The following is a 113797-nucleotide window of genomic DNA, read 5'->3' on the forward strand; positions in this document are numbered from 1 at the left end:
GGCGACGAACCCGACCGTGCGGCCCTCGATCCGGCCGAAGCCGGTCATGATGTTGCGGGCATAGGCCGCCTGGATCTCGAAGAAGTCGCCCTCGTCGACCACCCGGCGGATCAGCTCGCCCATGTCGTAGGGCTTGTTCGGGTTGTCGGGGATCAGGGTGTCCAGCGACATGTCGAGCCGGTCGACATCGTCGAAGCTCTCGATCTCCGGCACACCCTCGATGTTGTTGGCCGGCAGGAAATCGAGCAGGCGGCGGATCTGCAGGATCGCCTCCACGTCGTTCTCGAACGCGCCGTCCGCGATGGAGGATTTGGTGGTGTGGACCTTGGCGCCGCCGAGCTCCTCCGCGGTCACGACCTCGTTGGTGACGGTCTTCACCACGTCCGGGCCGGTCACGAACATGTAGCTCGTGTCGCGGACCATGAAGATGAAGTCGGTCATGGCCGGCGAGTAGACGTCGCCGCCCGCGCACGGGCCCATGATCACCGAGATCTGCGGGATCACGCCCGAGGCCATGACGTTGCGGCGGAAGACCTCGCCGTAGCCGCCGAGCGCCGCAACGCCCTCCTGGATGCGCGCGCCGCCGGCATCGAAGATGCCGATGATCGGGGCGCGCATCTTCAGCGCCATGTCCTGAACCTTCACGATCTTCTGAGCGTGCGCCTCCGACAGGGAGCCGCCGAATACCGTGAAGTCCTTCGAGAACAGGAAGACCGTGCGGCCGTTGATCGTGCCCCAGCCGGTGACGACGCCGTCGCCGGGGATCTTCTGCTTCTCCATGCCGAAATCGGTGGAGCGGTGCTGCACGAACATGTCGAATTCCTCGAACGACCCGTGGTCGAGGAGGAGTTCGATCCGCTCGCGCGCCGTGAGCTTGCCGCGCTTGTGCTGGGCCTCGACGCGCTTCTCGCCGCCGCCCAGGCGCGCCTGGGCCCGCCGCTCCGCGAGCTTGTCGAGGATGTCCTTCATGGCTGTTCCCGCCCTTACCCTGCTCGTGCCGCCTTGCCCGGTTGATGCCGGGTCGAAGCTTGTGCGTTCACCGATCCAGCGGCCTTAGCACGGGCTTTTCGGGTGGCAAACCGACGCGAATGTCTCGCGCGTCGGACCTTCGGGGGAGGAGAGAGAATGGTGGACGGTGCAGGGATCGAACCTGCGACCTTTCCCGTGTGAAGGGAACGCACTACCGCTGTGCTAACCGTCCGTGCCACCGAGGGTCGAACCCCACAGGCGGAACCAACGCGGTCGACGGCGCCAGGAACAGGCGGCGACCGGATGTCGGGCCTTCTAGGGCGTGGCGACCCGAAACGTCAAGCACCACGCGCGAGGTTGACAAGACCAGCGCTGCGATGCGCTGTGGCCCCATGCACGAGGAGCAAGCGGGCGACAGGCCCGACAGTGACGTGACGGGGGAGAACGGTGCGCGGGCTGCGAGGCCCCGCGTCGCGATCACGTACTGCACCCAGTGCAACTGGCTGCTGCGCTCCGCCTGGATGGCCCAGGAACTGCTCTCGACCTTCCGCGACGATCTGGGTGAAGTCGCCCTCGTGCCCGCCACCGGCGGTGCGTTCCGGATCGAGATCGCCGGCGTGCTCTTGTGGGAGCGGGTCCGCGACGGCGGGTTTCCGGATGTGAAAGCCCTCAAGCAGCGGGTGCGCGACCACCTCGACCCGGAGCGCGATCTCGGCCATATCGACCGGTCATGAAGCGAGGGAACGGCGAGGAGCCCGCGGGGCACCGCGTGCCGGGGACGGGCGCCGCTTGAGCCCGGAGCAGGAGGCCGAGGGCGTGAACCTCCCGGCGGTCCTTCCCGCGCGCCGGTCGTGGCTGTCGCGTCGGCTTCACCGGTTCGGGCAGAACGGCTTCTCGACTCAGGTCTACCTGATCGCCCTGGTGATCGCCCTGATCGGCCCGGGGCTGCTGTTCACCGGCATCCTGCTGATGCGCTACGCCTCGGCCGAGCGCGCCCGATTCGAGCAGGATGCGCGCGAAAATGTGCGCGGCATCGGCCTGTCGCTGGACCGGGACACCGCCGGTCTGGTCTCGGTACTGCAGACGCTGGCGACCTCGCCGCGGATCCGGCAGAGCGATTTCGAGGCGTTCGATGCCCAGGCGCGCCTCGTGCGGGAATCGATCGACCTCGACGTGCTGCTGCGGCGGCCCAACGGGCAGGAGGTCGTGAATACCGGCGTGCCGCGCAGCGCGCCGCTGCCGATGATGCCACTGCCGTTCGATCCGGAACTGACGCAGGGCGCCCAGCGCGCGATGGTGAGCGGCTACATCCCGGGCCCGACGCCGAACGAGGCGACCTACGCGGTCGGCGTGCCGGTGATCATCGACGGCGAGGTCGCGTACATCCTTAGCTTCACCGTGCCGCTGGCGCGCCTCCAGGGCATCCTGTCCCGCGAGGTGGTGCCCGGCTGGACCACCGGCATCTCGGACCGGAACGGCTTCGTCCTCGCCCGCCTGCCGGACCCGGAAGCCGTCGTCGGCAAGCCGCGGCTCGCGAGCCTGCGCCAGGTGCAGACGGCGACGCCGGGCGTCTGGGAGGGCCAGGACCGCCAGCACAAGCCGGTGGTGGTCATCGAGGCGCGCTCGCGTCTCACCGGCTGGATGGTCGCCACCAGTATCCCGCAGGCCCTGGTCGATGCGCGGGTGCGCCGGTGGATCTGGGCGTTCGCGGGCTTCGGCCTGCTGGTGCTCGCCACCTCGTCGGTGCTGGCGGTGAACCTCTGGTCCCGGGTCTCGCGCCCGCTCCGGCTGCTGGCGGCCTCCGGGCCGGCGCTTTCGCGGGGCGAGGCGATCCCCCGGGTGCCGTCTCCGGTCCACGAGATCCGGCGGCTCGGAGCGGTGCTGTCCGATGCGTCCGTGCGGCTGCGCACCCGCGAGGCGGAGCGCGACCGGGCGCTCGCCGACACCCGGCGCGGCCTGACCGCGCTCAGCGAGAGCGAGGCCCGGTTCCGCCACATGGCCGATTCGGCGCCGGCGCTGATCTGGATGACCGACGAGAGCGGGGGCGTCAGCTTCGCGAACCTCCACTTCGAGCACATGTTCGGGATCCCGGCAGCCCAGCTCACCAATGAGGGGTGGGAGCGGATCGTCCACGCGGACGATCTGGAGGGTTTCCGGGCGGCCTTCACCGAGGCCTTCGAGGCCCGCGCGCCGTTCCGCGCCGAGGTCCGGGTGATCGACCGGAGCCAGGCGGTGCGCTGGCTGCGCTGCGAGGGCGTGCCGCGCCTCGACGACGATCAGAACTTCCTCGGCTATACCGGCTGCAACATCGACATCACCGACGCGAAATTCGCCGAGGAGCACCTGCTCCTCCTGATCCATGAGCTGAACCACCGGGTGAAGAACACCCTCGCGACGGTGCAGTCGATCGCCGGCCAGTCCCTGCGCAATCTCGAGGGCCCCGAGGCGGACGCGGCCCGAGCGGCGTTCGAGGCACGCCTCCTGGCACTCGCCCGTGTCCACGACGTCCTCACCCGCGAAAGCTGGGAGGGTGCCGAACTGTCGGCCGTGGTGGCGGACGCGATCCGTCCACTCGAATCGGGCGACGGCCATGCCTCCCGCTTCGAGGTTATCGGCCCGGCCCTGCGCCTGCCGCCGCGGCTCGCCCTGTCGATCGCCATGGCGTTGCACGAGCTCGGCACCAACGCGGTGAAGTACGGGGCCCTCTCGGTCGAAGGCGGCACGGTGGAGATCGCCTGGACCGTGCGGCGCGAGGCGGAGATCCGGCTGCACCTGCGCTGGGCCGAACGGGGTGGCCCGCCGGTGACGAAGCCGACCCGCACCGGCTTCGGCTCCCGCCTGATCGAGCGCAGCCTCGCCCGCGAGCTGGCCGGCGAGGTGACGCTGACCTACGAGGAGACCGGCGTGATCTGCACGATCGACGCTCCGGTCCCGCCGCCGGGCCTCCTCGAGCGCAAGAGCGCCGCCGCGCCAACCCGGATCGCGCCGCTGCCGCTGGTAGGGTAGGGGCGCCCAGCCGTGATCCGAGAGCCATGCACGGCGGGACGTAGGCTCGATCAGTGCCGATCGAAGCGGCGGGCACTCTGCGCGTCCCGCTGAGCGTTGACGTAGGCGTTTTGCTCTCGCCGAGCTCGCTCGCTATCGCGCTGCGCCTGCTGGCGGGCAAACTCGAGTTGCTGGCGCTGGTTGGACTCGATGTCCTTCAGGATGTTGAGTTCGCGTTGCGTTTGGAAATCATCAGCCGCGGCAGGATTGATCACTGATACGACCAGCACGACAATACAGGCGATCATGCGCATAGGTAATACTTCCTAAAGCGATCGATCCACCTCTCGCCATTGGTATCGCATCGGCCATAGATCGAACATGACTGGCGTGATGCGCGGTATCCACTGACATATTTGGCGGATCGGCTCAATTTTAGGGGCCTACCGAATGAATATGCTCTGAGTGATCGCCAATGACGTTGTTAAGCTTCGCTTTGAATTCTGTCGTGATGCCAACGCAAGCCGGCTGTTCAGATGCCTCTGCGGTCTCACGATGAGCGGGGCGGATTCGATCCGCCGCCTCAGTGATACGGATCGGCCGCGTCCCGCAGTCCGTCGCCCATGAAGTTGAAGGCCAGCACCGTCACCAGCACCGGCAGCACCGGCAGCAGCAACCAGGGATAGAGCTGCACCGCCGCCAGATTCTGCGCTTCGTTGAGCAGGACGCCCCAGCTCGTCACCGGCGGCCGGAGGCCGAGCCCGAGGAACGACAGGGCGGTCTCGCCCAGGATCATGGTCGGGATCGACAGGGTCGCCGAGGCGATCAGGTGGCTCATGAAGTTGGGGATCAGGTGCCGGCCGATAACCCGGGCGGGCGAGGCGCCCATCAGCTCGGCGGCCTGGACGAAATCCTCTTCTCGCAAGGCCAGGAGTTTGCCGCGTACCGCCCGGGCGAGACCCGGCCAATCGAGCAGGCCGAGGATCACGGTGATGCCGAGGAAGACCAGCAGCGGGCTCCAGTTTGCCGGCAAAGCCGCCGACAGGGCGAGCCAGAGCGGCAGCTCGGGCAGGGAGCGCACCACCTCGATCAGGCGCTGCACCCCGGCATCGACGATCCCCCCGAAATAGCCCGCAATGCCGCCGAACAGCATGCCGAGCGTGAACGAGATCGCCACGCCCACGAGCCCGATGGTGAGGGAGATCCGCGCCCCGTAGATCATGCGGGAGAAGAGGTCGCGCCCGAGCCGGTCTGTTCCGAGCAGGAACAGGGTGCCGTCCTCCGGCGGGCAGACGACGTGCAGATCCGTGGGGATCAGCCCGAGCCAGACATAGCCGTCGCCGCGGCAGAGGAAGCGCAGGGGCTGAGGCCGCGCGGCATCGACCACGTAGTCCCGTCGGAACGTGTCGAGGTCGAGATGGGCCCGGTAGGGATACACGAACGGCCCGATGAGGCGCCCGTCATGGAACAGGTGCACGCCCTGGGGCGGAGCATGCAGGAAGTCGCCGTTGCGCCGGGCCTGGCCGTAGGGGGCCAGCATCTCCACGAACGGCACCGTCGCGTAGAGCGCCAGCAGGATCAGCGCCGAGGCCACGGCGATCCGGTGGCGCAGGAACTTGCGGATGATCAGCCGCCAGGCCGAGGCGCTGCCCGTGGGATCCTCGCCGAGCGCCTGCGGCTCGAACGGCGCCGGATCGACGAAATGGCCTCGGGCCGTCTCTGGCATCATGGGGATTGTCACCGCGCGCCCATGCGGATGCGCGGATCGAGCCAGACCAGGATGAGGTCGGAGATCAGCATGCCGACCAGCGTGAGGCCCGCGACGAACATCAGGATGAACCCGGCCATGAACTGGTCCTGGCTGCGCAGGGCGTCGAGCAGCAGCGGCCCCACGGTCGGCAGGCTCAGCACCAGGGAGACCAGCACCGAACCCGAGACGAGGTGGGGCAGCAGGTTGCCGATATCGGCCACGAACGGGTTCAGCGACATCCGGAATGGGTATTTGAGCAGCGCCCGCATCGGCGGCAGGCCCTTGGCGCGGGCCGTGACCGTGTAGGGCTTGGCGAGCTCGTCGAGGAGATTCGCCCGCATCCGCCGGATCATGGCGGCGGTGCCGCCTAGCCCGATCACCAGGGTCGGCACCACAAGATGCGCCAGGAGCGAGCGGATCTTGGGCCACTCCCAGGGCTGGTTGGTCAGCGCCGAATCGTAGAGGCCGCCGATCGACAGGTCGAACCAGCGGTTGGCGTAGAACAGCAGGATCAGCGCCAGCAGGAAGCCCGGGACGGCGAGGCCGACATAGCCGAGCAGGGTCACCACCGCGTCGCCGAACGTGTGCCGGTGGGTCGCCGAATAGATCGCCGCAGGGATCGCCACCACGTGGACGAACACCACCGCGGTCAGGTTGATCAGCAGCGTCAGCCACAGGGCATCGCCGACGACATCGGCCACCGGCTTGTCGTACTCGAACGACCAGCCCCAATCACCCTGAAGCAGCCCCGAGAAGCCGACCGGGCCGGGCATCAGGCCGATCCACATCAGGTATTGCTGCCAGACCGGCCGGTCGAGGCCGTATTGGCGGATGAGCAATTCGGCCTTGGCCACCGAGCCCGCCTCGCCGGTGGCGCGCAGTTCCATGATCCGGTTGGTAAGGTAATCACCCGGCGGCAGCTTGATGATGAAGAACACCAGCGCCGAGATGACGAGGAGCGTCAGCGCCATGGTGACGACGCGGCGGAGGATCGCGACGATCACCGGGCCTCCGCGCGCGCATCGGCGGCCTTGTCCCAGAACACCTCGTCGAGGCGCTGCACGCCGATCAGCGCGGTGGGATCCCAGGAATACAGGGCGCGCGCGGGCAGGTTGACCAGCCGGTCGGCCCCGACCACCGGCTGGAGCGCACCCGCCACCGTGCCGATCACCCAGGTATTCTGCGCGTGGTTCATCAGCATCTCGCGCCAGATCGCAGCTTGTTTCTCGGCATCGTCGGTATGGCGCCATTGCCGGTCGAGTTCGAGGAGATGCTGCACCTCCGGGACGTCGCAGGCCTCTCCGGACTTGCCGCGGCTCTCGACATGGGCGCTCCAGAGCGGCCACGCATAATGCTCGGGCTGGGCCGGGCTCAGCTCGGTCGGCGGCATGATCGCGGTCGGCACCGCGAGGTCGAGGCCCTGGGCGGCGACCATCACGGTCATGCCGGCCACCGAGCGGCGATGGAGGTTCGTCCGTTCCTGCGGCTTGGTGACGAGGCGGATGCCGATCTCACGCCAGAACTCGGTGATGAGCAGCAGCGCGTCGAGCACCATCTCGGCCTCGCCGTCGCTGTCGACCACCAGCTCCATCGGACGTCCGTCCGGCATCAGGCGGATGCCGGAGCCGTCGCGCCCGGTCAGCCCCACCGCGTCGAGGAGGCGCGTCGCCTGGGCCGGGTCGTAGCCCGCATGCAGCGTGCGCAGTTCCGGCGAGAAGAGCGGGCTGTCGGAGACGATCGTGTCGTTGCCTTCAACGCCGAGGCCGAACAACAGCGTGTTGTTGAGCGTGCGTCGATCGATGGCCAGCGACAGGGCCTGGCGGTAGCGCACGTCCCGGTTCAGCGCCCGCCAGCCGGGATCCCGGGTGGTGAGGTTCGGATAGAGGGCGATCTCGGAGCCCCGTGCCACCGGCCACAGGTTGGTGCGGTAGCGATGCGCCTTCTCGCCCTCCTTGAGGCTCGGAATGTCGGGCATCGACAGGCCGCGGAACATCAGGTCGGCCTCGCCGGCATTGGTCTTGGCAACCAGCAGCCCCTGGGAAGCGACATCCATCACGATCGTGTCGACGTAGGGCAGCTGGGTCCCGGCGGTGTCGACCCGATGATAGCTGCGGTTGCGCTCGAACCGGAAGCGTGTCGCCGGCGAGCGGGTCTTCGGCACCCAGCCCTGAAGGGTCGGGCAATCGGGATTGTTCAGCTCGTAATTGTCGTCGAGGCGGTTGTGCAGGGCCGCCCAGCCGCGCAGCTTGAGCGCCTTGGCCTTCGCGTCGGCCGCTTCCTTGCCGAGATAGCGGGCATGGACCGTCTTGAGGTAGTGCGCCGGCCGGTAGATCAGCGGATCCCGGGGCGCGGCGAGCGCCGGCAGGAACATCGGGTTCGGCCGGTCCCAGCTGTAGCGGATCGTTATCGGGTCGAGGAACTCGACCTTGGGCGGCTTGCCGTCCACCAGGAAGAAGGCCGGCGGCCCCTCGGGGCTCAGCGCCTTCTCGTTGGCGACGTCCTCCCAATAGTAGCGGAAATCCTCGCTGGTGAACGGGTGACCGTCCGACCAGCGATGGCCCTGGCGCAGCGTGAAGGTGAAGACTCCACCGGCGACATCGACCCGTTCGAGCAGGTCCGGCCGCAGCTGCAGCGTGGCATCGTAGCCGACCAGCCGCGTGTAGCCGTAGACCGACAGGTAGCGGACATCCCGGGCCTTGGCGATCAGGGTGCGGATCGTCCCGCCGGCGGTCCCGGTGCGGCGGCCCCGGGCGGCGAGGTCGATCACGAAAGGTTTTTCCGGCGGTGCGGGGGCGTCGGCCGGTGGCGTGTCGGCAAGCGCGTTGCGCGGACGATAGAGCAGGGCGGCGGCGCCGAGGCCGGCGATCAGGGCGCGCCGGGAGACGCCGGTTTCCCTCCCCCCTCTGCGGGGGAGGGTACCCTGCGGAGCCGGGGGAGAGAGGGGAGCGACGGTGCAGGATAGGGCTTCGCCCGTGACGGCGGTCGCGCCTTCTCCTGAGCGCCGGTGCCCCTCTCCCGACCGCTGCTCACGCAGGGGCCACCCTCCCCCACAGAGGAGGGGAGAGGGGAAAGCGTCGTGCCTGTCAGCCCCGCTCACGACCCGTCCCCCGCAGGATGCAGCGCCACATAGGTCAGCCGCGCCGGCGAATAGCCCGTGGCCCGGTGGAGATCGTCGAAGGCGTGCGCCCGGGCGATCAGGCCGGCCGCCTGCCGCACCAGCGCGTCGTCGGCCGGCTGCTCGAAGTGCCGGCCGTTGCGGGTCCAGCGGATCGGCTCGTGGCTGTGCGCGGGGCCGGTGATCATCGCGATGGTCGGATGCGCCGGGCCGCCATGAGCGTGGATCCGGTGGCCGGCGGCGTCGTCGTCGAACACCAGGCGCGTCAGGCCGCGGGCGTGGGCCTCCACGACCCGGCGCCCCTGGGCGACGTGATCGTCGAAGAACGCCACTGTGCGAGTTGGATCGATGCCGGACCAGTCGGCTGTGGACCAATCGGCGGTGCTGTAGCGGGCCTGGGGGTCGCGGTATTGCAGGCCGGACAGGTCGGGATCGTGGCAGAAAATCTTTGCGGAAGGCCGGGCCATGCGGATCACCCAGGTGGTGAGCCCGCGAAACACGCCTGATTCAATCACGAAATCCGGCTTCAGGGCCCGCATCGCGACGTAGAGCTGCAGCGCGCCGTTGAAGCCGCTGCCGCCCCGGCGCTGGCGGACCGGGGCGGTGGGGATCAAGTCCCAGAAGTCCCGCGCGCTCTCCACGAGATCGCCGTCCGGCGTCAGGCCGGAGGCCGAAAAATCCCGCTCCAGGATCGCGGCTGCGGATTCGAGCAGGGTGGTCACCTCCCGCGGCGAGGTCGGCCGGTGGCTCCAGTCGGGGGCGGCGGGCACGAGGTCGTAGCCGAGGCGGTCGAACAGGGGCGACAGAACCTTTCGGCGCAGGCGTTCCAGCATCACGGGCGGGCGCGGCTGCATCAGGCGGCCTCCGCGTCCTGCACGGTCGAGAACCGGACCCGGTGGCCCGGCTCGATCGCCCGCATGACCCCGGCCTCGTCCGGAGCGAGCCGGTAGGGCGCCGCCCAGCGGCTCGGGTCGTTCTGGTCGCCGGTGATCGCGGCGAAATCCAGCGGGTGGTCGAGGCTCGGGTCCGGCACGGCGGCGAGCAGCGCCTGGGTGTAGGGATGGACCGGGCGGCGGAACAGGGCGGCGTGCGGCGCTTCCTCGACGATCCGGCCCCGGCACATCACGCTGATCGTATCCGCCATGTAGTCGATCACTGCCAGGTTGTGGGAGACGATCAGGTAGGACAGGCCGAGGGCCGCTTGCAAATCCTTGAGCAGGTTCAGGATCTGCGCCTGCACCGAAACGTCGAGCGCCGAGACCGGCTCGTCCAGCACCAGCAGACGGGGGCGCGGGGCTAGGGCCCGGGCGATGCCGATCCGCTGGCGCTGTCCGCCCGAGAAGGCGTGCGGGTAACGGCCGAGACCGCTCGCCTCCAGCCCGACCATCGCCATCAGCTCCCGACAGCGGGCGCGCCGCTCGGGGGCGGGGATACCGTGGATCTCCATCGGCTCGGACAGGATCTGGCGCACGGTCATGCGCGGATCCAGCGACGCGTAGGGGTCCTGGAACACGAACTGCACCGTGCGTTGGTAGGCGAACAGGGCGTCACCCGTCAGCCCGTGAACGTCCCGCGCGCCGCTGCCGTCGTCGAACAGAATTCTCCCGGAATCCGGCTCGAGCGCCCGCATGATTATCTTCGAGACGGTGGTCTTGCCGGAGCCGGATTCACCCACCAGCCCCAGGGTCTCCCCGGCCGCCAGGCTCAGCGACACCTCGGAGACGGCCTGGACGATCTTCGGCTTCTGCCACAGGCGGCCCGACCGGAGCGTGTAGCGCTTGCTGACGTTCTCGACCCGCAGCAGCGGCCCCGCGGGCTTCTCCCGCGGCTGAACCGGGGGGATCTCCGCGCGGGCCGGGCGGATCGGGGTGAGACGCTCGCCCGGGGCCATGTCGAACCGCGGCACCGCGTGAAGCAGCGCCTTCAGATAGGCGTGGCCGGGCGCACGCATGACGGTGTCGCGGGGACCGGCCTCGACCAGCCGACCGCGGTAGAGCACGGCGACGTCGTGAGCGATGTTGGCGACCACCCCGAGATCGTGGGTGATCAGCAGGATCGCCATGCCGGTCTCGTCCTGGAGCCGTGCCAGCAGGGCAAGGATCTGCGCCTGGGTGGTGACATCGAGCGCGGTGGTCGGCTCGTCGGCGACCAGAAGGGCCGGCTTCAGGATCAGCGCCATGGCGATCATGGCGCGCTGGCGCAGGCCGCCGGAGAGTTCGAACGGATAGGTCTTCAAGGCGCGCTTCGGATCCGGGAAGCCGACCCGGGCCAGGGCCTCCTGCGTGCGGGCATCGGCCTCCCGCCGGTCGGCACCGGTATGGATGCGCAGGGCCTCGCCGATCTGGTCGCCGATCGTATGGAGCGGCGACAGGCAGGTCATCGGCTCCTGGAAGATCATCGCGATCCGCTGCCCGCGGATCGCCCGCATCGCCGAGCCCTCGGTGTCCAGCCGGGCGATATCGGTGCCTTCCGACGTGTCGCGGAACAGGATCTTTCCACGGGTGATCGACGCGGCGACAGGCAGGATGCCCATGATCGCCTGCGCGGTCACCGACTTGCCCGAGCCGGATTCGCCGACCAGCGCCAGGGTGCGCCCGCGCATCACGTCGAGGGACAGTCCGTGCAACGCCTCGAACGGTCCGGTCTCCGTGCGGAACGCGACAGCCAGGTCGCGGATGGACAGAAGCGAGCTCAACCGTTCCTCGCAGCGGGGGAGACCGAAAGATTAGATCCCGCTGCGCCGGTTTCCACTGTGGGGCCGAGGAATAGGCGTCGCGGATCCAAACATGTCACGGCCGGATGTCCGCAGCACGTCTCGAGCAGGCCGGCGACGAAAGCCCAGAGCGCGGCGTCGTGGGCCAGGTGATGCGTCAGCAGGCCGATGGGCCGCGTCGGGTCGCGGGCGATGCCGGTGGCAATGTCCCGCAGCAAGGCTTCGGGATCGCGCAGCGACCGGGTACCGCGCCAGTCGATCGGATCCAGCGTCGCGTCCAGCCGGACCAAACCGGTGATCGCCGGCCCGGGCACGGAGGACAGCCCGCGATAGCCGAGCCCCGACAGGGCGGCGGCCAGATCCGGCGCGAGCCGGTTCCACGGCGGCACGAAGACCGGAAGCAGCGCCGCCTCCGGCAGCCGCTCCCGGGCGATCCGCAGGCCCGCCGCGGCATCCGCCATCAGCGCGTCGATCGGGCGATGCGCGCCGAACTCAGCGGGTTTCTCGCCGGGTGGGGCGTGGTTGTGATGGGCCAAACCGTGGACGGCGACGCGGACGGTCTTCTCTGCCGCGGCCAGCCGTTCTCCAAGGGATGGCTCGATCCGGGCTGGGATGGCGGCCAGCAGGAGCGGGACGGCATGCGTCTCGGCGAGATCGATCAGCCGGTCGAGGGCCGGGGAAGCCGCCACGGCATCGTCGTCCCGCCACCAGAACGGCACGCGCTGGCCGCAGGCGGCAAGGTCGTCGAGGGTTTTTCGTAGTGTGGTGAAGCCGAGATGCGCGCTTTCCCTCCCCCCTCTGCGGGGGAGGGTACCCTGCGCAGCAGGGGGGGAGAGGTGAGCGCCGTCTCCGGACAGGGCGTGCCGGGAGCCGAAACCCGCAGCGTCGCGCTGCCCCTCTCCCGACCCCCTTCGGGGGCCACCCTCCCCCGCAGAGGGGGGAGGGAAGTGCGCGTGTTGGACACCGATGTCTTGATCCGGCATGGCGGCAAGGCTCAGGGCCCACTGCGTGCCGCCCGCGACGCGCCCCCTCTCCCGCACGGGACAGGGGCCCTGCGCCACGTCCGGCACCGCCCGGCCCACCCCAAAAAAATCCTCCACGATTCCAACCGTCCGCGCCGCCCCGCCGAGATCGATCCCATGCCCCTCGGGCGGCTTGGCGCCGAGCTGGAAACCCACCGCTTGCAGGAGTGATGCCGCGGTGAGGTCCGCCTCCGGCAGAACCCGCGCGAGGCCACGTCCGGCCAGGCATTCCGCGCGCAGCCGCTGCTCGGTCTCGCCGCCGGCCTCGAACGGCACCAGCACCGCTTGGGTCGCGGTCGCCAGGAGGTCGATGGCGGTGTTGTAGCCGCACTGGCTCACCGACAGGGCCGCACCGGCGAGCAGGGTTCGGTAATCGGGGCGCGCCCGCGCGATCGTGCCCTCGGGCAGGCCGTGGCCGAGGGCCGCCAGATCGGCCTCCGGCACGCCGTGCCCGGCGAGGATCCGCCAGCCGAGCGACGGCTGCAGCCGGGCCGCCGCGGCGGCTGCTCGCAGCAGGCCGAGCCCCGCCGGCCCGGATCCGGCCGCGACCAGCACGCCGCTGCGCGCGGCCGCCGGAACGGCAGCCGTGCCCTCATCGACATAGCCGGTGTACCGGATTTTTTGGGCGGTCCCGGCATCGAGGGGCCAGGAGGCGTCGAGGGGCACCAGGGCCGGGTCGCCGTGGACCAGCACGGCGTCGTAGAGCCGTGCCACCCGCTCATGCGCCTGCGCGATCCGCTCGGGCTTCGCGGAGGCGACGAGGATATCGCGCACGGAGGCCAGGACCAGCGGGCGCGGCCGGTGCACCCGCGCGGCGTCCACCAGGGCCAGGAACTCGGCGGCCAGCGCGCGGCGGCCGAACGGGAACAGCTCGGTGATCACCGCATCGGGGGCGAAATCCGCCAGGGCGTCCAGCAGAAGCGCGCGGCGCCGGGCGAACAAAGTCGCGTCGGCCGGGTGTCCGTCCGGCCCGAGCGGCCGCGAGAAATCGGTGCCGACGACGTGGAGCGGCGGCAGCTGCACCAGGCGCAGGCCCTCCGGCCGGACCATCGGCGCCGGCCGGCCGCCCGAGACCAGCAGCGCCTCGTGTCCCGCCGCCGCGAAGGCCCGCGCCAGGGCGGCGGCGCGGGTGAGATGGCCGGCCCCGAGGAGATGCGTGACCGCGATCAGGACGCGCACGCGGTGAGCTCCGGTTCCGCGGCCTCGGTGGGCGGGGGAAGGCCCGCCGAAGCCCGCAAGGCCGCCGCGATCAGGGTGACGGCGGCGGCGCGCGTGAGATGGCCGGCCCCGAGGAAATGCGTGACCGCGATTAGGACGCGCACGCGGTGCGCTCCGGGTCCGCGGCCTCGGTGGGCGGGGGAAGGCCCGCCGAAGCCCGCAAGGCCGCCGCGATCAGGGTGACGGCGGCGGCTTCGGAGAAGTCCTGCACGAGCCGCACCCGCGCCGCCGCACCGAGGCGCAGGCGCAGGGCCGGGTCCGCGGCGAGGCGGGCCAGGGCGTCGGCGAGGGCGGCGGGGTCGCCGGGGGCGACCAGGATGCCGTGCTCGCCGTCGGCGATGAATTCCGGTGTGCCCGCGAAGGCGGTGGCCAGCATCGGCCGCGCCTGGCTCGCAGCCTCCATCAGCACGTTGGGCAGCCCGTCCCGGTCCCCCCCCGGGGCGGGCTTGGTCGGCAGCACGAACAGGTCGGCCGCGCGCATCGCCGCGACCACCTCCGGCTGCGCCAGGGCACCCCGGAAGGCGATTCGCTCGGACAAGCCCCGCTCGCGAACGCGCGCCTCCAGAACGCCGCGCAGCGCGCCGCCGCCGATCAGGTCGAGACGCCAATGCAGGCTGGGGGGCAGGGCAGCCAGCGCGTCGATCAGGTCGTCATGGCCCTTCTTGGCGACCAGGCGGCCGACGCAGAGCAGCCGCAGCGGCGCGCCCGGATCGGTCCCGTCCCGGGGCTCGCGCGGCGGCGGCGGGGCGGGGAACCGGGCGAGGTCGAGGCCGTGATAGGCGAGCCGCGTCCGGCCCGGCGCCAGGGCTTCGAGGCGGGCGAGCCCATCGCGGGTGCAGGTCACCCCCCAGGCCGCATCGCGCAGCTTTTCGGAGAGCTCCCAGGCCGGCGTCGTCCAGATGTCCTTGGCGTGCGCCGAAAAGCTCCAGCGGCGCCCGGTGAGCAGCGCGGCGTAGCGGGCGACGCTGGCCGGCGTGTGCAGGAAATGCACGTGGATATGGCTGACCTCGGGCGCCAGCTCGCGGGCGAGCACCAGCGCCTGCCCGAGGCGGCGCAGGCGCGATGCGGTGGGATCGCGCCACAGATCGCGCGCGAACAGGGCGAGCAAGGCCGGCAGGCGCGGCCGCCGCAGGGCGGCGCCGAGGCCGCGCAGCACCCGCAGGGGCGCGTCGCGGAGATATTCGGGCAGGTAGGCGGCGGGCGCCTGGATCGCCGCGTGCATCGGGTGGCGGGCCCGGTCGGTCGGCCGGCGCAGGGACCAGATCTCCAGGGGCAGGCCGCGCCGCTCCAGGGCCAGCAGCTCCTGGGCGATGAAGGTCTCGGACAGGCGCGGATAGCCCTTCAGCACCACCGCGATACGCTGATGCGTCACGAGATGGCCCGCGCGCGGATGCCCATCCTGCCTTGGCCGGCCAGCACCCGTACCCGGCGGGCGACCGCGTCGAGCCCGTCGAGCAGGCCGGGCACCAAGACCCGCGACGGTGCACTCTGGTCGGGCAGGGCGCGGAGCGCCGCGGCCATGCGGGCGGGGGCGCGGCCATCGGCCTCCAGCAGAACCCGGGCGAGGCCGAGCTGCTCGGCCGCCAGCGCCCGGATCGCCTGCTCCCGACGCGGCTCGGTCCGCGGCACCAGGATCGCCCGCAGATCGAAGGACAGGATCTCGCAGAAGGTGTTGTAGCCGCCCATCGCCACGACCCCGGCCGCCTTGCGCATCAGGAACTCGATCTGGCTGTCGAAGGTGATCGCCGCGATCCTGCCCCCGAGCCGGTCGATCCGGGCGGTGAAGCCGTCGCGGGTGGCATCATCGAGGAACGGGCCGAAGGCGATCAGCGCGGGCAGGGGGATGCCGGGATCGGTCTCGTAGGCGGCGATCACCCAGTCGATCAGCGCGGCGCCGTCGCCGCCGCCGCCGGGCGTGACCAGCACGAACGGCCCCCGGGCGATGGCGGGTTCCTCACGGCCCGCGCGCATTTCCGGGACCTCCCGGCGAAGATAGCCTGTATAGATTAGCCGCAAGGCGATCCGCGCCGCCATGTCGGGCTCCATCGGCAAGGCAGCGAGCGGCTCGTGGATGCGGCTGAGGCCGTAGACCCAGATCTCGTCGTAGAACCGCGCCATGGTCTCGGCGGCGCCCTTGCGCTCCCATTCGGGCACGAGGCGGTCGGCATCGTCGAGCACGTCGCGCAGGCCCAGCACCAGGCGGGTGCCCCGGGCGGAAGCGGCTTCCAGCACCGGCATCAGCTCGCCCTGGAACCCGGCCGGTTCCTTGTCGACCAGGATCAGGTCGGGGGCGAAGCTGGCATCGGTCCGGGTGATGATCGCGGCGCGCTGCTCGACCGTGCGCGCGAGCGGCGTGGCGTTGTCGAGGCTGGCATAATTGCCGTCCGCGAACTTGGTCACCGGCGGCAACCGCACGGTGTAGACCCCCGATGCGAAGGCGTAGCGGTCAATCACCGGCGAGCCGGAGATGATCATCGCCCGCGCACCGCGGTTCGATGCCACGATCGCGTTCGCGATCGCCCGCGAACGCCTCAGGTGGCCGAGCCCGAACGTATCGTGGCTGTAGATCAGGACGCGCGGGGCGGGGGAGGCGTCGTCCGCTCGCATCGTCATCGCCGCCCCCGTTGACGGCGCGAATGTCGCAGCCGCGCCCCTCTCGCACAACCCGCGCCGTTGGGCAAACCGCACGTTAACGGCGCCGGAACCGGCTGCGCCTAGGCTCAACGCGATAGATCGCCGCCGAAAGCCGCCATGTCCGCGCTCATCACGATCGACGCGTCGGGATTCCGTCCGGCCGCGCTCTGGGCCGATCTCAAGGACCTCGCCGGCAGCGATGCGCGGCTGTTCGCCTTCGCCAAGCGGGCTGCCTGGGTGCTGGTGCCGCTCACGCTCGCCATCGTTGTCGGGGTGTTCGGCACCGGGCCGGAGCCGCGCCGGAACTGGTACGGCGACATGCTGGGCAACGATTTCAGCCAGGTCTGGGTAGCCGGCCGGTCCGCCCTCGAAGGGCGCGGCGGCGAGCCCTACGACCTGCCCGTCCATCTCGAGAACCTGAAGGCCGCCTTCGGGCCGGAATGCCGCTTCGCCTGGCACTACCCGCCGGTCTTCCTGATGCCCGCCGCCGCCTTCGCCATCCTGGAGCCGCAGCCCGCCTTCCTGCTCTGGACGGCGCTCTCGCTGGCGGTCTTCACCTGGGCGATGCGGTTCGCCGCCGGCCGGCGGGATGCGGCCTGGATGGCGGTCGCCCATCCGCTGGTGTACTGCACGCTCTCCTACGGCCAGAACGGGTTGTTCACCGCTGCGCTCCTGACCTTCGGGACGCTGCTGGTGGACCGCCGCCCCTGGCTCGCCGGCCTGTGCTTCGGCCTGCTGGCCTACAAGCCCCATTTCGCCGCCCTGGCGCCGCTGCTCCTGCTGATCACCGGCCGCAGGGCCTGCCTGACCTCCTGCCTCGCCACCGTGCTCGCCCTGTGCCTCGCCTCGCTCGCCCTGTTCGGTACCGCGCCCTGGATCGGCTTCGTCGGTACGTTGGGCGAGACCAACCGGATCATCCTGCAGAAGGCTGCAGCCGGGCTCGAGCTCAACGCCAGCGCCTTCGGGGCCGTGCGCCTTTGGGGCGGCCCGATCGCCGCCGCCTGGGCGCTCCAGGCGGTGGTGGCCGCCCTCGCGCTGGGGCTGGCCATCCGGGCCTGGACGAAACCTGCGGAGCCGAACCTGCGTGCCGCCGCCCTGCTCGCCGCCGCGCCGCTGCTCTCGCCCTATCTGCCGGTCTACGACCTCGTGCCACTGGTCCCGGCGACGCTGCTCCTGGTGCTCACCGCGCACCGCGCCGGCGGCCTGCGCCGCCACGAGCGGGCGTTCCTGCTCGCGACGCCCCTGTTCGCGCTCCTGCGCGAAGGTGCTGGGCTGACGGGTGTTCCATTCGGGCTGGTGCTCGGACTCGCCGCCCTGGCCTGCATCGCCGACCGGATCCGCCCATCAGGATCTTTGGACGGGCAGCACTCCGCTCTGGTTTGAGCGCCTGCGCCGTTCCCAGAACCCACACGCCGTCGTTGCGAGCGCAGCGAAGCAACCCAGGGGAGCGGGCGACCTCCGAGTGTGGCGTTTCCCGAGGTTGCTTCGCTGCGCTCGCCATGACGGCGGGGCGTTTTCTTGACACCGACACGACGTCGTGTCTCGATCATAGCAAGTCCTAGCGCAGAGGCGTCGACATAACAATTCGATATCTATTTAAGAGACGAAACATACGCCAAACGATGACAAGGATTTGCCCGGTTTTATCTCGGTCTCTGTTTATTGATAGTCAGACATCATACGCGGGAGAATCATTGTGTTTTCAGCGTTCCTGAAATCCCTTGGCAGCGCCTATCATCCGCACGCGGAGGCACCGAAGACTGCCACGCACTCAACCTTCGATCGACGTACCCGGACGACATCGACAGCGTCGACCACCGCCGCGGACACCGACACAAAAAGCTTCTCCCAGGTCGCCGTCGACACCCGAAAAGCATTGGATGCGGGCTATCAAAAACTCGGCAAGGCGGCGGATGCCGGCACGACGGACCAGGATTGGCACGGCACCATCCGCATTCAGAAGCTGGACCGCCGCGCGCTCTATGCCATCACAACCAATCACGGCGGCCTGTTCTCCGCGGCCGAGGTGAGGGCGGCTCAGTCCGAGGTGGCGGCCATCGAGTCGCGCGCGTCCCACGCCGCCAATCCCCGCGGGACCGACGCGGCGGCGGCCGCCAAGGCGACCATCACGGTGCTGGACGGCGCCGGCCCGGAGGAGAAGGCGTCCCTGGAGTGGGCGCAGAAGCGCGCCGCGGCGCAGGTCCGGTATCAGGCCCTCGCGAAGGAGCGGCACCAGGGACGGGCCGCCCTGAGCGTCGAGACCGGCGACCCGGTCGTCAACCGGTTCGTCAAAGCCTGGGGCGAACTGGAGAAGGCGCAAGCCTACGCTGAGGATCCCAAATCCATCCGCATCGCGGACATGGCGTCCTGGTCGAAGGCGATCGCGCTCTGGACGAGCTTGCAGGAGCCGCACACGAAGGTCTTGGGGCGCCTTTGATCGGCGTTAGTACGGATACCTTGCGGTTCGACAAGTAAGCTTGATGGGTCCCTGCGATGTCTTGGAACATACATTGGCTTGAGGCCTCGGGCGATCTGCACCCCTGGCGTGACACTATCGCGGCGGAGATCGCGGTCGCCCGCGATGCCATCGCGACCGTGCTGCCGTTGCCCTCCCTCGACATCCTCGTGGACCGCCGCCCGGGCGAGACAATTCCCGAGACCGGCACGACAGGGCGTGCCGATCGGCCGAACCTGTTCTCGCTGACGATCGATCCAGACAATGCCAACTTCCACGCCTCCCTGAGCAACGGCGACATTCGCCGGACGGTGGTGCACGAGGTGCATCATTGCCTGCGCATGGCCGGTCCTGGCTACGGCATGACGCTCGGCGAGACCCTGGTCAGCGAGGGCCTGGCCGGCCAGTTCGTGCGCCACCTGCTCGGCACGCCGCCCGAGCCGTGGGAAGCCGCCGTCTCCGACGCCGTGCTCGCCGCCCACCGGCCCGATTCCGCCACGCTCGCGGGTACGGATCACGATCACGGCGCCTGGTTTTTCGGGCGCGGCGGGCGCCACCCCCGCTGGCTCGGCTACACGCTGGGCTACCGGATCGTCGGGGATTGGCTCGCGGCGGGGCCGGCGCCCGATGGCGACACGTGGGTCAATGTTCCCGCCGATACGGTGCTGGCAGCGGCCCGGGGGCTTACGCTCGCCGAGGTTTGAGATGGGAAGCCACGATCCCATTCGCTTTTTGATGGTCAGGCTTGTGGATCCACGCGCCTCAAGATGAGGCGCAGGTCCCCCCGTACGCATGGACGACGATGTTCACACAACGCCCTCGGCGCGGCACGACGCGCGCTCCTCCCCCTTGTGGGGAGGAGTTGGAGGTGGGGGTGGTTCAGGAGGTACCTTTGCCCCCTATCCTGCACCACCCCCACCCCTGACCCCTCCCCACAAGGGGGGAGGGGAAAGGCGTTGCGTTTCAGCAGCTTGTCAGAAGACGAGGCCGATACGTCATTCTGCTGGACCACAAAGGGGGGGAGGGAGAGCCGGAGCGTCTCTCGGTATCCTGCCGACCCAGATGCGGGTATTTGCACGCCCTTGCGGGAGCGGGGGCGAAGCGCTCGGCGCAAAAGAGGATCGAAAAACCCGATAGCGTTCCTCGAACGCCCTATTGCACTGCAGCGCGTCAGGATCAGTGCGACGATGGGACGGTCGAGGCCGATAGCCTTCACGTGATCCGAGAGCCGGCCCGGCCGCCGCCCGAACCACCACACGCCAGTCCATCCCCAAAAGTCACCGCTCATACGGCCGCGGCATGCGGAACGGCAGCATCAGCTGCACCAGCGGGTTGCGGAAGCGGTCGAGCGACAGGCTCTCGTGCACCGCCCGCACCGGCTCGCCGGCCAGCGTCGAGGCGAGCAGGGAGCGCGAATAGAACGGCGTGTCCTCGAAGGTGGTGAGCACCCGGGAGCGGCCGTCGTCGCTGCGGGTCTCGCGGGGCATGCGCCAGAACGACGTGGCCGGCAGCGGCGCGGCCAGCGGCGGGCGGATGTCGCGGCGGCTGCCGTCGTGGCCGAAGCGCAGCGACAGGTTCTGCCCGCCGCCGTCGCGGTGGCGCACGTCGTACAGGATCGCGGCGCCGTCCGGCAGGTCGGCCCGGCACCAGGTCCAGCGCGTGAAGGCCGATGCCAGGGGCTCGTCGCCGTCGTTGGTGTCGAAATAGCCGCTGCCGCGCCAGCCCAGGCCGGGCTGGTCCAGATCGACCTCGACCCGCGAGGACGGAGACATCGGCCACCAGCGGTGGCGGCCGTTCGGGTCGAGCTGGAACGGGCCGGGGGTGAAGCCCCGCGGGGTGAGCCGCACCGTGCCGCGGATCCGCCGGGGCAAGGGGGCGCCGCGCTCGTCGATCCGGACCGTCAGCGCCGTGCCGTCCCAGTCCATCGCACTGGGGCCGATGGCGATGGAATGCCGGCTCCGGGACAGGCTGGCGGCACCGCGCTCGGTCATGGCGAACCGGCTGCGGTCGCCGTACAGCACCACGTTCATGGCGCAGTGGGCGAACGGGTTCCTGTCGGCGCTCCAGCCATAATACGGCGAGAACACGCTGCCGATGAAGGCGATGATCGTCAGCCCCTGGCGTCCGTCGTCGCTCACCGCATCGACGTACCACCACGCGTAGCCGTTTTGCGCGACCGGGCCGTCGAATCGAGGTCCTGCAGGATCGCCGCCGCCGCCAGACGGCCCGATTGCGCCGCCATCGGCACGCCCGGGCCGGGATGGATCGAGCCGCCCGCCAGGTACAGGCCCGGCAGGGCCGTCCGGGCGCCCGCCCGCTTGAAGGTCGAGGCCCAGCCTTGCGGCGCCCGGCCGTAGAGCGCCCCCGCGCTCCCGGGAAACCGGCTCTCGAACCCCGCCGGATCGGTCACCACCGGGGGCGAGGTCATCGCCAGAGTCAGCCCGCAGGCTTCCAGGCGGCGGCTCAAATGCGTCGCGCATGTCTCGATCTCCGAGGGCGTCGGCGGGCGGTCCCGGCCGTCGGCCGGGGCGTTGACGAGCAGAAGCAGGCGCTCTGGCCCGGTGGGCGCGGCGTGCGCCTCGGTCCGGTCCTGAGCGCAGACGTAGACCGTAGGGTCCTCGGGCAGGCGCCGCCGCCGCAGGATCGCGTCGAACTCGGCCCGGTAATCGCCCGAGAAGAACACGTTGTGGTGGGCCAGCGGAAATCCACTGGGTGCCGCGACGGCGCTCAGGGTCATGGCGGAGAGCGAGCGCTCGGCCGGCGCCAGGCGCTCGCCCATCGGCGCCGCCTCCCTGCCGAACAGCCCGGCGCCCAAAGCCGAGGCATCCGCGTTGCAGACGACCCGATCGGCCGGAATCGTCGCGCCGTCCGCCAGGACCACGCCGGAAACCCGGCCGCCCGCGGTGTCGATCCGCTCCACATGGGCGCCGTAGCGGAACGTGGCGCCGCGCGCCGCCGCCAGGTCCGCCACCGCCTTGGCGAGCGCGCTCATGCCGCCCGACACGGTCCAGACGCCCGCCTGCTCGACATGGGCCACCAGCATCAGCGTCGCCGGCGCGGTGAACGGCGAGGCACCGCAATAGGTGGCGTAGCGCCCGAACAACTGCAGCAACCGGGGATCGCGGAAGAACGTGCCGAGCGCCGACCACAGGGTGGCGAAAGGCTGGATACGCCACAAATCGCCCAGCCCCGAGATCCCGACCCGCTGCGCCAGGCCGGTGGGGCTCGTCCGGCCCTCACGGATGAACGGCCCCTCCAGGGTGCGGTAGACTTCCGCTGACCGGGCGCAGAACCGGCGGTAGCCCTCCGCTTCCCGGGGGCCGGCGAAGGCCTCGATCGCCGCCGCCGAGGTGTCAAGATCGGCGGACAGGTCCAACCGTGCATCCTTCGTCCAGGCGTGACGGGCGAGGAGGCTGGCGGGGGTAAGCTGCGCATGGTCTGCGAAGGAAGCGCCGGATTCGGCGAACAATTCTTCGAAGATCCAGCGCATCGTGAACACGGTCGGACCGGTTTCGACGCAGGCATCGCCGACCCGGACGCTCGCCATCTTGCCGCCCGGCCGCGCGGCACGCTCAACCACCGTTACAGCGAGCCCGGCATGGGCCAACCGTAAGGCGGCAGCCAGGCCGCCGATCCCGGCACCGATCACGACGACGCGTTCCTGCGCCACGCTGAACCCCGCCTCCAACCGCTCCGATCGGGATTGATCTGCGTCCCGACAAGTGTCAATAAGAAATGACACTTGTCGCTGACAACCGATGCTAACACGGGAGGCGCGCCATGGAGTCGGGCCGGCGGATCGAACAGGCGCTGGACCGCGCCGTGGCCTATGCCGAGGCGCCGGGGGCGCCCCCTTTGCTGGCCGAGGCGCTGCGTTACGCTGTCTTCCCCGGTGGACACCGCATCCGTCCCCGCCTGTGCCTCTCGGTGGCCCGGGCCTGCGGCGACGACGATCCCGCCTCGTCGGAGGCCGCCGCGGCGGCCATCGAGCTTCTGCACTGCGCCTCCCTGGTCCATGACGACCTGCCCTGCTTCGACGACGCGCCCCTGCGCCGCCAGAAGCCGACGATCCACATCGCCTACGGGGAGCCGATCGCGGTGCTCGCCGGCGATGCCCTCATCGTGCTCGCCTTCGAGACGCTAGCCCGGGCCGCCGGCCCCTATCCGGTCCGGCTCGGCCGCCTGGTCGGTCTGCTCGGCCGCGCCGCCGGCTCGCCCAGCGGCATCGCCGCCGGCCAGGCCTGGGAATCCGAAGCCCATATCAGCCTGAGCGACTACCAGCAGGCCAAGACCGGCGCCCTGTTCGCCGCCGCGACCGTGCTGGGCGCAGCAGCAGCCGGGTCCGACCCGGAGCCCTGGCGGCGCCTGGGCGAATGCCTCGGCGAGGCCTATCAGGTCGCCGACGACCTGCGCGACGTCGCCTGCCGCCAGGAGGAGATCGGCAAGCCCGCCGGCCGGGACGCCACCCTCGGACGCCCCAACGCTGCGGCATTGCTCGGCACCGACGGCGCCCTGGAGCGCCTGGCCCGCCTCACCCGCGAGGCGGTGGCGGCGATCCCGGCCTGCCCGGGCGTGGCCCAACTCACCGCCGAGATCGAGGCGCAGGCGCGGCTGTTCCTGCCCGCGAGCCTGCGCGCGGTGGCGGCCTGACCGCCGGCTCGGTTCCCGGCCCCGGTGCAGCCTTGGCCGCACCGGCTTCGCTGCGCGATCGCTGGCTCGGCTGGCGCAACCGCCTGGTGGCCAGCCCACGCTTCCAGCGCTGGGCGGCGGGCTTCCCGCTGACCCGGGGCATCGCCCGGAAGAACACCCGCGCGTTGTTCGATCTCTGCGCCGGCTTCGTCTACGCGCAGGTGCTGACGGCCTGCGTCCGCCTCGACCTGTTCCGGATCCTCAGCGAGGGGCCGCTGACCCTCGACGCGCTGGCGCGCCGGCTCGATCTGCCGGTCGAGAACGCCCGCTGCCTGCTGCGCGCTGCCGCCTCCCTGGATCTCGTCCAGGCGCTCCCCGAGGATCGGTTCGGTCTGGCGGATCTCGGGGCCGCGCTCACCGGCAACCCCGGCATCGCCGCGATGGTCGAGCACCACGCCCTGCTCTACGCCGACCTCGCCGATCCGGTCACGCTGCTGCGCGGGCAGGCGGGGCCGACGCGGCTCGCAGGCTATTGGCCTTATGCGGGCGGCGTGAGCGCCGATGCGGCGGCGGTCGCGCCTTACGGTGGCCTGATGGGCGCCTCGCAGGCGATGATCGCCGACGACGTGCTCGATGCCGTTGACCTGTCCCGGAGCCGGCACCTGATGGATGTCGGCGGCGGCGAGGGCGCCTTCCTGCAAGCCGTAGCGGCTCGACACAAGACCTTACCCCTGACGCTGTTCGACCTGCCGGCCGTCGCCGGCCGCGCCGCCGACCGGCTCGCGCAGGCAGGGCTGTCCGAACGGATCGCCTGCCGGGGCGGCAGCTTCCATGACGGCCTGCCGGCCGGCGCCGATACGATCACGCTGATCCGGATCGTCCACGATCACGACGATGGCCCGGCCCAGGCGCTTCTCGCAGCCGCGCACGCGGCGCTTCCCCCCGGTGGGACGCTGATCCTGGCAGAGCCGATGGCCGGCACGCCGGGCGCGGAGCCGGTGGGGGACGCATATTTCGGCTTCTACCTCCTCGCCATGGGCTCGGGCCGGCCGCGCCGGTCCGAAGAACTTCGGGCCATGCTGCGGACGGCTGGTTTCGCGACCGCTTACGAGCAAAAGACCCGCCGCCCCCTCCTGACACGCCTGATCGTGGCGCAGAAAGACGTTCGCTAGTGTAAGAATGACTTGACGCAGCATTGTGTCTATCTAGGATGACACATCGCGATCCCGCACCGGCGAGAGTCGCAAAAACATCGGGCGGAAAATTCCAGTCATGGACGCGCTCGCCGTCATCCTCGAACGTCCGGAGCATTTGGCGCTCAGTCGCCTGGCCCTGACACCTGCCGGAGCGGCCGACGCGGTCGTTGCCGTGTCCTGGAGTGGCATCAGCACCGGCACCGAGCGCCTCCTCTGGTCCGGCCGCATGCCCCCGTTCCCCGGAATGGGCTACCCGTTGGTCCCCGGCTACGAGTCGGTCGGGACGGTGGTCGAAGCCGCCAAGGATGCGCCGATCCGGGTCGGCCAGACCGTCTTCGTTCCGGGTGCACGCTGCTTCGGTGCTGTGCGCGGCCTGTTCGGCGGCGCAGCCTCCCACCTCATCGCCCCCGCCGCCCGCCTCGTGCCTGTCGACCCGGACCTGGGTGAACACGCCTGCCTGATCGCGCTCGCGGCCACGGCCTACAGGGCGCTGGGCAGCCTCCGTCCTGGGACGACGCCGCTCATCGTCGGGCACGGCGTGCTCGGGCGCTTGCTGGCCCGCCTCACGCTCGCTGCCGGCGCCGAGCCGACCGTCTGGGAAATGGACCCGACCCGGCGCGACGGCACACCCGGCTACCGGGTCCTGGCGCCGGAGGACGACACCCGACGCGATTATGCGGTGATCACCGACGTCAGCGGCGACGCCTCCGGCCTCGACGGCTTGATCGCCCGGCTCGCCCCCGGCGGCGAAATCGTGCTGGCCGGCTTCTATGAAGCGCCCCTGTCCTTCGCCTTTCCGCCGGCCTTCATGCGGGAAGCCCGCATCCGGATCTCGGCCGAGTTTCGCCCCGACGATCTCGCCGCCGTTACGGCGCTGATCGAGAGCGGCCGGCTCTCCCTCGACGGGCTGATCACCCACCGCGTCCCGGCGGCGCAGGCCCAGGACGCCTATCGGACTGCCTTCGCCGATCCCGCCTGCCTGAAGATGATTCTCGACTGGAGGGACGCCGCGTGAACGTTCAGCTGAACAAGGTCGCCCTCGACCAGGCCACCAAGCTCCGCGCCGAAGCGGCGATCGAGCCGGACGCGGTCGCGACCGCTCCGGTGAAGAAAGAGACGCAGATCATCGCGATCTACGGCAAGGGCGGCATCGGCAAGTCGTTCACGCTGGCCAATCTCAGCTACATGATGGCCCAGCAGGGCAAGAAGGTCCTGCTGATCGGCTGCGACCCGAAGAGCGATACCACGTCGCTGCTGTTCGGCGGCAAGGCCTGCCCGACCATCATCGAGACCTCGACCAAGAAGAAGCTCGCCGGCGAGGCGGTGGCGATCGGCGATGTCTGCTTCAAGCGCGACGGCGTCTATGCCATGGAGCTCGGCGGCCCCGAGGTCGGGCGCGGCTGCGGTGGCCGGGGCATCATTCACGGCTTCGAGCTGCTGGAGAAGCTCGGCTTCCATGAGTGGGGCTTCGACTTCGTCCTGCTCGACTTCCTGGGCGACGTGGTCTGCGGCGGCTTCGGCCTGCCGATCGCCCGGGACATGTGCCAGAAGGTCATCGTCGTCGGCTCGAACGACCTGCAATCGCTCTACGTCGCCAACAACGTCTGCTCGGCCGTCGAGTATTTCCGCAAGCTCGGCGGCAATGTCGGCGTCGGCGGCCTGGTGATCAACAAGGACGACGGCACCGGCGAGGCCCAGGCCTTCGCCGACGCCGCCGGTATCCCGGTCCTCGCGTCGATCCCGGCTGACGACGACATCCGCCGCAAGAGCGCGAACTACGAGATCATCGGCCGGCCGGAGAGCCGTTGGGGCAGTCTGTTCTCGGACCTGGCCGCCAACGTCGCGACGGCGGCGCCGCACCGCCCGACGCCGCTCACGCAGGACGGGCTGCTCGGCCTGTTCTCCAGCGATGTCACGGGCCGCGACGTGGTCCTGGTTCCTGCGACCCACGAGGACATGTGCGGCGTCGCCCACGTGACCAAGCCGTCCCTCGAAGTCGTCTACGACGAGGTTTGAGGCATGGCCGTCTCCCTCGACATCTCCGACCTGCGGGCTCGTCCCCGCCCCGCCGCCCCGCCGGCCGAGGCGATCAACCTCGACGCCACGAAAGGCGACGGGCTGGGCTGCCATTCCGGCAAGGATGCGATGCGGGAAGCCGCGGAAGCGGCCGGGATGTCCGAGACGCTGGCGCAGCTCCGCAGCGATTACCCGCAGGGGCCGCACGACCAGCCGCAGAGCATGTGCCCGGCCTTCGGCTCGCTCCGGGTCGGCCTGCGCATGCGCCGGACCGCCACGATCCTTTCGGGCTCGGCCTGCTGCGTCTACGGCCTGACCTTCACGTCGCATTTCTACGGCGCCCGGCGCAGCGTCGGGTACGTGCCGTTCAATTCGGAGACCCTGGTCACCGGCAAGCTGTTCGAGGACATCCGCGACGCGGTCCACGCGACGGCCAAGCCCGAGGACTACGACGCGGTCGTCGTCATCAACCTCTGCGTGCCGACCGCCTCGGGCGTCCCGCTCCGCCTGCTGCCGAAAGAGATCGACGGCGTCCGGGTGATCGGCATCGACGTGCCGGGCTTCGGAGTCCCGACCCACGCCGAGGCCAAGGACGTACTGGCCGGGGCCATGCTCAAGGTCGCCCGCACCGAGGCCGAACAGGGACCAGTCGCGACCCCGCGCGGCGGCCGCTCGGAGCGCCCGAGCGTGGCGCTGCTCGGCGAGGTCTTCCCGGCCGACCCGGTGGTGATCGGCGCGCTGCTGGAGCCGTTGGGCCTCTCGGCCGGACCAGTCGTGCCGACCCGCGAATGGCGCGAGCTCTACGCTGCCCTGGATTGCGCCGCAGTGGCCGCGATCCACCCCTTCTACACCGCCTCGATCCGCGAGTTCGAGACCGCGGGCCGTCCCGTGATCGGATCCGCCCCCGTGGGCGTCGATGGAACCGCGGATTGGCTCGACCGGATCGGCGAGGCCTGCGGCGTCGCCCGGGCCACCGTAGAGGCCGCCAAGAACACGATCCTCCCGGGCATCCGCGGCGCCCTCGCCGCCATGCCGATCAAGGGTCGGATCACGCTGTCCGGCTACGAGGGCTCGGAACTGCTGGTGGCGCGGCTGCTCATCGAGAGCGGCGCCGAGGTCCCGTATGTCGGTACCGCCTGCCCGCGCACGCCCTGGTCCGAGGCCGACCGCGACTGGCTCGAGGCGCGCGGTACCGAAGTCCGCTATCGCGCCTCGCTGGAGGACGACCTCTTCGCCCTCGACGCGCTGAAGCCGGATCTGGCGATCGGCACGACTCCGGTGGTGCAGCGGGCCAAGGAGCGCGGCACGCCCGCCCTGTACTTCACCAATCTGATCTCGGCCCGCCCGCTCATGGGTGCGGCCGGCGCCGGCTCTTTGGCGCGGGTGATCAACGCGGCGCTCGCTAACAAGCCCCGCTTCGACGCCATGCGCGATTTCTTCGAGGGCGTCGGCACCGGTCACGCGGCCGGCGTCTGGCAGGAAACCCCGCAGAAGCGCCAAGGCCCGAAGATCGAAGGCCCGAAGAAGCCGATCGGGGAGATGGCGTGATGCTGATCCTCGATCACGACAGGGCCGGGGGCTACTGGGGCGCCGTCTACGTCTTCACGGCGATCAAGGGCCTGCAGGTTGTCATCGACGGCCCGGTCGGCTGCGAGAACCTGCCGGTCACCTCGGTGCTGCACTACACCGACGCGCTGCCGCCGCACGAATTGCCGATCGTCGTCACGGGCCTCGCCGAAGAGGAACTCGGCCGCCATGGCACCGAGGGCGCGATGAAGCGCGCCCATGCCACCCTCGATCCGGGCCAACCGAGCGTGGTGGTAACCGGCTCGATCGCCGAGATGATCGGCGGCGGCGTGACCCCCGAGGGCACCGGCCTCCAGCGTTTCCTGCCGCGCACCATCGACGAGGACCAGTGGCAGGCTGCCGATCGCGCCATGCGCTGGCTCTGGCAGGAATACGGGGCCAAGAAGTTCGCCAAGAAGGGCATCCCGGCCCGGCCCGAGAAGAAGCCCGGCGAGAAGCCCCGGGTGAACATCATCGGGCCGGCCTACGGCACCTTCAACATGCCCTCCGACCTCGCCGAGATCCGGCGGCTGGTGGAGGGAATCGGCGCCGAGGTGAACCTGACCTTCCCGCTGGGTTCGCACCTCGCGGACGTGCCCAAGCTCGTCAACGCCGACGCCAACGTCTGCCTCTACCGCGAGTTCGGCCGCCTGCTCTGCGAGGATCTGGAGCGGCCCTACCTGCAGGCGCCGATCGGCATCCTCTCGACCACCAAGTTCCTGCGCTCGCTGGGTGCGATCCTCGGCCTCGACCCGGAGCCGTTCATCGAGCGCGAGCGCCACACCACGATCAAGCCGGTCTGGGACCTCTGGCGCTCGGTCACGCAGGATTTCTTCGGGACCGCCAGCTTCGGGATCGTCGCCACCGAGACCTACGCCCGCGGCGTCCGGCACTTCCTCGAGGACGAGATGGGCCTCCCCTGCAACTTCGCGTTCAGCCGGTCGGCCGGATCGAAGCCGGACAACGAGGCCGTGCGCAAGGCCGTAACCGAGATGCCGCCGCTGGTCCTGTTCGGCTCGTTCAACGAGCGGATGTACCTGGCCGAGGGCGGAGCCCGGGCGACCTACATCCCCGCCTCCTTCCCCGGGGCGATCATCCGGCGGCATACCGGCACGCCGTTCATGGGTTTCGCCGGCGCGACCTACCTGGTTCAGGAAGTCTGCAACGCGCTGTTCGACACGCTCTTCCACATCCTGCCGCTCGCCCGCGACATGGATAAGGTCGAGGCCACCCCGGCGCGTCGCCATCGCGAGCTGCCCTGGGACGAGGCTGCGCGCGCGGCGCTGGACGATCTGGTCGAGGCGCAACCGGTGCTGGCGCGCATCTCCGCCGCCAAGCGCCTGCGCGACGCCGCCGAGCGCGCCGCCCGAACTTCCGAATCCGCAGCCGTGGCCCCCGCCCATGTGGCGCGTGCCCGTGCCGATCTTGCCGGGGGGATCCCCGCATGAACCGCCTTTCCGTTCCCCCGAGAGGAGACCTGACGATGCGTACGATGGTCCCGACCGCGCGCCTGCACCAGGAAGCGCTGCAGTTCCGGCTGATCCTGGCCGCGACCTACCCGTGCTTCCTGGCCGCCGCCGCGTTCGCCCGCTTCAAGCCCGCTCGGGATGCGTCCCGCTCCGGCCTCGCCCCGGCGCCCCGCTCGGTCTTCGGCGAGGCCCGGGCCATGGCGGTCCAGACGATCCCCTTTGCCTTCATGGGCTGAACGCCCTGTTCGAGACGCTTCCGTCCGGTGACGCGGGGGAAGTCAAGCCGTGACCGCCAAGGGCGCCACGGCGGAACCCGTCGCGCTTCGTCTGGAGCGCGGCCAACATACGGAGGTCTGAACGATGGCCGGTGGACCCGTTGCAACAGAAAGACCGAGCAGCCTGTCCGGGCTGACGGAACCGGAAGCCAAGGAGTTCCACGCGATCTTCCTCACGAGCTTCCTCATCTTCACGGCGATTGCCGTGGTCGCCCACATCCTCGTCTGGCTGTGGCGCCCGTGGCTCCCCGGACCGCAGGGCTACGCCTCCCTCGAGGGCGTCACCGATGCGGCCCGCGCCCTCGTCACGATGATCGGCTGAGGAGGATCGGATGCACAAGGTCTGGTTACTGTTCGATCCGCGGCGCACGCTGGTGGCTCTGTTCACCTTCCTCTTCATCCTGGCGCTGCTGATCCATTTCATCCTGCTCTCGACCGACCGGTTCAACTGGCTGGAAGGTCCGAAGGCGAACAAGGCGGCGAGCAACATCACGCTCGTCCTGCCCAGCATGCCCGCCTGATCCAGGCCGGCCGGGACCGCGGCGCGCGAGGGCCGCGGTCCCCAAGATCCCAAGACTGATTTCGGCCGGGCTGAGGAGTGTCCGCCATGGCGATGCTGAGCTTTGAGCGAAAGTACAGGATCCGCGGCGGCACGCTGCTGGGCGGCGACCTGTTCGACTTCTGGGTCGGGCCGTTCTACGTCGGATTCTTCGGCGTGACCGGGCTGTTCTTCACCGTGCTCGGCACCGCCCTGGTGATCTACGGCGCGGCGATCGGACCGACCTGGAACGTCTGGCAGATCAATATCGCGCCGCCCGACATCAGCTACGGGCTGAAGCTCGCACCGCTCAAGGAGGGCGGACTCTGGCAGATCATCACGATGTGCGCGCTGGGCTCGTTCCTGTCCTGGATGATGCGCGAGGTCGAGATCTGCCGGAAGCTCGGCATCGGCTATCACGTGCCGGCCGCCTTCGGCATGGCGATCTTCGCCTACTTCACCCTGGAGGTGATCCGGCCGTTCCTGATGGGCGCCTGGGGCTACGGCTTCCCGTACGGCATCCTCAGCCACCTCGATTGGGTGTCGAACACCGGCTACCAGTATCTCCACTTCCACTACAATCCGGCGCACATGCTGGCCGTGACGTTCTTCTTCACGACAACTCTGGCGCTGGCCATGCACGGCGGCCTGATCCTCTCGGCGACCAACCCGAAGAAGGGGGAGACCGTGAAGACCCCCGAGCATGAGGACACCTTCTTCCGCGACACGATCGGCTACTCGATCGGCACGCTCGGCGTCCACCGGCTCGGCCTGTTCCTGGCCCTGTCGGCGGGCTTCTGGAGCGCCGTCTGCATCGTGATCAGCGGGCCGTTCTGGACGCAGGGCTGGCCGCAATGGTGGGGCTGGTGGCTCAACCTGCCGGTGTGGCGCTGAAAAAACGCATCGCCCGCCGAGAATCGGGCGAACCGATACCAAGGATCCAAGCCGGAGCCGCACGACGCGTGCGGCCGACCGGGGGGAGGGCGGGCGATGGCCTATTACCAGAACATCTTCACCCAGGTTCAGGTGCGTCCGCTGGAGCCGGAGAACGGCGTTCCGGTGAGCTCGAACGAGCGCGTCGGCAAGCCGTTCAACAGCTACCTGTTCGGCCTGCTGGGCAACAGCCAGGTCGGCCCGATCTACATCGGCTACGTCGCCGCTCTGTCGATGGTCTGCGGGCTGATCGCCTTCGAGATCATCGGCCTCAACATGTGGGCCTCGGTGAACTGGGATCCGGTTCAGTTCGCCCGGCAATTGCCCTGGCTCGCCCTGGAACCGCCCTTGCCGAAATACGGGCTGAAGATCCTGCCGCCGCTGAACGAAGGCGGCTGGTGGCTGATCGCCGGCTTCTTCCTCACGGCGGCGATCCTGCTGTGGTGGGTCCATCTCTATCGCCGGGCGCGGGCGCTCGGCATGGGTACCCATGTGCCGTGGGCCTTCGCCTCGGCGATCTGGCTCTACCTGGTCCTCGGCTTCATCCGGCCGGTGATGATGGGCTCGTGGTCGGAGGCGGTGCCGTTCGGCATCTTCCCCCACCTGGATTGGACCGCGGCGTTCTCGCTCCGCTACGGCAACCTGTTCTACAACCCGTTCCACATGCTCTCGATCACGTTCCTCTACGGATCGACCCTGCTCTTCGCGATGCACGGGGGCACCATCCTGGCCTGCTCCCGCTACGGCGCCGACCGCGAGATCGACCAGATCGTCGATCGCGGCACCGCCACCGAGCGCGCCGCGCTGTTCTGGCGCTGGACCATGGGCTTCAACGCCACGATGGAATCGATCCACCGCTGGGCCTGGTGGTTCGCGGTGCTGACCACGCTGACCGGCGGCATCGGCATCCTGCTCACCGGCACCGTGGTCGACAACTGGTACCTCTGGGCCGTCAAGCACGGCGTCGCCCCGTCCTATCCGCAGGTCTACGGCCCGATCGTCGACCCCGCCCATCTCGTACCCGGCATGAAGCCGTGAGGAGGCCGTCATGAAGACGATTCTGGCGGTGGTCGGCGGGGCGCTGGCCCTGTTCCTCACCATCGCGATGTTCGGGGGCGCGGGCTGGACCCATCCCCCCATGGCGGCCAAGCAGACCGGCTTCCGCGGCACCGGCATGGACCTGATCCGGACCCGGGCCGGGAACGAGGCGCTCTCGGCCGCCAATGTCGCCCCGCCCCCCGCCGACCCGGCCGATGCGGGCGGCGAGAAGGCGTCGGCCGTCTACGAGAACGTCCAGGTGTTGGGCGACCTCTCGGCCGAGCAGTTCAACCGGCTGATGGTCTCGATCACCGAATGGGTGGCGCCTCAGCAGGGCTGCACCTACTGCCACAGCACCGAGAACATGGCCTCCGACGAGCTGTACCAGAAGCGGGTCGCCCGGCGGATGCTGCAGATGACCCAGACGATCAATTCGTCCTGGAAGGAGAAGCACGTCCACGAGGCGGGCGTGACCTGCTACACCTGCCACCGGGGCAATCCGGTGCCGGCCAACATCTGGTTCGACCGTCCCGTCCAGGGCGAGGGTAAGTTCAGGCCGCGCAACAACAGCCAGAACCTTGCCTCCGCGGAGGTCGGCAACACCTCGCTGCCCTACGACGTCTATCAGGCCTTCTACCAGCACAAGGAGACGTCCGAGGACGCGGTGCGGGTCAACGGGACGACGGCTCTGCCCGAGACGAAGGGCAAGCCGATCCAGGACGCCGAGAAGACGTTTGCGATCATGATCAGCATGTCGCAATCGCTCGGGGTGAACTGCACCTTCTGCCACAACACCCGGTCCGTGGCGCAGTGGGACACCAGCACGCCCAACCGGGTCCATGCCTGGTACGGCATCCGCATGGTGCGCGACCTGAACCAGGACTACATGGAGCCGCTCACCTCCACCTTCCCGCGCAACCGGCTCGGGCCGATGGGCGACGTGCCGAAGATCAACTGCGCCACCTGCCACAACGGCGCCAATAAGCCGCTCAACGGCGCCAACGTGATCGGCCCCTACCCGGAACTGTCGCACCCGACCATCGAAGCCAGTCTGCCGACCGGCGAGGCGAAGGATCCGATCCCGGGGACGAACACGCCGGCCCTCAAACCGTCCAAGCCCTGATGCGACCGCACGAAGCGCCGGACACAATCCGGCGCTTCGTCGTGGGTCGGCGCCGGGGAACCGTCACGTGCTACGGGCGTCGACCGTGAACGGCCGAGCTCGGCCATTTGGAGGCTCCCGTGACTGTTACGATCTCGAACCTTCAGCCGCTGATCGCGATCCTGGCCGGGATCCTGATCCTGATCGTCCCGCGGCTGCTCAACTACATCGTGGCGATCTACCTGATTGTGGTCGGCGTGATTGGTCTCGGGCTGCTGCGCGGCCTCTCCTGAGACCCTCAGCAAGGTTAAGTCCTGACAGACCGCGCCGGGCGTCAGCCTGATGCGCACAAGCCCGCAATGCGTTCATCTTGCGTTGCGGTGCGGGATGGTCCAACCCGCGCCCATCAGCTCGGCCTGCGCCGGGTATCAGACACGGACGGGATCGACATGGCGACCGGCAGCGCGAAGTGGGTCTATGCCTTCGGCGACGGCAAAGCGGAGGGCAAGTCGCAGATGCGCGACCTGCTCGGGGGCAAGGGCGCCAACCTCGCCGAGATGTGCAATCTCGGCCTTCCGGTCCCGCCCGGCTTCACCATCACCACCGAGGTCTGCACCTCCTATTACGATAACGGGAACGCCTATCCGCCCGAGCTGAAGGATCAGGTCGCGGCCGCGCTGAACCAGATCGGCACGCTGACGGGCCGCAAGTTCGGCGATGCAGCGAACCCGCTGCTGGTCTCGGTCCGCTCGGGTGCCCGCGCCTCGATGCCGGGCATGATGGACACCGTGCTGAACCTCGGCCTCAACGACCAGACCGTCCTGGCGCTGGCCAAGGAGGCCGACGACGAGCGCTTCGCCTACGATTCCTACCGCCGCTTCATCACCATGTATTCGAACGTGGTGCTGAATGTTGAGCACCACGCCTTCGAGGAGGCGCTGGAGCACTATAAGGAGGGCAAGGGCTACGAGCTCGACACGGAGCTCGGCGCCGAGGACTGGAAGACCCTGATCCAGACCTACAAGAAGATCGTCCGCGACGAGCACGGCTCCGACTTCCCGCAGGTGGCCGAGGACCAGCTCTGGGGCGCGATCAGCGCCGTGTTCAATTCCTGGATGATCCCGCGGGCGAAGAAGTACCGCGAGCTGAACAGCATCCCGGAAAGCTGGGGCACGGCCGTCAACGTTCAGGCCATGGTGTTCGGCAACATGGGCGATACCTCGGCCACCGGCGTCGCGTTCACCCGCAACCCCTCCACTGGCGAGAAGGCGCTCTACGGCGAGTTCCTGATCAACGCCCAGGGCGAGGACGTGGTGGCGGGTATCCGCACGCCGCAGAACATCACGGAAAAGGCCCGGATCGAGGCCGAGAGCGACAAGCCTTCGATGGAGAAGGCCATGCCCGAGAGCTACGCGGAGCTGACCCGGATCTACGGGATCCTGGAAGCGCATTACCGCGACATGCAGGACATGGAGTTCACCATCGAGAAGGGTAAGCTCTGGATGCTCCAGACCCGCAACGGCAAGCGCACCGCCAAGGCGGCCCTGCGCATCGCCGTGGATCTGGCCGGCGAGGGGCTGATCTCCCGCGAGGAGGCGATCGGCCGGGTCGAGCCCTCCGCCCTCGATCAGCTGCTGCACCCGACCATCGACCCGAAGGCGGACCGGAAGGTCATCGCCTCCGGTCTCCCGGCTTCCCCCGGCGCCGCCACCGGCGAGATCGTCTTCAACTCCGAGGACGCGGAGGCGCTGCGCAAGGCCGAGCGCAAGTGCATCCTGGTCCGCATCGAGACCTCGCCCGAAGACATCCACGGCATGCACGCCGCCGAGGGCATCCTGACCACCCGCGGCGGCATGACCAGCCACGCGGCCGTGGTCGCCCGCGGTATGGGCAAGCCCTGCGTCTCCGGCGTCGGCTCGATCCGGATCGACTACAAGGCCCAGACCATGAAGGTCGGGGACGCCACTCTGAAGGCCGGCGACCGGATCACCATCGATGGCTCGACGGGCCAGGTGATCCAGGGTGAGGTCAAGATGCTGGAGCCCGAGCTGTCGGGCGACTTCGCGACTCTGATGGAATGGGCCGACCAGTTCCGCGGCATGAAGGTGCGGGCCAATGCCGACACGCCGACCGACGCCCGCACGGCGCGGAATTTCGGTGCCGAGGGCATCGGCCTGTGCCGCACCGAGCACATGTTCTTCGAGGGCGACCGCATCATCGCGGTCCGCGAGATGATCCTGGCCGACGATGCCGAGGGCCGCCGGGCCGCGCTCGCGAAGATCCTGCCCTACCAGCGCCAGGACTTCGTCGAGCTTTTCACGATCATGTCCGGCCTGCCGGTCACGATCCGCCTGCTCGATCCGCCGCTGCACGAGTTCCTGCCGCACACGGATGCCGAGGTCGCCGAGGTCGTGAAGGCGACCGGCGTGTCGGAGGACAAGATCCGCCACCGGATGCGGGAATTGTCCGAGCACAACCCGATGCTCGGCTTCCGCGGCTGCCGCCTGGCGATCGCGTTCCCGGAGATCGCCGAGATGCAGGCCCGGGCGATCTTCGAGGCCGCCGTCCAGGCTGCCGCCGATACCGGCAGCCCGGTCACCCCCGAGGTGATGGTGCCGTTGGTCTTCACCCGTACCGAGTTCGACATCGTGAAGGCCCGGATCGACGCCATGGCCAAGGCGGTGTCCGAGGAGAAGGGCGCCACCCTGGACTATCAGGTCGGCACCATGATCGAGCTGCCGCGCGCTGCGCTCAAGGCCGGCGAGATCGCCCAGACCGCCGAGTTCTTCTCGTTCGGCACCAACGACCTGACGCAGACGGCGCTCGGCATCTCCCGCGACGATGCGGCGACCTTCCTGGGGCCCTACACCCAGAAGGGCATCCTGCCGGCCGATCCGTTCATCACCATCGACCAGGAGGGCGTGGGCGAGCTGGTCCGCATCGGCGTCGAGCGCGGCCGGGCCACCCGACCGAACATCAAGCTCGGCATCTGCGGCGAGCATGGCGGCGATCCGGCCTCGATCGGCTTCTGCCAGGAGGTCGGGCTCGATTACGTCTCCTGCTCACCCTACCGGGTGCCGATCGCCCGCCTCGCCGCGGCTCAGGCGGCGCTGGGCAAGGTGCTGGGCAAGGAAGGCTGACACCAGTCGACCGTATCGGGGGCGCGTACACCGCCCCCGATACGGGCCATCAACCAAACCAACCGAATCGCCGTTGATAAATGCTCGTCCCCGTTGAACGCGAGCTACGGCGGCACGTTTAGTGATTGAACCGATGGGTTGCGCGTGCTGGTAATCAGCCCGCCTCGGATCCAACGTCAGGCGCCAAACTCCTCGCCATGATCAATCGCAGCCTTTCTCCGCTGGACCTTGCCAATGGTGCAGCGGCCCCTGTGCCGCGGGCTGCGGTCAGGGCCTATCTGGCGTTGGTATCGGGCCTGGGCGCCATCATAACCGCCGTGATGCTGATGATGTCGGTCGCTTCCAACAGCGGTGGCGAGGCTGAGCGCATTGCCGACACGCAGGACGACGGTTACGCCGCGACCCTCGTCTCCGCTCTGGCGATCAATCTTTCCAAGCCGCTGCGGTAAGCACAGCCCGAACGTATACGATCGGACAATCAGCGCGTGCTGCGCGTCGCCGAGCCGGTGAACCGGGCGGCGGTGAGTTCGTCGCCAGGGCTCTTCGCGCTGAAACGGGTGGCGACCGGGCCGGGTTTCGCCGCCACCACGGCGTCCGGCGCCGTATCGCGAAGGCGGGTGGTCGCAACGCGGACCGGGACGCTGCGGCTTGCCGGCGTTGCGACCGGACCAGACGACGCCGCCTCGAACAGCGAGCGCAACTGCGCCTTCGCGTCGGCATCCGCAGCAACCAGAGGCCGCCGTGGAGCCGGCTCGACAGCCGAGTCCCTCGCCAGAGCCCGTGTCGCATTCGGAGCCGCGAGGTTGGCCATGCCGCCACCGAGCGCGGCGAACTGCACGGGACGCGGCGGCGGCAGCGGCATGCTGATGGCGGCCGCGGCGACGGCGGAGAAGCCTGAGGGCCGGCGCGGCGGCAGGGGCGCGATCACCGCCGAGACGGCCTCGTCGGCGACCGGAGCCGGCTTGTCCACAGTGAGGAGGGCTCTGGCGTCGACCGGTCTGCCCTCGGTCGCTTGATCGGGGCGGCCCAAGGTGTTGCGGAGCGTCTCGTCGGTCGCCGGAGCCGCGTAGGCCAGGGCGACCCGGGTACCGATCGGATCCTGTGGATCGGCGCTGGCGACGGCCACCACCGGTGCCTGCCGGCCCCGTTTCGCGACGGGCGCGGGCGGCGGAGCCGCCGCCGGCTCGGGCGCGGAGGCGCCGCCGCCGAACAGGCTCGCCAGGAATCCGAACAGGCCCGGCCCATCCTCCTCCTCGCCGCTCGCCATCTGGGTGGTGAGGCCGGCCACGGTGCCGCCGCGGGCCAGGATCTCGGCCTTTGCTTCCTCGTAGCGGGGGAAGGGGCGGTTGTCGCTCGCGAGGTGGACGGTCTTCCCGTCCGGGAACAGCCGCGCGAGCTGATCGTGGGTCATGCGCGGCCACATCCGCACCGAGCCGACGTCGAGGTGGATGAAGGGCGTCCCGGCATGCGGATACCAGCCCACGCCGCCGCGCTGCATCTGGAGCCCGACCTCGCGGATCCGGTCGATCGAGACCTCGGGCAGGTAGAAGTCCATGGCCTTGCCCAGCATGTGCTGGCTGAACTCGGCGACCATCCGGGAGCGCCGGCGCAGCATCGCGTTGGTGCCCGGCGAGCGATAGGCCGAGACCACATGGATCGGCTGCGTCGCGCCGACCTGCCGGTACGCCTCCCAGACCGTGTCGAACAGGCGCGGATCCATCTTGATCGGCTCGTTGACGCGCCAGTCGCGCAGCAGCCAATTCATCTGTTCGAGGGCCGCTCGATCGTAGCGACCATCGCGCTTGAACGTGATGGTGGCGCTTTCCTTGGTGTGCGTGTGGAAGATCGTGAGCGAGCGCGTATCGCCGTTGGCCACCGCATTCTCGGTCTCGGCCGCGCCGGCGATCAGGCCGAGCGCCGTGCCGCAGAGGGCGAGGACGAGGTGTCGGGCGGTTCTGCGAAGGCTCGGCACGGCGGTCCTGATCCTCTCCCGAACCCGCGAAGGGTGCTCGGCGGATGTCTGGTCGAGGCGGTCGGCCTGTAACGGCCGAAATCGCTTCCCTTCGCCGAGTATGCGAAGGAAACGGCTAAGGCTGGACCGTGGCGAAATCGTGCCCGGCTGTGCGGCCGCGCACCTCTGAGTTGACGGCGCAGTCTAGTGGCGAACCTACCACCAGCCCCGCGATACCGGCGCCGGAGCCGGTGTCCACAGGCCCGGCTCGCCGTATTCCGGTGCGCCGTCGACGCGCGCCGCCCGGCGAACGGGCCGACGCGGCGAGTCGTACTCGTCGTACCGGTCGCTCGGCTGCACGTCCGAGTAGCGGCGGGGGCGCACAGCCTCGCGGCGGGGCGCCGCATGCGCATGAGCCACCGGCACGGCCTCGGGTTTACGGCGGGCTTTCTCCTCCGGGAGTTTGGCGATCGCCGGTCCGCCGCCGCCGGGCAGGCCGAGCGCCGCGCGCATCGGTGCATCGTAGCCGTAGAGATCGGGCAGCGTGCGGAACGTACCGCCATCGTCCACGTAGGCGGTGAAATAGGCGAGGTGCACCGGCAGCTTGGCCGGCAGCCGGAGCGTGCGCTCGCCCTTGCCGATCAGCTTCTTGAGCCGCGCCTCGGACCAGTCCGGCAGCACCGCGTCGGCAAGACGGAACGGGTCGTCGACGCGGACGCAGCCATGGCTGAAATCGCGCTTGGCTGCCGAGAACAGCGACCGGTTCGGCGTATCGTGCAGGTAGACCGCATGCTGGTTGGGGAACATGAATTTGATGAAGCCCAGCGCGTTGCGCTCGCCCGGGGGCTGGCGCAACGAGACGTGCCCACTATGGCGCACCACCTCGTAGCCACCCCAGGTCTTGCCGCTGTAGCCCGCGAGCTTCGGCGCCATGGTCTTCAGGATCGAGGGCGGCACGTACCAGGATGGGTTGACCACCGCATATTCCATGAGCCCCGAGAACAAGGGCGTGCGCGATTCCGGCTTGCCGACGATGACCCGAGCCTCATCGCGCAAGCTCCCGCCGCGATAGGCGCGCAGGCGGTATTCCGGGATGTTGACCAGGATGTAGTCCGAGCCGAGATCCCCCGGCAGCCAGCGCCAGCGCTCCATGTTGACGATCAGCTCGGCTTCGCTGCCACTCGCGCGCGCTGGGCGGCCTGCATCCGCCAGGGCCAGCACGGTCTGGACGTTGAGCACGCCGTTGCCGGGCAGACCACGACCGCGCTGGAATTTCGCCATCGCATCCGCCACCGTCGCATCGTATTCCTCCGGTTCGCCGGGGCCACGATCGAGGGTGCCGACCGGACGGGTTTCGAGGCCGAAATGTGCGCGTAGCAGCGGCACACGGGCATCACGCATACCGACCCGCAAGGCAGGCCCCGGTGGCAAGCGCAGGGGCTTCACGGCCGCAGGCGCAGGTCCGCGCGAGCTCGCAAGACGCGCCTTGAGGGCCTGGTAGCCAGTCGTGGATGGATTGTAGCTCTGGAGCGCGTCGCCGGCCTTGGATCCTGCATCGGTGAGCTTGGACAGCACCGCGTCGGCGTTCGGCAGATCGAGCTGCGGCGTGATCAGCCGGGAGATTGACGCAAGGTTGATGCGACCACCCCGAGCGTCCCGGGCATAAAGCAGGGCCGCCGCGGAAAAACGCAGGTCGGCATCGGCCACCGCCTTATCGTCGGGTTTCTCGGCCAAGTTCGGAATTGTGTAGGCGCGGGCGTCGAGCCCGTCCTCTCCGGCTGCGGCCAAGCGCGCTGAGACCGACTTTGCACCCTCGGTCCAGGCACCGTCCGCGATCCACAGCGGCTTGTAGGCATGAGCCTCGTAGAAGGCGCGTATGCCGTCGCGCTCTTTGCTCGTGAGCCGCGGGAGCAGCGGCGCGGTGTCGGCCAGCCGGGACACAATTGCAGCGCCGAGCGGATCGGTGGGAACGACCGGGGTGGTGACGACCGGAGCCGGAGCGGGCTCGGCCGAAGGCGCCTCGGGCTTGTAATCCGGCAAGCCGGTCGAGACCGGGTCGGATCCGGCTGGAACCGGTTGGGGGGGTGGTGCGGGGTCAGTCGGATTCATAGGCGCGCCGAGCGGCGCCGGATCGAGCGCCGCCATTTCGGCGCTGAGCGCGCCAGCCGAAGCCAGCGTTCCGGTCATCAGGGCGGCCAGCGCGACGAGGCTGGAGCGCGGGACGCGCATCGTAATCTCCCAAGACACGGCGGCAGGGCCGCACGCTCTGATTGTGATTATCCGCTCAAGCGTGGCGTTGAGCAACTGCAGTCTTCGTCCGACAAAGTTCAGTTCTGATCAAACGAGATCTTAGAAGATCACTGTACGATAGGTCCTTGATGGGCCGGCGCCTGCGCGGTCGCCGGGCCGCAAAGTTGTCCCGAAGATTGTGCCGTCTGGAACGGCACGGTGCGCCAGCACACCAGGGCTGCCTTCAAGCCGCATCCTCGGCTTTGTCGTCGCCCTCCAAACCGAGGTCCTTCAGCTTGCGATAAAGCGTGGATCGGCCGATCCCGAGGCGGCGCGACACTTCCGACATGCGCTGCCTGTAGAATTGCAGGGCGAAGCGAATGATCTCCGTCTCCAGCACCTCCATGGTCTTCATCTCGCCGGTCTCCTCCGTGACCAGCGACATGGCGTGCGGATCACGAACCTCGACCCGGACGATCTCGCGGACGGGCTCCGGCGCGTAGGCCGGCATCTGCGGCTGGGTGGGGGCGGCCGGGATCCGGACATCGAAGCCCTCGACCTGGGCGGCGATCTGCGGGAACTCGGCGACCGTCAGTTCGTCGCAATCGGCGAGCACCACCGCACGGAACAGCGCATTCTCAAGCTGGCGAACGTTGCCCGGCCAGGGATAGCGGGTGAGCAATGCCATCGCCTCAGGAGCGATCGCCCGCACCCGTTTGCCTTCCTCGGCAGAGAACCGAGCGCAGAACGAGCGTACCAGATCCGGGATATCCTCCCGGCGGGCACGCAGGGGCGGCAGCGTCATCGGAAAGACGTTGAGCCGGTAATAGAGATCCTCGCGGAACTTGCCCTGCTTCACGAGGTCGAGGAGCGAGCGGTTCGTGGCCGAGACGAGGCGGATATCGACCCGTACCGAGCGTTTGCCGCCCACGGGATCGACCTCGCCTTCTTGGAGCGCGCGCAGCAGCTTCACCTGGGCGTCGAGGGGCAATTCGCCGATCTCGTCGAGGAACAGGGTGCCGCCCGAGGCCTCGACGAACTTACCGGCATGCTTCTCGGTGGCACCGGTGAACGCCCCCTTCTCGTGGCCGAACAGGGTCGATTCGACCAAGTTCTCCGGAATCGCCCCGCAATTGACGGTGACGAACGGCTTGCCACGCCTGTCGCCCGAGCCCTGGATCGCCCGGGCCAGCACTTCCTTGCCGACACCGGATTCACCCTCGATCAGTACCGGGATATTGGATTTGGCCGCTCGCTCGGCGAGGCGGATCACCCGCTCCATGTCGGGGCTCTTGGATGTGAGGTCCTTGAAGGTCAGCGCCCCGGAGGCGCGGCGGCGCATGCGGCGCACCTCCTCCTCGAGCACGTCGACCCGCAGGGCGTTCTTGATCGAGACCTGCAGGCGCTCGGCACCTGCCGGCTTGACCACGAAGTCGACGGCGCCCGCCCGCATCGCATTGACGACCGCATCGATCGAGCCGTTGGAGGTCTGGACGATCACGGGTGTATCAAGCCCGCTGCTGCGCATCTCGGCGAGCACGCCGAGGCCGTCCAGCCCCGGCATCACCAGATCGAGGAGCACCACGTCCGCGCCCTCGGTTTTCAATACGGTCAGCGCATCGGCGCCCGTCTCGACAACCCGTGCGTGGAAACCGAACCGACGCACCGCTGCTTCGGCCAGGCGCCGCTGGACGGGATCGTCGTCCACGATGAGAACGGTGGTGGACATGGCGGCTCCCTGCGCGGCGCGTCAGACCAATCACGGCGCGGGACCGGCCCGCGTCGCACCGTCTGAGTCGGCGAGTGTTTCGTTTCGAACCGGAGGGTGCCGGACAGACGTAAAGTCGCCCTTAACGACGTTTGCCGCGTGGGCGCGTTGTGCCGAACGCGATGCCGCGGCCACCCACGTTGAACGCGTGGCCGCGCGCTCGATATCAAGGTACTGGCCTTCGACCCCCTACGAGGATTGCGAGACATGATGCCGAGCCCCACCGCGACGCCGGTGAACGTCCGATTGCCAGAGGGCGTGAGCGCCGCTCGCGCCGCCGCCAAGGCCGTCGACCTCGGTCATCTGCCGGAATGGGACCTATCTGACCTGTATTCCGGCATGGACGCGCCGGAATTTTCGGCTGACATGACCCGGGCCGAGGAGGAGTGCCGCCGCTTTTCGAAGACTTATGCGGGCCACATCGACACATTGGCTGCAGCCGCAGACGCCTCCGAGCGCCTCGCCGAGGCGGTCCGGGGTTATGAGGGCATCGAGGAGTTGCTCGGCAAGTTGATGTCGTTCGCCGGTCTGATCTATTCCGGGGACACCACCGACGAGGCACGGGCCAAGTTCTACGGCGATACCCGGGAGCGCCTGACTGATGCTTCGGCCGATCTTCTGTTCTTTGCACTCGAGCTGAACCGGGTCGAGGATGCGGTGATGGATGCGGCGATGTCCAAGGGGCCGCTCACCCATTACGCCCCGTGGATCGAGGACCTGCGCCGGGAGAAGCCGCACCAGCTCGACGATCGCACCGAGAAGCTGTTCCTGGAGAAGTCGGTCACCGCGAACGCCGCATGGGACCGGCTTTTCAACGAGACGATTGCTGGCCTCCGTTTCACCGTCCAGGGCGAGCAGATGCCGCTGGAGCCGACCCTCAATAAACTTCAGGACACGGACGGGGCGGTCCGCAAGGAGGCGGCCGGGGCGATCAGCGAGGTTCTACGGACCAATCTCCGGGTGTTCACGTTGATCACCAACACCCTGGCCAAGGACAAGGAGATCTCCGACCGCTGGCGTGGCTTCAAGGACGTCGCGGACGCACGCCACCTCGCCAACCGCGTCGAGCCGGAAGTCGTGGCGGCGTTGGTGGACGCTGTGCAAGAGGCCTATCCGCGGCTCTCGCACCGCTACTACAGACTGAAGGCCAAGTGGTTCGGGCAGAATGCGCTGCCCTATTGGGACCGCAACGCGCCACTGCCGAAGGTCGAGCAGCGCACGATCCCCTGGACGGAAGCATGCGACACCGTTCTATCAGCGTACGACGCCTTCTCGCCCAAGATGGCCGGGATCGCGAAGCGCTTCTTCGACGAGCGTTGGATCGATGCACCAACGCGGCCCGGCAAGGCGCCGGGTGCCTTCGCACATCCAACTGTGCCCTCAGTCCACCCCTACGTGCTGGTGAACTACCAAGGTAAGCCGCGGGATGTGATGACCCTCGCCCACGAGCTGGGCCACGGGGTCCACCAAGTGCTCGCCGGTCCGAACGGGGCACTCATGGCATCGACGCCCCTGACGCTGGCTGAGACCGCCAGCGTGTTCGGTGAGATGCTGACCTTCCGCAAACTGCTGGCCGCCACCACGGATACCACCCAGCGTCGGGCGATGCTCGCCGCCAAGGTCGAGGACATGATCAACACCGTGGTGCGCCAGATCGCGTTCTACTCGTTCGAGCGGAAGGTCCACCTGGCCCGAGCGAAAGGCGAGCTGACCAGCGACCAGATCAACGCCCTGTGGCTTTCGGTTCAGGCCGAATCCCTGGGGCCGGCGATCACGCTTGATGCTGGCTACGAGCCGTTCTGGGCCTACATCCCACACTTCATCCATTCGCCGTTTTACGTCTACGCCTACGCATTCGGCGACTGCCTGGTGAACTCTCTCTATGGGGTCTACGCCCAGGCGGAATCGGGCTTCGTGGAGCGCTACTTCGCGCTGCTCTCGGCCGGTGGCTCGAAGCCCTATGGTGAGTTGCTCGCACCGTTCGGGCTCGACGCGAAGGATCCGGGCTTTTGGCAGATCGGCCTCGGAATGATCGAGGGGATGATCATCGAGCTGGAGGGGATGGAGGGCCCGGCCTAACGTGCTTCGGAGCCGGATCACGTTCCTGGGGCTCATTGATATTGATTTCGTCGCCGACGAAGCCGAAGCGGTGGTGATGATACGTGGCTTCGCCGCGAGCGAGATCGATGAGTCCGGCCTCACCTGCTGGATCGGGGACAATTGGCCGGCTGGCTGAGCCGCCGCGGCGCAGCGACCCGGCGGGCTGGTGCGGGGTACCGAAACGCTTATGTCCGGCCCAGCACCGAGGAAGATCCTGGACCATGGCCGAGACCGATCGCGAAGCCAATCGCTTCTCCGCCCGCGCGGGCCGCTATGCCAGCGTCGGCGCCAATGTCGGCGGCGTCGCCGCTCGGATGGCCATGTCCCGGTTGTTCGGCAAGGAGGGCACGACTAGCGCCGCCGCGCTCGCGCAGGCCCTCGGCGGCCTCAAGGGTCCGATCATGAAGGTGGCGCAACTGCTCGCCACCATCCCCGACCTTCTGCCGCCGGAATACGCCGCCGAACTCCAGAAGCTCCAAGCCGACGCGCCACCGATGGGCGCGGCTTTCGTCAAGCGGCGGATGCAGTCGGAGCTGGGGGCTGGCTGGCAGGACAGATTCGGCAGCTTCGACCTGAAGCCCGCTGCCGCAGCCTCGCTCGGGCAGGTGCATCGTGCCACTGCGAAGGACGGCGAACGGCTCGCTTGCAAGCTGCAATACCCGGACATGCAGTCGGCCGTAGAGGCCGACCTGAAGCAGCTCGAGATCGCCTTCGCGCTCCACCGCCGGATGAACAGCTGGCTCGACACCCGCGAAATTGCCAAGGAGATCGGCGCGCGGGTGCGCGAGGAGCTCGATTACGAACGGGAAGCCAAGCACGCACGCCTCTATGGCGAAGTACTCAAAGACATCGACGCTGTTCGCGTGCCGCGCGTGTTCACCGATCTGTCGACCAAGCGCTTGCTGACGTTGAGCTGGCTCGATGGCGGCAAAATCCTCGGCTTCGCGGAAGAGCCGGTCGAGATACGCAACCGTATCGCACAGGCAATGTTCAAGGCGTGGTGGCACCCGTTCAGCCGTGCCGCCGTGATCCATGGCGACCCCCATCTGGGCAATTACACGGTCTTCTCGGAGGGTGGCGAAGCGGCGGGTATCAACCTGCTCGATTACGGCTGCGTCCGCATCTTCCATCCCCGCTTCGTTGGGGGCGTCGTCGATCTGTATCGCGGCCTGTTGGAGGAGGATGGGGCGCGTATCGTCCACGCCTACGAGGTCTGGGGCTTCAAGAACCTCGATAAGGAAAAGATCGAGATCCTGAACATCTGGGCGCGGTTCATCTACGGACCACTCCTGGAGGACCGGACCCGGACCGTGGCCGACGGGGTCAAGCCCGGTGAATATGGCCGGCGGCAGGCCTTCCAGGTGCACCAGGCGCTGAAGGAGCGCGGCCCAGTGACCGTGCCGCAGGAATTCGTCTTCATGGATCGGGCCGCCGTCGGTCTCGGCGCGGTTTTCCTGCACCTCCGCTCGGAGCTGAACTACCACCGGTTGTTCGAGGCCGAGATCGAGCATTTTTCCCTGGATCAGCTCGGCGTACGCCAAGACCAGATCCTGGCCCAGGCCGGACTGCCGAGGCCGGCGTAAATTCGCGCACGGAAGTCCACCGAGAGGGCAATCAACTTGCGTGCGTCCGATTGCGGCAGGAAAACGCTTGAGCTACATCCCGGGGTGACCACAAGAAGTCGCATCTAAGGGAAACGAGCGCACGATGGCCGAGAGTGAGACGGTGGCCGGGCACACCTACAGCCCGGCGATGGACGCGAACACCCACGAGCAGACCTATCGCGGCTTCGTTCGCTTCGTCGAGATCGGCACGGGCGTCGTGATCTGCTGGGTGCTGGCCCTGGCCGTGGGCGGCATTCGGGAAGCTTGGCTGCTCGCGATTCTCAGCGTCATCGTATCGGGTGCCGCTGGCGCCGTCGGGGCCCTGGCCCCCGCCATTGGTTGGCGCGCCCCCCTCGTCGTTGGCATCCTCTTGTTCCTGTATCTCGCCTTCGCCTGAGGCTGAAGCATCGGCCGCTCGCGCGATAGGGCCGAGCGGTCGAACGACGCGTCGAAGTGTGGCTGCCGGGTCGGCACGCCGCGGGTTACATTCGCTCTTATTCCATCAGCGCAACCTTCTTTCGCGTCTCGAAAATCCGTGCCGGTTCGCGCATTCGAGAGGCCAAGCTTATACAGGGGAAGCCTCGCATGCGCATTGCTGTGCTGTCCGAGACGGACTCTGCGGAACCGCGGGTGGCCGCGGTCCCGGAGACCGTGAAGAAATTCAAGACGCTCGGCGCCGACATCACCGTGCAGGCGGGTGCCGGCCTGAAGGCCGGGATCCTTGATGCCGAATACGAGGCCGCCGGTGCCGAGATCGCCGGCAGCGCCTCCGACGCAGCGCGGGATGCCGATCTGGTCCTCAAGGTCCGCCGTCCGGCTGCCGAGGAGCTGTCGCTGTTCAAGCGCGGCGCCACGATCATCGCGATCATGGATCCCTACGGCAACGAGCCGGCGCTGCAGGCGATGGCCGATGCGGGCGTCTCGGGCTTCGCCATGGAGTTGATGCCACGGATCACCCGGGCGCAGGTGATGGACGTGTTGTCGTCGCAGGCGAACCTGGCCGGTTACCGGGCTGTGGTGGACGGCGCTGCCGAATACGGTCGGGCCATGCCGATGATGATGACCGCGGCTGGTACCGTGCCGGCCGCGCGCGTCTTCATCATGGGCGTCGGTGTCGCCGGCCTCCAAGCGATTGCCACCGCCCGACGCCTCGGCGCGGTCGTCACCGCCACCGACGTGCGCCCCGCCACCAAAGAACAGGTCGAATCCCTCGGCGCGAAGTTCGTCGCGGTCGAGGATGACGAGTTCAAGCAGGCTGAGACTGCAGGTGGCTACGCCAAGGAAATGTCGGCTGGCTATCAAGCCAAACAGGCCGAGTTGGTGAAGGGCCACATCGCCAAGCAGGACATCGTTATCACGACGGCGCTGATCCCCGGCCGTCCGGCCCCAAAGCTCGTCTCCGAGGAGATGGTCGCCTCGATGAAACCGGGCTCGGTCCTGATCGATCTCGCGGTCGAGCGCGGCGGCAACGTCGCTGGCGCCAAGCCGGGCGAGATCGTCGTGACCGACCGCGGCGTGAAAATCGTCGGCCACACCAACGTGCCGGGTCGCCTCGCAGCCACGGCGTCGAGCCTCTACGCGCGTAACCTCTACGCGTTCGCCGAGACCCTGATCGACAAAGAGAGCAAGGCGCTGGCGATCAAATGGGACGACGAACTGGTCAAGGCCACCAACCTGACCCGTGACGGCTCCGTGGTGCACGCCTCCTTCCAGTCGAAGACCGACGGCCCCGCCTCGGAAGCCGCGGCCGTGGGCCTCGCCAAGTCGGAGACCGGCAAGGCCGAGTCCGCCCCGCCTCCGTCGGGCGCGAACTGAAGATCGATCGAGAGGAGAAGCAGAATGGCAAACCTTGTCGTCCCTCCCGATCAGGCGGCTGATCAGACCCGCGTGCTGGCAGATGCGGCGCGCGCCGCAGCTGACGTGGCACGCAACGCGGCCGATCAGGCCCAGGCTATCGCGTCCGGCATGGGCCACGGGATCAGCGCGGCCACCGGCGGCGCCGTCGATCCGTTCATCTTCCAGTTCGCCATCTTCGTGCTGGCGATCTTCGTCGGCTACTACGTGGTCTGGTCGGTCACCCCGGCCCTGCACACGCCGCTGATGTCGGTAACCAACGCGATCTCGTCGGTGATCATCGTCGGCGCGATCCTCGCGGCCGGTGTGCCGCTCCTCGAGAAGGGCACCGGCTGGGCCCGGGCCTTCGGCTTCATCGGCATCGTGCTCGCCAGCGTGAATATCTTCGGGGGCTTCCTCGTCACCCAGCGCATGCTCGGCATGTACAAGAAGAAGGCCTGAGACGATGTCCCAGAACGTCTCCGCGCTTCTCTACATCGTTGCCGGCGTCCTGTTCATCATGGCGTTGCGGGGGCTCTCGCACCCGACCACGTCGCGGCAGGGCAACCTCTACGGCATGATCGGCATGGCGCTGGCCGTGCTCACCACCCTGGTCGGCCATCCGCCGGCCGGCTTCGGCGCCTGGATCCTGGTGATCCTCGGCATCGGCATCGGCGGCGGTGCCGGCGCGGTCATTGCCAAGCGTGTGCCGATGACGGCGATGCCGCAGCTCGTGGCAGCCTTCCACTCGTTGGTGGGCCTCGCTGCCGTGGCGGGCGCCGCGGCGACGCTCTACGCGCCGCAGGCGGTCGGCATCCTCGAGAACGGCCACATCCACAAGCAGTCGCTGTTCGAGATGGCGTTGGGCGCAGCGATCGGCGCGATCACCTTCACCGGCTCGGTCATCGCCTTCGCCAAGCTTGACGGTCGGATGTCCGGCAAGCCAATCATGCTGCCGCAGCGTCACCTCATCAACATCGGCTTGGCCGTGGCGTTGGTGGTGCTGATCGCCCTGTTCATCGGCAACGAGAGCAAGGCGGTCTTTTGGCTGATCGTGCTGCTGTCCTTCGCGCTGGGCGGCCTGCTGATCATCCCGATCGGCGGCGCCGACATGCCCGTCGTCGTGTCGATGCTCAACTCCTACTCGGGCTGGGCGGCAGCCGGCATCGGTTTCACCCTGGGCAATCTTGCGCTGATCATCACCGGCTCGCTGGTGGGCTCGTCGGGCGCGATCCTGTCCTACATCATGTGCCACGCGATGAACCGGTCGTTCATCTCGGTCATCCTGGGCGGGTTCGGCGGCGACGCCGCCGCTGCGGCCGGCCCCGGCCAGGTCGAGACGCGCCCGGTCAAGCAGGGCTCGGCCGACGACGCCGCCTACATCATGAAGAACGCCGAGCGGGTGATCATCGTCCCGGGCTACGGCATGGCGGTGGCGCAGGCGCAGCACTCGTTGCGTGAGATGGCCGACATGCTGAAGAAGGAAGGCGTCGACGTGAAATACGCCATCCACCCGGTGGCAGGCCGCATGCCGGGCCACATGAACGTCCTGCTTGCCGAGGCGAACGTGCCGTACGACGAGGTGTTCGAGCTTGAGGACATCAACGGCGAGTTCCCGCAGGCCGATGTCGCCTTCGTGATCGGCGCCAACGACGTCACCAACCCGGCCGCCAAGACTGACAAGGCCTCGCCGATCTACGGGATGCCGATCTTGGACGTGGAGCGGGCCAAGACCGTTCTGTTCATCAAGCGCGGCATGGGCTCGGGCTATGCCGGCGTGGAGAACGAGGTGTTCTTCCGCGACAACACCATGATGCTGTTCGGTGACGCCAAGAAGGTGGTGGACAACATCCTCAAGGCGTTCTGAGACCAGCCGAAAAATCGGATGGGGCAGGGGGCGGGCAGCGATGCCCGCCCTTTTGTTTTGTCGGACCCGCGTCGAGCACCGTCGTTGTTGCCGTAGCGCCCGCGATTCTGCCGCCGACCCGGTGTAGAGTGCCGCCCGTGTCCGCCGCCGCCGCCTCGTTGCTCGCCGATCCGCCGCCGTTTCTGGGCGTCGCCGCCTCCGTGACCGGCCGGCGCTGGCAGGAGCGCTGTGCCGGCATGGCGGTGCAGAATCAGATCGCCAAGATGGTCCAGGCGCACGGCCTGCCGGAATTGCTGGCGCGCGTGCTGGCCGGCCGGCAGGTGGCGCCGGACGAGGCGGCCCGCCATCTGGCGCCGCGCCTGCGCGATCTGATGCCGGATCCGGACGCGCTGCTCGACATGGATGCGGCGGTGCGCCGGCTGGTCCGCGCGATCCGCCGCGGGGAGGTGGTCGCGGTGTTCGGCGATTACGACGTCGACGGCGCGGCCAGCGCCGCGATGCTCGCTGGCTATCTCCGTCAGCTCGGCCTCCGGGCCCCGATCCACATCCCCGATCGGATCACCGAGGGCTACGGCCCCAACATCGCGGCGATCACCGCTTTGGCGGCCGAGGGCGCGACCCTGCTGGTCTGCGTCGATTGCGGCACCAGCGGTCACGAACCGCTGGAGGAGGCCGAGAAGCTGGGGCTCGACGTGATCGTTCTCGATCACCACGCGGCCGCCGAGCTTTTGCCCCCGGCCCAGGCCGTGGTGAATCCCAATCGGCTCGACGACCTGTCGGGCCTGGGCCATCTCTGCGCCGCGGGCGTCGTGTTCCTCACTCTGGCTGCCCTCAACCGCACTTTGCGCCGGGAGGGCTTTTTCGGGCCGGATCGCCGGGAGCCGCCCTTAACCGACGCCCTCGACCTCGTCGCCCTGGCGACGGTGGCCGACGTGGTGCCGCTGATCGGCCTGAACCGCGCCTTCGTGACTCAAGGCCTCACGGTGATGCGCCACCGCGGACGCACCGGTCTGGCCGCCCTGCTCGACGCCGCTTCGCTCAGCGAGCCCCCCGAGGCGTGGCATCTAGGCTTCGTGCTCGGGCCGCGGATCAATGCGGGCGGGCGGATCGGCGATTCGGCCCTCGGCGCGCGGCTGCTCACCACGGCAGACCCGGTCGAGGCGACCCGGATCGCGGCCGATCTCGACCGTCTCAACCGCGAGCGCCAAGCGATCGAGGCCCATGCCGTGTCCGAGGCCGAGGCCGAGATGGACCGCGCCCTGACCCTCGACCCCGCCCGGGCGGTTCTGGTGACCGGCAATGCCGAATGGCATCCCGGCATCGTCGGGCTGATCGCGGCACGCCTCAAGGAGCGGTTCAATCGACCCGCCTTCGCCTTTGCGATCCGGCCGGATGGCAGCGCCACCGGCTCCGGTCGCTCGATCCCTGGGGCCGATCTCGGCCTCGCCGTCCGCGCCGGCGTCGAGGCCGGGCTCGCCAGTAAGGGAGGCGGCCACGCCATGGCCGCAGGCGTCACCCTGCGGGCGGACGACATTCCTCGGTTCGAGACGCACCTGGCCGCATTGCTCGGCGCCAGCGTCGCGGTCTCACGGGCGGCAGACGCGTTGATGATCGACGGCAGCCTCAGCGCCGGCGGGGCCACAGCCGAGACCGTCCGCCTTCTGCAGAGGGCCGGCCCGTTCGGGCAGGGTGCGCCAGAGCCGGTCTTCGCACTCGGCCGTCATCGTCTGGTCGATGCCGCGGTGGTCGGTTCGAGCCATGTCCGCGCACGGCTGCGCAGCCGTGACGGTCAGGCCGTCGGCGCAATCTGCTTCCGAGCGGCGGAACGTCCGCTTGGTCAGGCCCTGCTGCGGGGCATCGGCCAAGAGATGCATGTGGCCGGGACGCTGTCCTGCGACCGCTGGCGTGGGGCCGAGCGGGCCCAGCTGCGGATCATTGATCTGGCTCCTGCCGAGACCTGACCGCGCGCTCAGCCGCCGGCCATCACAAGCGCCCAGAACCGCTTGTAGCGGGTGTTCGGTGCATCGACCCGGGCGATGCCGATCCGGCGGATCTGCGGGAGCAGCATGTTTTTGTTGTGCTCGGGGCTGGCCTTCCAGCGGGCGAGCACCTGCTCGAAGGTCTCCGACCCCGCACTGAGATTCTCCGCTGCCCAGGCCTTCGCCAGACCGGCTGATGCCATGCGGGACGTGAAGCTGCCGCCGACATCGTGGCTCAGCTGACCGTGACGCGCATTGTTTCCGGCCTGAAAGGCGGCGGCCTTCACCAGGCCGTTGTCAACGCTGACCGGGCTCAGGCCGTGCTGGACCCGGTAGGCCGAGATCGCGGCCGCAGCGGCGACCTCATCCAGGATTGCGGTATGGGTCGCGTTCTCCACGCTGGGTTCGGGTGTGAAAGACAGGCCGCCGCAACCGGCAAGCAACAGTGATAGACCAGCAGCGATGGCGAGGGAAAATTTCGACACGGGGGCCAGCGATTCTCGGAGGGGTGCGCTTCCCTCAAGCGCGGTTGCGGCGAAAGCGCGGCGCATGACGAAGGTCCGGATCGCCCGCGCCAAACCGTGGCGCGAAGGCCACGGCGATCATGCGGCGAGCGCGTCGCCCCCGAGCATGACGGGTGCGAACACGCGCAGAAGATCGGGATCGAGATGGCCGGACCCGTCGACCATGATCGCCAGGGCCTCAGCTGGGCTGGCGGGTTTCCGATAGGCTCGGCGCTCGGTCAACGCCGAGAACACATCGCAGATCGCCACGATCCGGACCAGATCGGAGATCGCTGTGCCTCGGAGCCTGTTCGGATAGCCAGTACCGTCGAGGCGCTCGTGGTGGTGTAGGACGACTTCGATCACCTCGTCCTCGAACGTCCCCTGGGCTCGCAGAAGATCGGCGCCGATCACCGGATGGCGCTGCATCAGCCGCAATTCCTCCGGGTCAAGATGGCCGGGTTTGTTCAGAATCTCGCTTGGGATGCGCGACTTGCCGATATCGTGAAGGAGGGCGGCGCGTACCAGTCGCGCGAGATCGATGCGGCTCAGCCCAATCTGCGCACCGAAGCTCGCGGCATGACCGGCCACGCCCAGCGTGTGCTGATAGACGCCGATATCGTGGCGCCAGACTTCAGCGAGCCAATCCGTGATGCCGCTTTCCGAGATGGCTGTGAGCACCAACTCGGTCCCGCGCTCGACATCGGCGCGCTGCAACCCCGCTCCGAGCGCCGCGCTATCGAACAGTTCGGACACGATCGCAGTCGCATCCGAGACCCGTCCGACGAGTTTCTGCCGACGCGTCTCGACCGAGCGCGTCACTGCCTCGATCATGGCGAAGACATTCGCCAGAATAACCTGCCGCGGCGCGGCCGCAGGCAGCTGGCGCATATGAGGCAAGGGCTTGGCGGGCTCACCGCGGACCAGGACCAGGCGTGGTACCGGGCGCCCCCGAAAGGTCAAAGCCGGCTCCAGCGCTTCCACCTGAGATGGCGGCAGATCCAGAATGATCAAAAGTGGACGTCCGGGCGGGACCGAGCTTCCGGCAGCGACCGCCCGGCAATCCATCACCAGAGCGATGGCACGCTCGAGGGCGGTCCGTTCCGACGGGCGATCCGAGATCAGCAGGACGAACGGACCATCCGCCGTCCGCGAAGAGGTGCCGAGGGCCAACGCGGTTGCTCCCTCGCCCGCATGGTCAACGATCCCTTGACTCTAGCGGAAACCTTTGAGGAAATCGTTAACCCTACGCACTCTGCCAGCGTATAGACGCCGGATACTCTGTGTTCAGGCAAGGCTGACGGCACCGTCCTGACGGACCGTCTGGGTGGCGGTCTTGCCGGCATCGGATGCCGGGCTCAGGACGTCGGCCAGCTTGACAGCCAGCAGGGCCTGGCATGCGGCGAGGGCGACGAACACGACGACGAAGCTGGCGAACATCGGGGAACTCCGGAATGGCGCGGCAACACACTTTATGGTGCGACGCAATAGATGCCATACCGCATCGCAAACTGGCATGCCAAATACCGAATGCCATCCATGCTGGAAATGCATGCTTAAAAAGGGGATTAAAAACCCAGCCTTGATGCTGCCGCAGCATGCACAGGTCCGACTGCCTGATAAGGAGAACGTTACCAAGCGCGGCTGTTATATTGCGCTGCAGTCAGATCGCCTTCAGCTGTTTGTTTGGAGGCAGGTAAACGACTGCCTGAACAGCAGCCGCATGCCACGCAGTGTGTGAAGGCCACCGACGTACCGACCGACGTCGATCGAATCTCTCAGATCGTTCTATGCCGAGAACTCAGTCCAGATAATCGCCATAGGTGTCCACGTGCTGTGCCAAGCCGAGGCCATGTTCCCGTACGATGCGCTCCGCCATGTCCGCGTCCCGGGCTTCGAGCGCGGCGATAATCGCGACGTGCTCGCGGATCGACCTCTCCGCCCGATCGCCCTGTCGAAGCGCAGTGCTGCGAATCCCGCGCACATGCATCAGCAGGTTACTGGTCAGCTCAGCGATCGGCTCGCAATGACCCAGCGCGATAATCCGCTGGTGGAAGCGAATATTGGCATCCGAGTATTCGTCGATATGCTCTGCCGGCTGTCCCTCGTAGAACTCTGGAAATGATTCGCGGAGGGACCGAAGCTGCGCATCGGTGGCGCTGGCGCAGGCCAGGCGGGCCGCCATACTCTCGAGCGCGGTCCACGCATGGATCATCCCGACAATTTCGCGCTTGTTCTTCTTAATGACGAAGACACCTCGGCGCGCCTCGGAGCGGACGAACCCTTCCTGCTCCAGAACGGTAAGTGCCTCGCGGACGGGCGTACGGCTGACGCCTAGATCCTGCGACAGCTTCCGCTCGTCGAGCCGCACCTCATCGGCCCGCCCGTAGATGTCCATGTTGGTGATAGCAGTCTTGAGCGCTTCATAAGCCAAGGTCCGTAGACTGGAGCTGGCGACGATCGGTTTAACGCTCAACGGTTCAGAGTTCGACATGCCTCGTCCAGTCGGCCCATGCTCGTCATTTTCTCGCACGTGTTCTGCGTCGTGCGCTCTTTCACCGAACTAGCGCAAACCTTTGACCGATCCTAGCTGATTGCAAGCCGACTCCATAGAGCGCTCACTCGCCGTGACACGGCGCAACCCCGACATCGCGGCCGAAACTGGAACGGTAATGCCATATTCCATGGCTACGTTTCATCCACGTCGGTAATCCTGCGGCAAAATCATGTATTTTTATGCCGGATCGATTGACAGATCCGCCCGACCTCCGCACCATTCTTCTGGCATATCGTAGACCAGAGATATGCCGAGGAGACCTTTCGGCAGTGGAAGCCGGCGCCGTCGAGACTTCATTTGTCCGTCAGACAAGAATTTTTCAAAGCACGCCCCTCGCTTTGTACTGCCACGGGCGGCTCCGTCGGGTCATAAACACAGCCGGCGATCGCGAGAAAATAATAAATCCAATCTGGAGGGAAGCGTATGTCCGAGATCAGCAAACCGGTCGGGCGGGGCCGATGGCTGCAGCTCGCGTTCGGCGTCGTCTGCATGTGCATGATCGCCAACATGCAGTACGGCTGGACGTTCTTCGTGAACCCGATGCAGGAGCGGCATGGTTGGGATCGCGCGGCGATCCAGATCGCCTTCACGCTGTTCGTCGTCACCGAAACCTGGCTCGTGCCGATCGAAGGCTGGTTCGTCGATAAGTACGGTCCCCGGATTGTCACCCTGTTCGGCGGCCTGCTCTGCGGCATAGCCTGGGTGATGAACTCCTACGCGGAGACGCTCACGATGCTGTACGTGGCCGCGGCCATCGGCGGCACGGGTGCTGGCGCGGTCTACGGGACTTGCGTCGGCAATTCCCTCAAGTGGTTCCCCGACCGCCGCGGCCTCGCCGCCGGCATCACCGCGATGGGTTTCGGCGCCGGCTCGGCCCTCACGGTCGTGCCGATCGAGGCGATGATCAAGTCCCAGGGCTACGAGGCCGCGTTCTTCTACTTCGGCATCGGCCAGGGCCTGATCGTGATGCTGATCGCCCTGTTCCTACGCTCGCCTGCCAAGGGCCAGGTCCCAGATGTGGCCCGGGTCAGCCAGTCCAAGCGCGACTTCAAGCCGGGCGAAATGGTGCGCACCCCGATCTTCTGGGTGATGTACGCGATGTTCGTCATGATGGCCGCCGGCGGCCTGATGGCGACCGCGCAGCTCGGGCCCATCGCCAAGGACTTCAAGATCGCCGACGTGCCGGTCTCGCTGCTTGGGATCACGCTGCCGGCGCTCACCTTCGCGGCGACGCTGGACCGGGTGCTTAACGGCGTCACACGGCCGTTCTTCGGCTGGGTCTCGGACCATATCGGCCGCGAGAACACGATGTTCATCTCCTTTGCGATCGAAGGCCTAGGCATCTATGCGCTGAGCCAGTTCGGCGAGAACCCGATCGCCTTCGTGCTGCTCACCGGTCTCGTATTCTTCGCCTGGGGTGAGATCTACTCGCTGTTCCCGGCGACCTGCGGCGACACGTTCGGCTCCAAATACGCCGCGACCAATGCCGGCCTGCTCTACACGGCCAAGGGCACGGCGGCGCTGATCGTGCCCTATACCAGCGTGCTCACGACCATGACTGGCAGCTGGCACACGGTGTTCCTGGTGGCGGCCGGGCTCAACATCCTGGCGGCGTTCCTGGCCCTGTTCGTGCTCAAGCCGATGCGCGCGGCCTACACCAAGGCGCCGCAGGCGAACCTCGCACCGGTGCTCGCCCAGTAAGACAGCGGACCAAACGACAGGAGGCCCGGCGCCGGCTTTACGGCGCCGGGCCTTCGCGCGTACCCGGTACCGAGGTCATCCGAGGATCGGGCATGGATAGGGACGAGCGGATTGCACGCGAGAGCGTGGTGGCGGCGGCGCGGGACCTCGACGCGCAAGGGCTGAACCGCGGCACCTCGGGCAACGTCTCGGTACGCTTCCGCGACGGCATCCTGATCACGCCCTCGGGGCTTCCAACGGCGCGGATGAGCCCGGACGACATCGTGTCGTTGGCCTTCGACGGGACACACCCGGACGGGCTCAAGCCGTCCTCGGAATCGCGGTTCCACCGGGACATCCTCGCGGCGCGGCCTGAGATCGGCGCTGTCGTGCACGCCCACCCGATCCATTGCACAGCCTTCGCCCTGTGCGGGCGGGAGATCCCGGCGGTGCATTACATGATCGCGGCTTTCGGCGGACCGAACGTGCGCTGCGCGCCCTACGCGTCCTACGGCACGGCCGAGCTCTCGGAGCTGGCCCTGGCGGCGCTTAAGGACCGGAACGTCTGCCTGCTCGCCAACCACGGCATGATCGCCGCCGGCGCGACGATCGAGAAGGCCTTGTGGCTGGCGGTCGAGTTGGAGACGCTATGCTGGCAATACGCCGTGGCGCTCCAGGTCGGCGCCCCGAACATCCTATCCGACCACGAGATCAACAGCACGGTCGAGCGCTTCCGCGGCTACGGGCTGAACGCCGCCGACAAAGGCTGAAGCACGGCCCAGGCCGACTTACGCTGTTCACACATCGTCTTCGGTCAGGCGCGACGCGCTCTCCTCCCCCTTGTGGGGAGGGGAAAACCCGCGGTGTTTTCAGCACTGACTACCGATAGGCGTGTGTGAATCCACTCGGCTCAGCGGCCGAGGACTTGCCCGAGCGCGATGCCGCCGGAAGCCGCGAACTCGGAAGCTGCGATCTTCTTGCCGTCCTCGGGCTTCACCTTGCGGATCTCGATCCGCCCGCCCTGCGCGCAGACGCTGAACCCGTCCTCGTCCACGGCGATCACCTCGCCAGGCTTGCCCTTCACCTCGCCGAGGCGGCGGACCGGGTGCAGGCGCGCATCGAAGATCTGGAGCTTCTTGCCGTCAAGGGTCGTCCAGGCGCCGGGGGCCGGGTTGGCGGCGCGGATCAGATTGTAGATCTGGTCGGCATGGGCCGACCAGCGGATCTCGGCTTCCGCGGCGCGGAACCAGCCCTCGTAGCTCGCCGCGTCCTCGTCCTGATCGACCTCGACATGCTCGCCGGCGACCACGAGGTCGGCTGCCTCCAGCATCGCATCGACGCCCATCGGGAACAGGTTGTTGAAGTAGATGTCGCCGAGCGTCGCGTCGCCGCCGATCTCGCAGGTCTTCTGCAGGATCACCGGCCCCTCATCGAGGCCGTCGGTGGGGCGGAAGATCGTGAGCCCGGTCTGCAGGTCGCCCTTGGCGATCGGCCAGTTGATCGAGGATGGGCCGCGATAGCGCGGCAACAGGCTCGGGTGGTACTGGATCGTGCCGTGCTTCGGGATGGTGACGAAGCTCTGCGGCGCGAATTGCAGCACGTAGGCCATGATGCCGATATCGGCGTCGAGGCCGCGCATCGCCGCCTCGGCCTCCGGGCTCTTCAGGCTTGGGAACTGGAAGACAGGCAGGTCCTTTTCCAGTGCCGCGGTCTTGAGCACGTCGGGCTTGGCCCCGGGCTTCTCAGGCGCGCAGAAGACGCCCGCGACGGTGTCCCCGCGCTTCAAGAAGGCTTCCAGGACGGCCTTGCCGAAATCCTGCTGACCGATGACGGCGATGCGCATGGGAAATCCCTGGCGTCGTCCGGCCCCGACACGGGGCGGGAGTTTTTTCGAATGTGATGATGGTGGCGTGCCGCTGGGCGGCGATCCCGGGCGAATGGCCCGGGATCGCCGGCCGTTCTCATTCCGCGGCGATCTTCTGCACGCCGCCGATGGCGCCGGACCCGGCGATCTCCTCGACCTCTTCGGCCGAGTATTTCAGCACGTCGCGGAGAATCTCATCGTTGTGCTCGCCGAGTAGGGGCGAGCGCACCACCTCGGTCGGGCTGGCCGACAGCTTGATCGGGTTGCCCACCGACAGGTAGCGGCCGCGGGTCGGATGATCGACCTCGACAATGGTGCCGGTCGCGCGCAGAGCCTCGTCGGCGGCGATCTCTTTCATGGACAGGATCGGGCCGCACGGGATGTCGTGGCCGTTGAGGATGTCCATGGCCTCGAACTTGGACATCTTCATCGTCCAGGCTTCGATGCGCGTGAAGATCTCGTTGAGATGCGGCAGGCGCGCCTTCGGGGAGGCGTAGTTCGGGTCGGTCTTCCAGCCCGGCTCGCCGATGATGTCGCAGATCGGGTCCCAGACCGCAGCCTGCGTGATCACGTAGATGTAGGCGTTCGGGTCCTGCTCCCAGCCCTTGCAGCGCAGGATCCGGCCCGGCTGGCCGCCGCCGGAATCGTTGCCAGCCCGCGGGGTTGCGTCGCCGAACGGGATGCCCTCGCCGAACTGGCTGTATTCCTTAAGCGGACCGTGCTCGAGGCGCTGCTGATCGCGCAGCTTCACCCGGCACAGGTTGAGCACGCCGTCCTGCATGGCGCAGTCGACCTTCTGGCCGAGGCCAGTCTGGGTCCGGTGGTAGAGCGCCGTGACGATGCCGAGCGCGAGGTGCAGGCCGGTGCCGGAATCGCCGATCTGGGCGCCGGTCACCATCGGGATGCCGTCCCGGAACCCGGTTGTGGAGGCCGAGCCGCCGGCGCATTGCGCGACGTTCTCGTAGACCTTGCACTCCTCGTAGCGGCCCGGCCCGAAGCCTTTGACCGAGGCGAGGATCATGCGCGGGTTCTTGGCGTGGATCTTCTCCCAGGTCAGACCCATCCGGGCCAGCGCCCCGGGCGCAAAATTCTCGACGAGGACGTCGCATTCCTCGATCAGACGCCAGAGCACTTCCTTGCCCTTCGGGTTTTTCGAATCGAGCGTGAGCGAGCGCTTGTTGTGGTTCAGCATCGTGAAATACAGGCTGTCCACATCCGGGAGATCCTGCAGCTGCTGGCGGGTGGCGTCGCCGACCCCCGGCCGCTCGACCTTGATCACGTCGGCCCCGAACCAGGCGAGGAGCTGGGTACAGGTCGGGCCGGATTGAACGTGGGTGAAGTCCAGGATGCGGACGCCTTCGAGGGCCTTGCTCATGATCGGTCTCGGATCTCGGGTCGGGTTTCGGGATGCGGCGGCGGGACGGGGTTCAGACCCGTCTCACGACCGCCGTGTCGTCGCGGAGGCTGCGCGGCGATTCTGGAAACACGCGCCTGGTGTCTTCGGACGGACCATGCCGACACTCCCTCCCGATGCGCGGTCCCGTCGAATCGCGGTTCCGTCACGCTAGCCCGGTCTGGCGGGCCTTCCTGCTTGTATACCACATGCCATCTGCGCGAGGCGAGTAGAAAGAAGCACACGCGAAGGTAGGGTAGAACGTCTGTGCTTAGACCCAAGAGTTTCAAGTCTCAACGCGATCGCACAAGTGCAACGTGGGAACCGGACGTCGCCCCCTTGGCATACGTCTCAAGGCGGTTCATCATTCCGCCAAAATCGATCGGCCGCGCCGTGGTCGATTGCGTAACAACGCTGAACGAGGAACGCCCATGCTCGCCAGCACCAGCCTGATCAAGTCGTCCTGGATTGCCGTCGATGTCGATCGCGACCGGGCGGAGCGTGTGCTCGTGGTCGAGACGTACATCGCCGTCAGCCTGCTCGAGCCGAATTTCGACGCCGCGCAGTACGATCGCGTCCTGTGTTGCGTGCAGAAGGTACTGAAGGCACATCCGGAAATCGATCGGGCCTCGATCCTCAGCATGCACCGCGGCTCCGGCTGTACGGCCCTGTTCCGCGAGCCGCCGGCGGAGGTGGCGCGGCCGGCCGCGGCCTGACGGTTGGTTCGACTCAATTTTGGTGCGGCTGAGATGGGCCGCACAGCGACGGGCTTACGGGTTCTCCGGCTCGGGGCCGATCTGCGGGTTGTGTGATTCCAGCGCGACCCGGGCGGCGTGAAACCACCAGAGCGGGATGTCGCGATTGGCCTTGGTCAGTTCCGACGCCCAACCCTCCTTGGGCATCACCTCGGCCCGGTCGGCGAAGAGGCGCAAGGCGCTCTCAGCCCGTTCCCGCCGGCAGCGCTCGCGGATCGCGGTGCGTTCGGCTTCCGCCCGGGCATGAGTCTGCTCGATTAGGCGGCGGGTCGCCAATTCATCGGCATCAAACGCGAAACGCTGCCAGAACGCCTCCGCCTCCCGGGAAACGTCTCGCTCTCGCTGCGCCACGGACAGGGCAGCCTCGGCAGCCTCCTGGGCCGCTTCCGCAGCATGAACCCGCGCGAGCACGCGGTTGTTCGCCTCTAGGAGCTCGCGCTCACGTTCGGGCGCCATGCGCTGCCGACGCAGCACGCGCAACTCCTCGTCGCGCGCATTCCGGTCGTTCAGATCCGTGATCAGGCCGGCGAGGGGACCGGCGGCAAGGGCGTCAGCGCGTTGCAGATAGCGCTCGCGCAAGCCCGGATGGTGCATATCCAGCGCATCTCCATCCCAGGCCGGATGATCGGCGTTCTCGGTTCCGTCGTATTCGTAGAGCGTGCGGGCGAGGGCGCTGCGCAGGTCGTCGGCAGACGGAATCGCGGCGTGTTCGTTCATGACGCTACGCTGGCGGTGAGTAACGGGACGGCCATCAACGCGCTCGTGCAACCCAAGGACTCATGGGCACCTGACGATCCGGTGTTGTCGTTCCGAGATTCGTCTTCGGTATGCAACGGCCTAACCGCTCAGCGACGCAACAGGGTGAGGACGCTCGTCTCGCATAGTCGTTTCGGCGGACCGGTAAAGACAGCATCGCGGTTTTTACCGGGCGGCGGAATCTTCAGGTGCGCCTACATCGTCGCGAGCGAACCTGCCATTGCGGAGGATTGCGGTTCGAGCTTGGCACTGCACGCGAATTTCTGTGTGTTCGTCGGCAAAGACCGCCAGCTCCACGCGTTCCGTGGCCCGTCCAGCGGGGTCAAGCTTCGGATTTCCGGGCCATGCGCTCCAGCGCCTCGAACATCGGCTCCAGCGCGTCCACGTCGAGCTGGTGGAAGCCAAGGGTCCGGCCCATGATAACGCCCAGGATCGCGAAGAACAGGACGGAGCCCTCTCCAGGGCAGGCGCTGTTCATCGCCGCGAGCCGGTCGAGCTGGTCGGCGACGAAGGCCCGGTAATCGTTCAGGGCCTCGGGCGACTCGACCGAGGCCAGGAGCAGCGCGCGGGACGATTCTTCGTCGTCGCAATAATGCGACCGGACATGCGCCACCATGGCCATCGGCAGCTGCGCCGGTCCGGGCGGGATCTCGGCCTCGCAGGCGGCGATCTCCGTGCGCAGCTCCGAGAGCTTTCGCGCCACGAGGGCCAGGATCAGCGCGTCCTTGGAGGCGTAGTGATGCAGCACCCCGCCCTTGCTGAGACCTGCCTCGGTCGCAACGGCGTCGATGGTCAGCGCCCGTGCCCCCCCCTTGCGCAGGACCGCGTCGGCCGCCTCCAGAATGATCTCCGGCCGTTCCGCCAGCCGCTGCCGTTTCACGCGCATGGGTCACCGTTCTAGAAACCGACTGGACGGTATGTAAGCGATGAAGTAGGAACGCGTCACGTGGCCGGATCCCACTCCGCCGCGATGGTCGACCGCAAGATCCGCATGACCGCTCATCGATACACAGCCGTGGTGCTGGCGACGATCACCCTCACATCGGCGGCCCGGGGCGCCGAACCCGCGGTGGCGCCGGACACGGCTCTGGCACGCGTCCGCGTGGTCGAGGCCCGGCGCACGCCGGTTGCCGCCGAGGTCGTGCTCACCGGCGACATCCAGGCTCAGGCGCAGGTCAACGTCTCGTTCCGCACGAACGGCAAGGTCGCCGAGCGCCGGGTCGAGGTCGGCGATCACATCGCGGCCGATCAGGTCCTGGCCGTATTGGAGCCGCTGACCCAGCGGGCCAATCTCGACACCGCCAAGGCCGCCCTGGCCTCCGCTGAAGCGCTGCTGACCCAGGCAAAGATGGCCTTCGAGCGCCAGAAGCAGCTGCTGGCAGGTGGCTACACGACGCGGCCAAGCTACGACAATGCCGAGCAGGAGCTGCGCACCACCCAGGCCGCGGTCGATTCGGCCAAGGCGGCAATCGGAACAGCTCAGGAGCAGTTCTCCTATACGGAGTTGCGGGCCGGCGTGTCCGGGATCGTCACGAGCCGCAGCGTCGAGGTCGGCCAAGTGGTCCAAGCTGGCCAGACCGTTCTGGTGCTCGCCCAGGACGGGCCGCGGGACGCGGTTTTCAACGTCTACGAATCGCTGACCGCGCGACCACCGGGCGACAAGACCATCACCGTCTCGCTGCAAGCGAATCCGGCGATCACGGCGCGCGGAACCGTGCGCGAGGTCTCGCCGACGGTGGATGCGTCGAGCGGCACGGTCCGGGTCAAGATTGGCCTGGAGCAGACGCCCCCGGCCATGGGGCTCGGCGCCGTCGTCATCGGCCACGGGCGCTTCGCGCCGCACGAAGCGGTGATCCTGCCCTGGTCGGCACTGTATCGCTACGACGGTCACCCGGCGGTCTGGGTTTATGATGCCGGACGCCGGACCGTATCGGTCCGCACCGTCGAAATCGACCGGTACGGGCCAGACGTCATCGCCTTGAAGAGCGGCGTCGAGCCGGGCGAGCGCGTCGTCATTGCGGGAATCCAATTTTTGCGTCCGGGGCAGGAGGTTGCCGCCGCCCTCGTTGGAGGCAACCCATGAGGGCGCGTGCGGTTCTGGCGAGCACGACACTCGCGCTCGCACTCGGCGGCTGCGACGGCCATGGCGATGCGCCCAAGGAAGCGACAGCCCCCGTGCGACCGGTCCTGACGCAGGTGGCCGTGCCCAGCGACAGCATCGCGTTCGGCCCCTTCGCAGGCACGATCGAGCCCCGCTACCAGTCGCAACTCGGCTTTCAGATTCCTGGCCGGATGGTGGCGCGCGACGTGACCGTCGGCGACATCGTCAAGAAGGGTCAGCGCCTGGCCGCCCTGGACACCGTGGTGACGCGCTTCGACCTGACCCGGGCCGAAGCCGATCTCGCCGATGCGCGAGCACAGAACGAGAATGCAGAGGCCGCCGAGGTGCGCGCCCGGCGTCTCATGGCGGGGAACAACGTCTCGCAATCCACTCTCGATCAGGCGGTGGCCAAGCGTGACACCGCCCGGGCGCGGCTCGATCAGGCCGCAGCGAGCCTTCAGAAGGCCCGGGATCAGATGGGCTATACCGAGCTGAAGGCCGAGTTCGACGGTGTCGTCACCCAGCGCCTCGCCGAGATCGGACAGGTGCTGAGCGCCGGCCAGGGGGTCGTCACCGTCGCACGGCCGGAGATCCGCGAAGCGGTGGTCGATATCCCGGAGCAGTATGTCGGCGCCCTGCCGGCGGACGGAGTGTTCACGGTGGCGCTCCAGAGCGCGCCCGAACTGACGGCCAGGGGCCGCGTCCGTGAGATCGCGCCGCTTGCCGAGGCCGGGACGCGCTCCCGGCGCATTCGCATCACCCTGGAGGATCCCGGACCCGCCTTCCGGCTCGGAGCGACCATCGATGTGTCGCTGATGCGCAAGGTCCCGCGCCGCTTCCTCCTGCCGGACTCCGCGCTGCTCCAAGACGGCGAGCGCCGCTCGATCTGGATCGTCGCCGCGGACGGCAAGTCGGTGGTGCGCCGCGACGTGACGCCGGCCTCCGCCCCGGAGGGAGACGAGGGCGGGCGCATCGCCATCAGCGCGGGTCTCGCGCCGGGCGAGCGGATCGTCGTGGCAGGCGTCCACACCCTGCGCGAAGGCCAGGCTGTGCGCCTGACCGACGACGCCCGTTGAGCCGGTCGGAGGAGGGCTTCCCGTGAAGGATTTCAATCTCTCCGATTGGGCGCTCGGGCATCGCTCGTTCGTCTGGTTCCTGATGGCGGTCTCGCTGGTGGCGGGCGTGATGGCCTATAGCCGCCTCGGCCGCGAGGAAGACCCACCGTTCACGATCAAGACCGTGGTCGTCCAGACGACATGGCCGGGTGCCACGATCAGGGACACGATCGATCAGGTCACGGACCGCGTCGAGAAGGAGCTGCAGCAGCTCAACGGCCTGGACTATGTTCGCAGTTACACGACGCCGGGCTCATCGACGGTGTTCGTGCAGTTCCGCGATACGCTGAAGAAATCCGACGTGCAGCCGGCTTTCTACCAGGTCCGCAAGCGCCTCGGCGACATCAAGGGCCAGTTCCCGGACGGCGTGCAGGGCCCGTTCTTCAATGACGAGTTCGGCGACGTCTACGGCAACATCTACGCCTTCACCGCCGACGGCCTGACATACCGGCAGCTGCGCGACTACGTCGAGCGCGTGCGCACCGAGGTCCTGCGGGTGCCCGACATCGGCAAGACCCAGTTGATCGGCACTCAGGCCGAGACGATCTATCTCGACTTCTCGACCCGCAAGCTCGCGGGCTACGGGATCGACTTCCAGGCGTTGATCAAGGCACTTCAGGCGCAGAACGCCGTCTCCGCCTCCGGGGTGGTGCAGGCCGGGCCGGAGCGCGTCTCCCTGCGGGTGAGCGGCTCCTTCACCTCGGAAGCCTCGCTTCAGGACGTGAACCTGCGGGTCAACGACCGCTTCTTCCGGCTCGCCGACATCGCCGAGATCAGCCGCGGCTACGAGGATCCGCCCGCCCCGATGTTCCGGGTCAACGGCGAGCCCGCCATCGGCCTCGCCATCGCCATGCGGCCGGGCGCCAACCTGCTGCATTTCGGCGAGGCCCTGAAGGATCAGATGCGGCGGATCGAGGCGACGCTTCCGGTGGGCGTGGGCGTCCACTTGATCTCGGACCAGCCCAAGCAGGTCGAGCACGCGGTCGGCGGATTCACCGAAGCGCTGGTTGAGGCCGTCGTGATCGTGCTCGCCGTCAGCTTCGTGAGCCTCGGCGTTCGGGCTGGGTTGGTGGTCTCGGTCTCGATCCCCCTCGTGCTGGCGATCGTCTTCGTTGTCATGCAGATGATGGACGTGACGCTGCAGCGCATTTCGCTCGGTGCTCTGATCATCGCGCTCGGCCTGCTGGTCGATGACGCCATGATCACGGTCGAGATGATGGTCGCGCGGCTGGAGCAGGGCGACACGCTCCGGAAGGCGGCGACCTTCGCCTACACCTCGACGGCCTTCCCCATGCTCACCGGTACCCTGGTGACGGTGGCGGGCTTCCTGCCGATCGGCTTCAACGGCTCGGGAGCGGGCGAGTACACCTACTCGCTGTTTGTGGTGCTGGCCGCCTCGCTGTTGGTCTCCTGGGTGGTGGCCGTGCTGTTCGCGCCCCTGATCGGCGTCACGCTGCTGCCGAAGACCGTGAAGCACCATGCCGAGAAGCGCGGGTTTCTCACCCGGATGTTCCTGGCGGTGCTTAAAGTCGCCATGGCCTGGCGCTGGACAACGGTCGCGCTCTGCCTCGCCCTGATGGCGGCGGCGATCGTCGGCATGGGCCACGTCCAGCAACAGTTCTTCCCGTCGTCCGATCGCTCGGAGGTGCTGGTCGACCTGACGCTGCCACAGAACGCCACCATCGCCGAGACCAAGGCGCAGATGGACCGGTTCGAGGCCAAGCTGAAGGACGACCCGGACGTGGCGAGCTGGTCTTCCTATGTCGGCCAGGGCGCGGTGCGCTTCTACCTCCCCCTCGACCAGCAGCTCTCCAACGCGTTCTACGGCCAGATCGTCGTCGTCACGAAGTCTCTCGAGGTTCGCGACCAGGTCATGGCCCGACTCCAGGCGATCGGAAAGCGCGACTTCGTCGGCACGGACGTGTTGGTCCAGCCTTTGAGCCTCGGGCCGCCGGTGGGCCGACCGGTCCAGTACCGGCTGAGCGGCGCGAACATGGAAACGGTCCGCCGCCTCGCCCTCGACCTCGCCAACGTGGTTGCCACGGACCGCCGGCTCGACGTGCCAACCTTCGACTGGAACGAGCCCGGGAAGGTCCTGCGGGTCGAGATCCTTCAGGACAAGGCACGCCAGCTCGGTGTGACCAGCCAGGACATCGCCGGCATCCTCAACGGGATCGAGGGCGGCCAGGCGATCACGCAGGTGCGGGACTCGATCTACCTCGTGAACGTCGTCGGGCGGGCGCGGGCCGTCGAGCGCTCGTCGCTCGATACCCTGCAATCCCTGCAGGTCGGCCTGGCCAACGGTTCGGTGGTGCCGCTGCTTTCCTTTGCGAAGATCGGCTACGACCTCGAGCAGCCGATCGTCTGGCGGCGCAACCGGCTTGCGACGGTGACGGTGCGTGCCACGATCCGCGACACCACCCAGCCCGCCACCATCGTGACCGCCCTGCAGCCGGGGATCGACGCGTTCGCCAAGGCGCTTCCCGAGGGCTACACTCTGGAGACCGGCGGCGCCGTCGAGGAATCGGCCAAGGGTCAAGGCCCGATCGCCGCGGTGGTGCCGGTGATGCTGCTCACGATGGCGCTTCTCCTCATGGTCCAGCTCCAGAGCGTCGGCCGGATGCTCCTCGTCTTCACGGTGGCGCCCCTCGGGCTGATCGGCGTCGTCCCGGCCCTGCTGCTGTTCGACAAGCCGATGGGCTTCGTTGCCATCCTCGGCATCCTGGCCCTGATCGGGATCATCATCCGCAACGCGGTGATCCTGGTGAGCCAGATCGAGGAGTTCCGGGCCGAGGGCATGGCGCCCTGGGATGCGGTCTACGAGGCGACCCACCATCGGATGCGGCCGATCCTGCTCACAGCCGCCGCAGCGAGCCTCGGCCTGATCCCGATCGCCCGCGAGGTATTTTGGGGACCCATGGCCTTCGCCATGATCGGCGGCATCCTGGCGGCAACGTTCCTGACGCTGCTGTTCCTGCCTGCGCTCTACGTCGGCTGCTACCGGATCCGTCCGGAGAGCCGTGACCCGGTTCCGGCGCAGCCCGCCTGAGCGACCGGCGACACCGATCGCAGCGTGGTTCCACGCTGCGAAGAGCGGTCGGCCCGCCCCTCCGCCCCCTCAGGGCGGGCCGACCGTGATTCCTCGCATCGGGCACGTCGTGCCGCAGGCCGAAACTCCCGGCTGTCCTCGCGCGTAAGCGAGACCAGAACCGAGGAACTCCGCCCGCATGAACGCCTTCATCGCCGTCGTCCTGGTCTGCGCCAACGGTCTCGCCCAGGAGGCCTGCACCGATGCCGAGGCGCTGGAGGTGCGCAAGGTCCGCGTGGCCAACGAGCTCGGCTGTGCCACCGGCTGGCAGGAGATCATCGCCCGCACCGAACGACGCGAGGAGATCGGCAAGTCTGCCTACCTCAAGACCGAATGCCGCCGGGTGAAGGAGCCGCAGTGACCGCGCGGAGCAGGGCGCCGCTACGTGTCGTACTTGATATAGGCGAAGCGCGGATCGGACGGCGTGCCGTCCAGACCCTGGCCCTCCAGGGCCGGCTGCCAGGCCACGACCTCCTCGATCTTCTTGGCGAGGGCGAAATCCTTCTCGGTGATGCCCTTGGCCGCGTGGTTCATCAGCCTGACCTCGACCCAGGCATAGGAAGCGGTGATATCGGGGTGATGCCAGGCGGCCTCGGCGAGGTGGCCGACCGTGTTGATCACCATGAGCGTACCTTTCCAGCCCGCCGTCTTGTAGGTGCGGCGGATCCAGCCCTCCTCCAGCCGCCATTGCGGCAGCTCGGCTTTCAGCCGCGCCTCCACCGCCGCCTCGTCCAGAACGCCCTCGCGCCGCTCGCTCATTCGCCTCGTCCCCTTCGTCTTGGTATCGGAAGGCGAGGGTGCCCGCGCAGCCGGCGGCACGCAAGCGCGCAGCGGCATCCGGCACGGTGGACGGCGTGTCGCGCGAGCCCTATGACCTTTTTCCAATGGCGTCAGGACAAGTCCACGCCCAAGTCTGCTGTCTTCGAAGACCGCGCAATACGATGGGAGAAGGCGTGATGCTGTCACGGCGCGCAATGCTCGCCGGCGGCCTGCTCGGCGGCCTCGGCCTGCGGGCAGCGCGGGCGGACGTGCCGGTGATCCGCCTCGGGAGCCTGCCGTTCGGCACCTCGACCTGGGAAGCGGCGGTGATCAAGGCCCGCGGCCTAGATACCGCCAACGGCTTCCAGCTCGACGCGGTCAAGCTCGCCGGCAACGACGCGGCGCGGATCAGCTTCATCGGCGGCCAGGTCGACACGATCATCGGCGACCTGCTCTGGGCAGCGCGGCTGGGCAACGACGGCCAGGCGGTGCGCTTCATCCCGTACTCGACCTCGGAGGGCGCCGTGATGGTGCCGGCCGACAGCCCCATCAAGAGCCTGAAAGACCTCGACGGCAAGCGCTTCGGCGTCGCCGGCGGCCCGCTCGACAAGAACTGGCTGCTCCTGCGGGCGCAGGCCAAGGACGCCGCCGGTATCGACCTGGAGCACGCAGCCGAGATCGCCTACGGCGCGCCGCCGTTGATCACTCTGAAACTGGAGCAGGGCGCCCTCGACGCGGCGCTGACCTACTGGACCTATTGTGCCCGGCTTGAGGCCAAGGGCTTCCGCCGGCTGGTCGGCGCCGAGGACATCATGCACGCGCTGGGCGTCGCGGGTGACGTCTCCCTGATCGGCTACCTGTTCCAGGACGCTACCGTGAAGGAGAAGCCCGAGGCGGTGGCCGGGTTCGCACGGGCGTCCCGCGCCGCCAAGGAGATGCTGGCGGCCGATCCCAGCGCCTGGGAGATCGTGCGCCCGCTGATGGCGGCCGAGAACGACGCGACTTTCGAGGCGCTGAAGCGCGACTTCCTGGCCGGCATCCCGCGCCGCCCGGTGGCGGCGGAGCGCGTCGATGCCGAGAAGCTCTACGCCGTGATGTCCCGCCTCGGCGGCACCCGGCTGGTGGGCAAGGGCGATGGTCTGCCGCCGGATCTCTACTACGACAGCGGCCGCAATGGCTGAGCGACCCGTCAGGCCGGTCGCTGCTTCGGGGATCGCCGGGACCGCATGGGCGCGCTGACCCGGATCGCGTCCCTGGCCGTGCTCATCGCCGCTTGGCAGTTCGCCGCGCTGGAGGCCGGGTCGCGCCTGTTGCCGGCCCCGATGGCGGTGCTGCGCTTCATCATCCAGGAGGCCGAGCGCGGTGACCTCGCTCACAATGTCGGGATCACACTGCTGCGGGTGGCGATCTCCTTCGCGGTGGCGATGGTGCTGGGCATCCTGCTGGGCGTCGCCCTCGGTCGCTCGAAGGCCGCCGACCTGACCCTCGACACGCCGCTCCTCGTCCTGCTCAACACGCCGGCCCTGGTGATCACCGTGCTCGCCTATGTCTGGGTCGGGCTGACCGAGACCGCCGCCATCCTGGCGGTGGTGCTCAACAAGCTGCCGAACGTCGCGGTGATCGTGCGCGAGGGCGCGCGCAATCTCGATCCCGGCCTCGACGAGATGGCCCGCGCCTACCGGTTCGACCGGCGCACCTGGGTGCTGGACGTGCTGGTGCCGCAGCTCCAGCCCTACGTGGTCACGGCGGCGCGCTCCGGCCTGTCGCTCGCCTGGAAGATCGTCCTGGTGGTCGAGCTGCTCGGACGCCCCGACGGGGTCGGCTTCGCGATCAACTACTACTTCGTCCAGAGCACCGACGTGGCGGCGATCATCGGCTACAGCCTCGTGTTCATGACCGTGATGATCGGCATCGACGTCCTCCTCCTGCAGCGGCTCGAAGCCCATGTCCGCCGCTGGCGCTGAACCGGTTCTCCAGATCGCGATCGCCGCCAAGCGGTATCGGTCCAAGGGCGCCGAGCCGGTGGAGGCGGTCCGCGATCTCAGCTTCGGCGTCGGGGCCGGCGAGATCGTCTGCCTGATCGGGCCGTCCGGTGCCGGCAAGACTACGACCCTGCGGATCCTGCTCGGCCTTGACACGGATTTCGAGGGCCGGGTCTCCGGCGCCGATCACGCCGGCATGGTGTTCCAGGAGCCGCGGCTGCTGCCCTGGCGCAGTGTCGAGCACAATGTTCGGCTGGGGCTGCCGCGGTCGCGGCGCGGACGCGATCTCGACGGCCTGTTCGCCCAGCTCGGCCTCACGCCTTGGCGCGGCAGCTACCCGAAGGCCCTGTCGCTCGGGATGCAGCGGCGGGTGGCGCTCGCCCGCGCGCTTGCCGACGCACCCCGGGTGCTGGTGCTCGACGAGCCCTTCGTCTCCCTGGACGATACCGCCGCCGCCGAGCTGCGCGGGCTGGTGGTCGACACGGTCGACGCCGCCGGGATGAGCGTCCTGATGGTGACCCACAACGTCACTGAGGCGATCGGCATCGCCGACCGGCTGCTGCTGGTCTCGAAGCGACCCGCGACCCTCATGGCAGATGTGACCCTCGACCGCCCGCGCGGGCAGCGCGACCGCGCCTGGGCCGAGGCGACCCGGGCCGCGCTGGCAGCGCAGCATCCAGGAATCATCTCAGAATAGCCTGCGCCTCCTCACCGGGAGCAGGCGGCTCTTTTCGAGGGCTCAATTCGCCTTGGCTTCGACGTCGATCCGATCGAGCAGGGCTGCCGGCGAGCGGGCCGCGCCGATATCGATGAAGCCGATGCCGGCGGGCTCCTTGGACTTGGCGTGCAGGACGAGCTTGCCGGGCTTCATCACGAACTGGCCCATCGCTGCACCGATACCTTTGGCGGCTGCGGTGTTGCCGAGGATCACGGGGACGCCGAGCAGGCTGGCGGTCACGTATTCCTTGCGCAATTCATCGGGCTTGAGGCTCAGGTCCTTCGACTGGGCTGCGAGGAAGCGTTCGAACAGACCCGCATTTTCGATCGTGAGGTCAAGACTCTTCGCACTGCCGGTGAACATCACCATCGTCGTGGCCGGCAGGGTGCCACTGAACAGTTCCGGTCCGATGCCGCCCAGCGTGCCGGCAAGCCGGACCGTTCCGATATCGCGGCCCGAGATCGTGACATCGCGCAGGGACAGGTCGCGTGCCTTCCCGTCCAGCGCCGCGTCGGCCACCACGTCGAGATCGAGGTCCCGGTAGCCGTAGGCCGGCAGCGCGCCGACGATTGGCGCACCGGCCACGAGATCGGCGGGCAGGCTCAGGCCCGAGAGGGTAAGGCGGCTGGCGCTCGGCACGCCGTCCTGCGGCGGCCCGAACGACAAGGCGGCCTCGCGCAGGGCGACCCGGCGGGTGGGGGCCGCCGTGATCGTGACCGCGAGCGGGTCGCCGGGCTTGGGGTCCGGTGCCCTGGCGTCCGCGGGCTTGGCCTGGGACGGCTTGCCGGGCGCAGCCGCACGGGGGGCTGGGCGCGGATCCTGCGGCGGGGGCTTCGGAAGCTCGGCGTCGGATGGCAGGTCGATGCTGAGATCGGCCAGGGTCAGGCCGCCCAGGGCCGGCGTCAGGCGGCGCATCTCGGCATCACTGAAGCCGGGCCGGGGCTCGGGTTCGGCAGCGAAACTGCGCAAGGCCGCGATCGTCGGCGCCAGTGAGACGTTGGCGAGCGCGAGGCGCCCGAGATGCGCGCGCAGGCTGCCGCGCGACACGGTTATGTTCTCTAGAACCGTGCCGGAATCCGGGCCGGTGGCGTAGGTCGCCCGTCCAATCTCGAACAGGACAGGCCCTTGCGGATCGGCATTGCTGACGCTCAGACCCTGCAAGTCGAGGCTCCCGAGGGCGGTCGCCTCGATCAGGTCGGCTGCGGCCGCCGCGAAGGTCCGCCGGTCGTGAGGCGGCTGGAAGCCCGCGGCGACGATCTCGAAGGCGCCGTTCCAGCCGTCCGGAACCTGCCGGCCGCCGAGATCGCGGCCGTCCAGGCGCGCGATCTTCACAGTGGTGCCGCGGGCGTCCGAATAAATCACATCCGCGACTTGGATCGTGCCGTAGACCCGCTGCACCGGCCCCTTGCCGTCACCCGGAACCGTGTAGAGGCGGCTCAGTGCCGCGAGGTCGAGATCGGTCGCACGGACCTGCCCGTAGGTCCCGTTACCGCGGTTCAGGCCGGCCGCCGCGCTCACCGTCGCGCCCGCGGCGGTCAGTTCCCGGACGCGGCCGGACTTCACATCACGAGCGACCACGTCACGGTAGGTCACGGTCTGGCGGTCGTCGCCCGGGCCGGCATGTTCGGACGTCAAGACCGGAATGGTCAGGCTGCCGGCGTCGAGGCGTGCCAGCCGGGTCTCCCAGGGCTCGGTGGAATCCGACTTCAGGATCGCCGCGAGTTCATCCTTGGAGAGACGCGTGCCGCTCGCCGTCAGCTTCGGCGCCCGGAGCAGCGTGCCACCCAACGGCAGCATGACGTCCGCGACCGTGACGTCCTGGACGGCGGCGGCGCCTTCCTGGGCCGCCAGCGGGGCGGGCAACCCCATCCCGGTGAGGTAGGCGAGGGCGCAGGTCGCGGCCAAAGCCGACCGGAGGCGGGATCGGGCCTTCGGATGGATCATGGGATGGTCCGGATCACGGCTCAGGCGGGGTCGCCGCATGGGTGCCGCGTTTTACCGGTCGAAGCAATTGAACATGCGACGCAGGGGCCCTGAGCCGGCTCCAGTGTCGTAGACGCGCAACGGCCCCGGAAGCGGGACCGCCGCGGCCGTTCAAAGCGAGAACGAGGTACCGCAGCCGCAGGAGGCGGTCGCCAACGGGTTCTCAATCTTGAAGGACTGGCCGATCAGATCGTTGACGAAGTCGATGGTCGAGCCGGACATGTATTCCAGCGAGACCGGATCGACGATCACGGTGGCGCCGTCGCGCTCGATCGCAAAGTCCTGGGCTTCCCGGGACCGGGCGATGTCGAACGCGTAGGAGAATCCAGAGCAGCCGCCGCCGTTGACGCTGATGCGCAGCGACGAGCCCGGGGGCTCCGCGCCCATGATCTCGTTGATGCGCTTGGCGGCGCGGGGGGTCAGGGTGATCTCAGCCATTTGTGCTTTGGCCACGCAAGTGTTCGGTGGACGGCATCGCTCGGCCGTTGCCGAGCCCGCCTCAGCCCACAAGATATGGGTTCAAGGCCCGCGCCGCAACGCGCCGGGCGAGGAGGGGTCATGATCGGGCTGCGTGAGATCGAGAGCGGGCGCCGTGCGTCCGAACGGTGAGCGCTGGCGGGCGCCCTATGCCACGGATCCGTCGCAGACGCGCGGACGGCTGATTGTCGAAGAGTCGTCGCCGACCCGCAGCGATTTCCAGCGCGACCGCGATCGGATCATCCATTCGACGGCGTTTCGCCGCCTGAAGCACAAGACACAGGTCTTCGTGCATCACGAGGGCGACCATTACCGCACGCGCCTGACCCACACCCTGGAGGTGAGCCAGATCGCCCGGGCGCTCGCCCGCGCGCTGGGGCTCGACGAGGATCTGGCCGAAGCCTTGGCCTTGAGCCACGACCTCGGGCACACCTGCTTCGGGCATACCGGCGAGGACGCCCTCGACGCCTGCATGGCGGCCCATGGCGGGTTCGACCACAACGCCCAGGCCCTGCGGATCGTCACCCGGCTCGAGCGGCGCTACGCCGGATTCGACGGCCTCAATCTCGCCTGGGAAACCCTGGAGGGGCTGGTGAAGCACAACGGGCCGCTGCTCGCCCGGGACGGGCAGCCGACCGCGCGCTACATCGAGCGCGGCATCCCGGCGGCGATCCTCGAATACGACGCGCAGAACCCGCTCGACCTGTGGAGCCAGGCCGGCCCGGAGGCGCAGGCTGCGTCGCTGGCCGACGACATTGCCTATGCGGCCCACGATCTCGACGACGGCCTGCGGGCCGGCCTGTTCGATATCCCTGAGCTGCGCGCAGTCCCGTTCCTGGCCGACCTTTTGGATGAAATCGACCGTCTCCATCCGGGCCTCGAACCGTCCCGGGTGATCCACGAACTCGCCCGGCGGGTGATCACCCGATTCGTGGAGGACGTGATCCGTGAGGGCGGCCGCCGCATCGCCGCGCTCGATCCGAAGAATGTCGAGGACATCCGCCAGGCCGCCGAGCCGGTCATCGTGTTCTCGCCGGCGATCGTGGAGGCCGATGCCGAGATCATGCGCTTCCTCTGGGCGCGGATGTACCGGCACCCGGGGGTGGTGGCCGTGCGCAGGAAGGCTGACACCATCGTCAACGACCTGTTTTCGGCCTTCACGGCCGCGCCGTCGCGGATGCCGGAGGAATGGAGCGCCGGGTTGGCCGACGCCCCGGAGGGTCGTATCGCCCGGCGAGTCGCCGACTACATCGCCGGCATGACCGATACCTACGCGGTGCTGGCCCATCGCAAGCTCTACCCGAAGACGCCCGATCTCTACTGGGAGCTGCCGAGCCGTGGCCTGCCCCTGACCGAACCTTGATGTCCGGCCAGGGATTTCGGCGATCAGCAGCCGCAGCCGCAGGTGAAGCTGCCGTAGCAGCCCGAGCCGTAACCGCCGTACCCGCCGCCATAGGCGGCCGGGTAGGCGTAATCGTAGCCGCCATAGGCAGCGGGGTAGCCATACCCATAACCGCCCCCATAGCCGCCATAGAGGCTTCCCGCTGCGAGGCCGAGGCCCAGCCCGATGCCGGCGCCGGCCAGTCCGTAACCGAGTCCGCGGCCGTAGCCGCCGCGGTATCCGTAGCCGCGACCATACCCGTAGCCGCGGCCGTAGACGCCACGCCCGGCGAAGCCGCCGTGATATCCGCCGTAGCCGCCGTGGAAGCCGCCGCCCCGGAAGCCGCGCGCTTCAGCACTTGGCGCCGCCATAGCCACCGCGCAGAGCGCAGCGCCCACCATCATCAATGTCTTCATGAAGATCTCCCCGATCGAGAATTTTGCGATCGGGGAGATCACATAGAATCACGTCGGCCAAGACAAGATGCGCTGCTGGGCGTCGGTAGTCATCGCGTGGGGATAAACTGCCATCATTCGATCGAATGTGGAATCGTTTTTCGACGCGGTTAATGCCGGCTTGGGGCGCTCCGCGGCCCGCTAACGCTGCCGCGCCGTGACACCCTCCCGCCCCCTTGCTAGACGGCTCCGAGCGGGCGCAGGCCGAGACGGCCGGGCGGCAGCATCCCCCGCACGAGCGAGACCGAGACCGATGAACATCTTCGCCCTGTTCGAGGTGCGTGTGCGCAAGGCCGTGGAGGCCCTGACCCGCGCCGGCCAGCTGCCGGAGGGCCTCGACCTCGGCCGCGTCGTCGTCGAGCCGCCGCGCGATCCTTCCCACGGGGACCTCGCCACCAACGCAGCTTTGGTCCTGGCGAAGGAGGCGCGAACCAACCCGAAGGCACTCGGCGAGGCGCTGGCCGCCGAGCTGCGCACCGATCCGCGGATCCTGGAGGCGAGCGTTGCCGGCCCGGGCTTCATCAACCTGCGCTTGGCCCCCGGAATCTTCCACGACGTGATCCGCGGCGCACTCGCAGATCCCAAGAACTTCGGCCGCGCGCAGCTGCAGGGCGGGCCGATCAACGTCGAGTATGTCTCGGCCAATCCCACCGGCCCGATGCATGTCGGTCATGGCCGCGGCGCGGTGTTCGGCGATGCCCTGTGCAATCTCCTGGTCGCGGCCGGGCGGCAGGTGACGCGGGAATATTACATCAACGATGCGGGCGCCCAGGTCGATGTGCTGGCTCGCTCGGCCTACCAGCGCTACCGGGAGGCTCTGGGCGAGCCCTTCACCATCGCCGAGGGGCTCTATCCGGGCGACTACCTGAAGCCCGTCGGCGCCAAGCTCGCGGAGACCCATGGCCGCGCGCTCCTCGACCAGCCGGAGGCCGCGTGGCTGCCGGTGGTCCGCGAGATCGCGCTCGGCATGATGATGGACATGATCCGGTCCGATCTGGCGGCGATCGGCATCCGGCACGACGTGTTCTTCTCAGAACGGACGCTTCTTCAGAGCGGCGCCGTGAAGGCGCTCCTTCAGGAGTTGCGCGAGAGAGGCCTCGTCTACGAGGGCCGTCTGCCGCCGCCCAAGGGACAGCTGCCCGAGGATTGGGAGGACCGCGAGCAGACGCTGTTCCGCACCCAGGAATTCGGCGACGACACCGACCGTCCGCTGCTCAAGTCGGACGGCTCCTACACCTACTTCGCCTCGGACATCGCCTATCACCGCGCGAAGTATCTGGCCGGCGCCACCGAGCTGATCGACGTGCTCGGCGCCGACCATGGCGGCTACGTCAAGCGCATGCAGGCGGCCGTGAAAGCGGTGAGCGACGGCAAGGCGACGCTGGACGTGAAGCTCTGCCAGCTGGTGCGGCTGTTGCGCGCGGGCGAGCCCGTGAAGATGTCCAAGCGGGCGGGCGAGTTCGTGACCCTACGCGATGTGATCGACGAGGTCGGTCGCGACGCGATCCGGTTCATGATGCTCTACCGGAAAAACGACGCGACGCTCGATTTCGACCTCGCCAAGGTTGTCGAGCAGTCGAAGGACAACCCAGTCTTCTATGTCCAGTATGCCCATGCCCGGGTCCGCTCGGTGCAACGGCAGGCGCGCGAGGCTTTCTCTGGCGCCGACCTTTCGCCGGCAGCGTTGCTGCGCGAGGCCGATTTCGACCTCCTGACCGATCCCGGCGAGGTCGAGGTGATGCGGCTGGTCGCCCAGTATCCCCGCGTCCTGGAATCGGCGGCCGTGGCGCACGAGCCGCACAGGATCGCGTTCCACCTCTATGAAATGGCTGCTGCCCTTCATACTTTATGGAACAAGGGCAAAGACTTGCCGCAATTACGGTTTGTTAATGCAACCGACCGAAAGTCGACCTGGGCGCGGCTGGCGCTCGTCGAGGCTCTCCGGAGTACGCTCGCTGCCGGCCTCGCGGTTCTCGGTGTGAACGCGCCGGACGAGATGCGATAGGCTCGATGTGCATCGGGCCGGTGATCGGCGCTGATGTGAGGATGCTGCCATGACGAACGCTTCGCGCGCTCAGGTCGATTTGGACGCCCTCGCGCGCGATCTGCGTCAGGAGCAAGCTCGTGGCGCCGCGGGTGGCGCCAAGCCCGACCCGTTGGCCGAGCTGGCGCGGATCGTCGGCCAGGACGACCCGTTCCGCGCATTGCTCGCAGCGCGCGACGAGATGCGCGGCGTCGCAGCGGCGCATCCCGAGGCCGGCTGGAACGCTCGAGTCGAGCCGAGCTTTGCCCCGGAGCCGGTCAAAGCGAATCCTGCTGATGCCTTCGACCAGTACCTCGCCTCGGTCGAGCGCGACACGCACGAGGAGCCCGTAGCCTATGGCGTGGAGGCTCAGGATTCCGCCGCAGCGGAGTACGAGGACGGCCGTTCGCTCCGGCGGGTGAACCCCCGCCGCCGTCTCGCCTCTGTAGGCGCCGGCATCGCGATCGTCGCCGTGGCCGTCACCGGTGCACTGACTTACAAGGGTCTACACGGCTCGAGCAGCGGTGGCGGCGTACCGGTCGTCCAGGCTGACTCAACGCCTCTCAAGGTCGCCCCGAAGGTTGCCGACGGTGTCGAGATCCCGGACCAGAACCGGCAGATCTACGACACAAAGGGCAAGACGAAGGAAGGCCAGATCAAGATCGTCAACCGCGAGGAGCAGCCGATCGACGTGGCCGAAGCGGCCCGCGCGGCACAGGGGACTGGTCCGGCCGGCGGTGCGCAGAGCGGCACCACGCCGGGCAACGGCCCGTTCGAGGCCTTCGGCGAGCCGCGCCGGGTCCGCACGGTGGCGGTGAAGCCGGAGGCGCCCCCCGCGCCGGTCCAGCGTGAGGCTCAGGCCGACGCCGCTCCGGCCCCGATCCCCACCATGGTTCTGCCCACCGACGAGCAGGCCCAGGCAAAGGCTAAGCCCACCCGTCAAGCGGCTGCGTCTATGCCGGTCACCAGCCCGGAACAGGTTCAGACATCACCGCAATCGACACCGGCTGAGGCCGCCCAACCGAAGCCCGTCGCGGTGAAGGCGCCGCCGAAGGCTGCGCAGCGGGTCGCTTCAGTGTCCACACCGGCCACTGAAGCGCCGGAAGCCGCCGACGACACCGTCAAGACCGGCTCGGTCGGCGGCTTCTCGGTTCAGCTCGGCGTGCGCGGCAGCGCCGCCGAGGCAAAGGCCGCGCTTAAGCAGATGCAGGCCAAGTACAGCGAGCTCGCTGGCAAACCTGAGTTGATCCGGCAGGCCGAAGTCAACGGCAAGACGATCTTCCGTGTCCGCGTCGGGCCGCTGGCCAAGACCGAGGCCGCGAGCCTGTGCACGGCACTACAAGGTGAAGGTGGCCAGTGCTTCGTGGCGAAAAACTGAGCCATCGATAACGGTGGTCTATAGCTTCCTCCTCCGCGCGAAGCGGGAGGGGCCGGCGGGGAGGGACACGAGTCCGTCCCGCAACACTCAGCCTTTGACGATGTCCCAGTTTGGCCGGGGGTGCGGTTTCGCCTTGCCGGCTCCCTGTTCCCGCCCGACTCTACCGGCACCGATTCGCCGGACCCGTCGTTTTCCTAGCCGCACTCGCGTGGCCACCGAGAAACCCGAATGACCGCCCGTGCCCTGATCCTCGGCTGCGCCGGCAAGACGCTCTCCGCCGAGGAAGCCGCTTTCTTCCGCGATGTGCGGCCCTGGGGCTTCATCCTGTTCAAGCGCAATATCGGCACGCCGGACGAGGTACGCGCCCTGACCGCTTCGCTGCGCGACTGTCTCAATTTGGACGCGGCGCCGATTCTGATCGACCAGGAGGGCGGCCGGGTTCAGCGCATGGGGCCGCCGCATTGGCCGGCCTACCCGGCGGGTGGGCGCTACGGCCGCCTGAACGGCAGCGCCACCGCGATCGCGCGACTCGGCGCCCGGTTGATGGCGCACGATCTGGCCGAGGTCGGCATCAACGTCGATTGTGCCCCCGTCCTCGACGTGCCGGCCCCGGGCTCGCACGATATCATCGGCGACCGGGCCTATGCCTCGAACCCTAATTCGGTGGCCGAGATCGGCCGCGCCGTCGCCGAGGGCCTGATGGCCGGCGGGGTCCTGCCCGTGATGAAGCACGTGCCCGGTCACGGCCGCGCCGCCTGCGACAGCCATCACGGCCTGCCCGTGGTAGAGGCAACCCGCGAGGCTCTGGCCGCGCAGGATTTCCGGCCGTTCCAAGCGCTCGCCGACCTGCCGATGGCGATGAGCGCCCACGTGGTCTTCACCGCGATCGACCCGGAGAACCCGGCCACCCAGTCGGCCGCGGTGATCCGCGATGTGATCCGCGGCGCAATCGGCTTCGACGGTCTCCTGATGACCGATGACCTGTCCATGCATGCGCTGACCGGCACGTTCCGCGACCGGACCGAGGCGGCCTTCGCGGCGGGCATCGATATCGGGCTGCATTGCAACGGCACGATGGACGAGATGCGCGCCGTCGCCGAAGCCGCTCCCGTCCTCGCGGGCGAAGCCGCCCGCAGGGCTGCCTCCGCTCTGGCGCTTCTCGACCGGGCCGATGATGGGATCGACGTGTCCGAGGCCCGAGCTCGGTTCGCGGCCGCGCTTGCCACCGCGGCCTAGCGCGTCGGCGGTAACGGAAGGTCGGCTTCCGATAGACCGGGCTTCAACCCGCGGCCTTCCACCGCCCCTACACCCGCCTCTGCTTGTGTTCGTGCGGTCCGATCCCTAGGTTCGCCCGGAAATCTTCAACCGGTCGTGGCGTCACGCACCCACAGGTGGGCGCAGGCAGGTCGACGCACGCAGGAGGTTGCCATGGGCAGCATGAGTATCTGGCACTGGGTCATCGTTGCCGTCATCGTCATGCTGCTGTTCGGACGCGGCAAGGTCTCCGACCTGATGGGCGACGTGGCCAAGGGCATCAAGGCGTTCAAGAAGGGCATGGCCGAAGACGAGACGCCTTCGGCGAGCCAGCCGGTCGCGCCGCCGAGCGAGCCGGTCCGCACCATCCCCCACACCGCCGAGACGAGCCCCGGAACCGCCGTCCCGGCGAGCCATCTGCCGGGCGGCGAGCGTAAGCCGGTCTGAGAGACTGTCAGGACGCGCGCTGTGGTGTAGAGCCTGACGGGGGCTCGGACTCAGGTCCGGCTCCCCAGGCAGCAGGACCGTCGACGACATGCTGGACATGAGTTGGGGCGAGGTGATGCTGATCGGCGGCGTCGCCCTCATCGTCATCGGGCCGAAGGATCTCCCGAAGGCGTTGCGTACCGTCGGGCAGATCACCACGAAGCTGCGCCGCATGGCCGGCGAATTTCAGATGCAGTTCAACGAGGCGATCCGCGAGGCCGAACTCGACGAGGTTCGCAAAGAGGTCGACGGTATCCGCAACACCGTCCGCGCCGCGAGCTCCGGCTTCAATCCTGTCCAGACCATCCGCGACGAGCTGAAGGGTGCGGTCGAGGGCCGGGTCGCCACCCGGCAGGGCTCCGAAACCCTGGGGCCGGAGAAGCCGGCCGCGGACACGCGCTCCCTGGCCGACGCCACCGCGCAGCTCAAGGCCGAGCAAGAGGCCGTCGCGCCGCCGAGCATCGAGAATGCGTCACCGGCCGCTGAGCCGGCCGCGCACGCTGATCCGGTTCCGCACACTGCTCCGACCGAAGCGCCGCTCCCGATTCCGGGCTCAGTGGATGATCCCTACGGGCCTCCACCCGAGCCGCCTTCCACGCACGACACCCCCATGGACCCGAAGAACGGCGCCACTGCCCGATGATGAGCGACGCCGACGAGGCCGAGATCGAAGCATCGCGGGCGCCGCTGCTCGAACACCTGATCGAATTGCGCTCAAGGCTGATCAAGTCGCTGATCGCTTTCGTAGTGATGTTCTTCTGCTGTTTCTTCTTCTCGCGCGATATCTACAACATCCTAGTCTACCCCTATGTCTCGATCGTGGGTGTTCAGAATGCCGAGCTGATCGCGACGCATTTCCTCGAACAGGTGTTCACCAACATCAAGCTGAGCGTCTTCGGCGCGGCGTTCCTGGCCTTCCCGGTGATCGCCACGCAGATCTACGCCTTCGTGGCGCCGGGGCTCTACCGCAACGAGCGCAAGGCGTTCCTGCCCTATCTCGTGGCCACGCCGATCTTCTTCGTGCTGGGGGCACTCGTCGTCTTCTTCCTAGCGATGCCGCTGCTGATCAAGTTTTCGGTGTCGCTCCAGCAGGTCGGCGTCGCAGGCGAGCCGACGATCAAGCTGCTGCCCAAGGTCGACGAATATCTCTCACTGATCATGACGCTGATCTTCGCCTTCGGCATCGCATTTCAGCTGCCGGTGATCCTGACCCTGCTCGGCCAGATCGGCATCATCGACGCAGCCTTCCTGCGGGAGAAACGCCGCTACGCGATCGTGCTTGTCTTTGTCGTCGCCGCGGTTCTGACGCCGCCGGATGTCATCTCGCAGCTCTCGCTCGCTTTGCCGATGCTGATTCTCTACGAGGCTTCGGTGTTCTCCGTGGCGCGGGTCGAGAAGCTGCGCGCGGCGCGGCGGGCCGCGGAGGGACTCGATCCGTAAGGATCGGATGAACCCATCCAGGCTTTGAAAGCACTCGGATCCTGTGCGGCTTCCGGGCAGAACCCCGCTGCCCTCGGAGCTCCCCGCCTCGCATTGTGCCAAAGGGCCTCGGGCCCTTTGGAAACCTGTTCCGTCGCGTCGCCGCGAATCCTATTCCGTCCGCAGGAGAACGTGCCGCTTCTTGCCGAAGGATAGCTTAATCACCCCGTCCGTGGTCAGATCCGCCGGCGTCAGTGATGCCTTCTCGTCCGTCACCGCGACATCGTTGACTCGTAGGCCGCCGCCCTTGATCTGGCGTCGCGCCTCGCTGGTCGATGGCACGAGCTTGGCGACGTCCGGTCCGAAGGCCGTCAGCACTCCCAGACCGGCCTCGAGGGTCGCCGCGGCCACGGTGACGCTTGGCAGATCTGCGGCCAGAGTCCCCTCGACAAATGTCTTCCGCGCGGTCTCGGCGGCGGCCTCGGCGATCTCGCGGCCGTGCATCAGCGCCGTGGCCTCGGTGGCCAGCACCATCTTGGCCGCGTTGATCTCGGAGCCGGCGAGCGCCGCGAGCCGCGCGACCTCGTCCATCGGCAGCAGCGTGAACAGCTTGAGGAATCGCGCCACGTCCGCGTCCTCGGTGTTTCGCCAGAACTGCCAGTAATCGTACGGCTTCAGCATGTCCGGGTTGAGCCAGACGGCGCCCGCGGCGGTCTTGCCCATCTTGGCACCGGAGGACGTGGTCAGCAGCGGGCAGGTCAGGGCGTAGAGCTGGGGCGTGCCCATGCGCCGGCCCAGATCGATGCCGTTGACGATGTTACCCCATTGGTCCGAGCCACCCATTTGCATGGTGCAGCCGTAGCGGCGGTTCAGTTCCACGAAGTCGTAGGACTGCAAAATCATGTAGTTGAATTCCAGGAACGAGAGTTCCTGGTCTCGCTCCAGGCGCAGGCGGACGCTGTCCATCGACAGCATGCGGTTCACCGAGAAGTGCCGGCCTATGTCGCGCAACATCTCGATGTAGTTGAGCTTGGTCAGCCACTCGGCATTGTCGACCATCACGGCGTCGTTCGCGCCCTCGCCGAAGCGCAGGAACCGGTCGAAGGTCTTGCGGATCTCGGCCTTGTTGGCGTCGATCTGCTCGACGGTCAGGATCTTGCGGGTCTCGTCGCGGCCGGACGGGTCGCCGACCCGGGTCGTGCCGCCGCCCATCAGGGCGATCGGCTTGCCCCCCGTGGCCTGCAGCCAGTGCAACATCATGATCGACAGCAGGTGCCCGACATGGAGCGAGGGCGCCGTACAATCGTAGCCGACATAGGTTGTCAGACGTCCTTCAAGCGCGGCGGCGTTGATGCCGGCGAGGTCGGACGTCTGGTGAATGTAGCCGCGCTCGGTCAGGATCCGCAGGAAGTCGGATTTCGGCGCGAAGCTCTCGGCGGTCATGGCTGCGGTCTCGGATCGCGAGCCGGCGCGACAGGCCGAGGCTCTGCGTGCTAGCTCGCGCTGGGGTTCAGGATACGGCGCGCTCTTAGCAGGGCGTTGGCCGAAAGGCACGGGGTCGAGCACAATGGCGATGATGCGCGCGATCGGGCTGATGAGCGGCACCTCGCTGGACGGCGTCGACATCGCTTTGATCGAGACCGACGGCGAGCGGGTCCACGTCGTCAGAGGCCATAACAACTTTCTCGAGCCTCTGGGGCCGACCGGCTATCGCGGCTATTCCGACGACGAGAAAGCGCTCCTGCGGGTGGCGACGAAGGACGCAGAATCCGTGCTGCACCCGGGCGACCGACCCGGGCGCTTGCCCGAGGCCGAGGCGTTCGTCACCCAGGCCCATGCCGAGGCGGTCGAGCGCTTTCTGGTCGAGAACAACCTCAGCGCCGATACGATCGACGTCATCGGCTTCCACGGCCAGACCGTGATCCACCGGCCGGACCAGCGCCTCTCGATCCAGATCGGCGACGGGCAGGCGCTGGCCACCCGGCTCGGCATCCCGGTGGTCTCGGACCTGCGCAGGGCCGATATCGAGGCCGGCGGCCAGGGTGCGCCGCTTGTGCCGGTGTTTCACAAGGCGCTGGCCGAGGCCTCGGGCTTCGACGGCCCGTTCGGAATCCTCAATATCGGCGGCGTCGCCAACGCGACGCTGATCGATTCCAAGGGCGGCGTGATCGCTTTCGATACCGGTCCCGGCAACGCCCTGATCGACGAGTGGATGCAGGAGCGCGAGGGCAAGAACCTCGACGATGGCGGCCGCACCGCCGCCCGGGGGCGCGCCGACGAGCCGCTGCTCGCCTGGCTGCTGATGCACCCGTTCTTCTTCCGCCGGCCGCCGAAATCCCTCGATCGGAACTGGTTCTCGCACAAGCTTGCCGGCCAGCTCACCACCGAGGACGGCGCCGCGACGCTGACGGCCTTTACGGCGCGGGCTGTAGCCCGGGCGCTCGACCACGCCCCCGAGATCCCGACCCGCTGGATCGTGGCGGGGGGCGGTGCCCGCAACGGCGAGTTGGTGCGGCTCCTGAACTATCACCTGCGCGCCGAGATCACGACCGCGGACGCCATCGGCTGGTCCTCGGCCTACCTGGAGGCGCAGGCCTTCGCGTATTTGGCGGTGCGCTCGCTCCGGGGCCTCCCGATCACCTTCCCGCCGACCACCGGGGTGCGTGAGCCGATGACCGGCGGGAGGCTGGCGCGACCGAATGCCTGATCCCCGCGTCGGAAACCGATGCATGGCCCGGCGGTTGGCTCCCGATAGGACGCGATCGGGATTAAAGACCTTGGCCGAGACTTACCTGCGCTACCACGACGGCATCGAGACGCCGGCTCCGGACGAAAACGACACCATCGATGCGATCATTGCGTCGATGACCCGCGAGAGCGAGACCACGGCCAGCCGCTACGGCCACGCGGTGCGCGCCTCGCACGCCAAGGTCAGCGGTGTAGTCATCGGCGAGCTTCAGGTGTCGGACGACCTGCCGGTCGAGCTGAAGCAGGGCCTGTTCGCCACGGGCGGCACCTATCCGGTGATCGTGCGTTTCGCACAGGGCCCGGGCGAACTCCTGAAGGACAGCGTCTCGACCCACCGGGGCATGGCGATCAAGGTTTTGGGCGTCGAGGGCGAGAAGCTGCCCGGTCACGGCGCGACGACCCAGGATTTCGTGCTCGCGACCGGCCCCGTCTTTCCGAACCCGGACGCCAAAGGTTTCCTCGGCAGCATGAAGCAGTTGGAGGCCGGCACGAAAGCGCCGGAAGTTGTGAAGGTCGCCGTCTCAGGGGCGGCCCGGGCAATCGATACCGTCGTGAAAGCAGTGACCGGCGAGAGTTCGCCACTGCTCGACTTTTTCGGCCACGAGCCCCTGCATCCGCTGGCAGAGCCGTATTATTCGCAGGCGGCGCTCCGCTACGGCAATCACGTCGCCAAAATCGCCGCTTTTCCGGTTGGCGCAAAGCAGCATGCCTTAGCCGGAGATCATTTGCATCCGGGCGAGGATCGGGACGCGTTTCGACACGCAGTGACGGCCTATTTTGCCGGCGACACGGCCGTATTCGAGATCCGCGTGCAGCTTTGTACCAACTTGAACGACATGCCGGTAGAGGATGCTTCGAAGCGATGGGACGAGGCCGCGAGCCCCTATCGTACCGTCGCGCGCCTGGTTCTCCCAGCCCAGGATTCCCAATCCGAGGCTCGGACCCGCTACGCCGACGACGTCCTGTCCTTTCGACCCGCCCACAGTCTCGCGGCGCATCGCCCGCTCGGTTCCCTGATGCGGGCACGGCTCAAGACCTATGAGGCGCTCTCCAGTTTCCGCCACGGCCGCAATCAGATGCCGGAGACTGAGCCAACCACCATCGCGCAGATTCCGGACTAAGCGTGAGCCTCGGCCACGCCCTGCGCCGGATCATCGAGGAATACCCACTCGCCCGGCTCGACCCGCCGGCCGGGCATCCCCTGGCAGCCGTGATCCGGCGCGGCGCGCCGGACGAGCTGCGCGGCGCCCTCGACACCATCGATGGCCCGTTCCTGGTGAAGGGCAGCTCCGGACGCGGCAGCCACTGGGCGGCTGTGCCGTGGCTCGCCGTGTTCGACCCTACTGTGACCACCAGCGCCACGCGCGGCTACTATCTGGTCTACCTGTTTCCGGCCCACCGCGAGGTCGTCCACCTGTCGCTGGCGCAGGGGACGGTGGCGGCGATACGCGAGCATGGGACACGGGCGGAAGCCTTTCTCCGCACCAGCGGCGATGCCCTGAGGATGCGCCTGTCTGACTTCATTGACAGGCTGCCGAACACATCAATCACCCTCGGCAGCGCTGGCGAACTACCGGACGGGTACGAGGCGGCACACATCCTTGGTCTCACCTACGACCTAGAGGATCTGAGGGACGAGCGGCGCCTGCGGGCAGATCTCACAGTCGGTATCTCGGCTTATCGGGCGCTCAAAGCGCGGGGTGGAATCGTGGTTTGAGCGGCACGTGGTTCGCGGCGAGGCAATGCGCGATGCCCGGGAACGTTCAAGGACGGATCCGCACCGTTTGTGCCCCCGGCGCTCCCGCGCTAGACGGACCTCGTCATGTCTCACAACTCGTTCGGCCACCTGTTCCGCGTCACGACCTTCGGCGAGAGCCACGGGGTCGCGCTCGGCTGCGTGGTGGATGGCTGTCCGCCCGGGCTGGCGCTGGAGGCCGAGGAGATCCAGGCCGAGCTCGACCGCCGCAAGCCCGGCCAATCGCGTTTCACCACCCAGCGCCGCGAGCCCGATCAGGTGAAGATCCTATCGGGGGTATTCTCCGACGATCGTACGGGCGGGCGTCAATTTACGACCGGCACGCCGATCGCCCTGATGATCGAGAACACCGATCAGCGCTCGAAGGATTATTCCGAGATCCGCGACAGTTACCGTCCGGGCCACGCCGACTACACCTACGACGCTAAATACGGTATCCGCGACTATCGCGGTGGCGGCCGCTCCTCCGCCCGGGAGACCGCGGCGCGGGTCGCCGCCGGTGCCGTGGCGCGAAAGGTGATCCCGGGCATCACCATTCGGGCAGCCCTGGTCCAGATGGGGCCGCACGCCATCGACCGGTCGCGCTGGGACTGGGCTGAAGTCAGTAACAATCCGTTCTTCTGCCCGGATGCCGAAGCGGCCGGCCATTACGAGAGCTATCTCGACGCGATCCGCAAGGACGGCTCGTCCGTCGGCGCGGTGATCGAGGTGGTGGCCGAAGGCGTACCGCCCGGCCTCGGCGCTCCTGTCTACGGCAAGCTCGACGCGGATCTCGCCGCCGCCATGATGTCGATCAACGCCGTGAAGGGCGTCGAGATCGGTGACGGATTCGCGGCCGCCGCTCTACGCGGCGAGGACAATGCTGACGAGATGCGAGCCGGCAATGGCGGGCGCCCACGTTTTCTCGCCAACCACGCGGGCGGCATCCTCGGCGGCATCTCGAACGGCGAGCCAGTGGTGGTACGCTTCGCCGTGAAGCCGACCTCCTCGATCCTGACACCGCGCCGCTCCGTGACCCGCCACGGCGCTGAGGTCGATCTCATCACCAAGGGCCGCCACGACCCCTGCGTCGGCATCCGCGCGGTACCGGTTGCGGAGGCTATGATGGCCTGCGTGCTGGCCGATCACTATCTACGCCATCGCGGGCAGGTGGGAGCGGCCTGACCCGCCGGGGCCGGGCCCGATCGCGCTGCGATCGATCACGGCTCCGGGTCCAGACTTTTCACAGGCTCGCATGCGCCGGACCGGGATTCTTGTCGGCAGCACGCGAACCAGGCCCTTCCGTCCCTCGGGGTTGGAGGGATGCAAGACGAGAGAGCGATCCGTGCCCCATTGCACCGTCACAGAGACCATCGCGGCCTTCGCCCGCGGCGAGATCGTGGTCGTTACCGATGATGATGATCGCGAGAATGAGGGCGACCTTGTCGTCGCGGCTTCGCTCTGCACGCCGGAGAAGATGGCGTTCATCATCCGCAACACCTGCGGCATCGTTTGTGCGCCGATTACCCAGGACGAGGCTCGGCGGCTTCACCTCGATCCGATGGTCGCGTCGAACGATGCGCCGCTCGGCACCGCCTTCACGGTCACGGTGGATGTGAAGCACGGGCTGACCACGGGCATCTCCGCGGAACAGCGCTGCAATACGGTGCGGGCGCTGGCCAACGGCAACATGGGCGCCGGCGATTTCGTGCGGCCCGGTCACGTCTTCCCGCTGATCGCTCGCAACGGCGGCGTGCTGATGCGCTCGGGCCATACCGAGGCCGCGGTCGATCTGTGCAAGCTCGCCGAATTGCCGCCGGTGGGCGTGATCTGCGAACTTGCCAACGACGACGGCACCGTGATGAAGGGGCCGCAGATCGAGGCCTTCTCAGAGAAGCACGGCCTGAAGCGCGTCTCAGTCGCCGACCTGATCGCCTATCGGCAAGCGCGCGACAGGCTGGTGGAGCGGGTGGGGCACTTCACCGTCCAGTCCAACCACGGCGAGGTGACCGCCTATGCGTTCTCGACCCCGTTCGAGACGATCCAGCAATTCGCCTTCGTGATGGGCGAGATCGGCGATGGCCGGGACGTGCTGGTGCGGCTGCACCGCTCCAACGTTGCCGCTGACGTGATCGGCGGCGGCAAGCAGATCGATGCGGTGCTCAAACGCTTCGCATCCGCCGGACGCGGGGTGCTGGTCTACCTGCGCGACGGCACCGCGGGCGTCCCGTTGAAGAGCACCAAGGAGGAGGGGACGGAGGCCGTGCGCGCCCGCCAGTGGCGCGAGGTCGGCCTCGGCGCCCAGATCCTGCGCGACCTCGGAATCGTCTCGATCCGCAATCTCGCCACCTCTGCCCGCTCCTATGTCGGCCTGTCGGGCTTCGGCATCGAGCTTTTGGGCGACGAGCCTTTGGAGGGCTAGCTTTTCTTCAAGCGCGCCGCGCGACGGTCCAGATTGCTGCGCCGGCCATGATGGCGGCCGCGCTCCGGTTCAACCGAGCGCGAAAAACGGGCTTCCGCAGCGAATCCCGTGCCCGTGCCGCCAGGGCGGCATAGGGCGTCATGACGGCCACGAGCACCGACGCGGTCAGGCCGACGAGGGTGGCGTAGTTGGTGCCCGTGACGGTCCGGAGATCGACCAGAGTGGGCAGCACGGCGAGGTAGAAGACGATCGTCTTGGGGTTGGCCAGGGTGATGGTGATCCCGGCGATGAAGCTCGCCAGCGGCCGGTCGGCCGGGCCGTCCTCGATCCGATCGGTCGTCTCGGCCGAGCGCCACAGCCGGAAAGCCAGATAGGCGAGATAAAGACCGGCGCAGAGCCGGACGACCAGAAAAACCTCGCCCAGCGTTTCCGCGATCAGGGCCAGCCCGAACACCGCCGCGGACAGGAAGGTCAGATCCCCGAGGATCAGCCCCACCGAGAACGCCATGGCCGCCCGGAAGCCAGAACTCAGCGCGCGGGCGACCAGGGCAACGACGCCGGGGCCAGGTACGGCGGCGGCAACGCCGAGCGCCAGCGCATAGGTGAGAAAACCGGTGAGGGTCATCGATCGCTCCCCGATCGGACCGGAGGCGCAACCCGTTCACGAAGATGCCTCCGCGCAGGCGGAGAGAAGCGCTTTGACGACAGCATGATTCCGATCGTTCCCAAGTCGGCCGATCATGCCGCCGATTTCGGCGTCCGCAACCCGCATTCGATCGCGCGCCGTCACCGCCCCATTAGGGCGTCCACGTGGGCGGACACGGATTTAGACAGCCCCTCCAGACTGTAGCCGCCCTCCAGCACCGAGACGATCCGACCGCCGGCACAGCGCTCGGCCAGCTCCATCAGCTTGCGGGTCGCCCAGCCAAAATCCTCCGCCTCGAGCCGGAGGTTCGCCAGTGGATCGAGGCGGTGGGCGTCGAACCCCGCCGAGATCACGATCACGTCGGGCCGGAAGGTCTCCAGTCGCGACAGGATGCCGGCCTCGAACGCCTCGCGAAACGCTGCGCCGTCGTCGTTGGGCCGGAGCGGCACGTTGACGATCGTGTCCCTCTCACCCCGCTCGGAGGCGGCGCCGCTGCCCGGGAACAGCGGCATCTGGTGCGTCGAGGCATAGAGCACGCTGGCGTCGTCCCAAAAGATGTCCTGGCTGCCATTGCCGTGGTGGACGTCCCAATCGACCAGGGCCACCCGCTCGGCGCCGTGCTTCTCCCGGGCGTAGCGGGCCGCGATGGCGGCGTGGTTGAACAGGCAGAAGCCCATCGACCGGGTTCGCTCGGCGTGGTGGCCGGGCGGCCGCATCGCCACGAAGGCGTTCCGGCACTCGCCGGCCATCACCGCGTCGAGGGCGTGATTTGCCCCGCCGATAGCCCGCAGCGTCGCCTCCAGGCTGCCAGCGGAGAGGATCGTGTCGGCATCGATCCCGACCATGCCGTGTTCCGGGACGGCAGCGACCAGGGCGTCTACGTAGTCGCGCGGATGCGCCAGGGTGGCGACTTCAATTTCTGCCCGTGGCGCGGCCACTCGGACGAGGCCTGCGAAGCGCTCGTCTTCGAGGGCACGCTCGATCGCCCGCATCCGCGCCGGACGCTCCGGATGCCCCTCGGGCACCTCGTGGTCGAAACTCGCGGGATGGCTGACGTACAGGGTGGTCACGACGGTCGCTCCCGGATGCGGTCCTGTCGCGCGCCTGCAACAAGAGCCGGCAATGTGCCATGGGCGCAACGCGCCGACTACGGTGGGGTGCCCGTCCTGGTTATAGTTGCTCAAATCTTCCACGGGACGGGTCTCGACCAGGCCATAAGCCCAAGGTCCGGAAGCTGTCCGAAGAAAGCCGCATGCGCATCATTCCGGTCATCGCCTGCGCCATGCTGCTCGCGAGTTGCACCTTTCAAGCCGTGCCGGATCCACAAGTCTCGGCCCGTGACGCCGAGTTCATGGCGCTCGTCCCCGAGGCCGAGTTCGACCCCCACTTCGCCCGCTATCAAGTGGAAGACCCGACCGGGCAGCCTCCGGGCACAATCGTCGTCGAAACCAAGGAGCGGCAGCTCTACCTCGTGCTGCCGGACGGCAAGGCGATCCGCTACGGCGTGTCGGTGGGGGACGAGGCGTATGGCTGGGCGGGCACCGCCACAGTCGACCGGAAGGCGGAGTGGCCGGCCTGGAACCCGCCGGCCGAAATGATCAAGCGCTGGCCCCACGTCCACGCCATGCAGGGTGGACCGATGAACCCCCTTGGCGCTCGCGCCCTCTACCTTGCGGATCACGGCAAGGACACGCTCTACCGCATCCACGGCACCAATGAGCCGGAGAAGATCGGCCAAGCGGTCTCCTCGGGCTGCATCCGCATGCGCAACATCGACGTGGTGGACCTGTTCAACCGCGTCCCCGTTGGCGCCACGGTCATCGTCCGGTAACGCAACTGATCAACGTCCCAATAAGCCTGCTTGCTTGGTTCGTGTTTACCTGAACTTCCGTTCAGATCTTGCCGTTAACTTCCGGCAGGGGTGCCGTCCCGTAAGTTCAAATCACACCGGGACAAACACCGACCACAGCAAAGGTCGGAGGAGCAGGCAGCCATGACCATGATCTCCGTTCAACAGTTCTGCAACCATGCTGTTTCGACTGGCACGATCAGCGACGAGGACCTCCTGGTCCTCAAGCGCGAGGTCCTGCCGGAGGGGATCATGAGCCGCGACGAGGCGGACATGCTGATCGCCCTGGAGCGCGCGGTGATCGGCTCGGACGCCTTCGCCGACTTCCTCGTGGCCTCGGTGGTCGATTTCGCCGTGTGGGGCTTGCGCCCGACCGGCTATATCGACCGCGAGGTCGCCGCCTGGCTCGCCGGCTCGCTCACTGGCCGCGACGGGCCGAGCCCGGTCGACGCCCGGATCGCCATGGAGATCGTCCGCGAGGCGCAGGGCAGCGCCGAGGCCCTGATGGCCTTCGCCCTGGATGCGAACCGCTGGACCCGCGAGGCCCAGGCTCCGCGCGTCACCTTTGCGTTGGCGGCTTGAGCCTCCGACCAAGGCGTAGCTTCCGTCTTCGGCGCAACTGATCTATCGGGACAGTCAAGCCGGTGTGCAATCCGGCGATCTCGAGAGCGATGCGCCAGCGATGTTCGATAAGATCCTGATCGCCAACCGGGGCGAAATCGCCTGCCGGGTCATCAAGACCGCCCGGAAGATGGGCATCAGGACGGTCGCAGTCTACTCGGACGCCGACCGCGATGCGGTCCACGTCGCCATGGCGGACGAGGCGGTCCATATCGGCCCCGCCGCCGCTGCCCAGTCTTATCTCGTCATCGAGAAGATCGTCGAAGCCTGCCGGCAGACCGGCGCCCAGGCGGTCCATCCCGGCTACGGCTTCCTGTCAGAGCGCGAAGCTTTCCCGAAGGCGCTGGAAGCCGCCGGCATCGTGTTCATCGGTCCCAATCCTGGCGCCATCGCCGCCATGGGCGACAAGATCGAGTCCAAGAAGGCGGCGGCTGCCGCCAATGTCTCCACCGTCCCGGGCTATCTGGGCGTGATCGAGAGCCCCGAGCACGCCGTCGAGATCGCTGACGGCATCGGCTATCCGGTGATGATCAAGGCGTCGGCCGGCGGCGGCGGCAAGGGCATGCGCATCGCCCATTCGTCTGGCGAGGTCGCGGAGGGCTTCGCCCGCGCCAAGTCCGAGGCGTCTTCGTCCTTCGGCGACGACCGGGTGTTCGTGGAGAAGTTCATCACCGATCCGCGGCATATCGAGATCCAGGTGATCGGCGATAAGCACGGTAACGTGATCTATCTCGGCGAGCGCGAATGCTCGATCCAGCGCCGCAATCAAAAGGTGATCGAGGAGGCGCCGTCGCCGCTGCTCGATCCCGAGACCCGCCGGAAGATGGGCGAGCAGGCCGTCGCCCTCGCCAAGGCGGTGAATTACGACTCCGCCGGCACGGTCGAGTTCGTGGCTGGCCAGGACAAGTCCTTCTACTTCCTAGAGATGAATACCCGCCTCCAAGTCGAGCATCCGGTCACCGAGATGATCACCGGTCTGGACCTCGTCGAGCTGATGATCCGGGTCGCGGCCGGCGAGAAGCTTCCGCTGACGCAAGAGCAGGTGAAGCTCGACGGCTGGGCGGTCGAGAGCCGCGTCTACGCCGAGGATCCGACCCGCAACTTCCTGCCCTCGATCGGCCGGCTCACCACTTACCGGCCGCCGGAGGAGGGCCGCCAGGGCGCCGCGATCGTGCGCAACGATACAGGCGTGGAAGAAGGCGGCGAGATCGCGATCCACTACGATCCGATGATCGCCAAGCTGGTGACCTGGGCGCCGACCCGCACCGAAGCGATCGCCGCGCAGGGCGATGCGCTGGACGCCTTCGCGATCGACGGCATCCGCCACAACATCCCGTTCCTCTCGGCGCTAATGGCTCATCCGCGCTGGCAAGAGGGCAATCTCTCAACCGGCTTTATCGCCGAGGAATTCCCGAACGGCTTCGTCGCCCCCGAGCCCGCGGGCGCGGTGGCGATCCGCATGATGGCCGCCGCGGCCGCGATCGACCACAAGCTCAACCAGCGCAAGCGCGGGATCTCCGGGCAGATGCGCGCACCCGGCCTGTTCGCCTTCGAGCGCGACCGCGTCGTGATCCTGGCCGGCCAATCCTATCCGGTCACCGTCGAGCCCGAGGGCGAGGACCTGATCGTCACCCGGGACGGCGGCACCTCGCTGTCCGTCGCGAGCGCGTGGCGGCCGGGCGAGCCGGTCTGGATCGGCTCGATCGGCTCCGAGCGCGTCGCCATCCAGGTCCGCGGCCTGCTGAACGGCGTGTTCCTGCAGCACGCCGGCGCGGCGGCCGAGGCACGGGTCTATACCCGCCGCGAGGCCGAGCTCGCCGCGCTGATGCCCGTGAAGGAGCAGGCCGGCTCGGGTAAGCAGGTGCTTTGCCCGATGCCGGGTCTCGTGAAGCAGATCCTGGTCACCGAAGGCCAGGAAGTGAAGAACGGCGAGCCGATTGCGGTGGTCGAGGCGATGAAGATGGAGAACATGCTCCGCGCCGAGCGCGACGCCACGGTCGCGAAGATCCACGCCAAGGAAGGCGACAGCCTTGCGGTCGACGCGGTAATCCTAGAGTTTGCTTGAAGGTTCTTTCGCCCTCACGTCGTCATGACTGCCGCATCCGACGAGCAGACGAAGCTGTTGGCGACCGCCATCAACAACGTGGCGGTCTCCTTCGTCGTGATCGGCTTTGTGACGCCGGTGGTCGCAGTGAGCTTCGGTGGGCCCGCGGGCGTTATCCAGCGCGTTGAGAACGTAGTCTTTGCCTTCGCCTGGCTTTGCACCGGGTTCGTACCACATTGGACAGCGAGGCAGATTCTGCGGGGGATCAAGCCATGAGCGCCGACTGGCTTTTCGTCACATTCGTGATCCCGGCGGTGGCCATCGCCGTCGCCTACGTGGCGATGCGCGCAAACGAATGGTCCATTCAGCGCGACGAGCGGAAATCCGGGAAGTAATTCAGCGGCGCGACCACCAACGGTCGCTGCATGCCCTTATACTTCGCCTACGGCGCGAACATGGATGCCACCGCGATGGCCCTGCGTTGCCCGGTCTCGCGGCTGATCGGCTGCGGGCGGCTGCCGGGATACTGCTTCATCATCATGCGCGAGGGCTACGCCTCGGTGGTGCGAGACTCTGCCCGCGTGGTCCACGGCGTCCTGTGGGAACTGGCCCTCGACGACATCCCGGCTCTCGACCGCTACGAAGGCGTTGCCGGTGGCCTTTACGCGAAGGCGACGCTGCCTGTGACCACAGCCAGTGGGGTCAAGCGTGCCCTGATCTATCTTGGCCGGTCGACCGCATCTGGCCGGCCGCGGCCGGGTTACCTCGAAGCCGTCGTGGCGGCTGCCCAGGCCGCGCAACTGCCGCCAGCCTATATCCGCGAACTCGGTCGCTGGACGCGTGGCGCGCCCGCCTGATCATTCGGCAATTGGTACGCAACCTGCTTGCTCGCGATCGACCGGGGCGGCGACACCATCATGCGCCTCAGTCAGCTGTGATGATTGCGCAGCGTGCCCCTCGGTCAACGGCGATCGGCGGCCGCGTGCGAGGGAGAGGTTCGCATGTCCTATCTGGCGCCCGCCGATTTCGTGAAGAAGGCCGTCGATGCCGGTGAATCGAAGGTCTTCATGGCCACCAAAGACACCTTTATCCGGGCCTACATGGCCGGCGCGATCCTGGCGCTCGCCGCAGCTTTCGCGGTAACCATCAATCAGACCACGGGCCAACCGCTCGTCGGGGCGCTGCTGTTCCCGGTCGGCTTCTCCATGCTGTATCTGTTGGGCTACGATCTTTTCACGGGCGTCTGCGTCCTCACGCCACTCGCCCTCATCGACAAGCGCCCGGGTGTCACCGTGGCCGGCATCGCCCGCAACTGGACTCTCGTGTTCTTCGGGAATTTCGCCGGCGCCCTTACCACGGCGTTGATGATGGCGATCGTCTTCACGTTCGGCTTCGCAACTGAGCCGAATGCCGTCGGCAAAGCGATTGCCGGCATCGGCGAGGCGCGTACCCTCGGCTACGAGAAGTACGGCGCGGCCGGCATGCTGACGCTCTTCGTGCGCGCCATGATGTGCAACTGGATGGTCTCCACCGGTGTCATCGGCGCGATGCTGTCGACCTCGGTCCCCGGCAAGGTGATCGCCATGTGGATGCCGATCACGGTGTTCTTCTTCATGACCTTCGAGCACTCGGTCGTGAACATGTTCCTGTTCCCGTCGGCGATCCTGATGGGCGGCCACCTGACCGTCATGGATTACCTGCTGTGGAACGAGATCCCGACGCTGCTCGGCAACATCGTCGGCGGCCTCGCCTTCACCGGCCTGATGCTCTACTCGACCCACGTTCGGACGGGCGAGAAGCGTTCAGCCCCGGTTGGTGTGGACGCGCGTCGCCCGATGGCGGCCGAGTGAGGTTTGGCGGCCCGCGCCCCGGCGCGGGCCTTTCCTAGGCGGTGTGATCTCGATGAGTGCGACCCGCACCGTCTCTGTCATCATCACGGGACGCGTTCAGGGCGGCTCCTACCGAGCCTGGACACAGGCCGAAGCGCGTGCGCGGGGCTTGTCCGGCTTCGTCCGTAATCAGGACGATGGTTCCGTCGAGGCCCTATTCAGCGGGCCGGCGGAGGTCGTCGATCAGATGGTTGCGCTGTGCCGGTCCGGCCCCCCAAGCGCGCGGGTCTCCGACATCAGCGTGCGCGAGGGCGGCGACCCGCCGGACACGAGCCAGTTCGAGGTCCTGCGACGTTGAGGGGGCGCAGGGCGGCGCGACGGGTTCTGCGGCACGGGCGGGACTGGTATGGCCTCGGGCCGCTTCCGGTTCCGAATGCTGGCGCCACGACTCCATGACCGACCTGACTGCAGGCAGCGCCGCCTTCTCGCCCCTGGATCTTGGAGCGCTGGCGTATTTCATCGTTGCCTGGGTCGCGTATGGCCTATCGGTCGGCCGCCTGCGCGGCCGCATGATCTCGCTGAGCCAGATCATGAATGTTCACCGGTCGAACTGGGCTCGGCAAATCATCGGCCGCGAGAACCGGGTGGTCGACACGCAGATCAACGCCTCACTCCAGAACGGCACCGCCTTCTTCGCATCCACTTCGCTGATCGCGCTGGGCTCGGTGCTGACTCTGTCGCGTTCCGGCGACGACGTCCTCAACCTGTTCGCGACGCTGCCGTTCGGTACGGTGGCGAACCGCACCACCTGGGAATTGAAGGTTGCCGGCCTCGCTGTGGTGTTCGTCTACGCCTTTTTCAAATTCGCCTGGGCGTATCGGCTGTTCAATTACGCGGCGATCTTGCTCGGTGCAGTGCCTCCGAAAGGCTCGGGCGTCAGCGACATCGAGATGATGCGGGCGGTCCGCCGACTTGCGGCGATGAATGTCAGCGCCGGCCGGCATTTCGCCCGGGGACAGCGCGCCTTCTTTTTCGCGCTTGCCTATCTCGGCTGGTTCGTGAGCCCGTATGTGCTCATCGCCTCGACAAGTGCCGTCGTCGTCATCATGTGGCGTCGACAGTTCGCCTCGGATATCCGCAAGGCGTTGCTGGAGGCCGGTGAGGGCCCGCATGAGGGACCGCTGCTGGCTCCCGCCGAGGAAGCACGGACATGATTACGACCAAGGCGGACGAAGCGGCGATCGAGGAGACCCTGCTTGGCCTCGTGGCCGAGCGCGGGGCTGGCAAGACGATCTGCCCCTCCGAAGTCGCCCGCGCGCTGGGCGGCCCGCATCCAGACGGGTGGGGGCCGCTGATGCAGCCGGTGCGGCGGGTCGCGGTGCGGCTGGCGCATGCCGGCCAGGTTGCGATCCTGCGAAAAGGCAAGCCTGTCGATCCGAACGATTTTCGCGGTATCTATCGGCTGGCGTTGCCGGGCGCCGCCACTGGCTCCGGCCCCGGCAGCCAATCCGACGTGTAGCCGGCGAGCCGGTAGGCCGCGAGGCCAATCCACTCCTTCACCGCGAGATCGAGTTGAAGGAGACCGTCGGAGGCAAAACCGTGGAAGCGTGCGATGTCGCCCCAGCCGCGGGTTCGATAATCGACCGGGAACGCGTCGACTGTGAAGCCAGCCTCCCGGAAACAGCCGATCGCCCGGGGCATGTGCCAGGCCGAGGTGATCAGCAGCCAGCGCTCGCCCGGCTTCGGTAGGACCAACGCAGCCGTAAAGGCGGCGTTCTCTCGCGTATTGCGTGATCGGTTCTCGAGGATCATCCGGGTCCGAGGCAGGCCGAGAACATCAGCGTGGCGGCTGACGATATCGGCTTCTGCGATGCCGCCGCCGACGAAGCCGCTCCCGCCTGAGAAGACCAGCCGGGCCGCCGGGAAGCGCCGCGCCAAATCGGCGAGGTAGATCGGCCGTTCGCCGGCATCGTTGACGATGACCTGATCGCGCGTTTCGGACAATCCGGCCTCGATGCCGCCGCCGAGCACGATGATGCCCGCCGGAGCCGGCCCGTCATCCGGGTACGCCGGGAAGCGCTGCTCCAGCGGCAGCAGGGCAATCTCCGACAGGGGCGCCAAACCGCCAAGGACAAGTCCAAGCACGCCGAAACCGGCGAGACCGAGGCCGGTCCGGCGCAAGCGCGTCAACGCCAGCAGAAAGAGCCCAGCGAAAATCGAGAATATGAAGGCGTTCGATGGGGTGATCAGGAAATAGACCACCTTCGAGAGCGGGAAAAACACGACCGTGTCTCAGATCGGTTTCGCCTCGGCTTCAAACCGGGACAGGGCAGCGGCGTCCGGGGGCAGCAGGGTAGCAAGGCTCCCGCCCTTCTCCACTTCACGCTGGATCCAAAGGTCTAGGCGCTGCTGCTCGACGGCTTCCAGCGCAACCCGCTCGGCGATATCTGCCGGCAGCGCAACGATGCCGCTGGAACCGCAGACCATGATATCACCCGGATAAATTGCGGCACCGCCGCAGGAGACGGGCTCCTGTGAGCCGACGAGCGATAGGGTGTCACTTCCGCCCACCGGAGCGGACCAGACCGGCAGGCCGACCGTATCCGGCAGGGCGGCGTCGGTGACGAGACCGGCCACGCCGCGCTGGGCGAGCCGCGCCGCGACGATCGCCCCGAAGGGCAGGGCGAGGCTGGAACCGGCCGCATCGATCACCAGGACCGCGCCCTCCGGAACCGCATCGATCGCGGCGGCCAGATCGCCTGCGGCGTCGTTGCGGGCCGGAATCATCCGCACCGTATAAGCAGGTCCGATAGCACTGCCGCCGCGGCCGGATAGACCATGCGGGCTGAACGCTTTCACGCCGGCCCGCGTCAGCGCCCGGGCCAAACTCGCCGGGGTCACTGCAGAGAGCGCGTCGCGCAGGGTCGGGTCGATCGCCATCAGAGGCTCCGTGGAAGGCCGGCGCCGGACGGATCGGCGAATTTGCAGAAGGTGGATCGCATGGGCGCGCCGACAAGGCCGCGCTTGCGGCTTCGCCCCGAAAGGCTGCCACTTGGCACAACGACGCGCATGAACTCAGGAAATCGGCTCGCCGAGGGCCCGAGCCGCCCCGGACCGGACGGCGATCCGCTCGTACCAGCGGCGCAAGGCCGGGCGCTCGATGCGGTCGGCCGGCAGGTTGAGCCAGCGATGCGCCGCGCAGCCGAGGGCGATGTCGGCGATGCTGAAGCCAGCGCCGACCGCATAATCGCGATCGGCCAAATGCGCGTCCAGGATGGCGGCGAAGGCTTCCGTGCGCTTCACCGAGGCTGCGATCACGGCTCGGTCCGGATTCGGTGACCGGTAGAGCTGCCAGAACGCGTCGCGCATGGCGGGCGTGAAGGTGGTGGCCTGCCAGTCCAGCCATTGCTCGACAAGGGCGCATGTCCGCGGGTCGGCGGGCAGCGCGAGGGCCGGTGAAATCGCCGCCACGTAGCGCAGGATGGCATTGGATTCCCAGAGGATGAACCCGTCTTCCTCGAGCGTCGGGACGAGCCCGTTCGGATTCATGGCGCGGTAGGCGGGATCATCGACGACGCCGTGGGCACCGCCGGCATCGACCCGCTCATAGGCGAGCCCAGCCTCATCCAGCGCCCAGGCCGCCTTCTGCACGTTGACCGAGGTGAGCCGGCCCCAGAGCTTGCGCATCGTCACGACATCTCTCCGCTAGGCCTTCGGCGGGTAGGCGTGCTCGCACCCGGACGGGTCGGTCACCCGCGTCTCGCCATCCGAGTCGGCCAGGTAACCGGGTCCGACCGGCACTTTGCCGTGGCCGCCCGGGATGTCGAGCACATAGGTCGGCTGAGCCAGGCCGGAGAGACGGCCGCGCAGGGCGCGCATCAGGTCCTGTCCCTCGGTCAGGCTGGTCCGCAGGTGACCGGTGCCCGGGGCGAGGTCACCGTGATGCAGGTAATAAGGTTTGATCCGGTTCTCCACGAAGGCCCGCATCAGCGCTTCCAGGGTTTTGGCGTCGTCGTTGACCCCGCGCAGGAGCACCGACTGGCTGACCATCGGGATCCCGGCATCGACCAACCGGGCGCAGGCAGCGCCGGCCTTTGGCGTGAGCTCGCGCGGGTGGTTGGCATGGAGGGCGACGAAGACCGCCCGGCCGAACCGCTTGAGCGCGCTGACCAAATCGTCGTCGACGAGATCCGGTTTCACCACCGGCACGCGGGTGTGGATCCGCACCACCCGCACGTGCTCGATCGAAGACAGCCGCTCGGCGATCACGCCGAGGCGCCGGGCCGAGAGCGCGAACGGGTCGCCGCCGGTGAGCACCACCTCCCAGATCCGCGGATCCCGCGCGATGTAGGCCAGGGCGCCGTCGAGCTCGGTTTCGGTGAGCGAGCCCAGGCCGTCCGGCCCGACCATCTCCCGGCGGAAGCAGAACCGGCAATAGACCGGGCAGATATGCAGCGGCTTCAGCAGCACGCGGTCGGGGTAGCGATGGACAATGCCCACCACCGGAGCGTGTGCCTCGTCGCCGATCGGGTCTGCCCGCTCCTCTGGGGCAACCACACTTTCCGCAACCTGCGGCACGAACTGACGGGCGATCGGATCGGCCGGATCGTGGATGTCGATCAGCGCGGCCATGTCCGGCGTGACCGAGACGGCGTAGCGTTCCAGCACAGCGCGCAGCGCATCCGCCTCAGGTCCGGACAGCAGGCCGGCCTCGGCGAGGTCGGCGGCGTTGCGCAGGGTGCGGTTCACGGCCGGGTCTCCGCCACCGGGGTCCAGAGGACGTCGTCGATCCGGTTCGCGCCGCAGGCCAGCATGGCCAGGCGGTCGAAGCCGAGGGCGATCCCGGAGGCGTCGGGCATCACGGCCAATGCGGCGAAGAAATCCTCGTCGATCGGGTAGGTCTCTTCGTAGATCTGCAGCTTTTCCGCCATCTCCACTTCGAAGCGCCTGCGAAGGGAAACCGGATCGGTCAATTCGCCGAAGGCATTGGCGAGTTCGACCCCGCACGCATAAAGTTCGAACCGTTCCGCCACCCGCGGATCCTCCGGGGCCGGCCGGGCGAGCGCCGCTTCGCTGATCGGGTACGCGCACAGGATCGTCGGGCGGCCGATGCCGAGATGCGGCTCGATCCGGGCCACCAGCACCCGGGAAAACAGATCGGCCCAGGTGTCATCGGACGCGACCCGCAGGCCCGCTTCGGACACCGCACCGGCGAGGCCGTCGCGATCGGTCTCGCCGCTGGAAGACACCGTTGCCAAAAGATCGATGCCGGCAAAGCGCGTGAAGGCCTCGGCGAGGGTGAGGCGCTCCGGCTCGGCGAACGGGTCGGTCTCCCGGCCGCGATAGGCGAAGCGGCGGGTTCCGGCGGTCTCGGCGGCGAGCGCGAGCAGGTCGGCGCAATCGGCCATCAGGTCGGTGTAGGGCACCCCGGCGCGGTACCATTCCAGCATGGTGAATTCGGGATGGTGCAGCGGTCCGCGCTCGCGATTGCGGAACACCCGGGCGACGCTGAGCAGCCGGGTCTCGCCGGCCGCCAGGAGCTTCTTGCAGGCAAATTCCGGCGAGGTGTGCAGGTAGAGCGGCGTCCGCGCCCCGCTGGCGCCGATCGCCTCGGTGGCGAAGGCCGAGAGATGCGCTTCGTTGCCGGGCGAGACCTGCAGGCAGGCGGTCTCGGCCTCCACGAAATCGCGCGCGGCGAACCAGGCCCGGAAGGCGGCCAGGATCCGGTTGCGCATCAGGAGCCGCGGGCGCCGGTCGGCGTGGCGATCGGGCGACCACCAGGGGGAGGGGGCGCCACTCACAGCCCGGCCCCCGCCGGACTCCCGTATCCGCGGACGCGGGGGCAAGCCGCGTGATCGGCGAGCGAATGGGCAGACATCATACTCGGTCGCCTGCGGGCAGAGCGCCCACGCGCCCCGGTTGCGCCCCGCCGGCTGGCAACGGCGTCGCAGATGCGATAGTGGCGGGGCCTAGATCCAGTGCACGCGCTTGGCGTGTGCCGACCCGCCTTGTCAATGCAGGACGTAATTCCGTGAAGGTGATCGCCTCAACGCTCCGTAAGGGCAACGTCGTCGAAAAGGACGGCAAGCTCTACGTGATCCTGTTCGCCGAGAACATCCACCCCGGCAAGGGCACCCCGGTAACCCAGCTCGACATGCGGCGCATTACGGATGGCGTGAAGGTGTCCGAGCGGTACCGCACCACCGAGCAGGTCGAGCGCGCCTTCGTCGAGGATCGCGAGCACACCTTCCTGTACAGCGACGCGGAAGGGTTCCACTTCATGAACCCTGAGAGCTACGAGCAGGTCGCCGTGCCGGCCGACGTCGTCGGCGACGCCGCCCCCTACCTTCAGGAGGGCATGGCGGTGATGCTGGCGAGCCACAACGACGTGCCGCTGACCATCGAGCTGCCCCAGCGGGTCACCCTGGAGGTCGCCGAGACCGAGCCGGTGCTCAAGGGACAGACCGCCTCCTCGTCCTACAAGCCGGCCACGCTCTCGAACGGCGTGCGCACCACCGTGCCGCCGCACATCGCGGCCGGCACCCGGGTCGTCGTGATGACGGCGGACGGCGCCTACGTCGAGCGCGCCAAGGACTGATCGGGTTTGGGGGTTCTCGCCCCGGGACGACAGTCGCGCGGGCGGGACCCCTCTAGCCAACCCCTACCGCTCATCCTGCGTTGGCGGCGCGCAGCGACGCCCACGAAGGAGGGCTCCGGGGATCGCGGGCAAACTGGAGGCCTCCTGCGAGGCCCGCTGCGCGCGCACCTCAGGAGGGGGTGATCGGTTCTGGGGCCGCAGGTCCCGTCGCCGCTATCGAACACACTGCCTCACCGTGGCGCGCGAGATGCGGCCTCGATCGCCCCGTAGCACCCCTGAGACAGAGCCTGTGCCCGCAGCCGCTCCGGCGCGCTGAACGGCCGTCCATCCTCTCGGAACAGATCCTCCTTGAGCAGTGCCTCGGAGGTGCAGCGGGCGGCGATCCGGCAGAGCGGAAGCTCGCCGCCGGTGCGGGTGCAGATCCGCACGTAATCGGCCCGGAACGCCCGCAACCCCGCATGCGGGTTCGGCCCCGTCAGGGTGACGAGCCCGGTGAGCAGCCCCAACAGGACCGGCTGGTGGACGAGATACACGACGAGGCTGTGGCGCCCCGCGAAGGTCGCCGCGCGGCCGAGCGTCGTGCGCGGCGCCCAGGCGCCGAGGCTTGACCGTCTGAGCCGGGGCAGGCCGAGCCGCCCGACGAAGATCCCCGTGAGGACGAACCCGAACCACGGGAACAGCGGGACGTAATCGTTGGTCCGCGGCGTCCCGGTACCGAGGCCGAGAAAGAACAGGATCGGTGCGTCGAGCACCGGCGCATGGAGCCACAGCGGCGCGGCGAAGATTGCGGCGGCAGCCAGCATCGTCACGGGCAGCGGCAGGAACAGGAACGGCAGGCCGAGCACGCTGGCGACGGCGATGCAGTGCAGGATCCCGAAGAACACGTAAGCGTCCGGGAAGGCCAGCCAGGTTCCGGCCGTGACCAGCAGCGCCGCCCCGCCGATCCGGGCGAGCCGCGTCAGGGTCGGCCGAACGCGAACGCCATGCCCATTCATCAGCACCAGCCCGACCCCAACGAGGGTCAGGAAGGTGCCGGCGATCGCCTCGGCTGCCCGGTGGCCGGCCGGCGTCAGGGCGTAATTCTCGGCCGTCAGCCGCAGATATCCGAGGTCCCAGAGCGTGTGGTAGCTCGCCATCGCCAGGAGCGCGGCCGCCCGCACGGCATCAATGATCGGCAGCCGGCGCTGCCCGGAAGCCGGGGTGGGGCGGGACGGCTCGGGGCGGTTCGCGTCGGTCGACATGCGACGGCGTCAAACCATGCCGGCGCCTCCGGCGCCACCGCGGCGAGGCTTCGCGACCGTCTTCGGGGTACCGGGCCGATGACCCTCTCGAAAACGTGAAGCCCGCTGCTTGCCGCTCGCGAAAACCTGACTCGACGGCGTGCCGGAAGAGATCCAGACGACGCGATCGGCGTGAAAACGCCTTTCCCCGGTCCGGCCTGCGACCGATCGACTGTTGCGGGGCTGCCTCCCCCGGGCAAGATTGCAACTCGGCAAGGCTCCTATGCCGGTCATATGGGCTTTCCGGGAATCAGGACTTCGTTAATCTTGCTGTGTGAGCGCGCGGCGTGATTCGGTGTAGGTTGCTCGGCCATGTCTGACGAACGCGGATCCGGGCCGGAAACCCCCAATCGGATTGAGGAAGCCCGGGGTGCCGAGACGGCGCAGGACGAGGCGCTCGACCTCGTCGAGGTCTCCGGCCGGATCAAGTGGTTCGACGTATCGAAGGGCTTCGGCTTCATCGTGCCCGATGACGGCGCCCCCGATATTCTGCTGCACGTCACCTGCCTGCGCCGCGACGGCTTCCAGGCGGCCAGCGAGGGCGCGCGCATCGTCGTGGAGGCGGTGGAGCGTCCGCGCGGCTGGCAGGCGTTCCGGGTGATCTCCCTCGACCAGTCGGCGGCCTTGCATCCCTCCGAGATGCCGATGCCGCGGACCCACGTCTCGGTCACGCCGACCAGCGGGCTGGAGACGGCTGTGGTGAAGTGGTTCAACCGGCTGCGCGGCTTCGGCTTCCTCACCCGCGGTGACGGCACGCCCGACATCTTCGTGCACATGGAGACCCTGCGCCGCTACGGCATCGCCGAGCTGAAGCCCGGCGAGGCGGTGCTAGTGCGCTATGGCGACGGCTCCAAGGGCGTGATGGCGGCCGAGATCCGCCTGATCGACGGCACGCTCCCGACCTCGCACTGACGCCACGGCCCGGACGCGCTATTGGACAGCGCCCTGTGCGCGTTTCCTGAAGAGGCATCAGCCCGTGAAATCTCTGTTCCGCGTCGCTCAGGCGGCGGCCATCGCCGGCCTGGTCCTGACCGCGCCCGCGGCCTTCCTGCCCGTCTCCGCCCAGAATCCGGCGCGCGAGAGTGCCGCCAAGACAGAGCCGCTCACCATCGTGAGCAAGACGGGCCCGAAGCGGTTCGCCGTCGAGGTGATGCGGGACGATGCCGGCCGCTCCCGGGGCCTGATGTTCCGCCGGCACATGGCCGCCGATCACGGCATGCTGTTCGATTTCGAGCGCACCGAGCCGGTGACCATGTGGATGAAGAACACCTATCTGCCGCTCGACATGCTGTTCATCCGCCCGGACGGCGTCGTCAGCCGGATCGCGGCCGATACCGAGCCGCTCTCCACCGCGATCATCCCGTCGGGCAGCCCGGTCTCGGCGGTGCTGGAGCTCAATGCCGGCACGGCGGCCAAGCTCGGGATCCAGGCGGGCGACACGATCGAGCACCCTTTGTTCAAGGCGCGCTGATCCGAATCGGATTTTTGCGAACGCAGCGGGAACAATCGCCTTGACCGCTGCGATGTTCCGCGCCAATGTTCCGGCATTGTTCCGGTGCGTCGGAATGCCGGCACAGCGCGGAGGACCCGATGAGCGATGTGGCCGATGCCGAACTGTTCGGCAACGACGATTGGTCGGTGAGCGCGGACGGGCTTGAGCACCGCGGCACCGGCTATTTCATCAGCCGGGGGGCCCTGTCGGCGCGGCGCGCCGAGGGCCTCTGGGACTGGCCGCTGCAGATGGCGGAAAAGAGCTGGTGCCGTCCGAGCCTGTTCCGCGACGCGTTCCTGAATGCCCTGCAGCATTTCGGGATCGCCCGCGATGCCGGCCTGACCCGCTCCTTCGCCCTGGGCTACGGCATCCGAGCGGTTGAAGCGCCTGTCGCGGAGACGTTCGTCACCCTGGCCGATGTGCTCAAGCCCCGCGCCGTCCCCGAGACGGTCCGCGTTGCCGTCCCGCGCCCGGTACGGGCGCTCGTTGCGGCCGGCGCCTGAGGCGTCCGGTCATTTGACCGCGCCTGTCTTCGCCGGATAGCCCTCTTCGCGAGATTGCGGGAGAGATGATCATGGCGAATGCTGATAATGCCGGGCTCGACGGCCTGATCACGTCACCGCTTTCGCGGCGCGGCTTCGTGATGACCAGCCTGATCAGCGGCCTGACCGTCGCGACCACGCGCGTCGAGGCGCAGGTGATCCACACCGACGCGTCCGGGATCGAGGCCGGGGAGGTCAAGATCCCCGCCGCCGACGGCCCGATGCCGGCCTACCGGGCTGTGCCGGAAGGCGCAGGTCCGTTCCCGATCGTGCTGGTGATCGAGGAGATCTTCGGGGTCCACGAGTACATCAAGGACATCTGCCGGCGGCTCGCCAAGGCCGGCTACTGCGCGGTCGCGCCCGAGCTCTACGCGCGGCAGGGCGATCTCTCGACCATGACCGATCCCAAGGTCATCATCCGGGACGTCATCTCCAAGACACCCGACGCCCAGTGGATCGGCGACCTCGACGCCACCGCCGCCTGGGCGGCCTCGGCCGCGAAGGGCGATCCCGGCCGGCTCGGCGTGATGGGCTGGTGCCGGGGCGGGCGGGACGCGTGGCTCTACGCGGCGCATCGTCGCGACCTGAAGGCGGCCGTGGCCTGGTACGGGCCGCTCGGCGGCGAGCGGACCGACATCCAGCCCCGCACCGCCGGGGATGTGGCGGGTGAGATCCACGCGCCCCTGCTCGCCCTCTATGGGGGCGCCGATGCCGGCATCCCGCCAGCGACCGTCGAAGAGGCCCGGGACAAGGCGAAGGAAGCCGGCAAGAGCGTCGAACTGGTGATCTACCCCGAGGCGCCGCATGGTTTCCACGCGGATTACCGGCCGAGCTATCGCAAGGACGCGGCCGAGGACGGCTGGAACCGGGCACTTGCCTTCTTGAAAGCCCACGGCGTCGGCTGAACCGAGGGGTTTCCCCGGTCTTGGTCGGATGTTCCTCGGTCGCTGTGCTTCCCGGGACACGGCCACAACTTGCTGAATATGCCAGGGTCGCGGGAGGATCTGTGCCTGCGCGGGTCCGGCCGACCGCGGCGATCGGGCCGTTGAACCGAATGTCGCGACCGCCGTTCAGCCCCTGTAGAGTGTCCCGGCCCATGAGCGACTCGGTACAGCCCGGACAGAAGCCCGTCATCCTCGTCGTGGAGGACCAACCCGACGAGCGCTTCCTCGCGGCCACGCTGCTGGAGGATACGGGCTTCACCGTGATCGAGGCTGAGACCGCCGACCGGGCGCTGGCGATCCTCAATGACCGGGCGGACGAGGTCAGCGTCGTCTTCTCCGATGTGCGCACGCCCGGGCCGATCGGCGGCTTCGAGCTGGCCCGGATCATCGGCGTGACCTGGCCGCGGGTGCGGGTGCTGCTCACTTCCGGCGATGCCGGCGACCAGCCGAGCGATCTGCGTATGTCGGCGACGTTCATTCCGAAGCCCTGGCGGGCCGAGGATATCCTGGCCTGGGTGGAGCAGGCCGCCGGGCGGCCATCGGGCGCGACCGGGCCTGCGGTGATCGGTCCGGGTGGTCAATTAATTACACCGGGTGTGGAAACCTAAGGCCAACTCCGGGTTGTACGCCACTCTCGGAGCGCGCCGCGCCCCGTCCCGTGTCACGCCGTCGGCCCCAACAACATCATGCGCATCGTCGCCATCAACCATGCCGAGTCGCTCTGGCGCCGTCCCTGGGACGACACGCCCGACACCCAGGTCGTCGACACGCTGAGCGACGAGCTGCGGGCCCATTACGGCCCGGCGGCCGACGAGGTCCCGGCCGAGATCCTGGCGCTGGCCCTGCGCCTCGATGGGATGGATTCCGAACGGGTCTTCGCCGCCTGACGCCGCTCCTGAGTCGCCAAGGCGGGGGAATCTGCTATTCAGCGGGCTCTGACCTGCCGGCGCATCGCGTCTCTCAGTCGAGCCCCTCATGCGTCTCACCGTTCTTCGCGGATCGCTCGCCGTTGGCCTGATCCTGGCGCTCGCCGGATTGCAGACCGCGCAGGCCGCCGCGCCCCCGCCGCAGCCCGCGGATGGCCCCGGCGGCGTCGGTGACCGCAAGGCCACGATCGTGAAGCGCCTGGTCGGCCGCGGGACCGGCAGCCTGTTCGCATTTCATGCGGCCGGCGCGGCGCCGGAAGCCGGCCGGCCCGTGGCCGTGTTCCTGCACGGGTGGGGCGTGGTCAATCCGCAGAGCTACGGCGGCTGGATCGACCACCTGACCCGCCAGGGCTGGCTCGTGCTCTACCCCCGCTTCCAGGACGTGAACCGGACGCGTCCGGCCGACGCCCCCGGCATCGCCGAGACTCTGGTCAAGGCCGCGCTCGCCGACCTCGCCTCCGATGCCGACGCCAAGCCCGATCTCGGCCGTGTGGCGCTGATCGGGCATCTGGCGGGCGCGCCCATCGCCTTCGACATGGCCGCCGACGCCAAGCAGCAGGGCCTGCCGGTGCCGAAGCTGATCTTCGCGGCGGCGCCGGGCGGCATTGCCAGTGGGCCGAAATCCCGCGGCATCGCGCTCACCGAGCTGTCCGGGATCGACCCGTCGACGCTGCTGATCGCCATGGTCGGCGACAAGGACACGCGCGCCGCCGACCTCGCGGCCAAGCGCCTGCTGCGCGAGGCCAGCGCCGTGCCGATCGAGCGCAAGCTGTTCGTGCGCGCCCTCTCGGACGATCACGGTTTCCCGGCCCTGACCGCGACGCTCGCGGCGCCGGCCGGCCTCGACATCGCCTATGATGGCGGCGCGATCAAGCCGGGACCGGAGCCGAAGGACGCTGCCAAGGACGCTCCGAAGCCGCCGCCGTTCCGCTGGTCCGCCGACATGGCGCTCACCGGCGAGCAGCAGACGCTGGTGTCCCAGATCAATATCGCCCGGGTCGATGCGCTGGATTACCTCGGCTTCTGGAAGACGTTCGACATCGCCGCCGCGGCAGCCTTCGCCGGCTCGGACGCGAACGCCATGAAGGGCAACCCCCGGCTCGCCGACATGGAGCGCTGGAGCGACGGCTGGCCGGTCAAGCGGCTCGCCGTCGAGACACCGCGCCTGGCGCCGCCCGTCCAGGCCGCCCAGCCCGCTGTGGCCGCCCGCAAGCGCTGATCGCGCCGCCGGGCTTCCCCTTGGCGCAGCGCTTGCTAGTCTCCCTGTGTTCGACACGGGGGATGATGCCATGCCCGAGTTCGTCGCCAGCCTGCTCGCCGCAGCCGCCTTCTGCCTGACCCTGCTGGCGCTGAATGCGCTGACGCGCCTGCTGATCCAGGCGCATGGGGCGCCGCCGGATCTCGGCGAATCCGGCTTCCTGCAGATCGGCGGCGCCCTGGTGGCCGCCCGGGTGGCCTACCGCCGGGCGCCGCATCGGCAGATGGACTGAGCTTCAGCGCAGAAAATCCCCAAAGGCCCGCGGGCCGTTGCCGGTGGGGATGGTCTTCAGCACCGTGAGCGAGCGTGCGTCGAGGACGCTGAGCGTGTTGTCGCCCCAGTTGGCGACGTAGAGCTGGCCGTCCGCATCGGCCGCGATCCCCTCCGGATGGTCGCCGACATCGATATCGGCGATCGGCTTGAGGGTCGCGAGGTCGAAGGCCGTGACGCTCCCGGCATATTGGTCGGTGACGAAGCCGCGTCCCGCCGACAGAGCGATCACGTAGGGCCGCCGTCCGGTGGGGATCCGGCTGATCTCGCGGCCTGCTGCGAGGTCGATCACCGAGACATCGTCGCTCGTGACGTTCGCCGTGTAGGCGCGCCCGGCGGCGGCATCGAGGGTGATGCCGAACGGGTGCTGGCCGACCGGGATTGTTTTCGTTTCCGTGCGGGCCTTGGCATCGACCACAGAGACCGTGTCGGCCTCCCGGTTGGCGACGTAGAGGGTCGCCCCGTCGGGGGAGACGGCGATGCCGGAGGGCGAGGCGCCGACTGCGATCTCGCCGTTGGGAACCAGCGTGCCGTCGCGCTCGGTCAGCACGAACAGCCGGTGGCCGTACCAATCCGCCACGTAGACCGTGCCACCCTTGGGATCGGCAGCGACGCCGAGCGGTCCGCCCGGCAGTGGTACCTCCGCCACGACACGCCCGGCATCGAGGTCGAGTACGGCCAGGCCGTGCCCCTCGGGCCGCGTGACGTAGGCCCGCTTGCGGTCCGGCGACAGGGCGATGCCGGCCGGCGCGCCGTCGACCGGGATGCTGCGCAGAACCTTGCCGGCGGCGAGATCGACCACCTCGACCACGCCGCCGAGCTGGGCCGTCACGATCGCTTCCCGCGCCGGTTCGGCGCGGGCGAGCGTGGCGGCGAGGACGAGGCCGGCGGCGAGTGCCGTCCGGCCTCTGCCCACGTGAAGACGCAGGTTTGTGCCGCAGAACCGCGGGGCCATGCGGCGCAACCTGCGCGGGCTCACGAGCCCTTCTCGACCTTGGCCTTCAGGTTGGCGAGGCTCGCCTTGATCCAGTCGCCGACGCCCTTCTCGGAGGCTTCGTCGTTCAGCTCGGGCGGCGGATCGTTGTTCATGTAGCCGCGGTAGAACGCCGCCTTCCATTCGACCTTGGACTTGGCATCGCCCGCCGGCTCGACCGTGATCGAAGCGGAATAGTCGTTGGCCGGAAGGTCCTTCACGTCGACCTTGTCAATATAGTAGGAGAACAGCTTCTCGTCCGGCTTGAATTTGTTGCTGGTCTCCTGGATCTGATCGCCGTTCTTGAGCGTCAGGGTCCGCTTGAACTTGTTCGGCACGTCGCCGGTCACCTCGGTCTTGGTGACGTTCTGGATCCAGTCGGCATTCTTCACATCGCCGATGACGGCCCAGACCTTATCGGCCGGCGCGTTGATCTCGATCGACTCGGAAATCTTGCGCCGGGTCGGGCCGTGGGCCTGCGCGGTCGCCGCCACCAGGGCAGCCGTAGCCGCCAAGGCCAGGGTTATTTTCTTCATCGTGTCCTGCTCCTCCCGCCTCCAGGGCGCATTCCGGTGATGGGGATACCGGTTCCGCGCCGCAGAGCGTGTCACAAGTAAGTGTCAGATCCGCATCCGACGGAACGGATACGGATCTAGCGGTCGTCCCGATCGAGGATGCGCGCCTCGGGGCCGAGGGCCGCCGCGACCTTGTCCTCGATCCAGCCCCAGGCCTCGCGCTCGCGCGGGCCCGCGGTCTTGGCGATGGCGATGGCGAGGTAGGCCATCTCCGTCAACACCTTGTCCGGCTCAAGCATGTGGAGCCGGGTCGAAAGGATCGCCGCCTCCAGCACTGCGGCCTGGGCGCGGTTGTAGCCGATGAACGGCGCGTGGGCGGCGGAATGGACCATGCGGCCGCGGAAGCGCGGCCTCGTCTCGTGATCGTCCACGGACGCGACCGCGAACTCCGCGTGGCCGAAACTGTCGGCGAGCCGGCGGCCGTCAATGGCCGCGCACGCCACGGTCGGCCATTCGCGCCGCCCCGTCACTGCGCCGGCGATCACCCGGATGTCCCGCGGGCTCGACGCCGCGAAGCACGGGTTGGCCTCGAGATTGGCGATGGTCGGCGAGGGCCGGAACGGCGCCAGCACGTAGCCGTCCGCCTCGCCGATCAGCCCGAAGGGGACGAGGTGCAGCTCGCCGGACGGCGCGAGGGTGGTGACGATCGTCTCAAGGATCAGCGGCATGGCTCAGGCCCTGTCCACCGGAACGAGCCGGCCGCAGACCAGCTTGGTCACTGGCTGAACGGGCTCGGGCACGGCGTCGACCCGCGCCTCGGAATCCGAAATCGTCTCGGGCGCGTCGGCATCCGCCTCGGGCTTCACCAGCCGGGCGTCGCGGGTGCCGGGCGGCGGCGCATCGGGGCCGGAATGGCGGGTGTGGCCGGCCTTCTTGAAGGCGGTCGAATCCTCGACCTCGGCATCGGCCGCGCAGCCCCAGTCGAGGGGCTCGTCCTGGACGTAGCGCTTGCCGAGCCGCCAGGCGGTCTCGGCCTTGGCGAGCTCGGCCCCGAGATAGAAGGCGTGGGCGCCGTCGCTCGCCACGTCGAGATCGGGGAAGAAGGCCATCGCGTCGGTGCCGACCCTGTGGACGTCGCGGTTGTAGACATGGATCCCGTCCTCGGCGACGGCGATCCGATAATTCGGGTCGCGGACCTCGGCGGCCGCCTGGGCGACTTCCGCGGCGGTCTGCACGAAGGGGCGCTTGTCGTGAAGGGCGAGCAGCGCCCGGCCGTAGCCCTTGGGCAGAGCGGAATCGGCCTTCGCCGCGTACATTACCCGCCGGGCGGCGTCGTGCTCCTCGACGGTGCGGCGCGTGTGGTTGGAGACCTGGACGATCAGCACGTTGCCGATCGACAATTCCGAGCACATCCCGACCAGAAGGGCGGTGACGCCCAGCGAATCCGCCTCGGTCAGCTCCGTCAGGTTGCCGGTGCCCATCATCATCTGGATGTCGGGCCATCGGGCGCGGGTGTCGCGGTAGCGGCTGATCGAATCGACGAAGCCGTGGTGGATCGGCTCCAGGATCGGATCCGCCAGGAACGGTTTCCCGGCCTTCAGCATCCGCTCGATCGCCCGGTCGAGGGAGGGCAGGTCGTCCGGGCGCAGGGGCACCAGGATCGGTACGGCATCGGTCTCGAAGGCCAGATCCAGCGTGTCGACGTTCAGGCTGAGCAGGTAGTCGGCCCCGGCGCGGGCGCCCCGGGCCAGCTCGTCCTGGGAGAAGGAATCGACGCTGACCTTCAGGCCGGCGCCCTTCAGGGCCACCACCGACTCTTCCAGATGCGGGAAGGTCGTGTCCGGCAGGCCGCCGAGATCGATCACGTCGGCGCCGCGGCGGGCGAGGTCGAGGCCCTTGGCCAGGATCTCGTCGGGGGTCATCTTCGAGGCGTCGACGATCTCGGAGAAGATCCGCAGGTCGTGCTTCGACAGATCGACCTTGCGGCCGGCAAGCCCCAGCCAGGCCGGCAGGTCGACCACCTCGTCGGGCCCACGCTCCACCGGCAGGTGGAAATGCTCGGCCAGGCGTCCGGTATCGGCCCGGCAGCGGCCGGGCAGGACGATCCGGGTCGCGCCCTCGGGCATCTCGACCCGGCGGCGGATGATCTCCTCGGTCATCAGCGCGGCGACCTTCACGCCGGCATCCGCGATGCTCCAGTGGATCGTCGCCGGCAGGCCGGCCGCGACCTTTTCGAGCCGCGCCCGGGCGAGGCGGCCAGTGACGAAGACGATGTGCTCGGGGGCGCTCACGCCGCCACCCGCTGCGGCAGCGTCACTTGGCGGGTCGGCCCCCAGATCGCGATCGGGCCGCCATAGCGCATCGCGAAGGCCGGGAAGGCGGCATCCACCAGCCCGCGCCGGGCCAGGATGTCGGGGGTTTCATCCGGCGCAGCGTCGGCGGACTTCACCAGCACGCAGCGGCGGGCGCACAGGCGCGCGGCCAGCCAGAGGGCGAGGCTGTCGGAGGTGACGTCCCAGCTCTCGGGGATGTCGGGATGTCCGGCGCGCAGGCTCGCCGGGTCCCAGACGCCAGCCGCGGGAGCGGCGGCCCAGGGCTCGACGCTGCGGACGAGGCGAGGCTCCTGATCACAAAAATGAGCGGCCCTGTGGCCCATGGCGTCGAGGGCGCGGCGGTGGGCCTCGGCATCGTCGAAGCCGTCGCGGATCTGGTCGGCCCGCACGGCATCCGCAAAAGCCCCGCCGCCCGGCACGACGATGCAGCGCCCGTGGACGCCCTGCGCCACCTCGGTGAGCAGGGCGCGCAGCCGCGCCGGGTCAAATTCCAGGCTGCCGCCGATCTTGAGGATCGTCGTCACGCGGCATCCCGATGGAGAGGCCGCAGG

111 protein-coding genes and 1 tRNA gene (1 of these 112 cut by a window edge) are annotated in these 113797 nt (G+C 68.3%); 68 read left to right on the forward strand and 44 right to left on the reverse strand.

The window, feature by feature from the left end:
* Both MKK65_RS14140 and MKK65_RS14145 read right to left on the reverse strand, forming a co-directional pair.
* On the reverse strand, window positions 1-969 hold a 969-nt coding region (locus tag MKK65_RS14140), incomplete at its 3' end, for an acyl-CoA carboxylase subunit beta (RefSeq protein WP_279596712.1).
* Window positions 970-1126: 157 nt separating this feature from the next.
* Window positions 1127-1201: transfer RNA gene (locus tag MKK65_RS14145), tRNA-Val, on the reverse strand.
* A gap of 160 nt (window positions 1202-1361) precedes the next feature.
* Between MKK65_RS14145 and MKK65_RS14150 the strand changes: the two genes are divergently transcribed.
* Both MKK65_RS14150 and MKK65_RS14155 read left to right on the forward strand, forming a co-directional pair.
* Window positions 1362-1703: a SelT/SelW/SelH family protein gene (locus MKK65_RS14150; protein WP_243958360.1), complete on the forward strand. Its 342-nt coding sequence runs from the start codon at window positions 1362-1364 to the stop codon at window positions 1701-1703.
* An 82-nt stretch (window positions 1704-1785) separates the two neighbouring features.
* A complete protein-coding gene (locus MKK65_RS14155; protein ID WP_243958562.1) occupies window positions 1786-3975 on the forward strand; it encodes a sensor histidine kinase in 2190 nt (729 codons plus the stop codon).
* A 50-nt stretch (window positions 3976-4025) separates the two neighbouring features.
* On the opposite strand, the gene MKK65_RS14160 is transcribed toward MKK65_RS14155, so the two are convergent.
* The 10 genes from MKK65_RS14160 to MKK65_RS14205 form a co-directional block, all read right to left on the reverse strand.
* Window positions 4026-4268 carry a hypothetical protein gene (locus tag MKK65_RS14160; RefSeq protein ID WP_152997613.1) on the reverse strand — a complete coding sequence of 81 codons (243 nt, stop codon included), beginning with the start codon at window positions 4266-4268 and terminating at the stop codon, window positions 4026-4028.
* A gap of 269 nt (window positions 4269-4537) precedes the next feature.
* On the reverse strand, window positions 4538-5680 hold the full coding sequence (locus MKK65_RS14165) for an ABC transporter permease (protein WP_243958564.1): 1143 nt from the start codon (window positions 5678-5680) through the stop codon (window positions 4538-4540).
* Window positions 5681-5691: 11 nt separating this feature from the next.
* Entirely contained in the window at window positions 5692-6708 is a 1017-nt protein-coding gene (locus MKK65_RS14170; RefSeq protein WP_058194378.1) for an ABC transporter permease, read from the reverse strand.
* Complete coding sequence (locus MKK65_RS14175) at window positions 6705-8573, reverse strand: ABC transporter substrate-binding protein (RefSeq protein WP_279596720.1); 1869 nt, start codon at window positions 8571-8573, stop codon at window positions 6705-6707. Before MKK65_RS14175 ends, MKK65_RS14170 begins: the two co-directional genes overlap by 4 nt.
* 224 nt (window positions 8574-8797) lie before the next feature.
* Window positions 8798-9673: a hypothetical protein gene (locus MKK65_RS14180; protein WP_243958364.1), complete on the reverse strand. Its 876-nt coding sequence runs from the start codon at window positions 9671-9673 to the stop codon at window positions 8798-8800.
* A complete protein-coding gene (locus MKK65_RS14185) occupies window positions 9673-11514 on the reverse strand; it encodes an ABC transporter ATP-binding protein (RefSeq protein ID WP_243958366.1) in 1842 nt (613 codons plus the stop codon). Before MKK65_RS14185 ends, MKK65_RS14180 begins: the two co-directional genes overlap by 1 nt.
* The gene (locus MKK65_RS14190) at window positions 11511-13733 is read right to left on the reverse strand and encodes a glycosyltransferase (protein ID WP_243958368.1); all 2223 of its coding nucleotides are present in this window, start codon (window positions 13731-13733) and stop codon (window positions 11511-11513) included. Before MKK65_RS14190 ends, MKK65_RS14185 begins: the two co-directional genes overlap by 4 nt.
* Window positions 13721-13876, reverse strand: coding sequence for a hypothetical protein (locus MKK65_RS14195; protein WP_243958369.1), 156 nt, complete (start codon window positions 13874-13876; stop codon window positions 13721-13723). The genes MKK65_RS14190 and MKK65_RS14195 overlap by 13 nt, the downstream gene beginning before the upstream one ends.
* A complete protein-coding gene (locus MKK65_RS14200) occupies window positions 13864-15144 on the reverse strand; it encodes a glycosyltransferase family 4 protein (protein ID WP_243958371.1) in 1281 nt (426 codons plus the stop codon). Before MKK65_RS14200 ends, MKK65_RS14195 begins: the two co-directional genes overlap by 13 nt.
* On the reverse strand, window positions 15141-16379 hold the full coding sequence (locus tag MKK65_RS14205; RefSeq protein WP_243958373.1) for a glycosyltransferase family protein: 1239 nt from the start codon (window positions 16377-16379) through the stop codon (window positions 15141-15143). Before MKK65_RS14205 ends, MKK65_RS14200 begins: the two co-directional genes overlap by 4 nt.
* 144 nt (window positions 16380-16523) lie before the next feature.
* Here MKK65_RS14205 and MKK65_RS14210 point away from each other — a divergent pair, with 144 nt between their 5' ends.
* The 3 genes from MKK65_RS14210 to MKK65_RS14220 all read left to right on the forward strand — a co-directional run bounded on the left by MKK65_RS14210 (window position 16524) and on the right by MKK65_RS14220 (window position 19565).
* Window positions 16524-17789, forward strand: a complete 1266-nt coding sequence (locus tag MKK65_RS14210) for a glycosyltransferase family 87 protein (RefSeq protein WP_243958375.1) — start codon at window positions 16524-16526, stop codon at window positions 17787-17789.
* A gap of 493 nt (window positions 17790-18282) precedes the next feature.
* On the forward strand, window positions 18283-18843 hold the full coding sequence (locus tag MKK65_RS14215; RefSeq protein WP_243958378.1) for a hypothetical protein: 561 nt from the start codon (window positions 18283-18285) through the stop codon (window positions 18841-18843).
* A gap of 56 nt (window positions 18844-18899) precedes the next feature.
* On the forward strand, window positions 18900-19565 hold the full coding sequence (locus MKK65_RS14220; protein ID WP_243958380.1) for a DUF2268 domain-containing putative Zn-dependent protease: 666 nt from the start codon (window positions 18900-18902) through the stop codon (window positions 19563-19565).
* A 573-nt stretch (window positions 19566-20138) separates the two neighbouring features.
* Here MKK65_RS14220 and MKK65_RS14225 read toward each other — a convergent pair.
* Window positions 20139-20999, reverse strand: a complete 861-nt coding sequence (locus MKK65_RS14225; protein ID WP_243958382.1) for a carotenoid 1,2-hydratase — start codon at window positions 20997-20999, stop codon at window positions 20139-20141.
* The gene (gene crtD, locus MKK65_RS14230; protein ID WP_409565432.1) at window positions 20996-22603 is read right to left on the reverse strand and encodes a 1-hydroxycarotenoid 3,4-desaturase CrtD; all 1608 of its coding nucleotides are present in this window, start codon (window positions 22601-22603) and stop codon (window positions 20996-20998) included. Before crtD ends, MKK65_RS14225 begins: the two co-directional genes overlap by 4 nt.
* A 38-nt stretch (window positions 22604-22641) precedes the next feature.
* Here crtD and MKK65_RS14235 point away from each other — a divergent pair, with 38 nt between their 5' ends.
* From MKK65_RS14235 to MKK65_RS14305, 15 genes are all read left to right on the forward strand, one after another.
* Window positions 22642-23511, forward strand: coding sequence for a polyprenyl synthetase family protein (locus tag MKK65_RS14235; RefSeq protein ID WP_243958384.1), 870 nt, complete (start codon window positions 22642-22644; stop codon window positions 23509-23511).
* A 32-nt stretch (window positions 23512-23543) separates the two neighbouring features.
* Window positions 23544-24662, forward strand: coding sequence for an acetylserotonin O-methyltransferase (locus MKK65_RS14240; RefSeq protein WP_243958385.1), 1119 nt, complete (start codon window positions 23544-23546; stop codon window positions 24660-24662).
* A 100-nt stretch (window positions 24663-24762) separates the two neighbouring features.
* Window positions 24763-25701, forward strand: a complete 939-nt coding sequence (gene bchC / locus MKK65_RS14245) for a chlorophyll synthesis pathway protein BchC (RefSeq protein ID WP_243958386.1) — start codon at window positions 24763-24765, stop codon at window positions 25699-25701.
* Entirely contained in the window at window positions 25698-26702 is a 1005-nt protein-coding gene (locus MKK65_RS14250; protein WP_243958387.1) for a chlorophyllide a reductase iron protein subunit X, read from the forward strand. The genes bchC and MKK65_RS14250 overlap by 4 nt, the downstream gene beginning before the upstream one ends.
* Before the next feature lie 3 nt (window positions 26703-26705).
* On the forward strand, window positions 26706-28250 hold the full coding sequence (gene bchY, locus MKK65_RS14255; protein WP_243958388.1) for a chlorophyllide a reductase subunit Y: 1545 nt from the start codon (window positions 26706-26708) through the stop codon (window positions 28248-28250).
* On the forward strand, window positions 28250-29716 hold the full coding sequence (gene bchZ / locus MKK65_RS14260; protein ID WP_243958389.1) for a chlorophyllide a reductase subunit Z: 1467 nt from the start codon (window positions 28250-28252) through the stop codon (window positions 29714-29716). Before bchY ends, bchZ begins: the two co-directional genes overlap by 1 nt.
* 35 nt (window positions 29717-29751) lie before the next feature.
* Window positions 29752-29973, forward strand: coding sequence for a hypothetical protein (locus MKK65_RS14265; RefSeq protein WP_201025810.1), 222 nt, complete (start codon window positions 29752-29754; stop codon window positions 29971-29973).
* Between the two features lie 124 nt (window positions 29974-30097).
* Window positions 30098-30334 (forward strand): light-harvesting antenna LH1, beta subunit, encoded by a 237-nt coding sequence (gene pufB, locus MKK65_RS14270; protein WP_058194392.1) that lies wholly within the window; start codon window positions 30098-30100, stop codon window positions 30332-30334.
* Window positions 30335-30344: 10 nt separating this feature from the next.
* Window positions 30345-30533, forward strand: coding sequence for a light-harvesting antenna LH1, alpha subunit (pufA, locus tag MKK65_RS14275; protein WP_058194393.1), 189 nt, complete (start codon window positions 30345-30347; stop codon window positions 30531-30533).
* Window positions 30534-30619: 86 nt separating this feature from the next.
* Window positions 30620-31444: a photosynthetic reaction center subunit L gene (gene pufL, locus MKK65_RS14280; RefSeq protein WP_058194394.1), complete on the forward strand. Its 825-nt coding sequence runs from the start codon at window positions 30620-30622 to the stop codon at window positions 31442-31444.
* 96 nt (window positions 31445-31540) lie between these two features.
* Window positions 31541-32521 carry a photosynthetic reaction center subunit M gene (gene pufM / locus MKK65_RS14285; protein WP_243958391.1) on the forward strand — a complete coding sequence of 327 codons (981 nt, stop codon included), beginning with the start codon at window positions 31541-31543 and terminating at the stop codon, window positions 32519-32521.
* A gap of 10 nt (window positions 32522-32531) precedes the next feature.
* The gene (gene pufC / locus MKK65_RS14290) at window positions 32532-33644 is read left to right on the forward strand and encodes a photosynthetic reaction center cytochrome PufC (protein ID WP_243958393.1); all 1113 of its coding nucleotides are present in this window, start codon (window positions 32532-32534) and stop codon (window positions 33642-33644) included.
* Window positions 33645-33763: 119 nt separating this feature from the next.
* On the forward strand, window positions 33764-33916 hold the full coding sequence (locus MKK65_RS14295; protein WP_082643410.1) for a DUF3096 domain-containing protein: 153 nt from the start codon (window positions 33764-33766) through the stop codon (window positions 33914-33916).
* A gap of 156 nt (window positions 33917-34072) precedes the next feature.
* Window positions 34073-36763 carry a pyruvate, phosphate dikinase gene (gene ppdK, locus MKK65_RS14300; protein ID WP_243958395.1) on the forward strand — a complete coding sequence of 897 codons (2691 nt, stop codon included), beginning with the start codon at window positions 34073-34075 and terminating at the stop codon, window positions 36761-36763.
* 197 nt (window positions 36764-36960) lie between these two features.
* On the forward strand, window positions 36961-37212 hold the full coding sequence (locus MKK65_RS14305; RefSeq protein WP_243958397.1) for a hypothetical protein: 252 nt from the start codon (window positions 36961-36963) through the stop codon (window positions 37210-37212).
* Window positions 37213-37241: 29 nt separating this feature from the next.
* On the opposite strand, the gene MKK65_RS14310 is transcribed toward MKK65_RS14305, so the two are convergent.
* From MKK65_RS14310 to MKK65_RS14320, 3 genes are all read right to left on the reverse strand, one after another.
* Window positions 37242-38735, reverse strand: a complete 1494-nt coding sequence (locus MKK65_RS14310) for a DUF882 domain-containing protein (RefSeq protein ID WP_243958398.1) — start codon at window positions 38733-38735, stop codon at window positions 37242-37244.
* A gap of 195 nt (window positions 38736-38930) precedes the next feature.
* Entirely contained in the window at window positions 38931-40943 is a 2013-nt protein-coding gene (locus tag MKK65_RS14315; RefSeq protein WP_243958399.1) for a murein L,D-transpeptidase, read from the reverse strand.
* 244 nt (window positions 40944-41187) lie between these two features.
* Window positions 41188-42672: a sigma-54-dependent transcriptional regulator gene (locus MKK65_RS14320; RefSeq protein WP_243958400.1), complete on the reverse strand. Its 1485-nt coding sequence runs from the start codon at window positions 42670-42672 to the stop codon at window positions 41188-41190.
* A 246-nt stretch (window positions 42673-42918) separates the two neighbouring features.
* On the opposite strand from MKK65_RS14320, the gene MKK65_RS14325 reads away from it, so the two are divergent.
* The 7 genes from MKK65_RS14325 to recJ all read left to right on the forward strand — a co-directional run bounded on the left by MKK65_RS14325 (window position 42919) and on the right by recJ (window position 52076).
* Window positions 42919-44790, forward strand: a complete 1872-nt coding sequence (locus MKK65_RS14325) for a M3 family oligoendopeptidase (RefSeq protein ID WP_243958401.1) — start codon at window positions 42919-42921, stop codon at window positions 44788-44790.
* Between the two features lie 242 nt (window positions 44791-45032).
* Window positions 45033-46394: an ABC1 kinase family protein gene (locus MKK65_RS14330; protein WP_243958402.1), complete on the forward strand. Its 1362-nt coding sequence runs from the start codon at window positions 45033-45035 to the stop codon at window positions 46392-46394.
* A 124-nt stretch (window positions 46395-46518) separates the two neighbouring features.
* Window positions 46519-46812 (forward strand): aa3-type cytochrome c oxidase subunit IV, encoded by a 294-nt coding sequence (locus MKK65_RS14335; RefSeq protein ID WP_058194404.1) that lies wholly within the window; start codon window positions 46519-46521, stop codon window positions 46810-46812.
* A 188-nt stretch (window positions 46813-47000) separates the two neighbouring features.
* The gene (locus tag MKK65_RS14340) at window positions 47001-48230 is read left to right on the forward strand and encodes a Re/Si-specific NAD(P)(+) transhydrogenase subunit alpha (RefSeq protein ID WP_243958403.1); all 1230 of its coding nucleotides are present in this window, start codon (window positions 47001-47003) and stop codon (window positions 48228-48230) included.
* 24 nt (window positions 48231-48254) lie between these two features.
* Entirely contained in the window at window positions 48255-48710 is a 456-nt protein-coding gene (locus MKK65_RS14345; protein WP_058194406.1) for a proton-translocating transhydrogenase family protein, read from the forward strand.
* A gap of 4 nt (window positions 48711-48714) precedes the next feature.
* The gene (locus MKK65_RS14350; RefSeq protein WP_243958404.1) at window positions 48715-50115 is read left to right on the forward strand and encodes an NAD(P)(+) transhydrogenase (Re/Si-specific) subunit beta; all 1401 of its coding nucleotides are present in this window, start codon (window positions 48715-48717) and stop codon (window positions 50113-50115) included.
* Between the two features lie 236 nt (window positions 50116-50351).
* A complete protein-coding gene (gene recJ, locus MKK65_RS14355; protein ID WP_243958566.1) occupies window positions 50352-52076 on the forward strand; it encodes a single-stranded-DNA-specific exonuclease RecJ in 1725 nt (574 codons plus the stop codon).
* Between the two features lie 8 nt (window positions 52077-52084).
* On the opposite strand, the gene MKK65_RS14360 is transcribed toward recJ, so the two are convergent.
* The 4 genes from MKK65_RS14360 to MKK65_RS14375 all read right to left on the reverse strand — a co-directional run bounded on the left by MKK65_RS14360 (window position 52085) and on the right by MKK65_RS14375 (window position 55091).
* Complete coding sequence (locus tag MKK65_RS14360) at window positions 52085-52579, reverse strand: CAP domain-containing protein (RefSeq protein ID WP_243958406.1); 495 nt, start codon at window positions 52577-52579, stop codon at window positions 52085-52087.
* Window positions 52580-52696: 117 nt separating this feature from the next.
* The gene (locus MKK65_RS14365) at window positions 52697-53770 is read right to left on the reverse strand and encodes an HD-GYP domain-containing protein (RefSeq protein WP_243958408.1); all 1074 of its coding nucleotides are present in this window, start codon (window positions 53768-53770) and stop codon (window positions 52697-52699) included.
* A 114-nt stretch (window positions 53771-53884) separates the two neighbouring features.
* A complete protein-coding gene (locus MKK65_RS14370; protein WP_243958410.1) occupies window positions 53885-54037 on the reverse strand; it encodes a hypothetical protein in 153 nt (50 codons plus the stop codon).
* 361 nt (window positions 54038-54398) lie between these two features.
* Window positions 54399-55091 (reverse strand): GntR family transcriptional regulator, encoded by a 693-nt coding sequence (locus tag MKK65_RS14375; RefSeq protein ID WP_243958412.1) that lies wholly within the window; start codon window positions 55089-55091, stop codon window positions 54399-54401.
* A gap of 486 nt (window positions 55092-55577) precedes the next feature.
* Between MKK65_RS14375 and oxlT the strand changes: the two genes are divergently transcribed.
* Window positions 55578-56855: an oxalate/formate MFS antiporter gene (gene oxlT, locus MKK65_RS14380; protein WP_243958414.1), complete on the forward strand. Its 1278-nt coding sequence runs from the start codon at window positions 55578-55580 to the stop codon at window positions 56853-56855.
* Window positions 56856-56947: 92 nt separating this feature from the next.
* On the forward strand, window positions 56948-57604 hold the full coding sequence (locus tag MKK65_RS14385) for a class II aldolase/adducin family protein (RefSeq protein ID WP_243958415.1): 657 nt from the start codon (window positions 56948-56950) through the stop codon (window positions 57602-57604).
* Between the two features lie 140 nt (window positions 57605-57744).
* Here MKK65_RS14385 and MKK65_RS14390 read toward each other — a convergent pair whose 3' ends face one another.
* Together MKK65_RS14390 and frc are read right to left on the reverse strand one after the other, a co-directional pair.
* On the reverse strand, window positions 57745-58677 hold the full coding sequence (locus MKK65_RS14390; protein WP_243958417.1) for a methionyl-tRNA formyltransferase: 933 nt from the start codon (window positions 58675-58677) through the stop codon (window positions 57745-57747).
* A 118-nt stretch (window positions 58678-58795) separates the two neighbouring features.
* Complete coding sequence (frc, locus tag MKK65_RS14395) at window positions 58796-60073, reverse strand: formyl-CoA transferase (protein WP_243958419.1); 1278 nt, start codon at window positions 60071-60073, stop codon at window positions 58796-58798.
* Between the two features lie 449 nt (window positions 60074-60522).
* On the opposite strand from frc, the gene MKK65_RS14400 reads away from it, so the two are divergent.
* The gene (locus tag MKK65_RS14400; RefSeq protein ID WP_243958421.1) at window positions 60523-60807 is read left to right on the forward strand and encodes a hypothetical protein; all 285 of its coding nucleotides are present in this window, start codon (window positions 60523-60525) and stop codon (window positions 60805-60807) included.
* Between the two features lie 54 nt (window positions 60808-60861).
* Here MKK65_RS14400 and MKK65_RS14405 read toward each other — a convergent pair whose 3' ends face one another.
* Together MKK65_RS14405 and MKK65_RS14410 are read right to left on the reverse strand one after the other, a co-directional pair.
* Window positions 60862-61563: a hypothetical protein gene (locus tag MKK65_RS14405; RefSeq protein WP_243958423.1), complete on the reverse strand. Its 702-nt coding sequence runs from the start codon at window positions 61561-61563 to the stop codon at window positions 60862-60864.
* Between the two features lie 361 nt (window positions 61564-61924).
* Window positions 61925-62488: a TetR/AcrR family transcriptional regulator gene (locus MKK65_RS14410; protein ID WP_243958425.1), complete on the reverse strand. Its 564-nt coding sequence runs from the start codon at window positions 62486-62488 to the stop codon at window positions 61925-61927.
* Window positions 62489-62593: 105 nt separating this feature from the next.
* On the opposite strand from MKK65_RS14410, the gene MKK65_RS14415 reads away from it, so the two are divergent.
* The 4 genes from MKK65_RS14415 to MKK65_RS14430 all read left to right on the forward strand — a co-directional run bounded on the left by MKK65_RS14415 (window position 62594) and on the right by MKK65_RS14430 (window position 68267).
* Window positions 62594-63685 (forward strand): efflux RND transporter periplasmic adaptor subunit, encoded by a 1092-nt coding sequence (locus tag MKK65_RS14415; RefSeq protein ID WP_243958568.1) that lies wholly within the window; start codon window positions 62594-62596, stop codon window positions 63683-63685.
* Window positions 63682-64779 (forward strand): efflux RND transporter periplasmic adaptor subunit, encoded by a 1098-nt coding sequence (locus MKK65_RS14420; RefSeq protein WP_243958427.1) that lies wholly within the window; start codon window positions 63682-63684, stop codon window positions 64777-64779. Before MKK65_RS14415 ends, MKK65_RS14420 begins: the two co-directional genes overlap by 4 nt.
* Before the next feature lie 22 nt (window positions 64780-64801).
* Complete coding sequence (locus MKK65_RS14425) at window positions 64802-67867, forward strand: efflux RND transporter permease subunit (RefSeq protein WP_313902041.1); 3066 nt, start codon at window positions 64802-64804, stop codon at window positions 67865-67867.
* A gap of 178 nt (window positions 67868-68045) precedes the next feature.
* Window positions 68046-68267, forward strand: coding sequence for a hypothetical protein (locus tag MKK65_RS14430; RefSeq protein ID WP_058194421.1), 222 nt, complete (start codon window positions 68046-68048; stop codon window positions 68265-68267).
* A 20-nt stretch (window positions 68268-68287) separates the two neighbouring features.
* On the opposite strand, the gene MKK65_RS14435 is transcribed toward MKK65_RS14430, so the two are convergent.
* Window positions 68288-68665 (reverse strand): 4a-hydroxytetrahydrobiopterin dehydratase, encoded by a 378-nt coding sequence (locus MKK65_RS14435; RefSeq protein WP_058194422.1) that lies wholly within the window; start codon window positions 68663-68665, stop codon window positions 68288-68290.
* A 197-nt stretch (window positions 68666-68862) separates the two neighbouring features.
* Here MKK65_RS14435 and MKK65_RS14440 point away from each other — a divergent pair, with 197 nt between their 5' ends.
* From MKK65_RS14440 to MKK65_RS14450, 3 genes are read left to right on the forward strand one after another with little or no spacing between them, the layout of a single operon-like run.
* The gene (locus MKK65_RS14440) at window positions 68863-69846 is read left to right on the forward strand and encodes an ABC transporter substrate-binding protein (protein WP_243958429.1); all 984 of its coding nucleotides are present in this window, start codon (window positions 68863-68865) and stop codon (window positions 69844-69846) included.
* A 45-nt stretch (window positions 69847-69891) separates the two neighbouring features.
* On the forward strand, window positions 69892-70629 hold the full coding sequence (locus MKK65_RS14445) for an ABC transporter permease (protein ID WP_243958430.1): 738 nt from the start codon (window positions 69892-69894) through the stop codon (window positions 70627-70629).
* Window positions 70610-71344 carry an ABC transporter ATP-binding protein gene (locus MKK65_RS14450; RefSeq protein WP_243958431.1) on the forward strand — a complete coding sequence of 245 codons (735 nt, stop codon included), beginning with the start codon at window positions 70610-70612 and terminating at the stop codon, window positions 71342-71344. Before MKK65_RS14445 ends, MKK65_RS14450 begins: the two co-directional genes overlap by 20 nt.
* A gap of 42 nt (window positions 71345-71386) precedes the next feature.
* Here the strand turns inward: MKK65_RS14450 and MKK65_RS14455 are convergent, their stop codons facing one another.
* Entirely contained in the window at window positions 71387-73309 is a 1923-nt protein-coding gene (locus MKK65_RS14455; protein ID WP_243958434.1) for a hypothetical protein, read from the reverse strand.
* Window positions 73310-73459: 150 nt separating this feature from the next.
* The gene (locus MKK65_RS14460; RefSeq protein WP_058194426.1) at window positions 73460-73786 is read right to left on the reverse strand and encodes a HesB/IscA family protein; all 327 of its coding nucleotides are present in this window, start codon (window positions 73784-73786) and stop codon (window positions 73460-73462) included.
* A gap of 154 nt (window positions 73787-73940) precedes the next feature.
* Here MKK65_RS14460 and MKK65_RS14465 point away from each other — a divergent pair, with 154 nt between their 5' ends.
* Complete coding sequence (locus MKK65_RS14465; RefSeq protein ID WP_243958436.1) at window positions 73941-75188, forward strand: deoxyguanosinetriphosphate triphosphohydrolase; 1248 nt, start codon at window positions 73941-73943, stop codon at window positions 75186-75188.
* A gap of 23 nt (window positions 75189-75211) precedes the next feature.
* Here MKK65_RS14465 and MKK65_RS14470 read toward each other — a convergent pair whose 3' ends face one another.
* Window positions 75212-75622, reverse strand: coding sequence for a hypothetical protein (locus MKK65_RS14470; RefSeq protein ID WP_243958438.1), 411 nt, complete (start codon window positions 75620-75622; stop codon window positions 75212-75214).
* A gap of 292 nt (window positions 75623-75914) precedes the next feature.
* Between MKK65_RS14470 and argS the strand changes: the two genes are divergently transcribed.
* The 6 genes from argS (at window position 75915) to tatC (ending at window position 82242) form a co-directional block, all read left to right on the forward strand.
* A complete protein-coding gene (gene argS, locus MKK65_RS14475; RefSeq protein ID WP_243958440.1) occupies window positions 75915-77666 on the forward strand; it encodes an arginine--tRNA ligase in 1752 nt (583 codons plus the stop codon).
* A 49-nt stretch (window positions 77667-77715) separates the two neighbouring features.
* A complete protein-coding gene (locus MKK65_RS14480; RefSeq protein WP_243958442.1) occupies window positions 77716-79062 on the forward strand; it encodes an SPOR domain-containing protein in 1347 nt (448 codons plus the stop codon).
* A gap of 228 nt (window positions 79063-79290) precedes the next feature.
* The gene (gene nagZ / locus MKK65_RS14485; protein WP_243958444.1) at window positions 79291-80298 is read left to right on the forward strand and encodes a beta-N-acetylhexosaminidase; all 1008 of its coding nucleotides are present in this window, start codon (window positions 79291-79293) and stop codon (window positions 80296-80298) included.
* 192 nt (window positions 80299-80490) lie between these two features.
* A complete protein-coding gene (locus MKK65_RS14490; RefSeq protein ID WP_058194431.1) occupies window positions 80491-80763 on the forward strand; it encodes a twin-arginine translocase TatA/TatE family subunit in 273 nt (90 codons plus the stop codon).
* Window positions 80764-80851: 88 nt separating this feature from the next.
* Window positions 80852-81445, forward strand: a complete 594-nt coding sequence (tatB, locus tag MKK65_RS14495) for a Sec-independent protein translocase protein TatB (protein WP_058194432.1) — start codon at window positions 80852-80854, stop codon at window positions 81443-81445.
* Window positions 81442-82242 carry a twin-arginine translocase subunit TatC gene (gene tatC, locus MKK65_RS14500; RefSeq protein ID WP_243958446.1) on the forward strand — a complete coding sequence of 267 codons (801 nt, stop codon included), beginning with the start codon at window positions 81442-81444 and terminating at the stop codon, window positions 82240-82242. The genes tatB and tatC overlap by 4 nt, the downstream gene beginning before the upstream one ends.
* A 150-nt stretch (window positions 82243-82392) precedes the next feature.
* Here the strand turns inward: tatC and tyrS are convergent, their stop codons facing one another.
* Window positions 82393-83664 (reverse strand): tyrosine--tRNA ligase, encoded by a 1272-nt coding sequence (tyrS, locus tag MKK65_RS14505; RefSeq protein ID WP_243958448.1) that lies wholly within the window; start codon window positions 83662-83664, stop codon window positions 82393-82395.
* Between the two features lie 124 nt (window positions 83665-83788).
* On the opposite strand from tyrS, the gene MKK65_RS14510 reads away from it, so the two are divergent.
* From MKK65_RS14510 to ribB, 5 genes are all read left to right on the forward strand, one after another.
* Window positions 83789-84928 (forward strand): anhydro-N-acetylmuramic acid kinase, encoded by a 1140-nt coding sequence (locus tag MKK65_RS14510; protein WP_243958450.1) that lies wholly within the window; start codon window positions 83789-83791, stop codon window positions 84926-84928.
* A 70-nt stretch (window positions 84929-84998) separates the two neighbouring features.
* Window positions 84999-86090 (forward strand): catalase family protein, encoded by a 1092-nt coding sequence (locus MKK65_RS14515; protein WP_243958452.1) that lies wholly within the window; start codon window positions 84999-85001, stop codon window positions 86088-86090.
* Between the two features lie 2 nt (window positions 86091-86092).
* Window positions 86093-86686: a DUF3578 domain-containing protein gene (locus tag MKK65_RS14520; RefSeq protein ID WP_243958454.1), complete on the forward strand. Its 594-nt coding sequence runs from the start codon at window positions 86093-86095 to the stop codon at window positions 86684-86686.
* A gap of 105 nt (window positions 86687-86791) precedes the next feature.
* Window positions 86792-87889 (forward strand): chorismate synthase, encoded by a 1098-nt coding sequence (aroC, locus tag MKK65_RS14525; protein WP_243958456.1) that lies wholly within the window; start codon window positions 86792-86794, stop codon window positions 87887-87889.
* Window positions 87890-88049: 160 nt separating this feature from the next.
* The gene (ribB, locus tag MKK65_RS14530; RefSeq protein WP_243958458.1) at window positions 88050-89126 is read left to right on the forward strand and encodes a 3,4-dihydroxy-2-butanone-4-phosphate synthase; all 1077 of its coding nucleotides are present in this window, start codon (window positions 88050-88052) and stop codon (window positions 89124-89126) included.
* Between the two features lie 7 nt (window positions 89127-89133).
* Here the strand turns inward: ribB and MKK65_RS14535 are convergent, their stop codons facing one another.
* Together MKK65_RS14535 and MKK65_RS14540 are read right to left on the reverse strand one after the other, a co-directional pair.
* The gene (locus MKK65_RS14535; RefSeq protein WP_243958460.1) at window positions 89134-89751 is read right to left on the reverse strand and encodes a LysE family translocator; all 618 of its coding nucleotides are present in this window, start codon (window positions 89749-89751) and stop codon (window positions 89134-89136) included.
* A gap of 161 nt (window positions 89752-89912) precedes the next feature.
* Complete coding sequence (locus MKK65_RS14540; protein ID WP_243958462.1) at window positions 89913-90842, reverse strand: histone deacetylase family protein; 930 nt, start codon at window positions 90840-90842, stop codon at window positions 89913-89915.
* Window positions 90843-91024: 182 nt separating this feature from the next.
* On the opposite strand from MKK65_RS14540, the gene MKK65_RS14545 reads away from it, so the two are divergent.
* From MKK65_RS14545 to MKK65_RS14585, 10 genes are all read left to right on the forward strand, one after another.
* Entirely contained in the window at window positions 91025-91603 is a 579-nt protein-coding gene (locus MKK65_RS14545; protein WP_243958463.1) for a L,D-transpeptidase, read from the forward strand.
* Between the two features lie 162 nt (window positions 91604-91765).
* Entirely contained in the window at window positions 91766-92203 is a 438-nt protein-coding gene (locus tag MKK65_RS14550) for a hypothetical protein (RefSeq protein WP_243958465.1), read from the forward strand.
* A 100-nt stretch (window positions 92204-92303) separates the two neighbouring features.
* Entirely contained in the window at window positions 92304-94307 is a 2004-nt protein-coding gene (locus MKK65_RS14555) for an acetyl/propionyl/methylcrotonyl-CoA carboxylase subunit alpha (protein WP_243958467.1), read from the forward strand.
* Between the two features lie 24 nt (window positions 94308-94331).
* On the forward strand, window positions 94332-94562 hold the full coding sequence (locus MKK65_RS14560; RefSeq protein ID WP_243958469.1) for a hypothetical protein: 231 nt from the start codon (window positions 94332-94334) through the stop codon (window positions 94560-94562).
* Window positions 94559-94681 (forward strand): hypothetical protein, encoded by a 123-nt coding sequence (locus MKK65_RS31200; protein WP_279596718.1) that lies wholly within the window; start codon window positions 94559-94561, stop codon window positions 94679-94681. The genes MKK65_RS14560 and MKK65_RS31200 overlap by 4 nt, the downstream gene beginning before the upstream one ends.
* Window positions 94682-94711: 30 nt before the next feature.
* Window positions 94712-95143 carry a gamma-glutamylcyclotransferase family protein gene (locus MKK65_RS14565; protein ID WP_243958471.1) on the forward strand — a complete coding sequence of 144 codons (432 nt, stop codon included), beginning with the start codon at window positions 94712-94714 and terminating at the stop codon, window positions 95141-95143.
* A 144-nt stretch (window positions 95144-95287) separates the two neighbouring features.
* Window positions 95288-96136 (forward strand): formate/nitrite transporter family protein, encoded by an 849-nt coding sequence (locus tag MKK65_RS14570; protein ID WP_058194444.1) that lies wholly within the window; start codon window positions 95288-95290, stop codon window positions 96134-96136.
* Between the two features lie 52 nt (window positions 96137-96188).
* Window positions 96189-96473, forward strand: coding sequence for an acylphosphatase (locus MKK65_RS14575; RefSeq protein ID WP_243958473.1), 285 nt, complete (start codon window positions 96189-96191; stop codon window positions 96471-96473).
* A gap of 94 nt (window positions 96474-96567) precedes the next feature.
* Window positions 96568-97329, forward strand: a complete 762-nt coding sequence (locus tag MKK65_RS14580; RefSeq protein ID WP_243958475.1) for a DUF599 domain-containing protein — start codon at window positions 96568-96570, stop codon at window positions 97327-97329.
* Window positions 97326-97634, forward strand: a complete 309-nt coding sequence (locus tag MKK65_RS14585; protein ID WP_243958477.1) for a DUF3253 domain-containing protein — start codon at window positions 97326-97328, stop codon at window positions 97632-97634. Before MKK65_RS14580 ends, MKK65_RS14585 begins: the two co-directional genes overlap by 4 nt.
* Here MKK65_RS14585 and MKK65_RS14590 read toward each other — a convergent pair.
* The 5 genes from MKK65_RS14590 to epmA all read right to left on the reverse strand — a co-directional run bounded on the left by MKK65_RS14590 (window position 97571) and on the right by epmA (window position 101916).
* The gene (locus MKK65_RS14590) at window positions 97571-98398 is read right to left on the reverse strand and encodes a YdcF family protein (protein ID WP_058194448.1); all 828 of its coding nucleotides are present in this window, start codon (window positions 98396-98398) and stop codon (window positions 97571-97573) included. The two genes, MKK65_RS14585 and MKK65_RS14590, sit on opposite strands and share 64 nt — an antisense overlap.
* A 9-nt stretch (window positions 98399-98407) precedes the next feature.
* Window positions 98408-99055, reverse strand: coding sequence for a dimethylmenaquinone methyltransferase (locus MKK65_RS14595; RefSeq protein WP_243958479.1), 648 nt, complete (start codon window positions 99053-99055; stop codon window positions 98408-98410).
* Between the two features lie 135 nt (window positions 99056-99190).
* Window positions 99191-99802 (reverse strand): glutathione S-transferase family protein, encoded by a 612-nt coding sequence (locus MKK65_RS14600; protein WP_243958572.1) that lies wholly within the window; start codon window positions 99800-99802, stop codon window positions 99191-99193.
* A gap of 18 nt (window positions 99803-99820) precedes the next feature.
* Window positions 99821-100864: a lysine-2,3-aminomutase-like protein gene (locus MKK65_RS14605; protein WP_243958481.1), complete on the reverse strand. Its 1044-nt coding sequence runs from the start codon at window positions 100862-100864 to the stop codon at window positions 99821-99823.
* Window positions 100861-101916 carry an EF-P lysine aminoacylase EpmA gene (gene epmA, locus MKK65_RS14610; RefSeq protein WP_243958483.1) on the reverse strand — a complete coding sequence of 352 codons (1056 nt, stop codon included), beginning with the start codon at window positions 101914-101916 and terminating at the stop codon, window positions 100861-100863. The genes MKK65_RS14605 and epmA overlap by 4 nt, the downstream gene beginning before the upstream one ends.
* 230 nt (window positions 101917-102146) lie before the next feature.
* Here epmA and efp point away from each other — a divergent pair, with 230 nt between their 5' ends.
* Entirely contained in the window at window positions 102147-102713 is a 567-nt protein-coding gene (efp, locus tag MKK65_RS14615; RefSeq protein WP_092041355.1) for an elongation factor P, read from the forward strand.
* 230 nt (window positions 102714-102943) lie between these two features.
* Here efp and MKK65_RS14620 read toward each other — a convergent pair whose 3' ends face one another.
* Window positions 102944-103954, reverse strand: coding sequence for a heparan-alpha-glucosaminide N-acetyltransferase (locus tag MKK65_RS14620; protein WP_243958485.1), 1011 nt, complete (start codon window positions 103952-103954; stop codon window positions 102944-102946).
* Window positions 103955-104305: 351 nt separating this feature from the next.
* Here MKK65_RS14620 and MKK65_RS14625 point away from each other — a divergent pair, with 351 nt between their 5' ends.
* From MKK65_RS14625 to MKK65_RS14660, 8 genes are all read left to right on the forward strand, one after another.
* The gene (locus MKK65_RS14625; protein WP_243958487.1) at window positions 104306-104905 is read left to right on the forward strand and encodes a cold-shock protein; all 600 of its coding nucleotides are present in this window, start codon (window positions 104306-104308) and stop codon (window positions 104903-104905) included.
* A 64-nt stretch (window positions 104906-104969) separates the two neighbouring features.
* Entirely contained in the window at window positions 104970-105464 is a 495-nt protein-coding gene (locus MKK65_RS14630) for a DUF192 domain-containing protein (protein ID WP_243958490.1), read from the forward strand.
* Between the two features lie 119 nt (window positions 105465-105583).
* Window positions 105584-105988: a hypothetical protein gene (locus tag MKK65_RS14635; protein WP_243958491.1), complete on the forward strand. Its 405-nt coding sequence runs from the start codon at window positions 105584-105586 to the stop codon at window positions 105986-105988.
* Window positions 105989-106059: 71 nt separating this feature from the next.
* Window positions 106060-106932 (forward strand): dienelactone hydrolase family protein, encoded by an 873-nt coding sequence (locus MKK65_RS14640; protein WP_243958492.1) that lies wholly within the window; start codon window positions 106060-106062, stop codon window positions 106930-106932.
* Window positions 106933-107123: 191 nt separating this feature from the next.
* Window positions 107124-107579 (forward strand): response regulator, encoded by a 456-nt coding sequence (locus MKK65_RS14645; RefSeq protein WP_243958493.1) that lies wholly within the window; start codon window positions 107124-107126, stop codon window positions 107577-107579.
* 78 nt (window positions 107580-107657) lie between these two features.
* On the forward strand, window positions 107658-107858 hold the full coding sequence (locus tag MKK65_RS14650; RefSeq protein WP_058194459.1) for a hypothetical protein: 201 nt from the start codon (window positions 107658-107660) through the stop codon (window positions 107856-107858).
* A gap of 88 nt (window positions 107859-107946) precedes the next feature.
* Entirely contained in the window at window positions 107947-109116 is a 1170-nt protein-coding gene (locus tag MKK65_RS14655; protein ID WP_243958494.1) for a chlorophyllase/cutinase-like alpha/beta fold protein, read from the forward strand.
* Window positions 109117-109186: 70 nt separating this feature from the next.
* Window positions 109187-109387, forward strand: coding sequence for a hypothetical protein (locus tag MKK65_RS14660; RefSeq protein ID WP_058194461.1), 201 nt, complete (start codon window positions 109187-109189; stop codon window positions 109385-109387).
* A 3-nt stretch (window positions 109388-109390) separates the two neighbouring features.
* On the opposite strand, the gene MKK65_RS14665 is transcribed toward MKK65_RS14660, so the two are convergent.
* From MKK65_RS14665 to MKK65_RS14690, 6 genes are all read right to left on the reverse strand, one after another.
* Window positions 109391-110380 (reverse strand): YncE family protein, encoded by a 990-nt coding sequence (locus tag MKK65_RS14665; RefSeq protein ID WP_243958495.1) that lies wholly within the window; start codon window positions 110378-110380, stop codon window positions 109391-109393.
* Window positions 110381-110400: 20 nt separating this feature from the next.
* The gene (locus tag MKK65_RS14670) at window positions 110401-110934 is read right to left on the reverse strand and encodes an SRPBCC family protein (protein WP_058194463.1); all 534 of its coding nucleotides are present in this window, start codon (window positions 110932-110934) and stop codon (window positions 110401-110403) included.
* Between the two features lie 116 nt (window positions 110935-111050).
* Window positions 111051-111641: a DUF447 domain-containing protein gene (locus MKK65_RS14675; protein ID WP_243958496.1), complete on the reverse strand. Its 591-nt coding sequence runs from the start codon at window positions 111639-111641 to the stop codon at window positions 111051-111053.
* Window positions 111642-111644: 3 nt separating this feature from the next.
* Window positions 111645-113204 carry a DUF6513 domain-containing protein gene (locus tag MKK65_RS14680; RefSeq protein WP_243958497.1) on the reverse strand — a complete coding sequence of 520 codons (1560 nt, stop codon included), beginning with the start codon at window positions 113202-113204 and terminating at the stop codon, window positions 111645-111647.
* Window positions 113201-113770 carry a uridylate kinase gene (locus MKK65_RS14685; RefSeq protein WP_243958498.1) on the reverse strand — a complete coding sequence of 190 codons (570 nt, stop codon included), beginning with the start codon at window positions 113768-113770 and terminating at the stop codon, window positions 113201-113203. Before MKK65_RS14685 ends, MKK65_RS14680 begins: the two co-directional genes overlap by 4 nt.
* Window positions 113767-113797 carry the 3' portion of a (5-formylfuran-3-yl)methyl phosphate synthase gene (locus MKK65_RS14690; protein WP_243958499.1) on the reverse strand. It continues 671 nt past the right edge of the window, so 31 of the gene's 702 nt are visible here — the last part of the coding sequence; the start codon falls outside the window, past its right edge — the gene reads right to left on this strand; the stop codon is at window positions 113767-113769. The genes MKK65_RS14685 and MKK65_RS14690 overlap by 4 nt, the downstream gene beginning before the upstream one ends.

Source organism: Methylobacterium sp. J-001, assembly GCF_022829565.1.
In the GTDB taxonomy this organism is placed as follows: Bacteria; Pseudomonadota; Alphaproteobacteria; order Rhizobiales; family Beijerinckiaceae; genus Methylobacterium.

Coding starts and splice junctions, on each gene's coding strand:
- MKK65_RS14305 (WP_243958397.1), top strand. CDS start 36,961: ATGATCAATCGCAGCCTTTCTCCGCTGGACCTTGCCAATGGTGCAGCG.
- MKK65_RS14180 (WP_243958364.1), bottom strand. CDS start 9,673: ATGCAGCCGCGCCCGCCCGTGATGCTGGAACGCCTGCGCCGAAAGGTT.
- ppdK (WP_243958395.1), top strand. CDS start 34,073: ATGGCGACCGGCAGCGCGAAGTGGGTCTATGCCTTCGGCGACGGCAAA.
- MKK65_RS14405 (WP_243958423.1), bottom strand. CDS start 61,563: ATGAACGAACACGCCGCGATTCCGTCTGCCGACGACCTGCGCAGCGCC.
- MKK65_RS14645 (WP_243958493.1), top strand. CDS start 107,124: ATGAGCGACTCGGTACAGCCCGGACAGAAGCCCGTCATCCTCGTCGTG.
- MKK65_RS14370 (WP_243958410.1), bottom strand. CDS start 54,037: ATGTTCGCCAGCTTCGTCGTCGTGTTCGTCGCCCTCGCCGCATGCCAG.
- MKK65_RS14320 (WP_243958400.1), bottom strand. CDS start 42,672: ATGTCCACCACCGTTCTCATCGTGGACGACGATCCCGTCCAGCGGCGC.
- MKK65_RS14560 (WP_243958469.1), top strand. CDS start 94,332: ATGACTGCCGCATCCGACGAGCAGACGAAGCTGTTGGCGACCGCCATC.
- bchY (WP_243958388.1), top strand. CDS start 26,706: ATGGCCGTCTCCCTCGACATCTCCGACCTGCGGGCTCGTCCCCGCCCC.
- MKK65_RS31200 (WP_279596718.1), top strand. CDS start 94,559: ATGAGCGCCGACTGGCTTTTCGTCACATTCGTGATCCCGGCGGTGGCC.
- MKK65_RS14335 (WP_058194404.1), top strand. CDS start 46,519: ATGGCCGAGAGTGAGACGGTGGCCGGGCACACCTACAGCCCGGCGATG.
- MKK65_RS14535 (WP_243958460.1), bottom strand. CDS start 89,751: ATGACCCTCACCGGTTTTCTCACCTATGCGCTGGCGCTCGGCGTTGCC.
- aroC (WP_243958456.1), top strand. CDS start 86,792: ATGTCTCACAACTCGTTCGGCCACCTGTTCCGCGTCACGACCTTCGGC.
- MKK65_RS14345 (WP_058194406.1), top strand. CDS start 48,255: ATGGCAAACCTTGTCGTCCCTCCCGATCAGGCGGCTGATCAGACCCGC.
- MKK65_RS14675 (WP_243958496.1), bottom strand. CDS start 111,641: ATGCCGCTGATCCTTGAGACGATCGTCACCACCCTCGCGCCGTCCGGC.
- MKK65_RS14415 (WP_243958568.1), top strand. CDS start 62,594: ATGACCGCTCATCGATACACAGCCGTGGTGCTGGCGACGATCACCCTC.
- pufA (WP_058194393.1), top strand. CDS start 30,345: ATGCACAAGGTCTGGTTACTGTTCGATCCGCGGCGCACGCTGGTGGCT.
- MKK65_RS14620 (WP_243958485.1), bottom strand. CDS start 103,954: ATGTCGACCGACGCGAACCGCCCCGAGCCGTCCCGCCCCACCCCGGCT.
- MKK65_RS14640 (WP_243958492.1), top strand. CDS start 106,060: ATGGCGAATGCTGATAATGCCGGGCTCGACGGCCTGATCACGTCACCG.
- MKK65_RS14600 (WP_243958572.1), bottom strand. CDS start 99,802: ATGCGCAAGCTCTGGGGCCGGCTCACCTCGGTCAACGTGCAGAAGGCG.
- bchZ (WP_243958389.1), top strand. CDS start 28,250: ATGCTGATCCTCGATCACGACAGGGCCGGGGGCTACTGGGGCGCCGTC.
- MKK65_RS14490 (WP_058194431.1), top strand. CDS start 80,491: ATGGGCAGCATGAGTATCTGGCACTGGGTCATCGTTGCCGTCATCGTC.
- MKK65_RS14565 (WP_243958471.1), top strand. CDS start 94,712: ATGCCCTTATACTTCGCCTACGGCGCGAACATGGATGCCACCGCGATG.
- MKK65_RS14330 (WP_243958402.1), top strand. CDS start 45,033: ATGGCCGAGACCGATCGCGAAGCCAATCGCTTCTCCGCCCGCGCGGGC.
- MKK65_RS14580 (WP_243958475.1), top strand. CDS start 96,568: ATGACCGACCTGACTGCAGGCAGCGCCGCCTTCTCGCCCCTGGATCTT.
- MKK65_RS14445 (WP_243958430.1), top strand. CDS start 69,892: ATGGGCGCGCTGACCCGGATCGCGTCCCTGGCCGTGCTCATCGCCGCT.
- MKK65_RS14470 (WP_243958438.1), bottom strand. CDS start 75,622: ATGAAGACATTGATGATGGTGGGCGCTGCGCTCTGCGCGGTGGCTATG.
- MKK65_RS14420 (WP_243958427.1), top strand. CDS start 63,682: ATGAGGGCGCGTGCGGTTCTGGCGAGCACGACACTCGCGCTCGCACTC.
- nagZ (WP_243958444.1), top strand. CDS start 79,291: ATGACCGCCCGTGCCCTGATCCTCGGCTGCGCCGGCAAGACGCTCTCC.
- frc (WP_243958419.1), bottom strand. CDS start 60,073: ATGAGCAAGGCCCTCGAAGGCGTCCGCATCCTGGACTTCACCCACGTT.
- MKK65_RS14575 (WP_243958473.1), top strand. CDS start 96,189: ATGAGTGCGACCCGCACCGTCTCTGTCATCATCACGGGACGCGTTCAG.
- MKK65_RS14570 (WP_058194444.1), top strand. CDS start 95,288: ATGTCCTATCTGGCGCCCGCCGATTTCGTGAAGAAGGCCGTCGATGCC.
- MKK65_RS14450 (WP_243958431.1), top strand. CDS start 70,610: ATGTCCGCCGCTGGCGCTGAACCGGTTCTCCAGATCGCGATCGCCGCC.
- MKK65_RS14585 (WP_243958477.1), top strand. CDS start 97,326: ATGATTACGACCAAGGCGGACGAAGCGGCGATCGAGGAGACCCTGCTT.
- MKK65_RS14655 (WP_243958494.1), top strand. CDS start 107,947: ATGCGTCTCACCGTTCTTCGCGGATCGCTCGCCGTTGGCCTGATCCTG.
- MKK65_RS14235 (WP_243958384.1), top strand. CDS start 22,642: ATGGAGTCGGGCCGGCGGATCGAACAGGCGCTGGACCGCGCCGTGGCC.
- tatC (WP_243958446.1), top strand. CDS start 81,442: ATGATGAGCGACGCCGACGAGGCCGAGATCGAAGCATCGCGGGCGCCG.
- MKK65_RS14160 (WP_152997613.1), bottom strand. CDS start 4,268: ATGCGCATGATCGCCTGTATTGTCGTGCTGGTCGTATCAGTGATCAAT.
- MKK65_RS14595 (WP_243958479.1), bottom strand. CDS start 99,055: ATGGCGATCGACCCGACCCTGCGCGACGCGCTCTCTGCAGTGACCCCG.
- MKK65_RS14480 (WP_243958442.1), top strand. CDS start 77,716: ATGACGAACGCTTCGCGCGCTCAGGTCGATTTGGACGCCCTCGCGCGC.
- MKK65_RS14400 (WP_243958421.1), top strand. CDS start 60,523: ATGCTCGCCAGCACCAGCCTGATCAAGTCGTCCTGGATTGCCGTCGAT.
- MKK65_RS14555 (WP_243958467.1), top strand. CDS start 92,304: ATGTTCGATAAGATCCTGATCGCCAACCGGGGCGAAATCGCCTGCCGG.
- MKK65_RS14350 (WP_243958404.1), top strand. CDS start 48,715: ATGTCCCAGAACGTCTCCGCGCTTCTCTACATCGTTGCCGGCGTCCTG.
- MKK65_RS14660 (WP_058194461.1), top strand. CDS start 109,187: ATGCCCGAGTTCGTCGCCAGCCTGCTCGCCGCAGCCGCCTTCTGCCTG.
- MKK65_RS14455 (WP_243958434.1), bottom strand. CDS start 73,309: ATGATCCATCCGAAGGCCCGATCCCGCCTCCGGTCGGCTTTGGCCGCG.
- argS (WP_243958440.1), top strand. CDS start 75,915: ATGAACATCTTCGCCCTGTTCGAGGTGCGTGTGCGCAAGGCCGTGGAG.
- MKK65_RS14440 (WP_243958429.1), top strand. CDS start 68,863: ATGCTGTCACGGCGCGCAATGCTCGCCGGCGGCCTGCTCGGCGGCCTC.
- pufM (WP_243958391.1), top strand. CDS start 31,541: ATGGCCTATTACCAGAACATCTTCACCCAGGTTCAGGTGCGTCCGCTG.
- tyrS (WP_243958448.1), bottom strand. CDS start 83,664: ATGACCGCCGAGAGCTTCGCGCCGAAATCCGACTTCCTGCGGATCCTG.
- pufB (WP_058194392.1), top strand. CDS start 30,098: ATGGCCGGTGGACCCGTTGCAACAGAAAGACCGAGCAGCCTGTCCGGG.
- pufC (WP_243958393.1), top strand. CDS start 32,532: ATGAAGACGATTCTGGCGGTGGTCGGCGGGGCGCTGGCCCTGTTCCTC.
- MKK65_RS14165 (WP_243958564.1), bottom strand. CDS start 5,680: ATGCCAGAGACGGCCCGAGGCCATTTCGTCGATCCGGCGCCGTTCGAG.
- tatB (WP_058194432.1), top strand. CDS start 80,852: ATGCTGGACATGAGTTGGGGCGAGGTGATGCTGATCGGCGGCGTCGCC.
- MKK65_RS14435 (WP_058194422.1), bottom strand. CDS start 68,665: ATGAGCGAGCGGCGCGAGGGCGTTCTGGACGAGGCGGCGGTGGAGGCG.
- MKK65_RS14670 (WP_058194463.1), bottom strand. CDS start 110,934: ATGAAGAAAATAACCCTGGCCTTGGCGGCTACGGCTGCCCTGGTGGCG.
- MKK65_RS14210 (WP_243958375.1), top strand. CDS start 16,524: ATGTCCGCGCTCATCACGATCGACGCGTCGGGATTCCGTCCGGCCGCG.
- MKK65_RS14385 (WP_243958415.1), top strand. CDS start 56,948: ATGGATAGGGACGAGCGGATTGCACGCGAGAGCGTGGTGGCGGCGGCG.
- oxlT (WP_243958414.1), top strand. CDS start 55,578: ATGTCCGAGATCAGCAAACCGGTCGGGCGGGGCCGATGGCTGCAGCTC.
- MKK65_RS14265 (WP_201025810.1), top strand. CDS start 29,752: ATGCGTACGATGGTCCCGACCGCGCGCCTGCACCAGGAAGCGCTGCAG.
- MKK65_RS14150 (WP_243958360.1), top strand. CDS start 1,362: ATGCACGAGGAGCAAGCGGGCGACAGGCCCGACAGTGACGTGACGGGG.
- bchC (WP_243958386.1), top strand. CDS start 24,763: ATGGACGCGCTCGCCGTCATCCTCGAACGTCCGGAGCATTTGGCGCTC.
- MKK65_RS14220 (WP_243958380.1), top strand. CDS start 18,900: ATGTCTTGGAACATACATTGGCTTGAGGCCTCGGGCGATCTGCACCCC.
- MKK65_RS14410 (WP_243958425.1), bottom strand. CDS start 62,488: ATGCGCGTGAAACGGCAGCGGCTGGCGGAACGGCCGGAGATCATTCTG.
- MKK65_RS14325 (WP_243958401.1), top strand. CDS start 42,919: ATGATGCCGAGCCCCACCGCGACGCCGGTGAACGTCCGATTGCCAGAG.
- MKK65_RS14390 (WP_243958417.1), bottom strand. CDS start 58,677: ATGCGCATCGCCGTCATCGGTCAGCAGGATTTCGGCAAGGCCGTCCTG.
- MKK65_RS14625 (WP_243958487.1), top strand. CDS start 104,306: ATGTCTGACGAACGCGGATCCGGGCCGGAAACCCCCAATCGGATTGAG.
- MKK65_RS14650 (WP_058194459.1), top strand. CDS start 107,658: ATGCGCATCGTCGCCATCAACCATGCCGAGTCGCTCTGGCGCCGTCCC.
- recJ (WP_243958566.1), top strand. CDS start 50,352: ATGGCGGTGCAGAATCAGATCGCCAAGATGGTCCAGGCGCACGGCCTG.
- pufL (WP_058194394.1), top strand. CDS start 30,620: ATGGCGATGCTGAGCTTTGAGCGAAAGTACAGGATCCGCGGCGGCACG.
- MKK65_RS14665 (WP_243958495.1), bottom strand. CDS start 110,380: ATGGCCCCGCGGTTCTGCGGCACAAACCTGCGTCTTCACGTGGGCAGA.
- MKK65_RS14550 (WP_243958465.1), top strand. CDS start 91,766: ATGACCATGATCTCCGTTCAACAGTTCTGCAACCATGCTGTTTCGACT.
- MKK65_RS14315 (WP_243958399.1), bottom strand. CDS start 40,943: ATGCGCGTCCCGCGCTCCAGCCTCGTCGCGCTGGCCGCCCTGATGACC.
- MKK65_RS14375 (WP_243958412.1), bottom strand. CDS start 55,091: ATGTCGAACTCTGAACCGTTGAGCGTTAAACCGATCGTCGCCAGCTCC.
- MKK65_RS14635 (WP_243958491.1), top strand. CDS start 105,584: ATGAGCGATGTGGCCGATGCCGAACTGTTCGGCAACGACGATTGGTCG.
- MKK65_RS14545 (WP_243958463.1), top strand. CDS start 91,025: ATGCGCATCATTCCGGTCATCGCCTGCGCCATGCTGCTCGCGAGTTGC.
- MKK65_RS14460 (WP_058194426.1), bottom strand. CDS start 73,786: ATGGCTGAGATCACCCTGACCCCCCGCGCCGCCAAGCGCATCAACGAG.
- MKK65_RS14205 (WP_243958373.1), bottom strand. CDS start 16,379: ATGCGAGCGGACGACGCCTCCCCCGCCCCGCGCGTCCTGATCTACAGC.
- MKK65_RS14510 (WP_243958450.1), top strand. CDS start 83,789: ATGGCGATGATGCGCGCGATCGGGCTGATGAGCGGCACCTCGCTGGAC.
- MKK65_RS14430 (WP_058194421.1), top strand. CDS start 68,046: ATGAACGCCTTCATCGCCGTCGTCCTGGTCTGCGCCAACGGTCTCGCC.
- MKK65_RS14340 (WP_243958403.1), top strand. CDS start 47,001: ATGCGCATTGCTGTGCTGTCCGAGACGGACTCTGCGGAACCGCGGGTG.